At 43.6% G+C, this 115,343-nt stretch carries 94 protein-coding genes and 1 tRNA gene (2 of these 95 running past the window's edge); 41 read left to right on the top strand and 54 right to left on the bottom strand.

What is annotated here, in order from left to right; genetic code table 11:
* From CLV59_RS16440 to CLV59_RS16430, 3 genes are all read right to left on the bottom strand, one after another.
* Nucleotides 1–86: the 5' portion of a universal stress protein gene (locus tag CLV59_RS16440; protein ID WP_111593148.1), read on the bottom strand. 724 nt of this gene lie to the left of the window's left edge; only the first 86 of its 810 coding nucleotides appear in the window; its start codon is at nucleotides 84–86; its stop codon lies off the left edge, out of view.
* 84 nt (nucleotides 87–170) lie between these two features.
* A complete protein-coding gene (locus tag CLV59_RS16435) occupies nucleotides 171–1,244 on the bottom strand; it encodes an AOC03_06830 family ribosome hibernation factor (RefSeq protein ID WP_111593147.1) in 1,074 nt (357 codons plus the stop codon).
* 91 nt (nucleotides 1,245–1,335) lie between these two features.
* Nucleotides 1,336–1,962 (bottom strand): TetR/AcrR family transcriptional regulator, encoded by a 627-nt coding sequence (locus CLV59_RS16430; RefSeq protein ID WP_111593146.1) that lies wholly within the window; start codon nucleotides 1,960–1,962, stop codon nucleotides 1,336–1,338.
* Between the two features lie 178 nt (nucleotides 1,963–2,140).
* On the opposite strand from CLV59_RS16430, the gene CLV59_RS16425 reads away from it, so the two are divergent.
* From CLV59_RS16425 to CLV59_RS16410, 4 genes are all read left to right on the top strand, one after another.
* Nucleotides 2,141–2,545, top strand: coding sequence for a carbohydrate-binding protein (locus tag CLV59_RS16425; protein ID WP_111593145.1), 405 nt, complete (start codon nucleotides 2,141–2,143; stop codon nucleotides 2,543–2,545).
* Nucleotides 2,546–2,664: 119 nt separating this feature from the next.
* Nucleotides 2,665–3,159 carry a DinB family protein gene (locus tag CLV59_RS16420; protein WP_111593144.1) on the top strand — a complete coding sequence of 165 codons (495 nt, stop codon included), beginning with the start codon at nucleotides 2,665–2,667 and terminating at the stop codon, nucleotides 3,157–3,159.
* 117 nt (nucleotides 3,160–3,276) lie between these two features.
* Nucleotides 3,277–3,360: transfer RNA gene (locus CLV59_RS16415), tRNA-Leu, on the top strand.
* A 378-nt stretch (nucleotides 3,361–3,738) separates the two neighbouring features.
* Nucleotides 3,739–4,842, top strand: coding sequence for a site-specific integrase (locus CLV59_RS16410; RefSeq protein ID WP_111593143.1), 1,104 nt, complete (start codon nucleotides 3,739–3,741; stop codon nucleotides 4,840–4,842).
* Nucleotides 4,843–5,211: 369 nt separating this feature from the next.
* Here CLV59_RS16410 and CLV59_RS16400 read toward each other — a convergent pair whose 3' ends face one another.
* The 14 genes from CLV59_RS16400 to CLV59_RS16335 form a co-directional block, all read right to left on the bottom strand.
* Nucleotides 5,212–5,532 carry a hypothetical protein gene (locus CLV59_RS16400; RefSeq protein WP_111593141.1) on the bottom strand — a complete coding sequence of 107 codons (321 nt, stop codon included), beginning with the start codon at nucleotides 5,530–5,532 and terminating at the stop codon, nucleotides 5,212–5,214.
* Between the two features lie 39 nt (nucleotides 5,533–5,571).
* Nucleotides 5,572–6,780, bottom strand: a complete 1,209-nt coding sequence (locus CLV59_RS16395; protein ID WP_111593140.1) for a hypothetical protein — start codon at nucleotides 6,778–6,780, stop codon at nucleotides 5,572–5,574.
* Between the two features lie 20 nt (nucleotides 6,781–6,800).
* Entirely contained in the window at nucleotides 6,801–7,637 is an 837-nt protein-coding gene (gene traN / locus CLV59_RS16390) for a conjugative transposon protein TraN (protein WP_111593139.1), read from the bottom strand.
* 33 nt (nucleotides 7,638–7,670) lie between these two features.
* Nucleotides 7,671–9,011 carry a conjugative transposon protein TraM gene (traM, locus tag CLV59_RS16385; protein WP_170137780.1) on the bottom strand — a complete coding sequence of 447 codons (1,341 nt, stop codon included), beginning with the start codon at nucleotides 9,009–9,011 and terminating at the stop codon, nucleotides 7,671–7,673.
* A 32-nt stretch (nucleotides 9,012–9,043) separates the two neighbouring features.
* Entirely contained in the window at nucleotides 9,044–9,529 is a 486-nt protein-coding gene (locus tag CLV59_RS16380; RefSeq protein ID WP_111593137.1) for a hypothetical protein, read from the bottom strand.
* A 3-nt stretch (nucleotides 9,530–9,532) separates the two neighbouring features.
* On the bottom strand, nucleotides 9,533–10,150 hold the full coding sequence (gene traK, locus CLV59_RS16375) for a conjugative transposon protein TraK (RefSeq protein WP_111593136.1): 618 nt from the start codon (nucleotides 10,148–10,150) through the stop codon (nucleotides 9,533–9,535).
* 61 nt (nucleotides 10,151–10,211) lie between these two features.
* Nucleotides 10,212–11,429 carry a conjugative transposon protein TraJ gene (gene traJ / locus CLV59_RS16370; RefSeq protein WP_111593410.1) on the bottom strand — a complete coding sequence of 406 codons (1,218 nt, stop codon included), beginning with the start codon at nucleotides 11,427–11,429 and terminating at the stop codon, nucleotides 10,212–10,214.
* A gap of 5 nt (nucleotides 11,430–11,434) precedes the next feature.
* Nucleotides 11,435–12,082, bottom strand: coding sequence for a TerB family tellurite resistance protein (locus tag CLV59_RS16365; RefSeq protein WP_111593135.1), 648 nt, complete (start codon nucleotides 12,080–12,082; stop codon nucleotides 11,435–11,437).
* Between the two features lie 6 nt (nucleotides 12,083–12,088).
* Nucleotides 12,089–12,730 carry a hypothetical protein gene (locus CLV59_RS16360; RefSeq protein ID WP_111593134.1) on the bottom strand — a complete coding sequence of 214 codons (642 nt, stop codon included), beginning with the start codon at nucleotides 12,728–12,730 and terminating at the stop codon, nucleotides 12,089–12,091.
* 22 nt (nucleotides 12,731–12,752) lie between these two features.
* Nucleotides 12,753–13,439 carry a conjugal transfer protein TraI gene (locus tag CLV59_RS16355; protein WP_111593133.1) on the bottom strand — a complete coding sequence of 229 codons (687 nt, stop codon included), beginning with the start codon at nucleotides 13,437–13,439 and terminating at the stop codon, nucleotides 12,753–12,755.
* 5 nt (nucleotides 13,440–13,444) lie between these two features.
* The gene (locus CLV59_RS16350) at nucleotides 13,445–15,916 is read right to left on the bottom strand and encodes a TraG family conjugative transposon ATPase (RefSeq protein WP_111593132.1); all 2,472 of its coding nucleotides are present in this window, start codon (nucleotides 15,914–15,916) and stop codon (nucleotides 13,445–13,447) included.
* Complete coding sequence (locus CLV59_RS16345; protein WP_111593409.1) at nucleotides 15,867–16,244, bottom strand: DUF4133 domain-containing protein; 378 nt, start codon at nucleotides 16,242–16,244, stop codon at nucleotides 15,867–15,869. The genes CLV59_RS16350 and CLV59_RS16345 overlap by 50 nt, the downstream gene beginning before the upstream one ends.
* Nucleotides 16,245–16,277: 33 nt before the next feature.
* A complete protein-coding gene (locus tag CLV59_RS16340) occupies nucleotides 16,278–16,625 on the bottom strand; it encodes a DUF4134 domain-containing protein (RefSeq protein WP_317048648.1) in 348 nt (115 codons plus the stop codon).
* Nucleotides 16,626–16,679: 54 nt separating this feature from the next.
* Nucleotides 16,680–17,129 carry a hypothetical protein gene (locus CLV59_RS16335; RefSeq protein ID WP_111593131.1) on the bottom strand — a complete coding sequence of 150 codons (450 nt, stop codon included), beginning with the start codon at nucleotides 17,127–17,129 and terminating at the stop codon, nucleotides 16,680–16,682.
* A 469-nt stretch (nucleotides 17,130–17,598) separates the two neighbouring features.
* Between CLV59_RS16335 and CLV59_RS16330 the strand changes: the two genes are divergently transcribed.
* The 5 genes from CLV59_RS16330 (at nucleotide 17,599) to CLV59_RS16310 (ending at nucleotide 20,275) form a co-directional block, all read left to right on the top strand.
* Nucleotides 17,599–17,913, top strand: coding sequence for a hypothetical protein (locus CLV59_RS16330; RefSeq protein WP_111593130.1), 315 nt, complete (start codon nucleotides 17,599–17,601; stop codon nucleotides 17,911–17,913).
* Between the two features lie 99 nt (nucleotides 17,914–18,012).
* Nucleotides 18,013–19,188 carry a HEPN domain-containing protein gene (locus tag CLV59_RS16325; protein WP_111593129.1) on the top strand — a complete coding sequence of 392 codons (1,176 nt, stop codon included), beginning with the start codon at nucleotides 18,013–18,015 and terminating at the stop codon, nucleotides 19,186–19,188.
* Between the two features lie 5 nt (nucleotides 19,189–19,193).
* Nucleotides 19,194–19,442 carry a SymE family type I addiction module toxin gene (locus CLV59_RS29465; RefSeq protein WP_111593128.1) on the top strand — a complete coding sequence of 83 codons (249 nt, stop codon included), beginning with the start codon at nucleotides 19,194–19,196 and terminating at the stop codon, nucleotides 19,440–19,442.
* 31 nt (nucleotides 19,443–19,473) lie between these two features.
* Nucleotides 19,474–19,842 carry a hypothetical protein gene (locus CLV59_RS16315; RefSeq protein WP_111593127.1) on the top strand — a complete coding sequence of 123 codons (369 nt, stop codon included), beginning with the start codon at nucleotides 19,474–19,476 and terminating at the stop codon, nucleotides 19,840–19,842.
* Between the two features lie 166 nt (nucleotides 19,843–20,008).
* A complete protein-coding gene (locus CLV59_RS16310; protein WP_111593126.1) occupies nucleotides 20,009–20,275 on the top strand; it encodes a hypothetical protein in 267 nt (88 codons plus the stop codon).
* Nucleotides 20,276–20,308: 33 nt separating this feature from the next.
* Here the strand turns inward: CLV59_RS16310 and CLV59_RS16305 are convergent, their stop codons facing one another.
* Together CLV59_RS16305 and CLV59_RS16300 are read right to left on the bottom strand one after the other, a co-directional pair.
* On the bottom strand, nucleotides 20,309–20,848 hold the full coding sequence (locus tag CLV59_RS16305) for a hypothetical protein (RefSeq protein ID WP_111593125.1): 540 nt from the start codon (nucleotides 20,846–20,848) through the stop codon (nucleotides 20,309–20,311).
* A gap of 89 nt (nucleotides 20,849–20,937) precedes the next feature.
* Entirely contained in the window at nucleotides 20,938–21,177 is a 240-nt protein-coding gene (locus CLV59_RS16300; protein ID WP_111593124.1) for a helix-turn-helix transcriptional regulator, read from the bottom strand.
* A gap of 676 nt (nucleotides 21,178–21,853) precedes the next feature.
* On the opposite strand from CLV59_RS16300, the gene CLV59_RS16295 reads away from it, so the two are divergent.
* The 3 genes from CLV59_RS16295 to CLV59_RS16285 are packed head-to-tail and all read left to right on the top strand — an operon-like array spanning nucleotide 21,854 to nucleotide 27,805.
* Nucleotides 21,854–23,140 (top strand): TlpA family protein disulfide reductase, encoded by a 1,287-nt coding sequence (locus CLV59_RS16295; protein ID WP_111593123.1) that lies wholly within the window; start codon nucleotides 21,854–21,856, stop codon nucleotides 23,138–23,140.
* A gap of 49 nt (nucleotides 23,141–23,189) precedes the next feature.
* Nucleotides 23,190–26,417 (top strand): SusC/RagA family TonB-linked outer membrane protein, encoded by a 3,228-nt coding sequence (locus CLV59_RS16290; protein ID WP_111593122.1) that lies wholly within the window; start codon nucleotides 23,190–23,192, stop codon nucleotides 26,415–26,417.
* A 20-nt stretch (nucleotides 26,418–26,437) separates the two neighbouring features.
* Nucleotides 26,438–27,805 (top strand): RagB/SusD family nutrient uptake outer membrane protein, encoded by a 1,368-nt coding sequence (locus CLV59_RS16285; protein WP_111593121.1) that lies wholly within the window; start codon nucleotides 26,438–26,440, stop codon nucleotides 27,803–27,805.
* Between the two features lie 37 nt (nucleotides 27,806–27,842).
* Here CLV59_RS16285 and CLV59_RS16280 read toward each other — a convergent pair whose 3' ends face one another.
* The 6 genes from CLV59_RS16280 to CLV59_RS29460 form a co-directional block, all read right to left on the bottom strand.
* Complete coding sequence (locus CLV59_RS16280) at nucleotides 27,843–28,169, bottom strand: DUF6520 family protein (protein ID WP_111593120.1); 327 nt, start codon at nucleotides 28,167–28,169, stop codon at nucleotides 27,843–27,845.
* Between the two features lie 316 nt (nucleotides 28,170–28,485).
* Nucleotides 28,486–29,652 (bottom strand): hypothetical protein, encoded by a 1,167-nt coding sequence (locus CLV59_RS16275; protein WP_111593119.1) that lies wholly within the window; start codon nucleotides 29,650–29,652, stop codon nucleotides 28,486–28,488.
* Between the two features lie 106 nt (nucleotides 29,653–29,758).
* Nucleotides 29,759–30,748: a helix-turn-helix domain-containing protein gene (locus tag CLV59_RS16270; protein ID WP_111593118.1), complete on the bottom strand. Its 990-nt coding sequence runs from the start codon at nucleotides 30,746–30,748 to the stop codon at nucleotides 29,759–29,761.
* 455 nt (nucleotides 30,749–31,203) lie between these two features.
* Complete coding sequence (locus tag CLV59_RS16265; protein WP_111593117.1) at nucleotides 31,204–31,998, bottom strand: cation transporter; 795 nt, start codon at nucleotides 31,996–31,998, stop codon at nucleotides 31,204–31,206.
* A gap of 3 nt (nucleotides 31,999–32,001) precedes the next feature.
* Nucleotides 32,002–34,209 (bottom strand): TonB-dependent receptor, encoded by a 2,208-nt coding sequence (locus CLV59_RS16260; protein ID WP_245950883.1) that lies wholly within the window; start codon nucleotides 34,207–34,209, stop codon nucleotides 32,002–32,004.
* Nucleotides 34,210–34,253: 44 nt separating this feature from the next.
* On the bottom strand, nucleotides 34,254–34,565 hold the full coding sequence (locus CLV59_RS29460) for a DUF6660 family protein (RefSeq protein ID WP_394336933.1): 312 nt from the start codon (nucleotides 34,563–34,565) through the stop codon (nucleotides 34,254–34,256).
* Between the two features lie 760 nt (nucleotides 34,566–35,325).
* Here CLV59_RS29460 and CLV59_RS16250 point away from each other — a divergent pair.
* Nucleotides 35,326–36,405, top strand: a complete 1,080-nt coding sequence (locus CLV59_RS16250) for a DUF932 domain-containing protein (RefSeq protein WP_111593115.1) — start codon at nucleotides 35,326–35,328, stop codon at nucleotides 36,403–36,405.
* 265 nt (nucleotides 36,406–36,670) lie between these two features.
* Here the strand turns inward: CLV59_RS16250 and CLV59_RS16245 are convergent, their stop codons facing one another.
* A complete protein-coding gene (locus CLV59_RS16245) occupies nucleotides 36,671–37,024 on the bottom strand; it encodes a hypothetical protein (protein ID WP_111593114.1) in 354 nt (117 codons plus the stop codon).
* Between the two features lie 342 nt (nucleotides 37,025–37,366).
* A complete protein-coding gene (locus CLV59_RS29315) occupies nucleotides 37,367–37,495 on the bottom strand; it encodes a hypothetical protein (RefSeq protein ID WP_262511901.1) in 129 nt (42 codons plus the stop codon).
* 93 nt (nucleotides 37,496–37,588) lie between these two features.
* Here CLV59_RS29315 and CLV59_RS16240 point away from each other — a divergent pair, with 93 nt between their 5' ends.
* From CLV59_RS16240 to mobC, 3 genes are read left to right on the top strand one after another with little or no spacing between them, the layout of a single operon-like run.
* On the top strand, nucleotides 37,589–37,972 hold the full coding sequence (locus CLV59_RS16240; RefSeq protein ID WP_111593113.1) for a plasmid mobilization protein: 384 nt from the start codon (nucleotides 37,589–37,591) through the stop codon (nucleotides 37,970–37,972).
* Nucleotides 37,957–39,270: a relaxase/mobilization nuclease domain-containing protein gene (locus CLV59_RS16235; protein ID WP_111593112.1), complete on the top strand. Its 1,314-nt coding sequence runs from the start codon at nucleotides 37,957–37,959 to the stop codon at nucleotides 39,268–39,270. The genes CLV59_RS16240 and CLV59_RS16235 overlap by 16 nt, the downstream gene beginning before the upstream one ends.
* A gap of 42 nt (nucleotides 39,271–39,312) precedes the next feature.
* Nucleotides 39,313–41,301, top strand: coding sequence for a conjugal transfer protein MobC (gene mobC, locus CLV59_RS16230; protein WP_111593111.1), 1,989 nt, complete (start codon nucleotides 39,313–39,315; stop codon nucleotides 41,299–41,301).
* 177 nt (nucleotides 41,302–41,478) lie between these two features.
* On the opposite strand, the gene CLV59_RS16225 is transcribed toward mobC, so the two are convergent.
* From CLV59_RS16225 to CLV59_RS16200, 6 genes are all read right to left on the bottom strand, one after another.
* Nucleotides 41,479–42,549, bottom strand: coding sequence for an AlbA family DNA-binding domain-containing protein (locus tag CLV59_RS16225; RefSeq protein ID WP_111593110.1), 1,071 nt, complete (start codon nucleotides 42,547–42,549; stop codon nucleotides 41,479–41,481).
* Nucleotide 42,550: 1 nt separating this feature from the next.
* A complete protein-coding gene (locus tag CLV59_RS16220) occupies nucleotides 42,551–45,115 on the bottom strand; it encodes a sacsin N-terminal ATP-binding-like domain-containing protein (protein WP_111593109.1) in 2,565 nt (854 codons plus the stop codon).
* A 238-nt stretch (nucleotides 45,116–45,353) separates the two neighbouring features.
* Nucleotides 45,354–45,983 (bottom strand): hypothetical protein, encoded by a 630-nt coding sequence (locus CLV59_RS16215; protein ID WP_111593108.1) that lies wholly within the window; start codon nucleotides 45,981–45,983, stop codon nucleotides 45,354–45,356.
* Nucleotides 45,984–46,263: 280 nt separating this feature from the next.
* Nucleotides 46,264–47,394, bottom strand: coding sequence for a hypothetical protein (locus CLV59_RS16210; protein WP_111593107.1), 1,131 nt, complete (start codon nucleotides 47,392–47,394; stop codon nucleotides 46,264–46,266).
* Nucleotides 47,395–48,066: 672 nt separating this feature from the next.
* Nucleotides 48,067–52,026 carry a hypothetical protein gene (locus tag CLV59_RS16205; RefSeq protein ID WP_111593106.1) on the bottom strand — a complete coding sequence of 1,320 codons (3,960 nt, stop codon included), beginning with the start codon at nucleotides 52,024–52,026 and terminating at the stop codon, nucleotides 48,067–48,069.
* A 179-nt stretch (nucleotides 52,027–52,205) separates the two neighbouring features.
* Nucleotides 52,206–53,036 (bottom strand): helix-turn-helix domain-containing protein, encoded by an 831-nt coding sequence (locus tag CLV59_RS16200; protein WP_111593105.1) that lies wholly within the window; start codon nucleotides 53,034–53,036, stop codon nucleotides 52,206–52,208.
* Nucleotides 53,037–54,285: 1,249 nt separating this feature from the next.
* Between CLV59_RS16200 and CLV59_RS16195 the strand changes: the two genes are divergently transcribed.
* Nucleotides 54,286–55,377 (top strand): serine hydrolase domain-containing protein, encoded by a 1,092-nt coding sequence (locus CLV59_RS16195; RefSeq protein ID WP_111593104.1) that lies wholly within the window; start codon nucleotides 54,286–54,288, stop codon nucleotides 55,375–55,377.
* Nucleotides 55,378–55,496: 119 nt separating this feature from the next.
* Here the strand turns inward: CLV59_RS16195 and CLV59_RS16190 are convergent, their stop codons facing one another.
* The 3 genes from CLV59_RS16190 to CLV59_RS16180 all read right to left on the bottom strand — a co-directional run bounded on the left by CLV59_RS16190 (nucleotide 55,497) and on the right by CLV59_RS16180 (nucleotide 57,542).
* Nucleotides 55,497–55,952, bottom strand: coding sequence for a BrxA/BrxB family bacilliredoxin (locus tag CLV59_RS16190; protein WP_111593103.1), 456 nt, complete (start codon nucleotides 55,950–55,952; stop codon nucleotides 55,497–55,499).
* A 169-nt stretch (nucleotides 55,953–56,121) separates the two neighbouring features.
* Nucleotides 56,122–56,361: a BrxA/BrxB family bacilliredoxin gene (locus CLV59_RS29455; protein ID WP_111593102.1), complete on the bottom strand. Its 240-nt coding sequence runs from the start codon at nucleotides 56,359–56,361 to the stop codon at nucleotides 56,122–56,124.
* 305 nt (nucleotides 56,362–56,666) lie between these two features.
* Nucleotides 56,667–57,542: a hypothetical protein gene (locus CLV59_RS16180; protein ID WP_146616215.1), complete on the bottom strand. Its 876-nt coding sequence runs from the start codon at nucleotides 57,540–57,542 to the stop codon at nucleotides 56,667–56,669.
* Nucleotides 57,543–57,950: 408 nt separating this feature from the next.
* Here CLV59_RS16180 and CLV59_RS16175 point away from each other — a divergent pair, with 408 nt between their 5' ends.
* The 3 genes from CLV59_RS16175 to CLV59_RS16165 all read left to right on the top strand — a co-directional run bounded on the left by CLV59_RS16175 (nucleotide 57,951) and on the right by CLV59_RS16165 (nucleotide 61,340).
* Nucleotides 57,951–58,352 carry a nuclease A inhibitor family protein gene (locus tag CLV59_RS16175; protein WP_111593100.1) on the top strand — a complete coding sequence of 134 codons (402 nt, stop codon included), beginning with the start codon at nucleotides 57,951–57,953 and terminating at the stop codon, nucleotides 58,350–58,352.
* 39 nt (nucleotides 58,353–58,391) lie between these two features.
* Entirely contained in the window at nucleotides 58,392–59,741 is a 1,350-nt protein-coding gene (locus CLV59_RS16170) for a DNA/RNA non-specific endonuclease (protein ID WP_111593099.1), read from the top strand.
* Between the two features lie 162 nt (nucleotides 59,742–59,903).
* Complete coding sequence (locus CLV59_RS16165) at nucleotides 59,904–61,340, top strand: TlpA family protein disulfide reductase (protein ID WP_111593098.1); 1,437 nt, start codon at nucleotides 59,904–59,906, stop codon at nucleotides 61,338–61,340.
* A gap of 218 nt (nucleotides 61,341–61,558) precedes the next feature.
* Here the strand turns inward: CLV59_RS16165 and CLV59_RS16160 are convergent, their stop codons facing one another.
* From CLV59_RS16160 to CLV59_RS16135, 6 genes are all read right to left on the bottom strand, one after another.
* Complete coding sequence (locus CLV59_RS16160) at nucleotides 61,559–62,920, bottom strand: RagB/SusD family nutrient uptake outer membrane protein (protein WP_111593097.1); 1,362 nt, start codon at nucleotides 62,918–62,920, stop codon at nucleotides 61,559–61,561.
* A 10-nt stretch (nucleotides 62,921–62,930) separates the two neighbouring features.
* Nucleotides 62,931–66,413: a SusC/RagA family TonB-linked outer membrane protein gene (locus CLV59_RS16155; protein WP_211323912.1), complete on the bottom strand. Its 3,483-nt coding sequence runs from the start codon at nucleotides 66,411–66,413 to the stop codon at nucleotides 62,931–62,933.
* 156 nt (nucleotides 66,414–66,569) lie between these two features.
* Nucleotides 66,570–67,691: a FecR family protein gene (locus CLV59_RS16150; protein WP_111593095.1), complete on the bottom strand. Its 1,122-nt coding sequence runs from the start codon at nucleotides 67,689–67,691 to the stop codon at nucleotides 66,570–66,572.
* A 78-nt stretch (nucleotides 67,692–67,769) separates the two neighbouring features.
* On the bottom strand, nucleotides 67,770–68,360 hold the full coding sequence (locus tag CLV59_RS16145; protein ID WP_170137778.1) for an RNA polymerase sigma factor: 591 nt from the start codon (nucleotides 68,358–68,360) through the stop codon (nucleotides 67,770–67,772).
* A gap of 190 nt (nucleotides 68,361–68,550) precedes the next feature.
* Entirely contained in the window at nucleotides 68,551–69,417 is an 867-nt protein-coding gene (locus CLV59_RS16140) for an NmrA/HSCARG family protein (protein WP_111593093.1), read from the bottom strand.
* A gap of 55 nt (nucleotides 69,418–69,472) precedes the next feature.
* Nucleotides 69,473–70,264 (bottom strand): AraC family transcriptional regulator, encoded by a 792-nt coding sequence (locus CLV59_RS16135; protein WP_111593092.1) that lies wholly within the window; start codon nucleotides 70,262–70,264, stop codon nucleotides 69,473–69,475.
* Nucleotides 70,265–70,681: 417 nt separating this feature from the next.
* Here CLV59_RS16135 and CLV59_RS16130 point away from each other — a divergent pair, with 417 nt between their 5' ends.
* Nucleotides 70,682–70,999: a hypothetical protein gene (locus CLV59_RS16130; protein WP_111593091.1), complete on the top strand. Its 318-nt coding sequence runs from the start codon at nucleotides 70,682–70,684 to the stop codon at nucleotides 70,997–70,999.
* A gap of 127 nt (nucleotides 71,000–71,126) precedes the next feature.
* On the opposite strand, the gene CLV59_RS16125 is transcribed toward CLV59_RS16130, so the two are convergent.
* Nucleotides 71,127–78,833, bottom strand: coding sequence for an amino acid adenylation domain-containing protein (locus tag CLV59_RS16125; protein ID WP_111593090.1), 7,707 nt, complete (start codon nucleotides 78,831–78,833; stop codon nucleotides 71,127–71,129).
* 465 nt (nucleotides 78,834–79,298) lie between these two features.
* Here CLV59_RS16125 and CLV59_RS16120 point away from each other — a divergent pair, with 465 nt between their 5' ends.
* Nucleotides 79,299–80,132: a helix-turn-helix domain-containing protein gene (locus tag CLV59_RS16120; RefSeq protein ID WP_111593089.1), complete on the top strand. Its 834-nt coding sequence runs from the start codon at nucleotides 79,299–79,301 to the stop codon at nucleotides 80,130–80,132.
* Between the two features lie 66 nt (nucleotides 80,133–80,198).
* On the top strand, nucleotides 80,199–80,750 hold the full coding sequence (locus CLV59_RS16115; protein WP_111593088.1) for a cupin domain-containing protein: 552 nt from the start codon (nucleotides 80,199–80,201) through the stop codon (nucleotides 80,748–80,750).
* Nucleotides 80,751–80,818: 68 nt separating this feature from the next.
* On the opposite strand, the gene CLV59_RS16110 is transcribed toward CLV59_RS16115, so the two are convergent.
* Complete coding sequence (locus CLV59_RS16110) at nucleotides 80,819–82,642, bottom strand: hypothetical protein (RefSeq protein WP_111593087.1); 1,824 nt, start codon at nucleotides 82,640–82,642, stop codon at nucleotides 80,819–80,821.
* Nucleotides 82,643–82,775: 133 nt separating this feature from the next.
* Here CLV59_RS16110 and CLV59_RS16105 point away from each other — a divergent pair, with 133 nt between their 5' ends.
* Nucleotides 82,776–83,453 (top strand): TIGR02117 family protein, encoded by a 678-nt coding sequence (locus tag CLV59_RS16105; protein ID WP_111593086.1) that lies wholly within the window; start codon nucleotides 82,776–82,778, stop codon nucleotides 83,451–83,453.
* 104 nt (nucleotides 83,454–83,557) lie between these two features.
* Here the strand turns inward: CLV59_RS16105 and CLV59_RS16100 are convergent, their stop codons facing one another.
* Nucleotides 83,558–84,193 (bottom strand): hypothetical protein, encoded by a 636-nt coding sequence (locus CLV59_RS16100; RefSeq protein WP_111593085.1) that lies wholly within the window; start codon nucleotides 84,191–84,193, stop codon nucleotides 83,558–83,560.
* A gap of 262 nt (nucleotides 84,194–84,455) precedes the next feature.
* On the opposite strand from CLV59_RS16100, the gene CLV59_RS16095 reads away from it, so the two are divergent.
* The 5 genes from CLV59_RS16095 (at nucleotide 84,456) to CLV59_RS16075 (ending at nucleotide 91,889) form a co-directional block, all read left to right on the top strand.
* Nucleotides 84,456–87,629: a SusC/RagA family TonB-linked outer membrane protein gene (locus CLV59_RS16095; protein WP_111593084.1), complete on the top strand. Its 3,174-nt coding sequence runs from the start codon at nucleotides 84,456–84,458 to the stop codon at nucleotides 87,627–87,629.
* 11 nt (nucleotides 87,630–87,640) lie between these two features.
* Nucleotides 87,641–89,074 carry a SusD/RagB family nutrient-binding outer membrane lipoprotein gene (locus tag CLV59_RS16090; protein ID WP_111593083.1) on the top strand — a complete coding sequence of 478 codons (1,434 nt, stop codon included), beginning with the start codon at nucleotides 87,641–87,643 and terminating at the stop codon, nucleotides 89,072–89,074.
* A gap of 216 nt (nucleotides 89,075–89,290) precedes the next feature.
* Nucleotides 89,291–90,004 (top strand): alpha/beta hydrolase, encoded by a 714-nt coding sequence (locus CLV59_RS16085; RefSeq protein ID WP_111593082.1) that lies wholly within the window; start codon nucleotides 89,291–89,293, stop codon nucleotides 90,002–90,004.
* 149 nt (nucleotides 90,005–90,153) lie between these two features.
* Nucleotides 90,154–91,014 (top strand): helix-turn-helix domain-containing protein, encoded by an 861-nt coding sequence (locus CLV59_RS16080; RefSeq protein ID WP_111593406.1) that lies wholly within the window; start codon nucleotides 90,154–90,156, stop codon nucleotides 91,012–91,014.
* 95 nt (nucleotides 91,015–91,109) lie between these two features.
* Nucleotides 91,110–91,889: an alpha/beta hydrolase gene (locus CLV59_RS16075; RefSeq protein ID WP_111593081.1), complete on the top strand. Its 780-nt coding sequence runs from the start codon at nucleotides 91,110–91,112 to the stop codon at nucleotides 91,887–91,889.
* A gap of 67 nt (nucleotides 91,890–91,956) precedes the next feature.
* Here the strand turns inward: CLV59_RS16075 and CLV59_RS16070 are convergent, their stop codons facing one another.
* Complete coding sequence (locus CLV59_RS16070) at nucleotides 91,957–92,790, bottom strand: YXWGXW repeat-containing protein (protein ID WP_111593080.1); 834 nt, start codon at nucleotides 92,788–92,790, stop codon at nucleotides 91,957–91,959.
* A gap of 266 nt (nucleotides 92,791–93,056) precedes the next feature.
* On the opposite strand from CLV59_RS16070, the gene CLV59_RS16065 reads away from it, so the two are divergent.
* Nucleotides 93,057–94,979 (top strand): hypothetical protein, encoded by a 1,923-nt coding sequence (locus tag CLV59_RS16065; protein ID WP_111593079.1) that lies wholly within the window; start codon nucleotides 93,057–93,059, stop codon nucleotides 94,977–94,979.
* Between the two features lie 93 nt (nucleotides 94,980–95,072).
* Here CLV59_RS16065 and CLV59_RS16060 read toward each other — a convergent pair whose 3' ends face one another.
* The gene (locus CLV59_RS16060; protein ID WP_211323910.1) at nucleotides 95,073–95,498 is read right to left on the bottom strand and encodes a GNAT family N-acetyltransferase; all 426 of its coding nucleotides are present in this window, start codon (nucleotides 95,496–95,498) and stop codon (nucleotides 95,073–95,075) included.
* Nucleotides 95,499–95,593: 95 nt separating this feature from the next.
* On the opposite strand from CLV59_RS16060, the gene CLV59_RS16055 reads away from it, so the two are divergent.
* The 5 genes from CLV59_RS16055 to CLV59_RS16035 all read left to right on the top strand — a co-directional run bounded on the left by CLV59_RS16055 (nucleotide 95,594) and on the right by CLV59_RS16035 (nucleotide 103,931).
* Nucleotides 95,594–97,009: an aminotransferase-like domain-containing protein gene (locus CLV59_RS16055; protein ID WP_111593405.1), complete on the top strand. Its 1,416-nt coding sequence runs from the start codon at nucleotides 95,594–95,596 to the stop codon at nucleotides 97,007–97,009.
* A 139-nt stretch (nucleotides 97,010–97,148) separates the two neighbouring features.
* Entirely contained in the window at nucleotides 97,149–98,396 is a 1,248-nt protein-coding gene (locus CLV59_RS16050; RefSeq protein ID WP_111593077.1) for an exonuclease SbcCD subunit D, read from the top strand.
* A 1-nt stretch (nucleotide 98,397) separates the two neighbouring features.
* Nucleotides 98,398–102,129 (top strand): AAA family ATPase, encoded by a 3,732-nt coding sequence (locus CLV59_RS16045; protein ID WP_111593076.1) that lies wholly within the window; start codon nucleotides 98,398–98,400, stop codon nucleotides 102,127–102,129.
* A gap of 185 nt (nucleotides 102,130–102,314) precedes the next feature.
* Entirely contained in the window at nucleotides 102,315–103,283 is a 969-nt protein-coding gene (locus CLV59_RS16040; RefSeq protein WP_111593404.1) for a M43 family zinc metalloprotease, read from the top strand.
* A gap of 126 nt (nucleotides 103,284–103,409) precedes the next feature.
* Nucleotides 103,410–103,931 (top strand): methylated-DNA--[protein]-cysteine S-methyltransferase, encoded by a 522-nt coding sequence (locus CLV59_RS16035; RefSeq protein WP_111593403.1) that lies wholly within the window; start codon nucleotides 103,410–103,412, stop codon nucleotides 103,929–103,931.
* Nucleotides 103,932–103,933: 2 nt separating this feature from the next.
* Here CLV59_RS16035 and CLV59_RS16030 read toward each other — a convergent pair whose 3' ends face one another.
* Complete coding sequence (locus CLV59_RS16030; RefSeq protein WP_111593075.1) at nucleotides 103,934–104,512, bottom strand: DUF3885 domain-containing protein; 579 nt, start codon at nucleotides 104,510–104,512, stop codon at nucleotides 103,934–103,936.
* A gap of 100 nt (nucleotides 104,513–104,612) precedes the next feature.
* Between CLV59_RS16030 and CLV59_RS16025 the strand changes: the two genes are divergently transcribed.
* Together CLV59_RS16025 and CLV59_RS16020 are read left to right on the top strand one after the other, a co-directional pair.
* Nucleotides 104,613–105,104 carry a hypothetical protein gene (locus CLV59_RS16025; protein ID WP_146616214.1) on the top strand — a complete coding sequence of 164 codons (492 nt, stop codon included), beginning with the start codon at nucleotides 104,613–104,615 and terminating at the stop codon, nucleotides 105,102–105,104.
* Nucleotides 105,105–105,206: 102 nt separating this feature from the next.
* Nucleotides 105,207–105,794, top strand: a complete 588-nt coding sequence (locus tag CLV59_RS16020; RefSeq protein ID WP_111593073.1) for a hypothetical protein — start codon at nucleotides 105,207–105,209, stop codon at nucleotides 105,792–105,794.
* Here CLV59_RS16020 and CLV59_RS16015 read toward each other — a convergent pair whose 3' ends face one another.
* Entirely contained in the window at nucleotides 105,795–108,212 is a 2,418-nt protein-coding gene (locus CLV59_RS16015; protein WP_111593072.1) for an outer membrane beta-barrel protein, read from the bottom strand.
* Nucleotides 108,213–108,341: 129 nt separating this feature from the next.
* Between CLV59_RS16015 and CLV59_RS16010 the strand changes: the two genes are divergently transcribed.
* On the top strand, nucleotides 108,342–108,848 hold the full coding sequence (locus CLV59_RS16010; protein ID WP_111593071.1) for a YdeI/OmpD-associated family protein: 507 nt from the start codon (nucleotides 108,342–108,344) through the stop codon (nucleotides 108,846–108,848).
* 13 nt (nucleotides 108,849–108,861) lie between these two features.
* Nucleotides 108,862–109,482, top strand: a complete 621-nt coding sequence (locus CLV59_RS16005; RefSeq protein WP_111593070.1) for a hypothetical protein — start codon at nucleotides 108,862–108,864, stop codon at nucleotides 109,480–109,482.
* Here CLV59_RS16005 and CLV59_RS16000 read toward each other — a convergent pair.
* A complete protein-coding gene (locus CLV59_RS16000; protein WP_111593069.1) occupies nucleotides 109,477–110,322 on the bottom strand; it encodes an AraC family transcriptional regulator in 846 nt (281 codons plus the stop codon). The genes CLV59_RS16005 and CLV59_RS16000 overlap by 6 nt on opposite strands.
* Nucleotides 110,323–110,403: 81 nt before the next feature.
* Between CLV59_RS16000 and CLV59_RS15995 the strand changes: the two genes are divergently transcribed.
* Nucleotides 110,404–111,600 carry an MFS transporter gene (locus tag CLV59_RS15995; RefSeq protein ID WP_111593068.1) on the top strand — a complete coding sequence of 399 codons (1,197 nt, stop codon included), beginning with the start codon at nucleotides 110,404–110,406 and terminating at the stop codon, nucleotides 111,598–111,600.
* Between the two features lie 25 nt (nucleotides 111,601–111,625).
* On the opposite strand, the gene CLV59_RS15990 is transcribed toward CLV59_RS15995, so the two are convergent.
* The 4 genes from CLV59_RS15990 to CLV59_RS15975 form a co-directional block, all read right to left on the bottom strand.
* On the bottom strand, nucleotides 111,626–111,982 hold the full coding sequence (locus CLV59_RS15990) for a cupin domain-containing protein (RefSeq protein ID WP_111593067.1): 357 nt from the start codon (nucleotides 111,980–111,982) through the stop codon (nucleotides 111,626–111,628).
* An 11-nt stretch (nucleotides 111,983–111,993) separates the two neighbouring features.
* Nucleotides 111,994–112,413, bottom strand: a complete 420-nt coding sequence (locus CLV59_RS15985) for a DoxX protein (RefSeq protein ID WP_111593066.1) — start codon at nucleotides 112,411–112,413, stop codon at nucleotides 111,994–111,996.
* A gap of 85 nt (nucleotides 112,414–112,498) precedes the next feature.
* Nucleotides 112,499–113,290: a helix-turn-helix domain-containing protein gene (locus tag CLV59_RS15980; protein WP_111593065.1), complete on the bottom strand. Its 792-nt coding sequence runs from the start codon at nucleotides 113,288–113,290 to the stop codon at nucleotides 112,499–112,501.
* 14 nt (nucleotides 113,291–113,304) lie between these two features.
* Nucleotides 113,305–114,327 (bottom strand): metallophosphoesterase family protein, encoded by a 1,023-nt coding sequence (locus CLV59_RS15975; RefSeq protein ID WP_111593064.1) that lies wholly within the window; start codon nucleotides 114,325–114,327, stop codon nucleotides 113,305–113,307.
* A 252-nt stretch (nucleotides 114,328–114,579) separates the two neighbouring features.
* Here CLV59_RS15975 and CLV59_RS15970 point away from each other — a divergent pair, with 252 nt between their 5' ends.
* Nucleotides 114,580–115,343 carry the start of a M60 family metallopeptidase gene (locus CLV59_RS15970; RefSeq protein ID WP_111593063.1) on the top strand. The gene runs 2,599 nt beyond the window's last position, so only the first 764 of its 3,363 coding nucleotides appear in the window; the start codon lies at nucleotides 114,580–114,582; its stop codon lies off the right edge, out of view.

The following is a 115,343-nucleotide window of genomic DNA, read 5'->3' as shown; positions in this document are numbered from 1 at the left end:
TTTTGAAAACGGGAAGACATAGTAACCGCATATTTCGCTGCATTAAAGGCTGCTTCGGAAAAATCGGTAGGGACGAGTACTTTCATTATTGATAAAGTTGGTTGTCAGAAAATACGGCGCCTGCGGTTTAGAGCGCAGGCGCCGGAGGTTACAACAGATGTGCTGCAGTTCTAAAATCTTGTAGAAAGTGCGATGCCTTGGAATTCGTTCAGCGCACCTTCATCTACGAAAACCACTTTTCCGCTTTTAGAGAGGATGGTTTCAATGATGGGAAGAAGCACATCGTAGGAGAGGTCTTTACTGCCATCTTCATCCGGATGTAGGGAGACGGCGCCATCATGAATTGTTCCTGGCTGGAAATAGGTGTTTTCTACATATAATGTATCGGCACTACCGTCGACGGCTGCACGATAAATATCACTGAGGTCTACCAGTAAGCGCTGTTGAGATTGGGCAGTAGCTATTGCCTGCTGGATTTCTTCCTGTTTTTTCTCTTTCATTTGTTTCAGAACAGGACCTACTTGTCTGGGTATATCATGATCCTGCGTATCGTCGAAGCTACCATTTACGGTACCGATGACGATTCCTTTGATATCCATTTGTTCCTGGTAGTATGCCAGCATTTTGGTATCGCCCATTAATACTACAGGTAACGGATTTTCGTGGTAATATTTCTTAAATCGTTTGTCGGCCACATTGAAGTATTCTTTGATGAGGTCATCTATTACCGCATCATTTTTTAATTTCATTGGGTCGGTGGTGTAGTAGTTTGTATTTTCAAAAGGAAAATCCTCGTTATGAATTTCCCGGATGAGCGTTTCGTTGTCGGCTTCCAGCAGACGGATTTTCTGTCGGCTCACAGAGATGGCGTAATAGTGGGTTACGTCTTGCAGCGCTTTTAGCAGCGGTCTGATTTCAAAGCGTTTGCCGATGATGATACGATCTGTTGTATCGACGGGAAGGTTGTAGACTTTACTGAAGTTTTCGGAAGCGTAAAGAACGAGGCTATCCAGATTATACCGGTGATCGATCCCTGTTTCCATTTCTTTTATTTTCTCCAGTATGGGCCATACAGCGCGTTTGTCATATAGCTCGTACAACTGTTTCTCCGCGGCAGTTACCAGGTTTTTGAGGTTGATACTGTCTCGTTTATTGTCCGGGAAAGTCCGGTGAGTAGAGATGAGAACAGTAACAGCTGGTTCCCCGCGAAGCTGACTCAATTGAATAACATCTTGTTCTTGCATAGCTATTCGCTTTTGGTGGTTTAACAAAGCTATTTGCTTTAAAGTTCACCAAAAATGAGTAACGTCAGGGATGGAGCTGACAAATATCATGTCAGGATGTCTGTACGGTGGCGATGCCTTTGGGAGTGAGGTAAGGGTAGAACATATTGCCTACAAGATGGACATAATGTCTGACTGCTTTTTGTCCTTTCAGTTGTAATTGTATTTCGTTGTGGGGCATCCAGAAGTTACCTACAATAAAGATTTGAGTAACGAGGTCTATCCAGACTTCTTCTGGGATATCTGTGCGGAAGATGCCTGTTTCCTGGTAGTTATGGAAGAGGCGGATAAACTGGTGTTCCCGGTTGCTTTCAATAGCGTTGTAGCGTTTTTTAATTTCCGGAACGCGTTGGGTGATGGCAACAAAGTGCAGGAATATAAAGCGGTATTGGTAGAGTATGGAGAACATATGCTCCGTGTCGGCCAGGAATTGGGCGAAGGTAGGGATGGCGGGGTTTTCCGCTTGTGCCATGCCTTTGTCCATGGCCTCGGCAAGTTGATTGAACAGGGCGAGGATGATTTCTTCCGTGTTTTTATAATGATATTGGAGGTTGCCGTGGCTGATATTTATTTCTTTCGCGATATGGCGGATGGTGACTATGTCGGCGCCTTGTTCATTGTATAAATGCAGTGCGGTGGTCAGAATTCTCTCTTTGGTAGTCAATTTCTCCGTTGTCATTATGTTTATTTAAGAATTAGGGCAAATGTACTATTTTTTAATAAGATTGTTTGTATGGTATTAATTTGATATATTTACTCATAATTCATTAATTTTATGTCGATTATTTATTATTTCCACTTGTAACAGGTGCTACTGTTATGAATGGAATGGTAGAATTTTGAATATCCATATCCCTATGAGGTGTATCCTGTTTCTGATTTTTGCTTTGCAGGCGTTGACTGTTTGTGGCCAGGTGGTCCCGACGACTGCACCCGCGAAGAAGCCGGAAAAGGAGTTTCAGATGAAGGAGGGGAGTTATCTGGGTTTTGCGCAGGTGAACCTGAGTTTGGGGGAGATTGGTTTCAGGGTGGAGGTTAGTAAGACTACGAAGGAAAAGGGTTCGCGGTTAGAGTTTAGGATAGACGAGCCTAAGGGAAAAATCATTGGTACATTAGATATACCATATACAGGGGATACCACTTATGCGTTGAAGCTGGTGGGGAATCTGCGGCATGCTCAGGGCGTGCATGATTTATTTTTGGTAGCCCGGGGGGCATCTTCATTTAGTATTTCTTCTTTCTCATTTATCTGGAATTATTGATCTGTTGGCTTCCGTCAGAAATTATTTTGCGATTATTTTTTACTACTGACATACTGTTGTCACATCGCCTCCTGAATTTTGTATTGTAATCAATAATCACTAGCAAAAACCTTATTATTATGTCTACAGCAACATTGAACGCACCTGCAATTCTCTCTCCGGAAGAAATTTTAAAGCATTGGCAAGGTCATCGTGGATTAACTCGTCGTGTCATTGAAGCGTTCCCTGAAAAAGAATTATTTGAATTTTCCATTGGCGGAATGCGTCCATTTTCGCAGTTGGCGCTGGAAGCGGTGGGTATTGCTACTGGCATCGATGGGATGGCTTATGGCAACTGGACGCCATTTGAAGAGTTGGAAGCGAAGGGTAATGCTATCAAAACAAAAGAGGAGTTGCTGGCATACTGGGATGAAGTAACAGAAAAGATCAATGCAGAATGGTCAGCGATGACACCTGAGCGTTTCCGTGCCAGGGAGAACTCCTGGGGTTTCTTTGAGGGGCCAGTGATTGATATTCTGCTTTATTTCATCGATAATGAAGTGCATCATCGCGGACAGGGTTACGTATACCTGAGAGCGTTAGGGATCGAGCCTCCTAAGTTCTACGAGCGTTAATCATTACACCTTCATTTTCAGCCACTCGCAACCGGGTGGCTGAAATTTTATTTTAAAAAAGATTTGGTAGAATAGAATCTATTCCTATCTTTGCCGTCCTGAAACACAAAATCAGTTGCCCAGATGGCGAAATTGGTAGACGCACTGTGTTCAGGTCGCAGCGCTCGCAAGGGTGTGCTGGTTCGAATCCAGTTCTGGGCACACAAGAGGCTTGTAAGTAATTGACTTACAAGCCTTTTTTCATTTAGTCAAGTGTCGTTTTTAACGGTTTTTACCGCTTTCTCCCACTATTCGCGACACATATTTGACACACCAAATGACACACCAAATTCTTGTGCCAGTACCAGCACACTACCAGCACACCCCACCCATTCCAACAAATGAAAAGTGTCAGTTTTTCCTGCTTTACAACATAGCTGACGACACACGGCAAAATGGCACTATTCAAAATTGTCAGTTTGAAAAAAGATTTACTCGCTTTTCGCCGCTTTCTCTCGCATGTGTAAATGCGATACATGCCACATATGGCACGGCATACAGATTGATCGCTGTTTGTTTCACTCGTAAAAACGGTGCTGTATGAATATATTGGAGAGATTGAGTAAGAACGGTGATAAGATTACCTTCTACTATGACTACGGGCGAAAAAAAGGACAGAGACCATCAACTGGCATCTTTATTTACACACACCCTAAAAGCCGGGAAGAAAAAATCCATAACAAGCAGGCCCGCGCCTTGATAGATGTAAAGAAGAGCCAAAAGACAATTGAACAACAGGCTATCGGATCAGCCTATATCCCGCCCCATAAATTCAAAGCTAACTTTTTAGATTACTATGATGAATATGTAGAGAAAAACAAACGGGATGGAAACCGGCATCTATCCAACAGCTTTACGCAGTTTAAGGAATTTCTGAAAAAGGATTTTATTTCTCCTATTGAGGTTACAGAAAACTTATGCAAAGAATTTCGGCGGTATTTGTTAGATAAATACACCGGTGAAACACCTAGCGATTACTTTACCCGCTTCAAATGGGTACTTGATGCTGCTACCAGCGATGGATATTATATCAAAAGCCCATCAGAAGAAGTAGCTGCAAAATCTAATCCAAGTACCATGTTGAAGGATCTCCTGGAGGTAGAGGAATATTTGCAGCTTCTTGTAACCCCCTGCCTTAATCAGGAAGTACAGGAAGCGTTTATTCTTTGCTGTTATACAGGGCTCCGTTGGTGTGATGTGAAAACACTTTCTTGGGATCAAATAAAAGGACCAACACTAGTCACCAGAATAATTCAGGCGAAAACAGGACAGCCTGTAACCCTAACGCTTCATCCTATCGCCCGTGCGATTCTGGGAAAAAGAAAAGCGCGACTTGATTCATTACCTAACGAAAACACTCTGGTATTTAGGCTGCCGAGTGCAGATGGGGCAAATAAGATGCTACTGCAATGGGTCAAAGCGGCGGGGATTGACAAACATATCACCTGGTCCTGTGCAAGGTTGAGTTTTTCCATTCTGCTACAGGATAAACTTGTGGATGATGCTACAGTGGCATGTCTTCTAGGTCATACAACAACGGACCAGGTAAAAAAGATTTACAAACGTCACCGACCGAAAGACGAGTCAGCAACCATCAGTAATTTACCCAGCCCGGAGCTGTTACCGTATTTTCTTCAGCTTTAGTCCATGAACAGCGGCTATGTAAGGAGATGGCTCACCGGACATCATTTTGTTCAATTGCTCTCGACTGAAATAGCCGCTTTCATTTTTATATACACCAAATTCCTCGCACCGTTTTGTGAATTGGGTACGACCGAGATCACAATAAATAAGGGCCTCTTCTACCTTCAAAAATGGCTTAAAACACAGCGCTATAGCCCTCATTACTACACTTTCATCATGCTTAATCATAGCGTTACATTTATATTAATAAGATAAAGCCCGACAAGCGGGCCTTATCTTTCATGGAATTATCCCCATCTGCAAACCCTATCGCTGACAGCGGTACTCCTACCAGCCTGTTTCCTTTTCAGGTTTGCAATACCATAAATCCTACAGGTAATTAAAGCTCTTTCCAGGAGACGCTTCAAAGTCCACCATATACACGATGCTACCCAATATAGGGTGATAGGAAGCGATGTACTTCACATATCCATGATCATTCAAATCACGCATACACCGGTGGTAGGTGGACCGGCTTATTTTTGCCAGTTCCAACACCTCCGGGCGATGAATGGATACAGGGTCTTCAAAGTCATTTTGATTCCACAGCTGAAATAAAGCCAGGTACAAACTAAGATGTGTAGACCCAATCCGGTTGTCATTTTTTACCGCTTCAAAGAAAGCGGTAAGCCTCTCTCTTGCTTTATCCATAAGTCACAGATTCAATTTCACAAAACATTTTTTTGAAAATCAGGAAATGGACTGCCCTTTATTGTTTTTATGGGTATTGCTTTCCTTTGCTACACTCTGGTCCAGTGCCTGATTGTCCTTTTGTTTCTGCTGCGTGGCTTCCTTTAAAGCCTCTACTGTCGTCTGTTGCAGGTTATCTTTATACACCCGTATGGTATCATGTAGTGGCAGCGCTTCAATAAAAAAACGTTTTTCATTTACACTAACCATCTGGCGATTCCCTCTCTCCAATGAACCATAGAGCATCTGTGCTTCCTCCGGATTAATAAGTTGATCCAACTGATATCTGCCAACGACTTTCTGCACATCATATCCTGCAACCTTCACCAGTGGGTGATTCCCTTGTTTGTCCGTTTGCTTAAAATCGAGGTAGGCCCATTCATTTTTATCTTCATTGACAAGAAATGAACGCCCCTGCATTACGTTGTAAGCATTCTTTAATGTTAGCTTGTCTGAATCTCTGGTGATGTCGAAAGCCTGTCTTTGAATTTCTCCTACTTTTGGTTTTACCAGCAACTCAATTTTGTTCAGAAAAACAAGGTCACTGCCTTCACGCTGTGACTTGTTGTATTGAAATGTGGCTACAGCCAGGTCTTCCCCATATTTTGTGGTATGATACAGGCTGGACTGCTTTTCTCCCTTTTGTAACATCATTTTGAGAGCATCATCGAGAGCATCCCCAACACCCCGGCTCTTTAAATCGTTTTTATGATATTCATACACCTTTTCATTCATGATACTTTCATTTTCACGGTGTAAATAAATAGTATTAATGTTCTGAAATTTGTCATCAGCTCCGTTGCGAACTGCTATTGGAATACAAGGGTTATTAAACTCAGTGATCTCCCAACTTCTGGTTTGATCTGATGAATTGTATTGCCGGTACGCACCAGCAATAAATAACCCTGTTCCATTCTCCGGACACCCTTCCACGTCTAAAGCCAGTTTTTGATCTATAAAGCTGGCTACCAGCGAGAAGTCAACATATTGCTTAGATAAAACCGATTCATTCATTGTTGATTTCATCAAACAGCTGTATGCTTCCATAAAATCCGTAGTACTGCCTACAGCGGTCAGTTCATGACCGATTTCGTAAACCTGGTGCCCTGGGTGGGTATGGCGAATCACCAAGTACTGATCAATGGCATCAATGGGGTGAAACCTTAATGATTCAGGCTTATCATCAGATTTTATATTGATATCGCTCATAAATCAAATTTTATAGGTAATCAAATCGGCTGTGCCTTTATTAGCTGACGATTCTTGATCCTGATCTTCAGATGCCGACCACCATCTTTCTCCGTCACGTACAAATACAGATGTTTCTTATCAGGAATGGTAAATTTTGGCAGAGCAAAAACTATTGCGGTCTCACTATTGGCGGTGATCACAGCATTAGGCCCCAAAATCAATTTAGGCTGGATGATCTTCTCCTGGTGGGCAGTTCGCCGGGCAACCTTCTTATCCCGGATAAAAAACTTTATCTGATCAGGATAATAGTTAATAGTAGAACTGTTTTTTAAACTGACTTGGAAATAAAAGAGGTCATTCCGGATATAGATTGCATTGAGACGGAGGCGCATACTGTACTTTTCATCGGTAGTCCTCCACTGATGGCGGTTACTGATACGCACAAGTTCGGCGGTCCGGTGTAGTTCCGCAGCATTCAGGGAATCATTGGAAAGATGAATAGGACCACCGTATATATCAGTATCCAGCTTCTTGCCAAATTGTAAGTTTAATACAGCAGGAAAACTATCATATTGCACTACAAAAGAATAAAACCTGCCGTCCTCTGTCACTACACTGAGGTTTGTTTCAGAGAAATACTCCTTACCGGCTTTTACCTGCAAGATATTACGAACACCCTTTGCCTTTTGAACCAAAATGTCCCGGCTTCCCCGATCCACGCTGGTAACAGCATACGGAAATATGAGGTTCGTTGTTTTCTGGTAGGAAACCCGTAAATTCAATGGAGACAACTCATCGTACGCCTGCGCCCTGGCAGTCATGTTCCCTAATAGGCAGGCAATACCTGCCATCCACACAGCACATTTCAACATCATCACTTAGGATTTTAAACATGAGAGAATAATCTGTCAGCTCTGTCGGTTTTTGAGCAGAACCTGGTACCCAGCTTTTACTGTCACCTTAATAAGTTTAACTTTCCGGCTAAGTAGGGTTTTGGCGGTTTCTATACCGGCGCTCGCGGCCTGCGCCCCTATTGATGGGTCCAAAGATGTTAACCCCACACTCTGTATAGCCTGGTCGGCAGAATTTTTTGAAACGTCCCTGGCAATCGCTCCGGGAACGTAGATGCCAGCCATACCGTCCATATCATAAGCAGAAATCGCAACTGGCAGAATGGAGTTGGATATCCGGATCGAATTTATTTCCACTTGAAGGCGTTCGCCACTGATGGACACCGCACCATGAACATAGGTATCCTTTGGCACCAGTCGCCCGGCAATGTATACGTCCCTCACCAGCCGGAGTTTCAATACAGCTCCTGTAACAAGTGTTTGTGTCTCCACAACTTCAGCCTCCACAGCATTTTCTTCGTCCGCCTCCGGAAGACCGTCATCCAGGGAATAAAAGCCATTGGAAACCTGGCGTAGGGATAAAACAGTGTCGATATGTAAAGAAGTCCCTGACGGTATAGGTTGTAAGCTGGATACCGGAACATTATCGCGGTTGATAGAAGATACCGGATATACCTGTTGCTTATGGTCTGCTGATCTTCTTTTAATCCTATCCTGCATCCGCGATGGATACTGAATATCAAGTATTTTATCTAGCATTCCATCAATTTTTGTCATCTCCGGATCTTCAGGGGTGCCACTCTGCATGGTCTGCATTATCTTTTCCAGTTGAGCGACTTCCGGGCTGATACCAGTAGTATCAGGAAAAGAGCTACCGGTAACTGCGTGATCGGTTTTCCCTGGGACAGGCATTGGCGGCTTGTTCAGCTCTCTGTCCAATTCAGCCAGCTTCCGGTTTACCCGTCGTACATTATCATCTGCTTCACTGGAAGAATAAGGCGACTCAACAACTCCGGATTTCGCGGATGCCCTGCTTTTCTCTGCTTCTGTAACGGTGTGGAAGTCCATCACCTCACTTTCGTTCTTTTCCGTGTCTTTTCCAGATGTTGAATTATAATAAGGATCGCGGCGGGCAATATCTCTCCATTTTGCAGAATCCCTGGCGGCTTTTTCATAATAATCCAGTTTCGACATTTTCGAATCATCCGGCAATACAGGAGCCGGAAGAGAGTAATTGAATGCGTCCTTTGTATATACTGCCGGAGCGGCAGTACCTTTCCCTCCGCCGAGAGCCCAAAATATCAATGTTGCGAAAGGGAAAACTATAATAGGTAACACTAAAGCAAACTTCCGCTTCTTTAGCGTTTTTTCTGATAACGATTGCTGCTGATTATCCATACCACACATATTTTAAAAGTTCAACATCACAATTAGTGCAATTCCATTATTCGATTTATGAGGGCCAAACTATCCAATAACCCTGGCCTGGAGGAACGTAAACTATCCAGCACCTGTTTACCTTTGACTGTAGCAGAAAGACTATCCAAAAGGATTTTATACTGATGGATATTTTGAAAGCTACCTTCCTTCTTTCTGATCAGTAATGATTCCGTTGTGTCATAATACGGCAAAGTATGAGCAGGCCGGGTTATCGGAGTTACCTTCTGTAACGAAATATTCTTTACGCCACCACCAACAGCGAAGAAGACACACAGCGTAGTGCCGGAAAGAAAGAAAACAATCAGGATTACCTTCTGAAATACACGATCGATCTTGTTGAATCGCTTTTCCATCTTATTACAGAAGCCCCTCACGAATACCTTCAACGCTTCTGTAAGCCTGTCCAACCACTCATAGGATACTCCCTGATGGTCCTGGATAACATTTCTTTGTTTATTCTTGCCACTCCAAAACATACATCAACGGTTTACGACATTTAAATCTTCATTCCTAATGATGGTCCAGTTCAGGATAAGGAAACCATGAGAGTTATTATCTGATGCTTTCGCATCCTGCAAATACCCTTCTGTGATAAGGCTCCTGGTAGTAATACTGGTGGGACGGCGTATTTGAAGCGTTGCATAGCAACGAAACGGATAAGGCTTTCTATCAAAACTGACGTTAACACTGTCTACTTCTATCCGCTGGCTCACATTTCCGGATATCACGCTCGTATAAAAGCCACTTTCTTTAAGGCTCTGGTACTTCCCGCGTGCAGAAGCATCAGCCAGGTACATGGCTTTTGTGATATTGGACTGTATAAGCCTTTCATCCGGGTCGAGCGTGAAAAACAACCGGTGGAAATCTCTTACATGCGCCCTCGCCTCTACAGGGAGATAGTTTTTCCGATCATCAGCAAACGCCTCAATTACCTTATCATTTGCCAGTACATAAATCTTTCCCTGTACCTTACCTGCAAGCTGATAGCTCTGGTAGTAGCAAAAACCTGCCACCAACGTATTTCCAACTATAACAGCGATGGAAAAAGATCGGATGTACCTGAAAGCCGTATCTATATTCTTTAACTGACGAAACATATCTACACATTTTCAACTTCCACAACTCAAATATGCTCCGGTATTTACCGGTCAGTGATATCTACAGATTCTTCAACTGATCATACATATAGGCTCCTGAATTTCCGGCAGCTCGACCTACATCGGCCATCATTCCAGATCCAGTATTTTGACCAGTATATCCTTCCTTGAAATTCTTTGGCGCATTGGCGGCATTTGAAATTCCCTGCCCAAGCCGGGAGGCTGCCATGCCGGCGCCACCAGTGGCAGCAGCCATAGATATACCTGTAATTTTCTGTAACAGCGGATTACTCCCAGCAACGTGTACAACGTATCCAGCAATACTCGGAACGGTAAAGTATCCTACTATGCCCATGATCAGGAAGATCAAATAAGCGGTATCGTTCGCACCAAAAGAGGTGTCACCATATTTTGTTATCTGATCAATATCTATCTGCAACATATTAATCTGAATCTTATTGATGATAGCACCAAAAATGTTAGCAATAGGCAACCATAAAAAATAATTGATGTAACGTCCCAACCAACTAATAAGCGACTGTTGAAATCCATCGAATATGGACATTCCGAAAACAAGCGGGCCCAGTATCGCCAATACAATAAGATAAAAAGTACGAACAGTATTGATGCACAACGATGCGGCCTGAAAGAGAACCTGGAGTACCTCAGACAGAAATTGCTTAACGGAGTTCCGGATTGAATATGCCGCCTGCTCCAGGCCGAATTTTATATCATTTCCCATTCTATCAAAAACACCCTCATTCTGTCTTTCCGGATCATTTGGATGATAGTATTTATACCACCGATCATAATCACCGCGTCCATCTACACCAACGTACATCTTATAAAGATCGGTAGTCTTAATTGCGTCCTGCTTCCGTTGTAGTAAAACAGCAATGGCACTATCACTATTTTTTACAATACCTGATGTTGCAGTTACTGTTGGCTTCATCACGCCGTTAATGACATCCAATACCTGTGGAAACATTCCTATAGCCACAGCAATAACAAAAGGTCGCAGTAATGGATACAGGTCGATGCTTTCCGCGTTGGCTATATGTTTCCATACGCGGGCAGATATATACCAAATTGCAGCAAAGCAGGCAACGGCCCTTCCGATATCTATCATGTCACCGCACAATGGAATCATGTCGTCATATAATTTATCCAGCACACCATGTAATCCACCGATATTGTCGGCAACACTTTGAGCATTACAGATACCAGGTAATAGAATCCCCACAACCGCGTACACCAGCGGCTTACCACACCATCTCATAATCATTAATTTAAATTACCGATACCATAGAGAACCTTTACCATCTCTACATCATTGCTTGCTTTTGCTCGCTGCAAGCCCAGCATTTTGGCCTGATTGTTAAAGTTGCATAGAAATAACCAGGCATCCTCCATCTCTATATATATCCGGTCGATTCCTTTCAAACGTTCATCGTCGCTCATTCTTAGCTTACTTGCTGTTATTATCAACGTTAACTCTTCAATATTTTTCAAACTTTCTTTTGTAAGACGCCCGTATACGGCAGCCATATATTCTACCTCATCGATGCTGAAGACATTAGATGACCTGAAAGCATTGAAGGCAGTCTTGTACTCCTTCACTATCCGGGCCTGATAGTTGATTATGTCAGGAATGCGTTTGTAATTTTTTATTGCAGGATTGATAGAATATAGCCCATTCAAGAAAACCTCATGTAAATTGAAATTCCCCTGGGAAAGGTCTTTAACAGTATTGTATCCCTTACTGATGATCTGATACCCGTTATACATATTTTGCAGGATCTTTTTCAGCTGGCTCAGTTTCTGGATATTCAAAGCCAGTTGGGCCAGCTCGTCAGCCTGCGCCCTGGCAGGGATACAAAACAGCAAGTGAGAAGATATCAACAGCATCATCACAAAAATCACCCTCTTCATAAAACTTCATTTTAATCCGTACATAATCCGCGACATCTCCACGTCCGCCATCTCCGTATGGCGCTGTTTTATTAACATGGATAACTGACTAATGAATGCAGACAAAAATGCCTCTCTGTCCTTCACAGCAGCATACAGTTGGTCTATCCGGGAAAGGCGCTGGTCATCCGAAAGTTGTAGAATACCATTTGAGAACATCTGTAGTAAATCATCCGCAGCTTTTTCATTCTCCATTCTGATATTGTTCAATACCTGTCGCGTGTAATCGCGGTTGCCGGCATCCATGAAATTATTGCTATTAACCTCTCGGATAGTTTTACTGGATACAGCATTCATAGACACAATAGAAGAAATTACATCAACAGCTTTGGGGTATCTTGCTAATGAAGGATTTACTTCCTTCAGAGCGTTAAGAAAAACACGATGAATATTCAGGTCGCCGTTTTTAATCTGCGATATGGTGCCAAGTCCCTTCTGAGCAATATCGTAACCCTTCTTTGCATAGCCGATGTATTGCTGCAATAGTGCAATCTGTTTTATGAGATACTCCCGCTGTGTTTTCTTCTGGCGAAACCATTCATTAAAGGTCTGGGCTTTCATGTGAAAAGAAGAAAGCAGTATAATACTGATCAACAACATCACTTTCATACAACACGGTATTTATAGATTATCACTTAGCCTGTAAACCATACATGCGCCTTACCATTTCTATTTCACTGATACCTTTCGCCCGCTGCATACTGATGCCAATGTTATGGTTAGTGAACTGCCGTAGCGCAGTCATGTTTTCTTCAATTCCAGCTGCGGCATCAGAGATAATCTCCAGTCTCTTTCCATCAGACATCTGAGTAGCGAATGAATTAATTACCAAAAGAAGTTGATCGACATTTTTCAAGCTCTCCGTAAGGATACCGGAATACACTTTATACATATAGTCGATTTCATCCGGAGTGAAATGGGTATCTTTCCGGAGCACTTCATATGCCTTCTTGTATTCATCAACTAAGGCGACCTGCTGTTGAATAACCTCCTTTATTTTTTTATAGGTGGAGATCGCGTTTTTTACTTTCCACAACTCATCAAAGTATGTAGCATACAATTGACGCTGTTTTTCAGTCCAGTTGGCTATTTCCTGTAATTTCAATTTCGACAACGCATTCTCCAGCGTTTTCTGCGCGTTTTGCAGAACGATAGTGTTATTCTGAAGGCGTTGAATCTGGAGATCCAGCGCTTTGATTACCTTTTTTGCAGCAGCCTTAACCACTACCCAAATGATCGCGTGGCTTTTCTTTGTCGGCAGCATAACAAGACCACAACACAGCACGGCGCACAGCATTGCCTTATACACACCTTTCATACAACTCAATTTTGCTGATCACGTAATTCCTGTACCAACGCCGTAATACCTCTACGTATGTCACCACCGTATTTTTCGACGTAGGCCATCACTTTTACTTTTTCAGATTCCTCGGTAGAATAAGCGTAGTATTCTTCTGGAGAAGGTTCATACCTGTAAACTTTCATAACCTGTCCTCCGAGATCAATGAAGACCTCACGGTATCTGCGCCCTGGTTCATTGGCCCGATTAACGGACAATACCATCTCTTTCCCTTTGTCACTCATACCCAGGAGTGCCTGGATATCATCAAACTTGTTGGAGAATTTGCGCATATCCAGCAAGATTTTGCAGTCTGCATTGCTTATGATGGCCTCTTTGACGATGGGAGAACTGATAAGATCATTCAGTTCCTGCGTCACGGTATAGGCTTCTCCGAAGAACTTTCTAACGGTTTTATACAAATACTTCATGAACTCCGCCATGCCATTGCGCATGATCGCTTTCCATGCTTCCTCAATGACGATGAGCTTCCTCGCACCTTTCAGTTTCCGCATTTTGGAGATAAACATCTCCATAACCAGCAAAGTGACAACAGGAAAGAGGATGGGGTGATCCTTGATATTGTCCAATTCGACAATAACAAATCTTTCTTCCAGGAGATTTAAATTTTCTTTGGCGTTCAGGAGATATGAAAACTCACCACCGCGGTAGTACGGCTTTAAAACATACAGCAGGTTGTTGATATCAAAATCCTTTGGCTGTACACGCTCTTTCTCCAGGACACCAACATATTCACCTTGTAAAAAATCGTAGAAACTATCGAAACATGGGAAAATACTCTTATCACGTTCCAGTTTCTCATAGTAGAGAGCCAGTGCATTTGATATTGCCACATATTCAGAGCGGTTGAAAGTTTCACTTTCCCGCTTCCATAGCGCTAGTATCAGTGTTTTTATGCTCTCCCTCTTTTCGATATCCAGCGTATCATTCTCTGAGATGAAGAAAGGATTAAACCTGATTGGGTCTTGTTCTGTATAACTGAAATAATACCCGTTTAACAACTTACACAAACCGGCATAGCTACCACCAACGTCCAGGACAACACAGTGCGCACCTTGCTCATAATAGCTGCGCAGGAGAGAACACATGAACATACTCTTTCCACTACCACTGCCACCAATCACGATCTTATTCCTGTTGGTAATGATACCCTGTTTCATGGGCTCATCAGAAATATCAACGTTTAAAGGGCGTCCCGTCTGTCGGTCTCCCAGGCGGATACCAAAGGAACTGATACTGCTACGGTAGCTTGTTTCAAGGGTTAAAAAGCAACATGCCTGCTCACAGAAAGTATCAAATACCTCATTCATCGGGAAATCTCCTTCATTACCAGGAATGGCTGCCCAGTATATCTGTGGAGCACCTACCGTTTCCTGTTTGGTGGAAGCATCCATTTGCGCCAAAGCCGTTGCTACCTGGTTTTTCAGTTCCTTCAGTGCGTCTCTATCATTGGACCACATGCAAATATTATAATGTGCCCGCACCGGTAAACGCTGCTGCCCAACTGCCTCCTGGAGGAAGTCGTTAATGGCATCTCTCGCCATCGCGTTTTTCCTGCTATAAGCGGATAGGGATTGAAGACGCAGGCGTTTCTTCTCCAGTTGCTGGATTTTCGCAGAAGCATCACCTATAAAAATGAACTGATTGTATATGTGGTCAGAGGTTAGCAATTGTCCTAACGCAGCAGCAAATCCAACACTGTATTTACTTTTATCACTGCTATACTTGTCGAAAGTTATCCGGCTTCCGCATAATCCGGGAAGATTCTCAACATCAGCCAACGTATATACCTGTAAGTAGTCATCTCCGATCCTGATATCATCTCCAAAGGAAATATCTTTACTGATTGGCTTCTCTGCATCCGGAAGGAGACAACAGTATTTTTCAATCAGGCCGGCTTTCTGTCGGTTGCTGACTAATCCAGCATCACTGATCCGCTCCAGCTTGACGTACCCGGTTCCTTCCAATATGCTTTTGAACTGCCCAACTGCATCCAGGAAATCCCGGAGGGTATTGGGGTGCATCAATTCGCCTGGAATAATAGACTTCCTGCATAGAGATGAAAAAAGTGAGCTGGAAGGCTTCCTGGTATCCAGTCTTCGCGTCACCATGATGTAGCACGTGTGATCCAGGAATGGCCGTTCATTAAAAAAGCGGGTACTACTCCGGGATAAAAAGGAATCCCCATCTTTTTCAAAATCACCCTGATACCGGCGATTAATAAACCAGTCCTGCTTGTGGAATACAGAATTTTTCGGCAGCACTTTAATTGCCTTTATGAAAGTCTGATGAAGAGCTTCATAATCGTTCGCAGATAACGTGAATATCTCCGGGAGCTGCACTTGAAAAGCGACAGTAACGTCGCCAGCTTTTGAAAGTATGCAATCATGTTCCACTGCCATGACGGGCAACATTTCCTCTAACACTTTTACCATAACCACCACTTATATTGCCAATGAATACATCTCGGCCTTTTCCTGCCCTGATGCAGGAGGGAATATGCCGCCGTGCCCATTTCTTACTCAGACCATGTTCTCCATAGGTGTTACTTAACCGGTATACCCAGGAGATAAGGCCAGCACCCGTTCCCAGGGCAATGACCACACATACATATGGATTCACACCTGCGATATACAGGATGGCAAACAGGATCATTATACCCAGTAGTCCTCCAGCCAAATACCATATATATTGTGCCTTTAAGCCTTTAAACTCAATACTGATATTAATTCCCTTATTGACGGTATAGACACTGTTTGCCATATGCTGTACTTTTGAACTGATAGAAGCCAGGTATCAGGTGATACCGAAGAAACTCTTCAAAACGGTGGCGACAACCACCAAAAACACGCAGCTACCGAACCAGGCTGCCGCAACACGCGACGTATCAGGATCGCCACTCGACCACTTCTGATAAACCTTTACTGCACCGATTAACCCAACGACCGCACCAACAGCATACATCAAGTCGGTCCCGGTATCAAAATAAGAGCGAACTTTATCGCTGGCCTCTTTTATACCGGCTTTTCCATCAGCAGTTCCCTGAGCCATAACCGCCGTATCTACCAGGGTCAGTAACACTGTCGCCCCTACGAAAAAACACGCATCCATCTGATGCTTTAAATTCAACCACCACACTTTCATACTTCACATTTTAAATCCACACAAATGCACTATAGGTGAGCCACCGTCCTATATCTACCACAAAAGATCAACATCGCCTTCATCCAGGCCAGCGGCGCCCATAGCTTTACTTTCTGTTAAAATCACATTGTTGATGGCAACCTGAAATGGTGTGCCTTTCAGTACGGGGTATTCAGCAATAAGTTTGCGAAGGATCAGGATCAGACCTGCCTTACTATACTGTTCAGTCGCAGCTTTGTTTAATGTTTCTCTGATCCTCGCAGCTAAACCCAGTGCCGGCGTGAAGAGGTCCGCAGGATTAACCTGGCACAGGTCTTCCGGCGTATCATCAAACAATGATAGCTGGGGGTTGATAGGCTCATCGTCATTATCATCTCTTTTCCGGCTGGAAGATAATTTTCCAATATCACGCCGGTAATGCCGGACGATAACAATGCAGTAATAGATACCGATTAAAAGGGCGGCTACCATCAGGTAGCTCGCCCATGAAAATGAACTTAACATAGGCTGAATTTTTCAAACCACACATCATCACCATCACACAGCCTATGTTTGTTAGTACACGCACTCACCACATATCTGTCTCTCTGGTACTATGAACTGTTCGGATACAAATATGCGCCTGAATAAACCCGAAAAAGCCTTACACACCTAGTAGTAGGGCAGGTAACATGCTGTTGGTCAGCTTATATAATTTCAGAAGTAATTTGTTTGAAAAGAAATTTGAAAAAAAATTAGTGAGCATGGACGGGCAACCTGACAAATTCTGATTTACCTCGTTTGGAGAAATACAGGATAGGAATTTGGATTGTATTGTTCATTTTGGTAATTTTAAAATCACAGCATTACTGCAATGGTTTTGCACTCAGTCCTCCTGATATTCTTTCTCCCTTCGCTTTACCATCTTGGATTTGCCACAGAACCATTTAGGTTTCGTGTAGTACCATATTGTCTATAACCAAAAACCGTTGATATGAATCAGCATGAACAACTAGTTGTTCTCCTGGAAGCGTTTAAAAGAAAGCCGATAGAAGAGCAACACAGACTTGCATGGAATATGTTCTTTTCTTTTTTTAAGATATTTCCATTAGAAACTACCCAAAAGATGATCAATGATCTTTGTGCGGTATCACAATCAGAAGCAATATTTTGTTTTACAGAATCGAGCAAGATTAAATTGCTTACATTCTGTGGATATTTGAATAAATCACTTGAACTGCTGGATTATGAAGTAAAAAAATGGGAAAAGGATAAGGATCTACCCCAATTTGAAGATGAAGAAGAATAATTTTACTTTCTAATACCTACACTTTATACTCTGCATTACCCCTCCTTATATGTTCATCCCTGCAACCCAAATTATCCTATCAAATCTAAACCTCGTTTTATGTTAAACAAACACGACCTTCAACCGGCATGGATGAACCGGACATTTACACTTTCTCTCCCTGAAGTTCAGAATCCATTTGAGGTATTACAGAATTTTTTCCTGCTTGATGATTTATATGGTCTACGTGAGAGCTTGTGGGAAATAATCAAATCAACAGTCACGGGCAGTTTTAATAAGGAGTTAGACCGCAACACAAGGGGAGATATGGTTTTCTTCTATGAAAACCTGGAGAGGCTCATTGAAGCAAGTTATCTTTTGCATAAACTATGGAAAGATAAAAAGCTGCAATGGCCAATAATGAAAGAAAAGGAAGAAGAAGCGGAAATTGTATGTGAGGAAGAATCCGATAGATTAGATGACAACCCTATTATTTATGGGGTTATAGATTCCGGCAGCAGCATTCCGGCGATTGATAAAGTGTTTTTGGTAAAATATCATAGCAGAACAGACTATGCTGCCAGCCTTCTATATCTTACCCATAACAACGAAATGTCCCATGTGGATTTGGAGAAAGAAATTCAGAAGCACTTCAGCGATGATCTACCCGTAAATATTTCTATCCGGCCTGCTACAGAAGTGTACAATGCCTTGAGAGAAGGCCATCTGTTTTATGAAAGGGTGTGCAGGCAGGAGCGAATAAAGTATAATGCTCACAATACCGTTCTTCCGAAAAAGCACTACATACCAGCCGAAATTGTGCAGCAAAAAGCCCAGGATAATTTTGGGAAGATTTTCACCCTTGTATCCAATTTCAGAGAAGGCGCCACGTACTATCGTCGAAGCAACAATGCAGCCCTGGCTGCATTCTCTCTCCACCAGGCAGCAGAGCATTCACTTAGGGCTTTGCTGATTTCCGTGATGGGCACCGCTCCGCATACGCACAATCTAAATAAGCTCATAAAGACATCATTATTTCTTACTGAAGATATCGGAAAGGTATTTAACGAAAGTGATACAAGAGATAATTTGCTCCTACTGTTACTCAATCAGGCATACAAAAAATCCAGGTATAACTTTCCTGATGAATATAGTATTTCTGATACCGATCTGAATACATTGTTTGACAAAATATCCACTTTGGAAAATGTGGTCAAGGGATCGTTCGCGGAGATTGTTAGCCAGTTCGGACAGCTCCCATATTGCGCATATCGTACCATTTCAACCATAAACTAACCCTTATGCCTATCAAAACAAACCGAAACGTATTGATTCACTACAAATCAGTACCAAGAACTGGCGACCATATTCGTGTTCCGTGGGTAAATTTATCCGGGCACTGGCTTTCACAGGCTGGATTCAAAATTGGTGATCGTATATCTGTCACCGTTGGGAAGGATTCATTGAGAATTAAGAAAATTAAATCCGATCCCATTTCTAATCAAAGAGAACATCTCTGCATTTTTAAATACCCGAAACTAAAAAAATAACCCTGATTGTTTACCGCTTAAAAGAATCGCTATGACTACACCCAAACAAGAAAAACTGGTTGCACAGTCTACACATTACATGCACATTAAAACAGATAGAGTTCCACCATTCATTGTGGCTGGTAGCTATGTATTCCTTGAAGAAATCAAGACAAAAGACTTTAACCTGGTAGGGAGTGACATTTTCGTACTAGCCCATGAGAACGGAGCAAAACAATTCCTGGCGGGCCGGAGAGAGAATCATATGCTCTGGTTTGTAGATATTAGAACAGGATCTGCAATTAAAATAAGTGGCGATGGTGCCATGACTTTATATAAGGTGAAGCTGGTGAAATCGGGCGATGTAGAAGTTCCGGAAAGCCTCACTCTGTTACACGATCAAATAGTTTTAAACAAATGATAAACCAGGAATAGCAGGCGGCAGGTTTTACTCTTATCATTTGCCCTCATATCATTCATCCATTATTTGTTGCTCCATTTATTGTGATTGTTACAATAGACAGGCTGTGTCTACAGCTTGTCTTTTATTAACCATATAAAACACTCAATTTAAAATTACTCATATCATGAAAAAAGAAAAAGATAAACCGAATACCCTTTTCAATCTTCACGAAGTGTATTCCAAAATGGCTTCAATATTTAGAGAAAAGGTATGTGAAGACTGTAACTGGAGCCAGCCTACATTCTATCGAAAGATGCGTACCAAAGTTCCAATTAATCGAAGGGAAAAGGGCCGTGATTACCTTAGTCTTGCTGAAGAGCGAAGAATCATTGAAATCAAAGATGAAATGAATGATACGTTTGTTAAAACGCTGGATAGGTGTTGCCGGTAAATTGTTGCGTGGCATGGTGGCTTATCCAGACTGTTACTGGACAAGGAAATCCATATCCGGTTTTTCTACGATACGCCAACCATCATCGTACAATGCAAAGTATGCTTTCCGCTTCAACTCAGGCTCAATCTTCAATGTTGAAATGGGCACGAACGGGGTTACATTTTTATAAACTACTGTATATTCTACGATTGCTTTTTTATCATTGCTCAACAACTGCATACCGGTTATTGAATTAAAATGCTGTTCGGCCAGTTTGACTTTCTGTATTTTATAAGCCTTATCTTTCTCTGGCGTTGCCAAAAGATAGGGCTTTGATTTTTCAGTGAACGAAATAAACGGGTTGCCCATCTCAGACAAGGTTTGCTTCCGCTGGATTGTAATATAGCCGTCCTGTTCCAGTTGAGTAGAAAGCGCCTTTGCTGCCACCTGGGGATCAGCGGTAAACACATCCCAATCAATGGTACGTGGATAGGCTTTCTTGATTATTTCTGAGGCTTGCTCCCGGCTAAGTTTTTTTGAACTACAGGCAGTCAGAGAGGCAATTGCGAGGATGAACAAAAGAGTTCTCATAATAATGGAATTTATTAGGTGAACACCCGGAGGGAAAAATGGCTAACAATACAATTTACGATATCCCTATAAAATACTTGATTTAAAATTTACTTGATAAATTGTGGAGTGGGTACAAACAGGTCTCTGATATCACACTGTAAATACTTGGCTATCTCCCAAAAATGATATACTGATGGCTGGGACTTATTAGTTACCCAGTTGGATACGGTACTTTGAGCCGCCCCAAAATGCGTCTCCAAATCTTTGTTGGTCTTACCTTTATCTGCTAAAACAGCCCCAATTCTATTGATACGGATGCTGCTTGATGGCTTCTTTACTTTTGCCATGCTTATTATATTGGTTTTGGACAAATATAAGATAAGGCAACGCATTGATTTCTAATAAAATACAAATCAAAATGATATATTAATATCGAATTACATCATAAATATTTTGTAAAACGATATAAAAATAGTATTTTGCAAAAAATATTTTTCAGAATATAGAACACGGATTTCTTTCTTTTCTCCTAAATCATTAATAATACATGAACTCAACATAGTTTTTTTTTATAATTTTACGGCTTGTACATATAAAGATATTAAGCGCGTTTACTTTGATTCTTGTCTCCTAACTGCGACCTTGGAACGACAACGAGAAATAAGGTAAATCGCCTACGCTATGGCGTGGGCGTTCTTATTCGTTGTCGGGTGTCGCAGCCCAGGAGACGGTAGGGACTACCCCACGTCATTTTTTATGCCCCTACTGGTCTTCACCTCTTTATCGCTTTTATAAGCTATATCTGGAAGTCTTACCGAGAACCACCGTAACTATTTTACTATAACGCTATAGGGATTAACGAATATAAGGACGGCCTGCGGATGTCTATCCGCTGGGGCTAATCTATTCTTTTTACTCTAAACCTGCTATCATGATATATCCAACAGTTTACAATCTGCATATTCGGGCACCCGACAGATCCACGAAATAGGTAAGAACAATTCTTCATCAAATTCCACTATCATGAAAAGATTAATTTTTCTGACGGGAATGCTATGCCCATTCCTGGCCCTGTTCGGGCAAACAATATTACCTGGGCCGTTGCCCATCGGAGAAATGGTTCCATCAGTAGTACTGAAGCCCATCATCAATTTTTCCGCGAAGAAGGGAAACCTTGCCGGTTTCAAAGGGAAGCTCCTAATCCTGGACTTCTGGACAACCGGCTGTGGTGCTTGTGTGGCGGGCCTTTCCAAACTTGACAGCCTGCAACGCGAGTTCAAAGAAGATGTGCAGATCATTACAGTATCCTCCCAAAATGAGGAAGCAGTAAGGAAGTTTTTCAGTACCCATGCCAGCAACCGCCCACCAGTACCCACTTTAACAGGGGATACCATTTTGCGGAAACTGTTCCCATATGCCGCTATACCTCATATCGTTTGGATATCGGCATCCGGTAGGGTATCTGCTTTCACCTATGCAGAATATCTGAATGAGGATAACATACGATCCGCACTACGGGGCGACTTCCGGCAGCTACCAACCAAGAATGACAATGTTCAATATAATTATCATTCAGCGTTATTGAAACCCGTGGTCAGGATAAAAAACGATATACCTCCGTTTTATAGCACACTCACAAGGTTTGTTCCGGGTTTGAGCATGTTGGCAGGCATCAATAGTGACAGTACTACGGGGATCATCCGGCGCTATGCTACTAACTGGTCAGCTGTGGATTTGTACCTGATGGCATTGGGTAAGCTGGTGAATTTTCCGCGTAACAGGGTAATCCTGGAGGTGAGCAACCCAGTTGCTTATCGCTATACACCTATAGACGGTTATTTCTTTGACTGGCAACAGCAAAACGGCTTTTGTTATGAGCTGCGATGCCCACTTTCTACAAACAGACAGCAGCTACAAACATACATGGTGCAAGACCTTAATAGGTTTTTGGGGACTAATGGACGGATAGAAAAACGCCTGATCAAATGTTACCTCCTGAAAAAGGGCACGACAGGAACAGGTTTGTCGTCAACTGGTGGCACGCCAGAAATAAAGACCAGTCATGATGGCACCCTGCTTTTTCTCCGGAATACCACGCTAACGGCCCTGATATATAAATTAAACGAGATGTACGGCCTACCGCCAATCATAGATCACACAGGCATTACAGCCAATATCGACCTGACTTTGAATATGCCTTATGCAGATATTTCCACGCTAAAGAAGGCGCTAAGGCAATATGGACTTGAATTGGAAGAGAGTGAGCAGGAGTTAGAAATGTTCATCCTTACCGAAAAAACCGGTTCGTAAAAATCACCAACCATTGGGCCTGTGCTGCCCTCCACCAAAATTCAGTTTTATGCAAGAAAAGCGAAATCTAAACCTCAGCCTATACCGCTGTATCATTTTAATCTTCTGTATCTGTATTTCAGGCTTACCAATTGCTGCACAGCAGGCAAATCTGATTAAGGGGTATGTAATGGAAGCTGGCACACGTAAGCCGCTTTCAGGGGCAACTGTGAGATATAAAAAAGACCAGCAGATCACACATACCACTGCCAGCGGCCAGTTCCTCATTGGTCGGGTAATAGATGATAGCCTGTATGTTTCATTTGTCGGCTATACTCCCGCGATCATTTCCGGTGACGAAATCGCCAGCAAGACACCCAACCTGGTTATCTATCTCACTCCAGTACAAACAGGATTGCAAGAAGTAGTAGTTTCCACCGGATACCAGTCTTTGCCCAAAGAACGAGCTACCGGCTCCTTTGAAAAAGTAGATCAAACTACTTTATCCCGGAGACCGGGAAAAGACCTGCTTTCCCACTTGGAAGGCACTAGTTCCATACTCTTTGATAAACGCAACAAGGATCAACAGTTGCTTGTACGGGGCCGTAGTACCCTGTTTGCCAATAATGCCCCGCTGCTGGTAGTAGATAATTTTCCGTTTGATGGCTCTATAGAGCAGATCAACCCGAATGATGTGGAAAGTGTGACCTTGCTCAAAGATGCGGCTGCCGCTTCAATTTGGGGAGCGCAGGCAGCCAATGGGGTACTGGTGATCACCACTCGAAAAGGTAGGTACAACCAACCGCTGAAAGTGGAAGCTGCGACCAATATAACGGTAATGGATAAACCTGACCTTTTTAAGGACAATGCCACGTCTTCCGGAGATTTTATTGATGTAGAAGAAAAACTGTTTAAAGAAGGATTCTATAATAATGATATCAGCAATACCTACAACCGACCACCGTTATCGCCGGTTGTAGAAATACTTCAAAAAGAAAAAGCCGGACTAATCGGGCATGAGCAAGCAGTCGATCAAATAGCAGCCCTCCGGCAGCACGATGTACGGGATGATTACAGGAAATACCTTTATCGGACAGCTATCAGCCAGCAACATTCCGTTAACCTTAGTGGTGGCGCACCCGGGATACACTACTTTTTCAGTGCAGGCTACGATGATCAGCAGAATAGTCTTGTCCGTAACGGTTCTCAAAGAATTACACTCCGTTCGGAAAACTCCCTGCGACTGACAAAACAACTGGAACTTCAGTTGGGCCTGCTTTATGCCTATAGTAAGACCACCAATAACAACCCAGGGCCTGACATGCTTTCTCCTGGTGGTGGGAAATTCCGTTATTATCCCTACGCGATGCTTGCGGATCATAACGGTGCTCCATTACCGCTGGTAAAGGACTATAGAGCAGCATTTACTGATACAGCTGGTGCGGGCATGTTGCAGGACTGGAAGTATTATCCGCTTCGGGAAGTGGGGCTGGCCGACAATCGAACTACTATGCAAAACTATCGGCTTAACCTGGGAGCCAGGTATTCCATTACTCCCGCATTGAGTGCGGAGCTACGTTATCAATACGAACGCCAGGCAGGTGGCACGTGGAACTTGTACAACGGTGAGACTTATTACGCCCGTAATCTTATAAATCTCTATTCACAGATAGCGGGCAGCGGGCAGGTGTTATATGGAATACCCCGTGGTGGTATTCTGGATGAAGGAGCTAGTGATCTGACCTCTCATTCCGGAAGGGCCCAGCTAAATTATAACCAGCATTGGAAAGAACGGCACCAGTTGGCGGCGCTTGCGGGGCTGGAGATGAAGGAGGTCCGAACCCGCAACAATATACATCGTACCTATGGCTACGATCCTGATCTGCTTACATTCAGTAATGTGAACTATGTAGATTATCTCCCTACATACCTCAACCTGAATGGGAGCCAGCGCATTCCCGATCCACTGGCCTTTGGTGACATACAGCTTCGGTATGTATCCTACTATGCAAACGCCTCTTATACGTTTGACAATAGGTATGTACTGTCTGCCAGTGCCAGGAAGGACGCCAGCAACCTTTTTGGAGTGAAAACGAACCAAAAAGGAGTACCGCTATGGTCAGCCGGCCTACGTTGGAACATTTCACAGGAAAAATTCTTTAACTTATCATGGCTATCCATGCTTGCTGCCCGCATCACCTATGGTTATAATGGCAATACAAGTAACCGGCTGTCCGCCCTTACTATTATAAACTACGGTGCCGCAGGTAGTAATTTCTACATTAACCAACCATTCGCCACAATAGTCACACCACCTAATCCAAGCCTACGGTGGGAAAAGACAGGTACATTGAATATAGGACTGGATTTTCGGTTACGGGGCAATGCTCTCTCCGGGAGCATTGATTACTACACAAAGAAAAGTACCGACCTGATAGGCATTACACCACTTGATCCCACCACTGGAGTGGTCAATATGTCCAAGAACTCTGCCATCATTCAGGGTCGGGGTATAGACATCTCTCTACAAAGCCGGATAATAGACAGGAAAGTAAAACTGGAAGCTGCTTTGCTGTTCAGCTACAACACCAACAAAATCACTCGGTATCTGTACAAGTACACCAGGGCAAGCAGTTATATCGGCAGTGGAATCAATCCGCTGGAGGGGAGACCTACAGACGCTATCCTAAGTTATCGCTGGGAGGGGCTTGATGCCAACGGAAACCCGCAAGGGTGGCTGAACGGAAGTGTGAGCAAAGATTATTATGCTATCACCAATAAATCGCTTTTGAGTGATCTTGTTTACTCCGGGAGAGCGCTTCCTCCTTTCTATGGAGCTTTTCGACCCAGCGTTTCCTATTCCAGGTGGACACTCAGCGCCAACTTCCTTTTTAAGCTGGGGCATTACTTTCTTAGAAATTCCATCAATTATTCCGCGTTGTATCAAAACTGGACCGGGCATAGTGATTTCGCGCTGCGCTGGCAACAACCAGGTGACGAAAAAACAACGAATGTACCGGCGATGATATATCCAGCAGACCCGTACCGCGATGGCTTTTATCTACAGTCTTCTGCATTGGTTGAAAAAGCCGGTATGATCAGGTGGAAAGATCTAAACCTTCAATACACGATTACACCCCAGGGAAAGCATAGCCCCTTGTTTAGCCAGCTTCTGTGTTATCTGTACCTGGAGAATATCGCAACAATATATAGAGCGAATAAATACGGCCTTGACCCCGAATATGGTGCTTCGGTTCCTCCGCGTAGTATTTCCTTCGGAATAAAGGCCACTTTCTAAACCCGCATAAATAATATGATATGAAATATTATAAACTTATCGTAGCAGTATGCCTTCCATTAACAGTAATGCTGCTACTGAACGCCTGCCGGAAATTTCTTGATGCTAAACCGGATAAAAAAATGGTGATCCCGGCCACGCTGCATGACCTTCAGGCAATGTTGGACGACGTAGGAGCCATGAATTTAAGCTGTCCCATTGCCGGGGAAGTAGCAGCTGACAACTATTATCTTACTTATGATGCCTGGGCCAATCTCTCTGTGGTAACGGATAAAGAAAACTACGTGTGGGCATCGGACGTGAGTAATGATAAGGACTGGAGTACTGCGTTCAAAGTAGTATTTAAGGCTAATGTTGTGCTGGAAACGCTGCGTGACATAGATCCTGATCCCGGTCAAATTGCCGTCTGGAAACGGATCAAGGGTAGTGCGCTTTTCTATCGTGCTTTTGCATTCTTTATGATAGCACAGGAATTTGCTCCGGCGTATGATCCAGCCACTGCTTCTACAGATGCAGGAATCCCGCTCCGTCTGACAGCTGATATCAATGAAATCTCTGTCAGGTCGAGCGTTGAACAGACATACAGTACCATCATTAAAGACCTGGAAACAGCAAGCCAGCTGCTACCTTTACAGGTAGAGTATAAAACCCGGCCCAGCCGGGTAGCTACGTTTGCACTGCTTTCCCGTATCCACTTGAGCATGAGCGACTATATAAAGGCTGCGAACTATGCCGATTCCTGCATCGGAGACGGTGCCCAGCTACTAGATTATAACAGGCTATCATCTACAGCAGCAGAACCATTTGTACGATTTAATCCAGAGGTTATTTTTCACGTATCAGCGAACTACTCTTACTGTCTTGATCCTGCGAGGGGTAATATTGACAGCATCCTTGTGCAGTCATACGCAGCCGGAGACCTCCGCAGTCAATTATTTTTTCGCAAAAATCCAAATGGGGCCAGCAGTTTTCGAGGAAACTATAACGGCAGCAGCTCTTCCCAGCTATTCGCCGGTCTTGCCGCCGATGAAGTATATCTGAATCTGGCGGAAAGCCGCGCCCGACAGGGAAATATTACCGCTGCTCTCCAAACGCTAAATGCTTTCCGGCAAAAGAGATATACGCCTGAATCCTTTTTCCCAGTATCGACTACAAGTGCCAGTGAGGCACTGGCTAAGGTGCTGGAAGAACGGAGAAAGCAACTGGTCTTCCGGGCAATTCGCTGGACAGACCTACGAAGGCTCAACAAGACCCCCGGTACCGCCATCACCATTAAACGGAGATTGAATGATCAAACATACATACTACCTCCCAATGATCTCCGGTACGTTCTTCAGATACCGAACAGCGTAACGTCCCTGATTGACATACCGAAAAACCCAAGATAAAAGAAAGGGGCCCGCGCTGGGGCCCCTTCTTTCAAAATCAAGGCATAAATACTACTCTTTCGGCAATCGGACTATGAGCATCAATATCAGCCTGCAAAGCATTCAGCGCTGTTTGATCAGGTAGGCCGGTGCTAGGGTTCTTGTCAACTTTGATCCGGCATAATTGATTCCCTTCCCAACAGCCGCCATTGTCCGTCACTTCAACATAGTTGCCGGGGGTAGATGTACCACCTGGAAGCGTTGGCTGATATTTAAACCAGGATTGTGCTCTTACCACGTTGGCACTGGTGGACCTGGTTGCATAAGCTCCGCCTACTGCGGCAACAACGGCCAGGGCTACAAGCCCTAATCTTACATTTTTCATAATTGTGGTTTTAAATGGTGAGTGAAATACTTAATACCTGTATTTCTGTACAGCAGGCCACAGGCTATACCTGCATTACACGCGTAATATGCTGGAGTTCTGCGGCTACCATCTGGCGGGCGACAGAACAGAATATATCGAGCGAACGAAGAAAACATATCTTGCCGGTAAAAAGGGCTACCACACCTAGTAGTAGCCCTTTTAACTATAAGGGCATCAATTCATATTAATTCAGAAAACATATAAGCCCAGGAAACGGCACCGGCCAGTCAGGATCAATGATGATCCTGACTGGCCGGCAAATTGAATGGGGGGCTTATAACTTCCGACACTCTTTGGCAAGCTGCATCAGCATGTCATACAAACGGTCTTTGTTTCGCTGGTCAATTTCATAGTAAGAACTATGGAGATGCGTATAAGATATATTCTCCTGTTTCATGCTACTGTAGTTTGCTGAAATAAATTCCAGCAGTTTCTTTATGTTGGTGTTAAGGATTACACCACTATCCTTAAATACCCTGATAGTAGCAGCCAATAGGGGTACTGGCAGTGTAGTCTGTACTTTATAGTCACTAGGTGCCGTTTCAGCACCAACAGGATTACTTCCTGTTGACTGTAAAAATGATAGCTCTTCCTGGAGCATCTCCGCGATCTGATCTTCTATATCCGGATATCCAGGTAACATGCGAAGATTGGGCAACCTGTTTACCTCCTTTACTCTGCTTTTCAGCCGGTGAATGATTCCCATCTTTTCATCAACAGTTCCTGCTTTACTCAATAGGGCACCCATATAATCCTGGATAAAATAATTGGCGAACATGGGCGAATTGTAATTAATGCGGATCAGTAGTTCCACCAGTAGGGGGAAACTTCTGCCTTGTTTACCATATATCCTGGAATGAAGTAGCTCCCCCCAGGAATCCTTCAGGTACATAAAATCACGGTAAGTAAGCTGCACGCGGGAATTGGCAATAAATGCCCGGATATGATTAATAAGTATCTGTACCAGCTTTGCGTCCTGCTTATGGCTGTAAAATCGGTTCTCCAGTTCATCGATCTCCTGGCTGATCTCTTTCCTGCATATACTAAGATAGCTTTCCGGGACTTTCTGCTCCAGGTCAAAATAACGGGTAAAATGATTCTCTATTAAGGCCAGCAGCTCTTTTAGACATTCCCGCAGGTAATAGCACAGTTTCCGGAATAGCTGGTTACCGGTATCCTTTATCTCTTGGTTATGTAGTTCGTCAAGCAGGTGAATCAATAGCAGCTGGTATCGTTGTACGGAAACGCGCATACCCTCTTCATTAGAGGCAGTGAACATCTCCTGCAATAATTCCAACCGAATGCGGTCTTTTTCCTCGGCAGCCTTCTGGATTGAATCACGTACAAAGTTGGCGGTAATGACGGCATGGTTTAAGTTGGCAGATAGCAAGGTTTTGGAAATAAACAACTCAAACCACTCCAGTGAAAATCTTCTCTGCATAGTCGTGTCTGGTTTTCTGGAATATCACTGTTACTAAATTACAGTTTAAAGCCCGCGCCTGCTATAAGCAAATGGGAGCAAAAGTTTTGCAATCGGGAGTGCTGCACTATCTGCGTCCCTGTTTCCGGAATACCGATGGCGTTACCCCAAAATGTTGCCGGAATGCACTGATAAAACTGGAAAGATATTGATAGCCGGTTGCTTCCGCGATTTCTTCCAGCGACATTTCCGAATTGGAGAGGTGGGTCAGCGCTTCCTGCATCCTGCGATTAAGCTGATAGTCGAAAATACTGGCTCCCACAACCTGCTGAAAACCTCGTTTTAACTTATATTCATTGATAAACACCATTCGGGATAGATCCTTTATCCGGTAATGTTTATGCAAGTTCTCACCCAACAGTTTACGTATTTCGAGTATCCTGCCGGTCTCCTCATCCGTCAAAGGAACCTCGCGCTTGCTGCTGCCTTCAGCAATGGAAAGCACCTCGGTCATAATATCCATCATCCGGGCATCTATATACATACTACGCAAGCTCCCCGTGTAGGCACAGTTTAACAACCGATCAATGCAATGCAGACCTGTAGCAGATAACCGGATCGGGAAGGGTGTGAGACTGGCAGCCGTCCTGTCGGTTATGTTCCTGGCAAATTCACGCAGGACGCTGTAATAAGGTGAAAAATGCTGTATGTATTTCTCCGGCAATAAAATATCAAAGAAAGTATACTCTTTCCCTGCACTCAGGAACAACTCGCTGCTGGGCCTGGGCAAATAGAATAAAAGTGCTTGTCTGGGCGCTAACTCAAATTCTCCCAGTTCTCCGGCTTTGAAACGCAACAATCCGTTTAAAGATATACGCAGCGCCACCAGAGGGCAGGGACAGGAAGTCTTTAATGTATCTGCATCGTATAAGCGGAAGACGTTATGCCACAGTGAACAATCGCTGTCTTCTTCCACGCACTGAAAAAGCATGATCCCTTTCTTATACCGCGCCGCATATCGTTTGACCGCCGATACCTGGTCCGGCGTTAAAGCCGAAGGAATCTCCTTTAAGAATCTGATTGGATAGCTGTCAGCAGAGGTTAAATTACAACGCATCACATTGTTTTTATTAGTGGTTACTCATTCATAAGCGTAACAACGCAAGATATATTCAGATACATCCAGACAAATAGAAGTGTGGCAGTGGGAGAAACAGAAATAATTATTTACTTATAGTCAGCATTCAAAAAATAGGTTAACTTTTCTTGTATGTATCTCAGTATATACCATACGAATATAACAAAATATTGTATCCATAACGTAGTACAGAAGCGACATCTCGACAATTAAATCGAAATTTTATTGTCGTTTTTCAAACTGTCTTTAATCTCTCTGTGGGAAAGGGTTATATGGGACTACGATAGGGGATCGATCTATGATACTTCAAATCTCTGATGTTGACCTGAAACGAGAATAACTGGCCATCTTATCAGGTTGAGTTAATGAGATAGGTGAAGGGCTCGAAAAAAAGAAGTCGTCTCACAAGTACCTTTGAGACGACTTCTTTTTTATTATTTGGAAAGTTTCAGAATCCTGAACGCTCCCTGCATTACAATGGCAAATACAAGAGTTCCTATTATTAGGTCAGGTATCCGGGAAGAGGTAATGTATACCAGTACACCAGCCAGAATTACTCCGATATTTATGATTACATCATTAGAAGTAAATATCCAGCTGGCCTTTATATGTGCTTCTTCGCTCTTGCTTTTCCGTAATATAACCAGCGAAAAGGCATTCCCTATAAGTGCAAAGAAAGATATGTAGATCATTGTGCTGAATACAGGCGTTTCCCCGAAACCCATAAACCGGCGGATTACTTCTGTAAATCCCAGTATTGCCAGGGCCAACTGAAAGTAACCACTGACCTTTGCAATCCGCTTTTTCCGCAATATAGTTCCACCTACCGCAAACAGGCTGAGGCCATATACCAGCGAATCTGCCAGCATATCCAGACTATCTGCAACTAAACCCATAGAATGGGAAATGAAGCCGGTGACCATTTCAAGAACAAAAAAGAAGGCATTTATCAGTAATACATAGATTAATAACTTTCTTTCATGGTTTTCTGAGGCAAGATGCAGTTCTGCATCTACCGGCTCAGATCCAATGTAGCTATCATCAAATTTGAGATCATGTATAGCATCTGCGATAGGCTCCACATCTCCGATATGGATCACTTCCAGCTTTCTTTCTCCCAGGTCAAAGATCAGTTGTTTGATGCTTTGCATTCCCTCCAGCTTCATACGCACAAGCTGCTCTTCCGCAGCACAGTCCATCTTTTTAATCCGAAATGTTGATTTCTGCATTACTTACAATTTTAATTTCAGCCCACCGTTTACCACGAAGCCATCCAGCGGCGCGTAAATGTCCCGGAAAACCGGATGTGTTACTGTACCGGTGTAGATACTGTCGAAACGGGTCTGCCGGGTGTCCAGGTAGTTTTCAAAGTTCACGAACAGGGAGAATTTCTCCCATAATTTTTCTGCCATAAATCCGCATATCCAATATGGCTTACCAGTACTGCCATCGGTGAGAGTTTGTTTGCTGTAGTAATAGGCTTCCAACCCTACTTTCCACTTTTCTTCTTTTTCATACATCAACACGTTATTTAGCCGGTGGCGGGCGGTAAGCGGATTTTCCCGGATGATGCCATTGTCGTTCAGACGGGCATCGGTAAAGGTATAGCCGATGAATAATTTAAAATCGCCATAGCCGAATTTGACATTTGTTTCCCAGCCTTTGGTATCAATAAAGCCATCAACATTTTCCAACTGGTATAGATTGCCGGGAGCATTTTTAAGTAATAATGGGTGATTGATACGGGTATAAAAGAAAAGCTGGTTGATGCTGAAACTTACCTTGTCGTTAAACAGGGAAGTTTTGTAGTTCAGATCAAAGTTAGCACCATAGGACCGTTCCAGCTTATTTATATCGGAACTAATGGGCAGCACAGATTTGTATTGTATCCGTTCTGTTTCTTCGGTGAATATGGTAGGCGTTTTATACCCCAATCCACCGCCAACACGAGATGATAATTTTGGCGAGATTTTAAACAGAGCGGAAATACGGGGAAGCAGCACCAGGCCGTAGTCAATTACATAGTCGCCCCGCAAGCCGGTTTCCAGTTGCAGCCAGTTGTTAGCCTTCCAGGTATTTTGCACAAAGGCGCCCAGTGTGTTTTGATCATAGTTGCGTTTGGGTAGGGTGTCTGTTTGCTGCTCTTTGAAATTATCAGTATAAACGTTAATACCGGCTATCCAGTCCATGTTTTCCCGTTGCCGGCTGTAGGTCGCTTCTGTATAGGAGGACCATTGCTGCCCGTCAAATACATAACCTGGAATAGATATGGTCCGTTTAAAACTGTTGACAGAATTTTTAACCGTCAGGCTGTTACCTTCACTGAACTCATGATCGAATGAAAACTGTGTGGAAAAACGGTTGCTTTTATTTTTCTCATAGTAACTGTGGGTACTGTCGCCTCTGCCTTTGATATATAGCAGGTCGCCGCCGGTTCTGTCTTCAGTGGTGAAGTTAACGCCCAGGTTCATCCGGGTTTTCGGGCTGAAATAGACAAACAGCTTTGGGTTGAATACATACCGTTCAAATTTCGGTATGGCGGTAAAGCCGGTACTGGAAGGGTCATATGGTTTGTTGCTGCTCCTTGAAGCAAAGACGGTCAGGCCGACTTTGTTGAACCGCTGTCCATAAAACCCGTTGAGGTCCAACCCTCCCGCAGAAGTACCGTTGATCAGAAAGCGAAGTTCCCGTTCTGTTGTTGGAACCTTTGAAATCAGGTTGACAAGACCCGCAATAGCACCACCGCCATATAACGTGGAGGCAGAGCCTTTAATAACCTCCACCTGTTTCAGGTCCAGTGGCGGAGTTTGTAGCAGTCCTAAGCCACCGGAAAAACCGGCATAGAGAGGAAACCCGTCTTTGAGTATCTGTGTATAGCGACCATCAAGGCCCTGTATACGGATACTGGAATTGGCAGAGGTGGCTGAAATCTGCTGCGTTTGGATACCGGTGCTTTCGTTGAGCATCATACGTATATCTCCCGGTTTCATGTTGCCTTTTTCTTCCAGTTCCTCTCCGGCAATAAATTCAACACGGGTAGGGATATCCCGGATACTACGGTTGCTACGGGTGGAGGATATTACGACTTCCTCTATCTTTTCTCCGGCATGTTCCAGGTAAATAGTGATGGTATCTCTGGTCAATGGGAAGGAGAAAGTATCCACCTTCTCCTGGTATCCCAAAAAGGTGCAGGTAATGACATGCCTGCCGTTGGGAATACCGCTAATACTTACCATACCCTTGTTATCAGCCGTGGCACCTTTGCTGGTACCGGTAAGTACTGCTGTTGCCCCGATCAGGGGTTCTTTGCTGTCTGCGTCTTTTATAAATGCTGTGAACGTGTTCTGCGCCAGGCATACCTGGGCCAGGCACAGCAATAATATACTGCTAAGTGTCTTAAACATTTTACTGTTGATGTAAACCAAAAATAATAGAAGCATGTCCCGTGTTTTCCAACGGGCATATCGGTTGTGTAGAGAGACTATTAGGATAGCTGGGGTGGTTGCCAGATAAAAGCAGGAAATTCAGGTAGGGATTGATCTGCGTAGTCGTAATAAATATTCCTTGGCAAGGGCATTGTTTCCGGTTCTGACTTTGCAATTTCCGGAATTATAACCCCATGACAGGTAGTGCAAGAGAAAAAGGGGCTACAAGGTAACTCTGGTTTTTTATGCTTATCATGATCGTTATGCTGCTGGCTGCTTCTAGTTAGGATGGCCTGCTCATCGCAACAGTAATCATCTCCACAGCATGGAATGGCTGAAAGTGTCAGCACATACAAGGAGAATATGATCATAAGCCATTTCATGGAGGCAAATATAGTGATGATCCATTTTATATCCAATCACATTGTTGTTTTTTAAAATATAATTAAGCCAGCGTTCTTTCACTTTTCACCACTCGTTGCGACGCTCCGTTCCTCCTCATGAAGACTATTGCTCTCTCCGGAAATGTTTCATTCTCTTTTGAAGATTCCGGATACTTACTCATTCTCCCCTCCGAAAAATATTGCACCGTTCAGCTCCTACGAAAGTCTGCGCCTCCGCTGCGCTACGGCTGGCCTGCGGTTGAGCAAAAAAAATCTCCACCACGTTCATGATGATTTTTCTAGTTGACCGCGGTCGTATTTTTTTTCCTCAAACTTTCTCCGTCCTTCCCGGTGCAATGGCTGGTCGCTACGGGTGTATGGCAGGCGGGATGCCGAGCCTTACAGATTATTCACCTTAAAAGTAGCGATCATGAAACAAAAAAATCTCTCCCGGCTAATGCGGCTATCATGGCACATTCAGCGCCGAAACCATGTAACAAGGTCCAAAGCCCTTTTGTCTGCATGGGTTATAGTAATGAATGAAGATATAATGGTATGGTTCCTTGTGAAAAAACACAGTCATACCAATTATGCGAACCGCGTAAACCCTGAACAGCTCACACTTTTGGGCGATTGATCCGGTATCCGTTCGTGATGCCGGACGGATACCTCTTTGCTTAAAAAATTTTCAATCACATTTTACCGCAGCTTCCCATCTGCGGCCTATAAATCAAAAGCGGGTTATCTTATGGCACATAATATCTTTTTCAACGAACAAACAGGTAAACATAGTTTCTTTTCTGTACAGGAAAAAGCGTGGCATGGTTTGGGTCAGATTGTAGAAAACTACCCTACCAGCGAAGAAGCTATAAAATTTGCAGGGCTGGACTATACAGTAGAAAAACGTCCACTGTTTACATATGATAACGAAAATTTCGCCAACAGTCAAAAGGAAGACGCCCACGAAGGAAATATCATCATCCCGGAAATAGATGTTCCGAACTACTACGCCACCGTGCGCACAGATAACGAAACCGTATTAGGTGTTGTAGGTCGGGAGTATGAAGTCGTACAAAACGTTGATGCTTTTACTTTTTTTGATTCTATTGTAGATGGTGACGGTATCTTTTATGAAACTGCCGGGGCGTTGGGGCAGGGAGAACGTATATTTATCACCGCTAAACTCCCTTCTTATATCCGGGTGGGTAATGATGATCTGATAGAACAATATCTTTTCCTGACCACCAGCCATAACGGTATGGGCAGTATTACCGCCGCCTTTACACCGATCCGGATTGTTTGTAACAACACTCTTAATGCCGCCATGCGCAACCATTCCAATAGTGTGAAAATTCGCCACACGACCAACGCAAAGGACCGGCTGACGCAGGCCCACAAAGTAATGGGCCTTGCTAATAAATTATCTGTACAGATGGAGGATATTTTCAACCAATGGGCAAAGGTGAGGATCACGGACCCGGAAGTTAAAAAATTGATCCAGCTGGCGATGGTGCCCAATAAAGAGGTTTTGCAGAATATCACCACCGGTAAAGTAGACGAACTTTCCACCGCTTTTACAAATATCGTGGAAAAGGTGTACGAATATGCAATGAGTGATAGCACCCAGCAAACAGACACTACACGTGGCACTCTCTTTGGTGCTTACAATGCCGTTAGCGGCTATTTTCAGAACGTACGTACTTTTAAAACACAGGAGTTAAAACTAAATTCCATCATGAACGGTACAGCACAGCTGCGCACACAATCCGCTTTTAATCTCTGTCAGTCCTTTGCTGGCAAAGGCGCGGAAGGATTAATTCTAAACTGATCATCACAGCGGGGAGCATACCTCCCCGCTGTTCCTTTTCTATACTGATTCCTATAAGATAGGATGGCTCATTTTTGCTCAAAAAAACGGCCTGCCCTCCGGGACAGGCCGTTGTAGATATTTTGAAAGGTGTATATCCAGGAAGACTGGGGTCTGTTGGAATAAGGATAAATCCGGGCAGGAATACCCGGATACTTCACAACTATAACTGAAACTACGAAAACCAATTATTCCCGGAAGCCAATGGCTCCAGACTTATACGTTATTACCGTGCAGTATTTATTATATCTGCTTGCCTCAGCACTATGTTGCCATTACTGTTCTTATCTGATATAAGTTGGTATAGAACATTCAGCGGGGAGATTCTGAAATCGATTCCGTTATCATCCAGCGTATAGGAATCTTTGTCCTTCCTGCGAAAAACCGTTAGCCTGAATCTTCTATCTGTTTTTCCTTCCCGGAAAAAACAGGTGATACCGGTACCGCTTTTTGTCCAGATTTTGAAGTCCAGGAACGCGTGAACAGTTCCGACAGGCAGATGCGCTGTATCAAACAGATAATCCCGTGGCTCGCATCCGGCAGCTATAGCTTCATTGAAGGTATACACATTTCCATCCATCACATTTCATTTAAGGTGAGTAACTATGATGTAAAACTAACTCAAATGAACATACGTATCCTGTATTAAATTGACACAGGTAATCGCTGTAACATTGTGCTACATTAGTTTTGCAAGAAAAGAACCTGATTGGTGAATTTTGAAAATAGTGTTGTATGATGATCAGTAAAAAGCTATCTGTTCCCCGCATAGCCCGGCATGGTGGAAGTTCGGCTGTCAATTTTTCAGCCTTGCAATACCAGGGGAGGCTGCACCTAAATTTCGTAATCTATATTTTCTGCCGTAGGCATTTACGCTCTTCCTGGCTGTCCGCCCTTGATGACGGCATAGCCATCGGATACCTTACTTCAGACAGGATATTTCCATATCTCCATCGGACAGCGGATACTCCGACCAGAAGGCTTCTAATACTTCCGGAAGGCGGATCAGTGTACCATTGATGGTACCCGGCGAGATGTACCGTTGTTGCACAACGGATCTCGCCGCTCGCCTCCGAAGTCGGCAGCGGTATATCTCAAATTCCTCGGAACTCGGAATTTTTTGAAGACAAGAAAAGGGATACTTATGGATACGAAGGAAAGAAAATGGATCAGCATACGGGTGAAGCCGGAAGAGTATAAGCAGATTTTCCAGCTATATAAGACCACCACATGCCGCAAGTTAAGCCAGTACGTCCGGGCTGTTTTACTTCAAAAGCCGGTTACTGTAAAGCTCCGCAACAGCTCCGTGGATGACCTTTTGGCAGAACTAATCACATTGAAAAATGAATTGAGCGCCATCGGTAATAATTATAACCAGGCTGTTAAAAAGCTGCATACTCTGCGGGAACAACCGGAATATCTTGCCTGGATTATCTCTAACGAGAGGCAGCAACAAGAGCTACTACAAAAGGTAGCAGAGATCAATCAGCGAATGAACCAAATCTATCAGCAATGGTCGCAAAAATAAAATTCCCTGATAGTATCTACCGTGTGCTCAACTACAATGAAAACAAGGTCAAAGAAGGTTGTGCTACACTAATACATGTCAGCAACTTTCTCCAGGATAAGGAGGACATGAATTTTTATGACAAGCTGGAACGGTTTCAGCACCTGCATGCCCTCAATGAGACGGTAAAAACTAAGAATCTGCATATTTCCTTGAACTTTCATCCTACGGAGAAATTCTCACCGGAAAAGCTGGTCACTATCGCAGAAGACTATATGAAACGTATTGGTTTTTCCGAGCAGCCTTTCCTGATATATGAGCATTTTGACGCCGGGCACCCGCATATTCATATTGTTACTACTTCTATCAAGGCTGATGGTACGCCAATCCGGCTGCATAATATTGGCAAGTACAAATCAGAACCAGCACGGAAGGCCATCCAGGAACAGTACGGGCTTGTGCGCGCGGAAGACCAGAAAGAACTATTAAAAGATGTTCATTCCGTAAACGCACAAAAGGTTATCTATGGTAAAGGTGAGACTAAACGGAGCATCATCAATGTACTGGATGCAGTCCTCAAATCTTATAAATATAGCTCCCTACCGGAACTGAATGCTATCCTCCGGCTCTATAATGTTGCTGCCGACAGAGGTAAAGAGGATTCCCGAATTTATCAGAAGGGTGGGCTGGTATATCGCATTCTTGATGAAAGAGGCAATAAAGTAGGCGTTCCCGTTAAAGCCAGCTCCATTTATAGTAAACCCACACTGGCTTATCTGGAAGGGCGATTCCATGAAAACCAGGCCTTGAAGGCGCCTCATGCCCAAAGGATAAAAACTACAATAGATTGGATACTTGCTGGGCAACGCCAGCTGTCTGTATCCCAACTGATTGTATCCCTTGAAAAAGACGGTATTTCTACTGTCAGGAGGCAGAATGCTACCGGCCAACTATACAGCGTCACCTTCATAGACCATAAAACAAAATGTGTATTCAATGGCAGTACCCTGGGTAAGCAGTACAGTGCCTCTGCGCTACAGCAACGCTGTACTATCAGCATACAAGCACCTGCCGGTCAGACACCGGTGTTAAAACCTTATATACTTACTACCGGCAATCACGTGAAATCAGATGATACTGCATTGACAGTCTCATTGCAGCAAAACCAGCTATCCACACCACCAACCGCTGTAACAGGAGGTTTAGCACCCACGGCCTCCGGAATTATTGAACATCTAGTCCAACCTGAATACAGTTTTCAGACACCGGAGCAACGACGAAAGAGAAAAAGGCGGAAACGCCCATCAGACAACGATTAGACGCTCACGCGCAAGTGTAGCGAGAAATGGAGGGAGTGAAAAATGCGCACAGGAGAAAACGACCAGGGATTACGGAAAATCCTGGACATGACCCGATTGATCAGTATATCCGTACTGATAATTCACTTTTACTACTACTGCTATGCAGGGTTCCATGCCTGGCAGCTTACAGCAGATATTACGGATCGGCTACTGGAGAATATTGCCAAATCCGGGCTCTTTTCTTATTTCCATAAATCCAAACTAATTGCGTTGGGATTCCTCGGTATTACATTGCTGGGAGCCCAGGGGAGGAAGGATGAGAAAATACAGTATAGAACTGCACTGACCTATATAGTTTCAGGTTTGGTGTTCTATTTCGCCAGCTATTATTGTCTTTTGATTCCGGGTGATGGTGAGCAGCGCACTATTATATACATAGCAGCAACCGGAACTGGCTATATCCTGGTACTTACCGGTGGCACCTTACTATCCCGTGTTCTGAAACTAAAGATTAACCGCAGGGATATTTTCAATCAGGAAGGCCAAACCTTTCCCCAGGAAGAGCGCCTGCTCACAAATGAGTTTTCTGTAAATCTACCTGCTACATATAGACTAAAAAAGCAAACCCGGAGGTGTTATATAAATCTGGTTAACCCAGCCAGGGGGCTATTTCTGGCCGGCCAGCCGGGGAGCGGAAAAACTTGGTACATTCTGGAGAATATCATTAAACAACAGATAGAGAAGGGCTATTGCATGTTTTTACATGATTGGAAGTACCCGGACCTGGCGCTTATTGCCTATAACCATTTTCTAAAATACAAGCACAGATATAAGCTAGTTCCCCAATTCAATGCGATTCTTTTTGAAGACCTGACCCGCTCTGGTAGATGTAATCCTTTGGAACCCGGAGGAATGACAGACATCACAGATGCCGGCGAAAGTGCGAGGACAATTCTTTTGGGATTGAACCGCAGCTGGATTCAGCGCGGTGGCGACTTTTTCGTGGAATCTCCAATCATTTTTCTGACGGCCATTATCTGGTATCTTAGAAAATACCAGCAGGGCAAATACTGTACATTGCCCCATGTCGTGGAACTCATTCAAGTTGAATACTCTAAACTCTTTACTATACTACGCTGCGCGAACGAAAGTGAAATCCAGCCTTTGATAAGTCCGTTCATAACGGCATTTGAAAATGATGTTATGGAGCAGTTGGAGGGGCAGATCGCCAGTGCGAAAATTGCGTTGGCCCGGCTGTCATCCCCTGAATTGTACTTTGTGCTTTCAGGCAATGACTTCAATCTGGATATCAATAACCCGCTCGCCCCACAGATTCTTTGCATGGGGAACAATCCACAGAAGCAAGCAGTCTACGGTGCAGTGCTGTCTTTGTATATCAACAGGCTGATAAAACAGATCAACAAAAAAGGAAAACTGAAATGTGCTGTGAACTTCGAGGAATTTCCCACCCTGACAGTTAACGGCATTGATGCCCTGGTGGGTACTGGCAGATCCAATCTTATAGCAACTACAATCGTAGTCCAGAACCTAGATCAGGTACGAAAAGATTATTCCCGTGAGATGGCCGATGTATTGATGAATTTATGTGGGAACATCATCTGTGGGCAAGTTAGCGGGGATACCGCTAAACAGATGAGCGAAAGGATAGGAAAGATAATGCAGGATCGTAATAGTGTTTCTGTCAACAGCTCTGATACTTCGGTTAGCCACTCCCAGCAACTGGACTTTGCGGTACCCGCATCAACTATCTCCGGGCTGTCAGCCGGTGAGTTCGTTGGCCTGGTAGCGGATACTCCAGATCAGGTAATTCCGCAGAAAGTATTTCACTGCAAGGTATTGAACGACCCTGTTGCCCTGAAAAAGGAGCAGGAGAGGTATAAAGACCTTCCGGTGGTGCGCAGTCTGGAAAACAATATTGTCCAGCATAATTTTCTTCAGATTAAACAAGATATTCAGGATATTGTATCATCTGAACTGGACAAGATAATGAATGACCCTGTTTTATCCGAACTTATTATAAAAAAATGACTGTATGGCAATCGGGCATCTGGTATTGGTGCAACAACAGCATTCACAGTTGTACCTGTTTCTAAGAAAATCAAGCTGGTTCCCTTACAAGAATCCCACTGACATATACTCGATTGACATTATTATCAAAATGCATTTTTCAGAGAACAATAAAAAATTGGATCTGAGGTCCAATCTTTAGTTACTAATGGCTAAACGATATTTTTTTATAGACGCTGAATCGAGCTTGTTAATAATTTCAATTAAGTATTCCATTCTATTGCATATTTCCTCCATTGCCATTGTATGTACTTGATTTAATTGAAACTGACCTCCAACATACCGGATAAATTTTTCGTCCACCACGCCATTTCTGTGGGCATAAAGGTGTCTAATCTGTAACGTATCCTCCATTTCCTTAATCTCTTTTTTTTCAATTACCTTCAAGCTCCTGATTTGATCGGTGTCCTCGATGAAACCTTTAACGCTGCCTCGCTGAAGCTTTGCGAGTTTCTCCTTTGCCCAATACCTGATAAATTCTTGCATATCCGAGCAATTCAATACCTCTTCAATAGTAACAGTTTGCTGAGATTTTAGTGACGCCGGTATTGCTAGGAATATTTCATACAATAAATCAGAAAGGTATGTTTCAAAATTATCTACATAGGAAGAATATAAAATTCTTGTAAGAATCTGTCCTTCGGCATTGTTAGTCGTTATGTTCGGACCTTGTGGATATAATATTCCTCCCAGATCATCAAAAATTTTCAATACGCTTTGATAGTGTTCGATCACCTTGACCTTGGCGTTTGTTGCGTTTTTCTTAAAACCCTCCAAGCTTATGTTCAATATAGCTAACCGCTTGTAACCATTACTTCGGAACGAGGTTATAGGTGGATTCTCCAAGAAAGTTCGTGGACCGTCGCGCTTAAATATCTTTCCTTCCAAGTATACGACCTCGGAAGACTTATTCACTCTAATAGCATATAATCTTACACCTGCCGAATGAACAAACTGATATATTACATTGGGCTGGGGAGACAACAACTCTAATGCCTTATGCGTAATTGAATTTGCTGGCTGATCAGGTGTCAATCCGACCAGCTCACCTTTATCCGAAATTCCTAGAATAATAAATCCTCCCTCACTATTTGCTAGGGCAGCTATTTCTATAGCTATATTTTTCGATGGTGGCAAAACAGCTTTGTATTCTAAATGACTACTTTCGGGCAATCCTATTTGTTGATCTACTTCTTTAATAAAATCCATATCATACAGGTATTTTTCTGATTCCAGTTGTTTTTAAAATTTTCCCTAATGTCAAGTGTCGAGGCACATCAAAACCATTATCAATCCATAACTCCGCATTTTCGAAATCTAGATAGTTCTTCTCTGAAGCATAATAAACAATAACCTGCCCATAATCCGACGGCCTGATTACAATTGAAATTTCCACACCATTTTTCTTAATACCACCAAAGGCGGTGTTAGCCAACTTCTGACGACCTGAAACATCATACTCCTCAAGCGTCTCTAAATGGCTGATCACATTATTGATTGCTCTACCAATCAATTTTTCGACAAATAGAAACGTTTCAACATTTGACCAAGAAGTATGGTTGAACATTGCTGCTAAGTCCTTGTCCTCTAGTGCCCGCTCCAATTCTTCCATTGAGGAAACGCCCAATCCTACCAGTATTTCCTGCGTAAGTTCAATTTTATTTTGGACATTTAGTCCCTTCGCCAACAGCAAGACTTCTTTGAGCTCTTCTACACTATCAGTTTTAAACTGTCTCATCAACTTCGATATCTCTTTTAACTGGCTCCAGTTTTGGAGTAGTTCTGGTTCTTCATCAAACGTAGTGGCAACTTCAGATAACTGAGCTAGACTTGTGCGACTTCTCATAATTCTATATAAGCTGTCTTTATCTTCTACTACGTTCATGAATGTCTCTGCCCTACGTTTATAAAGATCCGCAAATAAATCCATCCCCTGTTTTGGGTTCTCCTCAAACCACTCACTTAACAGGGTTATAGCACTTCTGGTTTCATTTGTGTGAGTAAAGGGAGGCTTCAATTTAAGAGAGATAGCAGTGGCAATGTCTTGTGCAAATTTTTCATGATAGTTTCCAAATGTAATATACTTGTTAAGCAGAATAATTTTCCAATCTATGCCTAGTAATTGTAATATTTTTACCAATTGATAATCTTCAATCCGATCAATAAAAAGATCCTTCCGTAATTTAAAGTCGCCATATTGATTTGGAATAAATGAATATTTTTCATACAGAGCGGCGTTTGATTCATCCTTGAAAACGATTGTGCACACTTGATTCAGCCATTTAATAGCTTCCTGCTCAGTCTTACTCAATAATCCGGACAAATCCTTTATCGACTTTCGCTCGGCTATGGTCGCAATTATTGTCGCATAATTCAGGTTTTTCCATTCTGGCCAACCGTATGGCAACCACTTTTCCGAATGCTCCTTTTTGCAAACTGTTACTGGAAACATATCGTATAGAAATTGCCATAAGTTATCTTGGACTTCCTTCGAATAGCTTTTAAGCGGAAAATATAGTTTAGATAGTTCTCTTTTTGACGTATTCAGCCCCTCCATCTCAACCAGCTTAGCATTAAATATGATTTCTCTCAGCGGTTTTTGTATCTTATCCGCATACCATGTGGCATCAAAAAACTTGTCTGGTATATTTGGGGTATGTGTATTTACAATATTGAACAAGTTAGTATAATTACCCGCTTCCAGCTTTTTAATAACATTTCTGTACAATTCCACCGCTTGCTTCACCAAATCCTGATTGAGGAGGACCTCTTTGTCTGTTCCTTCTTTGTTATTCTTCAACCAGATTCCATCTCTTTCGGTTAACGGACTGAAGTGAAAACTATTAATCATCATCGGAAAGTAGAATGTCTCAGAACCAATGAGCGGAAATTCGCAGAATAACCTAGGTAGGCCTTCAATAGGTTTGACGTCGTAGCCAGATTCGGTTTTCTCTACCTCACCCGCTATAGCAACATGTTCATTACTTTCATAAATAATCCAAGTTGTACTTCCTTTACCATTAATATTACATGTAATCGGTATCAGAAGATTATCATGAATTTCTTCAGAATTTTTATATACTAATATATCACCAGTAATATTATTTTTGATCTCGACTTGTTCAATTTCAGAAATAAAGGCCAGCACAAAAGGAATGAGCATCGAAAATTCATCAAGTCCCTTCTTAGCAATATTTTTTTGTTTTTCTGTTTGAAGCCGATAACTGAAACAAGTATTATATGAAGAGGCGTTGTAGGCTTTGTCTATCAATTCTACAGAAGTATGGAACTGTGACCATGCGTTTTCTATTTTTGGCACCAATTGTTGAGTTATCGAACCATCCCTGTCTAATGGGAAAGCAAAATGATAGAATTCGTTATCAACTGTTTCTACCACGCCTTTGATGTCAATTACCTTCGATAACAGATGAGTGGTAAGGAAGCCGGTCCCGAAACGACCTACTTTTTTTGTGGGTTTATCCTCTTCAATCTCTTTGGAGGATATTTGATTAATAAGCCCTCGTACATCTTGTTCGGTAAAGTGGAGTCCATTATGGCGAAATTCTACCCTGTCATCCCATAGTTCGAGTTGTACTGATACCTTCCTATTATCATAGTCTGCTATACTATCTTTCGCATTCTGCAAAAGTTCCCATGCCCAACGCCCTTTATTGTTTTCAATAGTCTTTTCCAGGTCGTGTAAACGCTTAATAATTTTATCAGCAATGGATCTATTACCGTCTTCTTTGCGGCCGGCTTCAATGGATTTAATCATTGGGTATTTTTAATAAAGTAATTATAAATATAGGTATTGCAATATATGTAATCTTGATTGGATTAAATTAGTTTTTATGCCTGTTTTGAATTTGCAAAATAAAAGTTCCATTAATTGGACATCCTGGGAGACAGGAAAAAATACAAGCATTTGATTTTCAATCATTTTGCTTTTAAGGGACAATTTTGCTCCAGTACATGCCTTTCATCTACAGACCGGCAAAGTTGCATCAGGGAATTCAATCTGATGAAGAATTATGCTCTCTATTTAATCTATTTATAAGATCATTGAGATTTCTTTCTTCATTAAACAATGCCTTAGCGATTTTTCTATATCTTAAGCCATCGTAAGTATTCAAAATCCCGACCATCAAATCAGGCTCGGAACTAAAAGGAACTTCCTTAGATCTCCTCCTCTTATATCTAGTGTATTTTGAAAAACGCTCATCCAATTCAGCGTAGTCTGAGTGTAAATTCGCTAAAACATCGTAAAGCTCTGTATTGGAATTGTTAGGATTTATTAATGACCTATATGCTCTATCCCTTAATGATAAATATTTTGATGCTCCTTCAAAAGATTTAGAAATATTTTCTTCATCAAAATAAATCGCTAAAGTTAGAGATAAGGTTCCAGATAGTGCTGCCGTTAATGCCGCAATTATTTGTAATATTTCATCTCCTAGGTATTTAATGATCACAGACGTAATCGTTCCTGCTGAAAACAAGGCTAAAATTCCAGACAAAATGGATAAAGTCTTTCTTATTCTTGCTTTCTGTAAAGCATTATAAAGTAGTAATGTTCGCTTATCCGTACAGTTTAATACGATCCTTCGTAATTCCGAAAGAATATCGCTATTTATATTACTCATTTTGCAAGTGGTGATTGCTCATTAAATGTGATGTGGAATAATAATACAATTTACAAAATTGTGTTTAAATGTGGTTTTAAGAGAAGACTTTTAGGTAATCCTTTTGATTAATATATTTAAATTATAAAAAATATTAATTTATATAATTCTTATGTCCATCTATATCGGTAGGCGACAGCTGGGTGACCAGTTCATTTTTTCATGTACAATCATAAATTTAATATAGCCTAATTTCAGAATAATTATAGCTATAAAAATTAACTCAACTAATACCTATGAACTATTCTCTAATTTCCTCCAGCGCGGTGGTTGCCTCATTTTTAATCGTATCAGCTAAATCCTTCCGCATACTTATAACTAAATCGGCTCCTTCATTAAACTCTACTTTAATACCCCCACCTTCTGTATAAGCGCTAGGAAGAAAAATGGAATTATCCTGCGAGGTTATACTATAGCACCAAGCTATTTTGTCTGTGGTAAATGATTTATTGTCTAACTCAATTTTATCATTAGGATGAAAATCAAGTGGTAAAACGTGGTAAAGGGTATAGGAAAAGTTTTGTTGTATGGATGTGTATAAAATTTCGTTTACATTTTCTGTCATAGTATAGCCGCCAATTTTAATGCTGCTATAATACAGAATGTCATTGTGGTAGTGATAGTGTAGTACCAATGCAGGTTTTATTCTTTTAATATCTTTATCATAAAATGCTGTGAAAATTACATAAGCAAGGTTCTCAAACTTATTAAAGCCTTTGCCATCAAAATATATCATTTCAAATCCAGCTCCCCAAAAGTTACGGATCGTTTGTAGAGTTGACATTTCTGCGGCTAATAATCTAGCGAGAAATGTAATATTGGCTGTGATTGCACTTAGAGGGCTATCAGGGTACATGGTTGTAAAATTAGCTTTCACAGCCGCTTGATTACAAAATTCTATTGCGCCACTGCCGCATGAGATAATCGTTTTAAATAAATTTGATGTCCGTTGAATACAACGGTCGTTGTTCGGATATGGTAATAACATCACCCTGTTACCATGTTTGTTCTTCTCAATGTAACAGGCAATTAAAGTTGATTCTGCAAAAAGAGTATCGTCGTAATCATTTAGTATTCTTTCTACATCTTCAAGTGTTAAGTCATCATAATAATTACACTTTAAACGAAGCTCCTTCAAAAGATTCGACATTTCTATAGCCAGTCCAGACATTCCTATTGCAAGATTTGGTTTTATTATGTAGACTTTTTGCCAATAACCAGCTGGTTTAAATTTTAGCTCCTTTATAATCGGTTGAATATCCCCCAATGCTGTAGGAAGCGATAGGTACGCATTGCCGTTCTCTGAAGTAAATAGAATATCTCCAATAAGGAAAGGATAATTATTATGACGTGTGCTTGCAATAAGTGTCATGAGGTAAAAACGATTTGTCTATGATAATTTAAATAAAAATGTCTGTACTTAAAAATGTACAATATTTTAAAACCACTACCAACAAATACTTTTTATTCTTGTACACGTGCTACATGAAAAAATTACATAGTATACTGGATGAGCTATAAACTTAAGTCTTTTTTATAAAATGTCCACTTGCGATCTTAGAGCTAATTTTATATATTTTGATAATGAACTGGATTTCTGTTAATTTTGAACCGATAGGGAGAAAGAGCGCAGAATCGGATAAAATTAGAGTTCGTTCATATCACGACACAATTTTGACGCACTTTACTTGTAAGATATTGAAAACCAGACTGTAAAGAATCCAGTTCTGGGCACACGATAAAAGGTTGTAAATCAATGATTTACAACCTTTTTTATTTTTCGCGAGTGTCAGAAATCTGCACTTTTTAACTTACCATTATTTGCGACACTTTAAAAAATTCAAAATAACATTTCCCGATACTCACTTTTATTGTTTTTCCTGATATGTTATTATTTGAATTAATGAGGAAAATAGGCGTTATTGAATTTAAAATTACCTCTACAATCAAAATTGCAAAACGAAAGCAGCTATTAACCGATTTAACAAATTGATCATTAAATAATCTATTTGCGGAATGGTGAGTTAGCATCATAAAGAAAAACTTACACGACCAATACTCCACCAACTGTCGTAGTTAAAAGTTGGGTTGCAATCCACGCCAGTATTGCTGCCAGGGAGATCTTACCCAACAAGATCGCTAAGTTACCTTGTAAGCAAATGGTGTAAGTAATAATGCCCGGTACATAACGTTGCACGTTTAAAGTGACGGAAATAGGCTCACCCAAAAGATTGCCTGCCAGAATTGGAATCTCCTTTGACGGTGTATATGCTTCGCCCGCGACATAAGGAAGGCTGAATTGGGACATAAATTTTTTGATGAATGCAAGTTTGGCTACACCTGCTGCAGCACCTGCTACAGACATTGGCTTGATCTCGTAAAAGTCTTTCCGTGTGCCATCATCGCATAGGATATCTGGGCGCTTGATTCCGTCGGCTACAGCCTTCGGCAGACTTGGAGCATCCGGATTAGTACCAAGTGTAGGATTATGTGATTTCAAAAAATCGATGTATTCAGTCGGGTTGTTTTTGTCGATATAGGTCGAAGCAGCACTGCAGCTCATAGTTTCACAATAATCTGCTTCAATCATACGTTCAGCTATGGTACCAAAACCTGAGGCGAATTGGACATCTTGAAACATACTAACAGGGAAGCATAAATGTTGTCCGCCGGTAAAGGGTATTATACTGGTCGGGGTAAGGGATCCTGTGAGTTGCGTTGGATCGGTTATCAATTGTGAGGTGCCATTTCCATTACTTCCAGTTTGGTCTACTGCCTTTTTATAGAGTTGTTCGATAATAGGGGTGGCCTTCCCGGGAGACAGTTGCTCGCGGATGCCGGTGGCAAGAGAGTTAACATCCTCCACATTTTGGAATAAGTTGGAATATTTAGGCTGTTGGGTACCGCGATTTACTGTATTTCCTCCTGGTTGGTTTTTTGTACCTGTACCATCAAGGTTAGTACCATATTTTGACTGGATCTCACGAGCTTTGTTGGCTACATCTGCAATTGAGATGGAACCATCCACAACTTTCTTTAAAAGATCTGCTACTTCCTGTCTACCAGACATATCCCGGAATAGATTTGCAGAACCTAATAGATTTAGTGCTGCACTCAGGCCTGTAGGATCTGGCGTAGCTGAAGGATTAACAATGTTCACCAGAGATTGTGGGAAAGCAGTGGGTGTTGCAGAAATTTGTTGAGGTTGAGGTGTTATTGGAGTAGCTGGATTGATGTCTGGCGCTACGATAGGTATTGGGTGTTTTTCCCATTTCCAGAATCGAGTGTTATCGATCTCTTCGGAAATTTGGCAATGGCCCAATTTGCCCTCTGCAAATACACCGCGGGTCGGCAAAGTGATAAGGCGTTCCGATCTTGATGATATAATCGACTGTATATTTTCAAATTCTTGTCGCTGAACAGGTGTCATCTGTGCCAATTTATCTATTGCCCATTGCCTGCGGGACAAGTCCGTGCTGTTCAGGGCAGTTGCCACTTCAACTGCAAGTACGTCCTGGATACTATCAGTATTAGTCGAAAGCGGGTAAGCTATATAGTTACCAAATGTTTCTAGCGGAGTTGGATCTACGTTATCTGCTAATGTTTGTCCTGCACTCCATGGCAATGCATCTAAATCATTAATAATCTTGTCTGTATCTGTAGACAATAATATTACACGATTATAGTATTCTTTATGCTGCTCAACATGTTTCAGGAGTTTTTTAATTTGAAAATTATCTTCCTGGTTCATGCTTTGTTCCGGTGATAATATTGTTGACTGTACCGGAGGATAGGGTGGTCGGTCTATCCAGGTAAATGATTGTCCATTGGGTTCACGATTGAACCATCTAAGGTTTAATTTTCTTCCATCTGGAGAGGTTATTGCATATCGGTTACCGTCATTGTCGAAGGCATCAATCTTGATCCAGTCTATTGCCCATTCTGCATTATCACCCCATTTCTCTATCTCGAAGCCAATTAAATCTTTCCATTTAATACTTTTAAATGCAGGATTAGTCGGAATATTATCAAAGGGTCTGACAAGAGTCCATACAGCAGAACCTTCATCCATACGCTGACCAGCATTAATATCATATGGGTCGCCATAATTGTCTGCATAGTACATACGATGCAATTCATGTCGTTTTTCTCGTAAACTCTGGTCACGGCTAATGGCATATATCACCACTTTATCCATTGATTTATTTAGGGAGTGTATGCCCACTTCAAATAGATTGAATTCAACTTCTCCTTGCCAAAAAGGGATGGGTAATGGGCCGGGTACAATATTTTGAGATACTTGATACGAACGAATGGATTCCATTTTTTCAATCGCATCAAATCCGGCCTTGAGGCCAGGATCAAGGAGAACAGGTTCCAGTATTGATCGATTGTTAAGTAGGGTTTGTGAATCGAAATTGCTAATCCTTCTCGGTACTTGTGCCAGAATGGCTGGTCGTCGCCGAACCCACTCTACGCTTACCTTAAAATGCCGTAATACTTCGTAATAAAGTACTGTAAGCGTATGGCTATGATTATAATTGCTAAAGGTTCTTGTTTGTATCTTCTCTTGTTGTTCTTCATGTGTTTGGATAACAACAGTTGAATTTATTTCACGCTGTGCTGAACTGGCTTGCGCAAAACTGTCATTTATCCGCTGAACATTTTCTGCTGCCAAATCACGGCTACCGCTACTACTTGCAGTAGACCCTCCTAAACTAAAAACGTTACCTATTGCCGCAGTGACTGGGCCGAAGACTCCAGTTGCACCAATAGAATTTCCAACACCGCCAATGAATGAGGAGCCATGCTGAAATTCTTTTACCCCTGCTTTCACGGTTTCGGTAATTGTACGATCGCGATGCGTTTGATGTAAAATTTCTTCAGTGAGTTTGGTGGTTTCGTCGCGATGAACAAGGCTGTCCCAAGACCAGTCTATTACCGAGAGTTTTACTGTTTCTCCCGGAGCAAGTGGAAGGCTATAAAGTATCTCACCTAATGAATGACCCAGGGAATACCATGAAACTTTATATTCATCAACATATGCAGCTTTGTAACCTGCTGGCAGGTTAAATCCATCAGGTACTGTGGCTAATCTTACTACCTGGCGTAACAGAAATTCCTGTAGGGCCAGGTTTGCTGGCATCAGTTGTTCACAACTATCTGAACCTAGCAGTGTACTAGGGTTTGCAGCGAAGGATGCGGGTGAAAGACGCCAATCTGTAAGACCAGGATTCTGAAGCGCTCTTCCTCCGAAGTTCGGAAGTGCAGGTAGAAAGGTAGTTGATGGATCCACTTGTAACAGTGCGACTATCGCATCTTCGGTAAAACGACCCTGTTGGAGTGCATTAAATTTTCCGCCAGTACCATACGGATAAATCCAGATAGCTAGGGTCGGATTAGCATCTTGGTCATTTTGCCGTGAGGTGATGGCGTCTATTAGCATTTTCTGCACCTGTGGGTTTAATTGCCTCAAGTCAAATGAAAGATAGCCTACATGGTCTGTTACTAATACACCCAATGATTCTGCCCAAATTGTACCAGTATCGGATAATTTAGGGCTCAAACTAAAATTCATATCAGTACCAACACGTCGCATTGCCGATTCCAAATATTGAGCAAGTTCGGTAGGTGGAATGTTTATCAAACTTTGCTGCCTCGACTCTTCCAAAGCAACTTTAAAGGTAGTATAGAAAAATTCCTTAATTCTATCAAACCTCAATTCTGTCACTAATTGATTACTAAAGACATTGTCAATTGTTACTGCATAAATTTCGCTTGCCAGCTTTGCAACGGTTTGTCGCTGTTCTCCACTCAAAGAATTATTGAGTTGGATAAGTGCCGCCAAAATAGATTCGCGAAGCCGACTATCAAGCGGTGGGGCCGTCTTAATTTTGGGTAACGCGATCTCAGCATACACGGGTAACTGTGCAACGGGTTGTCCTGTTTCCAAATAGGTGACAAATACACACAAATGTGTAGGCAAAGTGAGTTGAGTAGCCATTCTATTAAATTATAAGTTGAATTATTATATAGGCGTATACGGGTAATCGGTTCTGATAACATATCGGATTGATTGGGTCTAACCTTATAAATAATATCGCAGAAAGGGGCAGGTGGTAAGTCTTCCGATTGTTTATATAAATTTCAAAAATTAGATCAACTTATAATTGTAAATATTCGTCATTCTTTGATGGAGTGCTCCATAAAAAAACTCAACATTTCCTGTAGTCCGGGATAGTATTGCCGTGGCGATTTTCCGGTAAAAGCCTTGAAATCCTTTATTAAATGTGATTGGTCAGTGTAACCGCAGACTTCCAGGATTTCAAATGTTCCTTTCTTCATTTGAAGCATTTTCATTGCATTAGAAAAGCGAATGATCCGCGTGAAGACTTTAGGAGGTAGGCCAATTTTCTCACTAAAGTGCCTTTCGAATGTTTTGAGGCTCATATTAGACTCGTGGGCTAACCAATCTATATTTATGTTTCCTTTGCTAGCATTGATACAATCAACAATCTTATCCATTTTTCGTAGTTCAAAGTCGTTTTTTTCCAGATTGGAAAGCAGAAAATTTTCCAGTATCCGGATCGACTGTTCAGACGATAATGTTTCAAACATCTGTTCCCAGCAAGATTTTAATCCGGCCGCATTTAATATATCCAAAGCATTACAAACAGTATTCGACATATGGCTCATTTGTATACCCCATATTTTAAATAGCCCGAAAGACGAAAAAATTGCTGTAATAATATTTCCTTGTAGTAAAAATTTATTAAGGCGTTTTGTTGTCAATTGCCCAATCATCGATATAAGTGGGGCTGGATCAAATTCTTTTTCACTGTGATTGAAATGAACAATACCTGGAATATTCATGAAATGAATGCCGGATAATGCCATCGGTAGAATTTCCTGCACAGCTAATTCATTTTTAAGTTCAGAGATAGTAGTTACAACATAATATTGCACATACTTTTGTAAGAGGGCTGACGGATAATATAGCTTAAATTCAAACATTTGAAATGCATTATTGATACAACATTTAAATAGAGAAATTTTATGGACTAAGGTGCGAGAGAACGTAAAAAAATATATTTCAGCTCTTTGGGGAACAACTCATCTATTATCATTAATCAGCCAGAACAACAATATCCTGATGGTAAAGTTGGACATCTCCTGCTACAACGTCTATAAATATACGAAATTGATAAGCCCCTTTAAAAGTATTTTTATCAAGCTTAATCCGGATTAGCTCACATTTTTTGTTAACTCTACATTCACTGGCCCAACTATGGAGCGGCTGTATTTTTGTTTTTTATCTAGTAGCAATGGGAAAGAAAAGCTCCGCTGTGATATTATCAGTACTCGCGTCATCATCGTCGCTTAAGATTCTGATGACCAGATAATAAACACTACCAGGAATTTCTTATTTTTGTTCGATGTCTATTTGGTTTCCAAAGGGAGCAACAATCATGTAAAATATCGTCAGATCTCAAAAAATATTGGCTCACAGGCGGCTCGTAACCGCAGAAAGGAACTGAAAACCAATAAGATATGGTTCCAGTTCTGGGCACGTCAATAGGTTGTAAGTCTCTGATTTACGACCTATTTTTTTTCTATTGGTGTCAAGTTTTCCCGCTTCTTCCCATTATTTACGACACTTTAATGATACCCTAAATGACACTCCATTTTGGATGTATTTTTCAGTTTCTCCTCGCCTTCTGGAGCGAAAGTTATTATCAATGGATACATCAATATATTCTTGTCAGTCCAAAATCAATGAAGGTTTTCTGGCAGCTACCGTACCCTCGAGATGTCACAATCCCAAAAATCAGGAGCAACGAAACTTTAACAGGAAGGCACTGAGAATCCTCGAAACGAAGAAAGCACAAAAAACTTATCGAGTAATAATCCATCGGCACACCTATTATACACTCGCATTAGTTTAAAGGCAATTTCCTGAGAGTTTTGGGCTATATTCGGATTTATAGAAACTTATATACCTTCAGAGACTAACAACGATTAATCAGGAAGCTAACATTTATCAAGATTAAACAAATGCGTTGAATTTTCTTTCTAATAACACTTTATGAGTTTTATGCATGACCTAATTAACCCAAGTAGCGAGTTATTAAGTAAAAAAAGAAAGCATGATATAATAATTGGGGATTACCACCTCTAAAACTCATCATCCATGCTTTCAGCACATAAAATTATAGCTCTTTATTGTATTTCATTGAAGGAGGATTATAAACCCTGAATAATTATGAAAACTTTTTTTCTAACTCTTTTTGTGCTGGTGATTCTGGTAGGGGTAAATGCGCAATCCCAAAACTCGGATACACAAAAAAGCGCAGCAGTTGACCGCTTATTTGCGAATTTTGATACAGCCCGTTTTTCAGGAATCAGTATATTGGTTATCAATAACGGCCGGAAAGTTTACAATAAATCTTTCGGCTATGCTGATAGGGAGAACAAGGTGATCGCTACTTCCCAAACTAATTACAGAATTGCTTCGATAACAAAACAGTTTACTGCGATGGCAATTATGATGCTTAAAGATGAAGGGCTACTGTCCCTTAATGATCGATTGCCCAAATTTTTCCCGAGTCTTTCCAGTTTGGCAAAAGATATCACGATCCGTCATTTATTAACCCATACAGCAGGACTTCCCGATTATGGAGATCTGGTTCCGTCTGGGACTACAACACCCTTGAAATCTACAGATGTATTACATTTAATTGAATCAGCCGATAGTCTTCGTTTTCAGCCAGGAACAAGGTTTTCTTATAGCAATACGGGTTATGTTTTTCTTGAACTAGTCATAGAAAAAGTTTCGGGTATGTCGTTTAGTGATTTTGTTAAAAGCCACCTGTTTGCAAAAGTAGATATGTTGAATAGCACATTAAACAGCACAACTGGCACCATTGTTAACAGAGCCTATGGTTATAATTTCAAAGAGGGTAAACTTGTGAAGGAGGATCAAAGCATTTACAGTTACTTATTAGGGGATGGAGGGATTTATACATCTTTAGATGATTTTTACAAATGGGACCAGGCATTTTATGGCGAAAAACTGGTGAAAGCCGACATACTAAAAGAAATTTTTACAAAAAGAGCCTGGGAAACGCCTTCGATTGCCTATGGGTACGGATGGTACATTGATGAGAAATATGGAAAACTAAGACTATCGCATAGTGGGGGCACAAAAGGCTTTTCTACAAATTATGTCAGGTTTCCAAATGAAAAAATTTCGATTGTGGTATTTGCCAACCAGGATGAAGGAGTCGTTCTCGATCCTATAATAAATGCTATTGAACGAATATATGTATTTGACAATATCATTACAACCAATTAAAGTCCCTTACTGGGAATCGCTGCATTTTAGGAAGCACTAAGGCGCTATCTCATAAACTGTGTAAACCAACAGTCCAGGAATAATGAAGAGCAGATTTCCTGCTCTTCATTATTATATATTTATTTTTTTTCCGGTGGGTACAGCATGTCTAATATGTTATTTGCAATATCGGCGGCAACTCCATAAGGCTTTTGTTCTTCAATCATAGGCTGGATCAAATAATATGAAAGTTTTCCATCCTTAAAAAATGCCACACTAGGGGAAGTATGAGGAAGACCTGGTTGCTGATCGTCAATATGTTGTCTTAATCTATTAGTACTCTCTCTATCTAAACCAGCAAATACTGAATACATTCTATCGGGTTTTTGGTCTGCAAATTCTTGATCAGTCATGTATATTTTGAATGCTGGTAACAAAATAGTATCTGTGCTTTCACAAACACTATTAACTATAAAAAATGAAGTGCCAGGTTCTTTCAATGCCTGATCAACTTCGTCTGCTGTTTCTAATATTTTTACGCCATACTTGGTAAGTTCTGTAATACGATAATTAGGCTTTGATTGATTTGAACTCATAATTATACTGATTTAAAGGTGAAGAAAACAAATTAGAAATCATAGATAAATTATGGGAACAGAGAAAGACAATGCGTAAAAGCCAGGGAATAAGGTTAATTGCACCGGCTTTTCTGATATTAAATAATGCAATACTTGGGGAAGAAGACAGCATATCCGCCAATTAATTTCATAATCGTGTTGTTGCATCTAAGTCTTGTCCCACAAACACAGTAACAACGCTGCCTGGTTTTTTAATAGATTCGTCTGCCATTATTCTTCTGATTGCCGGACGTACCATTCCCTCGGCACAGCCGCAAACGCTGTTAATCACTACAAGTGTTATTCCTGAATGCGCCATCACTTTATCTTCTGGGGTTAATAATTCTTTTGCGCCTACGTCAGAAAGATCATCATTAAGGGGTTTAATTACCTAAGGAGAGTAAGGCATGAAAATTATTTTTTTGGGGTGAATAAATATCCAGTTGTGAATGGGTTAACAAGATAAGAGAACAAAAAGTTCATTCACCTGCTGAGATATCATGTTGTAATTAGATACAGCGGAATAGTACCCGTAGAAATGTTTTTGTCTGCTTACTTTTCTAGATAATATAGCGCCAAAAATTTTCAACCTAACACAACTAATACAAAAATCCCGGTTACCAATGGCAACCGGGATTCTCTTTTTCGGTTGGCCAGATTTCTTGTAGATTCCAGGCCATTTATTCTAACAGCTTAGTTCTTTTTTATGTATTTAAACTGAAAGCTCCAGGTAGCATTTTCAGAACCAGTCTGGACAAATTTCTGGTAAATTACCAGTCCGGTAACGGGATCATAAGTATTTTGAACAGTAGCCTTCTGGTTTTCTGATTCGGCAGCAAGCAAACGCTCAATTTTAATGTCGAAACCAGTTATATTGTTTTTTCCTGCAGAGAAATACGGATAGTCATCTTCCCAGTTCATGTAAATAAACATATACGGATTTTTCGCAAAAAACAACTGGAGACCATTTTGTTGATTGTCGTAGGTATAGGTGTGGGACCTTGTGCCTTTATATGTATCGGATCCATTCAGGGCAGAATTAAAAAAGGAGTAGTAATACTTGCTGAGATTTCCGTTAACATTGGTGAACTCTTCAAATGTGACATACTTCCTGTCTGAAGTTTTCACTGTGTCTTTTGAGCCAACTAATCCAAGGTTATTGTTAGCATCGTAGGAAAACACAGTTGTATCTCTATGACCTTCATTATTACTGGTGATCATATTAATCTTGTTACCTACATAAATCAATGAATCAACTTCGTCGGGTACTCCCGCATGTAGATCTCCATTCCAGAATTTCTTCACACGTATACATTGTTTGTTGGAGTTATAGTCGAATGAATAAAAGCGAGGCCCATCGTTCAGGATCAATTTTGAAACAGTGTTGTCTGCATTATAGACAAAGCTATCGGCTGGCTGATTATTATAATAGATAACACTTGGCAGATAAGCAGGCATTCCCTGAGTTGGATCTGTTACATCGTTATTTTTTTTACAGGAGGCAGCTGCAATAAGTACAAATAAAGCGCCAGCAGCGATTTTGGCAAGGGACATTTTTCTTGATTTCATGATATTCTTTAGTATAATTCACAGGGATTCTTAGATATACTTAGCGTATACCTTAAATGGTTAATGGAAGTAAATCCTTATCGATTAAATTATCCGGATGGATGCGACAGTTTATCCAGATCCGACAACGGGAATTACATTTTTTGGTGGCGTTCTCGTTTTGAAGTTCGACAGTTTTTTCTTTTTGCATGGCAAAGATAGATTAAATAGTAATTAAATCCTATACGTATAAATACGTGAAATATATAAAGATAAATGCCTATTGTTCTTTCTCTGTTCCTCAATAACTGGAGTGTGTAATAAGATCATTCTGCCGGCGCCATTCAATTAATTCCCATGGTATATTATAGTTTTGTTACCAGTCTACACTTGATAAGATTTAATGAGGGAAAGCGTTAATTTCATACTATGCAACCGAATTCTTTATTAGAAAACCTGATGAGTAAAGTAACGGGGATTTTGTATTACAGCGAATCTGAGTACCCATTTACGATCGAGCAATGGGAGCCGCTTACGGAAGAAGAAGTCGCCGCAACGCTAGCAACCCGCCATCAGGTAGATTCCAACATAGTAAAATCTGTAAATCCTACAGTTTTTTTCAACGAAGTAGAGCACGCACCAGATCCCAATGACGAACCAATAGTAGAAAACGCACAAAAATTTGAAACCCTACATCAATTTCTTAATGAGCACTTTAGTAACATCCAGGTTTTCCGCGTGGAAAATAGCGCCAGTATTCCAATCTATATCGTTTGCCATCAACCGGATGGAACCTGTGTAGCTTTGATCACCACAGCGATAGAATCGTAAGCAAATCGTCATATTACAGCTACCTATAAAAACTACATCATGAACAAATTTATCTGGCATTGCACTATCATTTGCCTGGCAGGCTTGCTATTTTCTTCCTGTAGAAAGGAATCAAATATCCAGCCCCAGGATGTCTCCCAGTCACGTAACGTAACTACAGAATCTACGGTCCTTCTGAATGAAGATTTCGAATCCGGTAGTAAAACAGCCTATACTGTTGGTAGTATATCGCTGAACAGCGGGTCCTGGACATTGGACGACGCCTTAATTGGCAACCTGGCCGCCGACCTGAAAAATGGGTCTAAGTCTGTCCGCATTCGGAATACAGGCACCCTATCCTCTGATTTCAGTATTTCAGGCGCCACCGGTGCCATCACCATCACTATTAAACATGGTACTTATGGTACTGATGGAAATAGTACCTGGCAACTCTGGACTTCCGCAAACAATGGTCAAAGTTGGACGCAACAAGGCGGTACAATCACCACTACTACCAGTCTGCAAACAGCGACCTTCAATCTTACTGGAACAGGTAGTCTGCGCATCTCCATCCGTAAAGTCTCCGGAGGAACCAACAGGATCAATATCGATGACGTCAATGTCACGCTGGGAAGTGGCGGCTCCGGCGGAAGCAATCCAACTGATGACAGTAACCTGCTGTTAGGTAATCCCAGCAACGCCATCACAAATATTACCTCAGAGAACAATTACCTGATGGAGAAAGCCTATTACGCTTTGTCGTATAGTCGTGGCCGTGGTACGCCTAACTGGGTCAGCTGGCATATCCAGGCATCCGACCTGGGCTCCGCATCCCGCAGTAATGACTTCCGCGCCGACAGTACCCTACCTGCTTCCTGGTATCAGGTGCAGAACAGCAGCTATACTGGCTCTGGATTTGATCGTGGGCATAATTGTCCTTCTGCCGACAGAACAGCTACTACCGCCGCTAATTCGGCTACTTTCCTTATGACGAACATGATGCCACAAGCGCCTAATAATAATCAACAAACCTGGGCAAACCTGGAAAACTATACCCGCAGCCTTGTCAACGCTGGCAACGAAGTATACATCGTTTGCGGCTCATATGGACAGGGAGGTACAGGTTCGCTGGGTGGTGTCACCAACACGATCGACAATGGCCGGGTGACAGTTCCTTCCAATATCTGGAAAGTTGTGGTAGTTATTCCCAATGGCAGTAACGACATCAACAGGATCAATGGCAGTACCAGGGTTATTGCAGTGAATACGCCAAACCGTAACGATATCAGCACAGACTGGACCCAATATAAAACGACAGTTCGCGCTATCGAAAATGCGACAGGATATAATATTATGTCGAATCTGCGTCCTTCCTTACAGGATAGCCTGGAAACAAGGATCGATCCTTGAGAAAAATAATAGCGATAATAAAAAGATCGGCCGCACTTTTGGGTGCGGCCGATCTTTTTATTATCGCTATTGGCATTATTGCTAGGGACCCCGTCACTTATTACGATCTTAACTTGTTTAGAGATTCTCGTAGAGAATAATTACTTTTTGTCTAAAAATTAAATGAATAGAACCCGTTCTGCCAGCTATAGATTAATCCTGTTTTTGTTACTAGCCATACCCTCCCTGGCGAATGCGATTGCACTAAAGCCTATAATAGTCATTGTTCATAACCAGTCAGAAAAGAAGATAAGTGGATTACCTAGTATACGCGGTGAGAATGGTGAGCCATTTAATTTTTTCTATCAGGTCGGAGGGAAAATTGAATATTTGCTTATTCCTAAAGGAGATAAGCCAGTTCAAATTGATATTCACCCCGATCATCCAATGATAGAACTGGTCTATCTCTACAAGCAACTTGATAAGATCAGTTATTTCCTTTCCTCGGGAGATACATTATATATTGATATTGTCGATGGGAAACCGAATGCCTATCATTCAAATGCTATCACCACTCATGAAAATGCTAACCTGGAAATACTGTGGAGAGAGAGAATAGCTCCCGGCGATTATCTGTCAGTTATAAAATTAAAAGAATCACTTCTTCGAAAAAAAGACCCCCTGTCAACTCCTGAATTGGAGCACAAGGCGAACAATGAAATAAATGCCATCTATCCTATAATCGACTCCCTGGTACGGAATAAAAGCATGTTGCCTGGTATTGCTGCCCTATACAGAATAAAATATGATTTTATTAAGCGTGCTATAGGGGATGATTTAGACAAGATGAACGACGAACAGCTAAAGGCATTGATGGTCGATTCTCTTCTAAGATATGACTTCTATAGAAGGTTTATTTTTCGATCCGCTAATGGCAGGTATGGGAAATTAAATAAAGTATCTATGGGTAACACTGGAACCGTGGGAGATTTCAGACCTGGCTATGATGCGGTAGCAACATCCACAATTTACGAAGGAAGCGCCAGAGAATTATTGCTTAAGGCCAGCATGACAAATATTGTCAAATATGCTACTGTTGATCAAATTGATGAATACCTGAAAAAGTTTGAGCGTGATCTGCAAGATAAGCAGATCTACACTGATTTCGTAGAAAAGTATGAATTGAAATCCAAAGTCTCCAATGATATCATGCTGGAAGCAGTCGATGGCTCCGGCATTAGTTTAATGAAACTGCTGGAGAGATACAACGGAACCCCTGTCTATATAGATTGGTGGGCATCCTGGTGCGTCCCATGTATAGCTGCAATGCCAGCATCCAAAAACCTGGTGCAGCAATATCAGGGAAAGGCAATTGTATTTCTTTATCTGTCCTTTGATGACAACATAGAAAAATGGAAGGAGAAAATTAAAGCATTGAATATTCCTAATGCAGTCCATTATCGTGTAGCAAATGTCAAAAGGTCCAGAATGTTGGATAAGCTGAAAATTCCTCCTATTCCAAGATATATGCTTTATGATAAAAATTCCAGACTTGTTCATGAAAATGCCCCTTCGCCAGAAAGTACAGAAGTTTTGACATTATTAAACGGAATTATCTGATAAGTTATTTATCTGCCCAGCTGGAGGGCAATTGCCGTATCTACGCTCATGCTCCGGCCTTACTGGGTACCGTCCGGCATTATGATAGCAAAAAGATCTCCAGCGAGTCCGAAGTGGAACAGTAGTCTACCTACAGATTTCTATTTATTATTCATATACAAAACAGGCCCTCGCTTTCAAAGCGAGGGCCTGTTTACTAAAGAATTTAACCTACTAGTCTATTCCCATCCATTCTGCTCCATATCCACATTAAACAACATCACTGCGGAAGGTATCTGCAAAGTATACTTTGCATCATTCGGTTTTAAAGTAGCTATTACAGCGGATTTACTATCCAATCGTTGTATTAACGGCATCTTGCCGGCTGTACTCAGCTTCCTCATATCCAACCAGCGAATGCCTTTAAAGGCAAGCTCTATCCGGCGTTCCCGCATTACCTGACTCATTACGGTAGCCTGGTCCGTTACAGTAATAGGCTTGTAGACGGCGGCAGGATAGCGTTTAACCCGGATGTCGTTCAGTTGTGTAACGGCGGTGCTCAGGTCGTTATTGAGTGCCGCTATTTCTGCTACGATCAGTTTCATTTCCGGTACAGAGGTGCCAAAGTTCTCGGATGTTTGTCCATTACCATACGCTGTTACGCCCCGCTTGGTGTAAGGCATGGCCGCCCTGTTGCGATAGAAGTATTTCATCCGCAGATCGGTACTGTCGTATAAATTGAGTAGTTCCAGAGAGGCCATCACCGCGGTACCCGGACTAGATCCATAACGAGCATAGATTTCCTGTGGACATACTACCATAGCTGGAATCTTGTTGCCAGCAGTGACCGTGTTATAATCAAATACGCTATTGTTATTTTGCAGGACCATTCTCGCATACTTGTCGGCGTTTACATTATCGCCTCCATAATAGTATACACGTGCGAGTACGCTGTACGCCGCGGTTTTACTTCCCCTGAATTTATTAGCGTCATTATTATCTGGTAACCCGGGAATGGCAGTGGTCAGGTCGCTGATTACCTGATCGTAAATGGCTTTCAATGTACCTCTCGGCGGCGTTTTCTCGGCAATTTCATTCGTGGTGACGAAAGGTATGCCAGGGGTAGATGCCGCTTTGCTGGCCTGATAAGGCTGACAATAGAGATTCATGAGGTAGAAATACTCGAATGCTCTGCCCAACAACGCTTCAGAGGTTAAGCGACTTTTATCCTGTGGAGTTCCATCTGTCAGGGTATTCATGCCATTCAATACAGCATTAAAACGGTAAATATTGCTGTAATGCCTTCCCCAGAAAAGGGGAGAGGTATTAGGATCTGGCGTGTATTGCGCCCGCCACAAATACACCAGGTCGGAGGAGTTGACACTTTGCGGATTGATCGTCATGATATCTCCTTCATCAGAAAGTAGATTCATGTTCTGATCAGCGGAAGTGGTCAGGTTCCTGCTGTTTAACCACAGGTCATAATCGTTGACGGTTTTTAGTAGCACCTTGCCTTTTGGCTCCACATCCAGGTATTTATTGCAGGAGGTGGTCAGTGCAGTGAAGGCCGTAATGGCGTATAGCAGATATCTTTTCTTCATGAGTCACAGTTTAGAAATTAGCAAACAAGCCGATGGTGTAAGTAGGTACCAGCCTGGTTCGTACGAAGCTGCCCAGGGCGAGACTATAGTTATAATCGTTGAAACCTTTGGTAAACAGGTTGGTCCCTTGCAGTTTGATTTCCAGGGAAGACAATTTAAGCTGCTTAAGCGTTTCAGCTGGCAGACTATAAGATACGGTCAGGTCGCGGAGTAGCATGTAAGCGCCGTTTACTGCATATTTGTCGGAGTTGCTGTATACCTGGAAATCATGGTAACTGTCGAGTTTTGTATAGTCATAGAAGCCCATTACATCGGTATGCAGCTGATCGCCGGCATTACGGAAGTAATTTTCTGCTCCCGCCAGTGGCCTGGCATTACCCATAGTTGGACGTGGTATCCTGGTCCTGAAACCGCCATAAAAATCTACCATACAGTACACGTAAAAACGGCCGATGTCCACCCTGTTGCTGAAACCTGCATTCATCACAGGAATAGAGTTCCCAGAGTAAGTAAGGTCATTCAGCCCTTCATCATTGCTGGCATATGCATATTTTTTAACAATGCCTTTGCTGTCATAAACAGTTGGTAAACCGGCATCATTCAGGCCAGCGAAACGGTAGCTGAACATGGCGCCTACAGGATATCCCTTGATATAGTTATTGGCTTTGTCGCCATTAAAATAAGTATAAGCATACCTGCCAGGGTTGGTGTACACGGAAATAACCTTGCTGGTATTATGTGCCAGCACGAAACCAGTGTTCCAGTTGAGCTTCTTTTTATGCACCCAGTCGGCATTAATATTTACTTCCCAGCCCCTGTTATCAATAGACGCAGCATTAATAGTAGCAGAAGATGCGCCACGGGTAGGATCTATGGCCGATGCGGCTAAGATATCCCTGCTTTTTTTCGTATAGTAGTCGAAGTTAAAACGGATACGGTTAAACGCAGAGAAATCAATTCCCAGATTCCCGTTATCTGTCTGCTCCCAGCGAAGGGCACTGTTTTGCAGGTTCAGCAGATCAAGGGAAGAGGAGATAGGTTGCGTTCTGTTGTTGGTGGTTGCACTGGCGATGATAACAGGCAAACTGTTTTTAGACACGTTACCATTAAACCCTTTGGATACCCTGAGCTTCAGCAAGTCGATCCAATCAGTTTTAGGAAAGAAAGATTCATTCGAAATGTTCCAGGCCGCGCCTACAGACCAGAGCGGTTTGTAACGGTATTTAGGATCTGTTCCGAAAAGATTGGACTGGTCAATCCTGATACTTCCTGATAAGGAATAGCGCGACTTATAACTATACACTCCATTGAAATAACCGGACAGAAAGCGGTCGTCTGAGTAAGATTGATTAAAATAATTACTATAAGATCCGGGAGAGTAGCCATAGGTAAATGGAGAATACTGAATCTGATTGAACAGCAGATTGAAGTCTACCGGCATTTGAACCAGTGTCTGCGCATTATAACCAAAGGCGGATGTAGTAGTACCAGATACTTCTACATTACGGCCTTCTGCTCCAAGGATAAAGTTAAGGGAGTGGTCATCGTGAATAACCGTGTTATAGTCGAACTGCCCACGCAACGTATAGGCCATCTGGCTATTGAATTGCTGCGTTTGATAGCCACCTTTGGGCATATTGAATACAAACTTGGATGTAGTAGGGTCCTGGGTTACAAAATAATTGATCATCTGGCGCGAAGCCGCGGATTTATCATCTGCAAAATAGGTTTGTCTGGTATTGGACTTTTCGTATATCCCTCCCAGTTTGAATGACAGCCCTTTAATAATCATGTATTTGAACTCTGCCCTGATCTTGTTGCCAGTAGACGTTGTTTTATTACTGACATGGTTGATCTCGTTGAGTGGATAATAGAGATTATCATTGAAACCGTTGGCCAATAAAAATTCTTTATTATACACTGGATTGATATTGGAACGGGTGAAGATGGATAAAGGATTCCCGTTATTGTCCTGGAACCTTTCCCACGGATAGATCTCATTGATATCGGGTACAGGAACGGCTGAATTATTTAGCTGGAAATAATCATTACTCATGTCAAGAGAAAGCCTTTCGCTGAATTTGTAGGTACCACGAGCGGAAAGCAGAAAACGCTGGTTGCGCTGTTTGATGTCAGGTCCGCTGTTGTTGGTAAAATTGGAGGAGACGTAGTAAAGTCCATTTTTAGTGCCACCAGAAAATACGAGATCGTATTGATTATTGATAGTAGCGCGTTTGAAGAGGCGACTATAATCGCTGGTATTGTCATAGGCCGTCAGGTCTGTGATACGTTTATCTATCTGGTCTTTTTGAATGATGCCGGAAGCCAGGTCAATGAATATTTCCGATCCTGGTTGATAAGGATAAGGACTTGCTTTAATGTCGTTCCAGGTTTGAGCCGGGTAATCCGAATACGTATCTTTCATATATCTCAACTGCGATACCGGCGGTGCATAGCGATACGTAGTATAGTTTTCTTTCGGTGTAACGCTGGTGGTAGTACGAAAATTAAATGCGGTTTTACCTTCTTTTGCTTTTTTACGCTCCACAATAATTACCCCGTTAGAAGCACGTACCCCGTAGATAGCTGCTGCTGCCGCATCTTTCAGGATGGTGACAGACTGGATCTCATTAGGGTCTATTGCATCCAAGGTAAGTTCAGTAGGAAAGCCATCCAGTACAATCAAAGGTTGTTTGTTACCAGAAATGGTAGAAATACCCCTGATCTGAAACAGGGGATTTCCTTCAAACTGCATACTGGGATTGATCATCAGACCCGGGAGTTTGTTTTGCAATCCATCGAGTATGCTGCCGCTGGTGATCCTGCTTTCAAATTCTTTGGAGGAGATGCGGCTTACTGAACCTGTCAACTGTTCCGCTTTGATTTGCTGATAACCGGTATTATAAACGGTTACTTCTTTCAGCCCTTTTACATCTTCTTCCAGCACTATTTTTAAGGCGACATCTTTGCCCAGTGTTTTAACAATACGTTTGTATCCCATCAGGTAAAACATAACGCTTTGGCCGGAGGTAGCAGCGATATGGAAAGTACCGCTGCTGTTAGTCATAGTTTGATGGCCTCCTTTCACCGCTACCAGAACGCCTTCCAACGGCATACCCTTGATATTGGTGAGCTGCCCGGAATAATTGGTGCTCACTGTACCACAGGTATCACAGTCAGGAGTACTGATTTTGTTTTCCTTTTCCCTGGTGATAACGATGCTGTTGTTTTTGATAACTGCAGTGAGACCTTGTGGTTTCAGGCAGCGCTCCACCACGGTGTTTAGGGGCTCGTTACGCACTTGTATGGTGACAGGTTTGGTGCGTTGTATGGCCGCTTCATGATAGATAATAGAATAGCCGGTCTGTTTCCTGATGTCTTCCAGTACTTGCTCCAGTGGGAGATTATTGCACTGCAGCGTTACCTGTTGTGCCCGGACAGCTACCTGCACACATAGGAGGCCAAGTAGCAGAGAAAGGACTTTCCACTTCATACGCATAAGAGAATAGATTGGTTGGTTTTTGATGACTGAATGCAATCGCATACAAATCCTGATTAAACTTATTGGTTGAGAATAGCAATACCCTGCCGCGATGAATGTGGCCACCATTCATCCGGGATATACTGTTTCTGAAAAAATTAAAGGTTGTTAGTGTTTCGCTGGCATGACAGTGATTTTTCTCCCCGATATCATAAACTTCACATCACCTGTTGCTTCCAATGTTTCTAATAGTTGATCGATATGCTGCTGTTGTTGTACATCTCCTGACAATCCTTCTACTTCAATACTATCGCTATAGCTAATGTCTACGTTATACCATCGCGCTACCTGGCGCATAATTTTTCTGATATCTGCATTCTTAAATTTAAACCTGCCTTCTTTCCAGGCCAGTACCTCGCTGGTATCTACGCGACTTACCTGGGTGTGGTTACCAACGCTGGCTTGTTCGCCGGGTTTGAGTACTACCTCATTTACTTTTACAGCGCCATTGATTAAGGTCGTATTCACGGTGGTCTCATCATCATAGGCCATCAGGTTGAATGCGGTTCCCAGTACGGTGACGGTGCTGTTCCTTGTTTTTACAAGGAATGCTTGGGACGCTTTGGGCGCCACATCGAAATACGCTTCACCGGAAAGTTCCACCACCCGTTGATTGCCTGTAAAGGCAGTAGGGTACCTCAATGAAGAGGCGGCATTCAGCCATACATGGCTGCCGTCAGGCAATATCACCTGGTATTGCATGCCCCGGGGAGTCGACAGCGTATTGTATTCAACTGTTTCCGTTCCTGGCTGATAAGTAATTTTTCCACTATCAACTGCAGTACCTTGTTGCATAGATAATGCCCCTTTTTGAGTGTTGTCCAGTACTACCTGTTGTCCATTACCCAAAGTAAGTACCGCCTGGTTGCCCGTAGGTTTGATTACCTGATTCACCGCCAACGGCGCACGTTCCGCAGATCGCATAAAATACCATGCTCCGGTAGCCAGCATCCCTGCTATTACAGCAGCTGCAGCTGTTGCCCGCCATGGAAGGCGAATGATCTTGGCACCAGGTGTCTCCCTTTGATCAATTTTGGCCATTAACCGTTGCAGCGATTGTTCATCCGCTGCAGTAGTAATGGTTTGTGCATCTACTGCCTGTATATAGCCATCTATCGCCTGTTCCAGCACATTGCCCTCCAGGGAATGCATATGCTGGTTAAACGCGGCTATTTCTGCCTCAGTGGCTTGGCCGGAAGCTATTTTATTATACAGGTCCTGGTGGTTCATGGTGTTGATTATATATAAGACGATGCCCGAAAGATGGTTTGGATAGAAAATCGAAACTTTTTTTAAAAAAATATCAGATCAGCTGCCTGGTGGGGCGCCGGCATGCTGTAAAATGCGGCTGCGAACGGCTTTTCGGGCCAGGTAGAGTTGCTTGTCCACCACCGAAAGGGAGATCCCTAATAAGGCGGCTACTTCTTCGCGACTCATCTCCCGGAGTATACTCAACGTAAATATTTCCTGTTGTTTTTGGGGCAGTTCCGCTATTGCCTGAATAGCATATTCATGAAGCTCTTTATAAATCAGTGTTTCCTCTATATGTGTAGATTGCTGGGATTGAATAGTGGCATAACCTGTTTCATGCCGCAACAGGACTTCCCGGGATTTTTTAATATCCAGGATACGATTTTTGGCCATCCGGTACAGGTATCCTTTGAAAGACTGCAAACCAGCCACGATTTCCTTTTTGGCCCATAGTTTATAAAAGATATCCTGTATTACTTCCGCCGGATCTTCTATATCTCTGAAAGGTTGCAATATCTGCATCAATACCGGTTGATAAGACCGATATAGCGTTGCAAATGCCTCCTTGTCGCCTTCCGAGAATTGTAGCAGTAACTTCGCTTCATGTTCCGGAACAAGCGCGCGATTATGATGATTATTGGTTGCCAAATTGAAATAAAGATTCCCTCTACGGTTGACATTATAGAAGGGCAGTAATTAAAGTAATGACAATGTGAGACTTAAAGGTATTATGTTTTTCTGAGAAAAATAAGTCTGGAGAATGGAGAGGCATCTTACAAATAATATGAAAAAGGTTGTAAGTACAATGCTTACAACCTTTTTATTTTCCCAAAGATGGTTAAAGACGTTGGATACTTTTCGCTCCTGTCTTCTCCAACCATTTTTCAAATGTCAGTAGACCAGGATGAATTTTTCGAAGATGCTCCTCATCCGCCTGAGTGGCTTTTCCGGAATTGAGGAAGGCATAACCTTTGGCAAATTGCGGATTCATTTGTCGCAAGGTTTCCATTGGGAGCTGTACATATTCTATGTTTATACCAGTGGTTTTACTCATGGCAGCGGCCATTTGCACAGGCGTTAAAGTATCGCCCGATAGTTCAATGATGCTGTGATGAAAGGTTAAGGGGGCTTGAAAGGCCATTGCTGCCAGTTTGCCGATATCCTCCAGGGCAATGAGCTGCATTTTGGTGGTGGGGTAGGCGGCTGTTGTAAACGAAGTGCCTTTGAGTCCGAACTTTGGGTTCAGGAAATTTTCCATGAAAGAAGAAGGACGTAAGATCGTGTAGGAAATGCCGAGCGACTGAATATACTTTTCAACGGCTGCTTTCTCCGTCTGCATCCCGGTTTGATCCGCCTGATCTACGCCAATGGCGGAACTATATACCAGGTGGGCAAGCTGATGTGCCTTTGCAGCATCGGCTATATTTTTTCCGGCCTGCACTTCATCCTGGTCTCTGGATAATGGGCCCGGATGGACATGAAATACGCCATATACACCCTGCATGGCATGATCAATAGTTACTCGGTTCGTAAGATCGCCTTTCACCATTTCTACGCCCATGGCCTTTAATTCCTGTGCCGCTGAACTGTTTACATCACGTGTAAATCCGCGCACAAGGTATCCTTCCGCCAATAATGCGCGTGCCACGGCGCCGCCCTGCTGGCCAGTAGCGCCAACTACTAATATGCGATTCCTGTTTTGCATAAATCAAATAGCGTTTATTTACAAAACTATCGCCATTGGCAGATCTGAAATTGTATCAGACCGACATCATTCGCGGCGCAGGGGAACATATCCGGAAGCGTTTAGGACTAACGCCTGTTAGTCGCTTAAAATCGGAAATAAAATGTGCCTGATCAAAATAACCTGCCAGGTGTGCGATATCTGTTAATCGCCTGCCAGTTTGAGCCGCAAGCAACTGCTGGGCCTTTTCAAAGCGGGACACCCGGAGAAAACGGCCCACACTCATTCCAATATATCGTTTGAAATTCCGCTCCAGCTGACGTTCACTTAATGGCAAGTTTTTTAATTGAAGAAATGGGTTTTTGCTGGCATCATTTTTTATATCATCTGCCAGATTGAAAATAAGTTGATGGCTGGTATGTGGCGCTGTAAACCTTTGCAATAAGAACCTTTCGAATTGTGAAACCCTTGCTGCGAAAGGTAATGGTTGTAATTGTTCATACAATTGCTGGAAGCTGTTTCCAAAAATTGCTGTTCCTTCAATAACGCCATTACTGAGTTCCTGCATTGGTACTTTAGTGAATACGCTTAAGCCATACGCCGTAAACATGACAACGAATTTATCTATAAGAACAGGATGTTGGCTAATAGAACTGAAATGGATAGTCTTCTCTGTAACGCCCAGTAGCCTTGTTTTCATTGGTTGCCCGTCATAGAAAGTACCTTGGTCAAAGTCCAGGAGCATGGATGTACTCATGCGCGAGTACATCGATTTGTTGAATGTACCACTGCCATCCAGTTGAACGAACTGCTCAACATACGGTAGGAGTAGCGGATGGTGCGGTTTTGCAAACTGATAATTAATCATAGGAACCGTTTTAAAGGAACCATTTACTTGTTATAAAGGTAACGAAAAGGGCAGCGGTAAATGGGAGGTGCAATAAAGTATCATATATTAATATTATAATTTATTGATTGACTGATATATATGTTTTTAAATGAATGATATCTATTGAAATTGCCGTAACCCTTGCTGAGTATTGAAATCCAGAGAAATGAACTAGTTCGGGAGACACGTGTCTCCCGAAAATAAATATCTAATTATGACAAAAATATGTGGAAGAGCACTATAAAATATTGATAATCATTTGGCCATTAACTGATTTGATCCTAACTTTGCGCCCTCATTACCAACTTTAGTACAGAAATGTGGGATAGATTTTATTTTAGAGTCATCGGCCTTTTCGTTTTATTAAATGGGGCATTATTTTTATTAAAAGAGTGGATGTTAGATAATGGAGTGCATCACAACGTACTTCTCTTCGGAAACCTGGCATTAGCCTTACTTTCAGCGTTTACTTACAACATGAGCCGCAAAGGCGTACAAGCAGAAAGCAACAGTATTTTCATGCTGCGTGTTTATGGTGCAATGATCACCAGAATGATGCTTTGCCTGGCAGGTATTACTATTTATGCGGTTGTCAACAGATCGAATACCAGCAGATACACCATCTTCATGCTGATGTTCTTCTATGCAGTGTATTCTATTTGCGAGAATGTGAGCCTGCAAAAGTTCACCAGACAACATAAATCGCAGCAATAATTTTTTAGCATTAAGGAATTATTCTGGTAAGCATGTAGCTGTAGATACAGCTACTGATAGGTAATTCCATTCAAAGATATACAGTTAGGTAGTCTTCATATTTGAAGACTACCTAACTGTCGTTTAATTAATATTGTCGAACTACATTCCTCTCTTCTGCAAGTACCAATTCCTGCATTTTCTCTTCCGGGGATACTACAATCTGTTGCAACAACACTAAATACGCCCTGAATAATTTTTCAATTGTTTCCTGCTTAAAAACAGCGGTGTTGAATTCCACGGAAAACAATAACCCATCTGCTTTTTCCCGCACGGATACATTTAATTCATACTGACTGGTTTCATGTATCTTCTTTACTTCTTTTAGTGTCAGATTATTCAACCGTAATGGCGGTAATTCCGGCGTATTTTGTAAAATGAAAATGGCTTGATAAAGATATTTATCCTGTACACCCGATGATGCTGCCAGGGCTTCCATTATTTTCTCCAACGGAACCTCCTGCACTTCATAAGCCTCTATGGCCGTTTGTTTGACCTGCTGCAATAATTCCGCAAACGACGGATTGCCACTAAGGTTACTGCGTAGGGGCAATAAATTATTAGAGAAAAATCCTACTAAGCCTTCCATTTCCTGCCTGGTACGGCCAGCAACGGCAGTAGCTACGCAGATATCTTCCTGACCGCTGAACTGGTACAACATCATCTTAAAAGCAGTGAGTAAGGTCATAAACATTGTACTCTCCCCGCGTTGCGAAAGGGAACGCAAATCTTCTGCCAGCTGGCGATCGGCATGGAAGTAGAGCATACTTCCTGCATTACTGTTATACAATTGCCGCTCATAGTCTGAAGGCAATAGCCAGGGCACGTATCCTTCCAGCTTTCGGGTCCAGTAGTGCAGCTTTGTATCCAGAATGCCAGCAGCTACCTGCCTGCGCTGCCACGAGGCATAATCGGCAAACTGGTAAGGGAGAGCCGTCAAAATGCATGTTTCTCCTTTGCAGCAGGCATTATACAGCTGCGTGATTTCCCGCATCAGGATTGCCAGCGACCAGCCATCCGCTGCTATATGATGGAGTTGCATGACCAGATAATGCTCATCTCTGTTGAGCATTACCAAATGCGCTTTCAGCATATAGTCGGCCGATAAATCAAAAGGTAAACCCAGCAAGGATTGCAGGTAAGATGGAATATCGGCAGCTATTTCTTCCTCAGAATAATCAATAAATTGTAACTGCCAGTTGTCGCTCGATAGAAAGTACTGATACGCTCGATCATCATCAGGGTGCCAGCGTATAATCGTGCGTAACGCTTCATGCCGCTCCACTATTTTTCTGAAAGTGCTTGCCAGGGCAGCTTTATCAACTTCTCCCTGAAGATGGAAAATAAACGGCATATGGTAAGCCATGGTTCCCATCTCTCTGTCCATCATCCAGAGTTCCTCCTGGCCGTAAGACAACGGTACATGTACCACCTCTTGCCGGTTAAAGGGTATGATGGCTTCCTCATCGGCGCTATGTTGGTATGCATCAATGTAAGCAGCCAGTTTCGCCACTGTTCTGTATTGGAATAGTGCGCCAACCGGAATATGGATATTGGTGGCCATTTTAATATAGGCCCTTACTCTTATTACTAAGAGCGAATGCCCTCCCAGCTGAAAGAAATCATCATACTTACCAACTGTATTTACTTCCAGCAACTGTTGCCAGATGCTTGCAATGGCTTTCTCAGTGGCCGTTTCAGGCGCTATAAACTCAGCAGTTGATATCGTCGCCGTATCCGGCGCTGGTAAAGCCTGCTTATCAACTTTGCCATTTGGCGTAAGCGGCAAGGCCTGCATAGGATGTATGATGGCCGGTATCATGTAATCGGGCAGATTTACTGTCAAGTAGTATTGCAACGCCTTCAGATCAAAAATACCGATAGGCACCACATAGGCCACCAGTTGTTTGTTGCCGCCCGTATCCTGTTTAACAACAATCACCGCTCTTTCGATTAATCCGCTTTTCAGGATCATACTCTCTATTTCTCCGGGCTCAATGCGGTAGCCCCGTACTTTTACCTGATCATCCACTCTTCCACAGAATTCTACCAGTCTGTGTTCATTGAACCGGGCCAGATCCCCCGTTCTGTATAACCTTTCGCCGGGAACAAAGGGATGGGCGATAAAGCGTTCAGCCGTCAACGTTGGGTTATTGTAATATCCCCGCGCAAGGCCCGCACCACCAACGTAGAGTTCTCCAGTTACGCCAACTGGCAATAGTTGTTGTTGCATATCCAGGACGTAGGCAGTACGATGTTTCATAGGTAAGCCAATAGGGATATCCGCTGTAACCGTTTGTCCGATACGGTAATTCAGCGATCCCGTGGTATTCTCCGTAGGGCCGTAACCGTTAATAATTTCAAGATCCGGATAGGTGGCACGTAATTTTCCTATATGCGTTGCCGATAGTTTTTCCCCACCGGTAATGACTGTACGTAGTTGCCGGAATGCCGCAATATCCGTATCTACCAGTTGATTCAGCCATCCGGAAGTAAACCAAATCTTCGTTACCTGATGCTGCGCTATCTCTTTTTTGAGTATTTCATTATCCAGCAACTGCTCATCGCTGCAAAGTAGCAGCTGTCCGCCGTTGAGAAGCATTCCCCAGAAATCTAAGGTGGTACCGTCGAAGGAAAGAGAACTGGTCGTTAACAGTACATCATTAGCGGTAAGTGAAACGAAATCACATTCCAGGGTAAGACTCACCACGTTGCTATGAGTGACCATGACGCCCTTCGGACGTCCGGTAGAGCCAGAGGTAAACATCACATAGGCCAGATCCTCCGGATGAATGGTATGTGGCAGATTATCGGAAGGTAGCGCTGATAGCTGATCACAGAGGGAATCCAGACATACCACTTTCGCTGTCGTTTCGAATAGTCCTGCATATGGACTCATGGTAATGGCGATATGATAGTGGAGATCTTCCAGCATATTGGCAATGCGTTCTTTCGGATAGGCAGGGTCTAGCGGCACATAAGCCCCACCAGCCTTCAGAATGGCTAGTATGGCCACAAAGAGGGCAGGAGATCGGTCTATACAAACCGCCACTGGTGCATCTTTCTGCACGCCTAACTGCTGCAGGTAATGCGCCAGTTGATTGGCCTGTGCATTCAATGCGGCATATGTCAAGGTACTGCTACCAATAAGCGCTATGGCATTGGGGCGCAGACTCACCTGTTTTTCGAAGGCAGCTGGAATACTACAAAAAGCTGGCTGGTCAACCGTAACGCGGTTCATCGGTGTGAAACAGGTGTCCAGTTCCTGGTGGGAGAGTATAGCCGTTCGGGTTATAGGGTCCTCATAATGATGTAGCATCTGATGCAGTATGTGCTCTAGGTACATCAGGAAGTCTTCCAGCGTTTTGCCCGATTTCAACTTGTAAGACTGGCAAAGCAGAATGGTTAAAACATCACCGGTAGTGCTGACGGTGCAATCTAAGAAAGTATTGGCTACGGCAAAACTACCAAAGGTCATAGTGGCGGGATCATTGACGCTGCCCTGAAGCAGACGGTCGTTTAGCTGATCGTACACATGGAAGTTGATGAAATTAAAAAGCACATCAAAGAAAGGGTTGCCATCAACATTGTGGTTCCGTTGTAATTTGGCGATATCCGCCAGTGGCAGACGGTCATGTGCTTTTAAGGAGAGCTGTTTTTGTTCCAGGCCATCCATCAGATGACGCCAGGTGGCTTTGTCGGGTGTCTTACATCTTAAAGGAAGGGTATTGAGGAAACAGCCCAGCATCTGGTCCCCATCTTCAATAAGCGGGCGGTTATTGGTAACCAGCCCCAGTGTTAACTCATCTTCATGCGTCAGCATACTGAGGGCGTAGTAAAATGCCCCCAGGAAAAAAGTACTGACGGCAACGCCCTCTTTTTTAGCCTTTTGCTTGATCGTTTCCAGCAATCCTGGCTCAAATTTTTTGAAGAGTCGCCGTTGTTCTTTTTCGGTCGTGAAAATATCCAAACGCTTGTAGCCATTCATTTCCTGCAGCCAGAAAGCTTTTGACGCCTCCTCGTTTTTATCGATCAAACTTTCAATAACAAAATCTTTATAGGTGGCTTTCAGCGGAGGAAATAAGTCTGAAGAAGAAGATGTATAGCGGTTATTAATTTCTGTATTGAGACTCGCCACACTCCATCCGTCAAGGATCGCATGATGCATCTGTAGAATCAGCACACAGTGGGTTTTCAGTTTTATCACCGCTGCCCGCCAAAGCGGGGCCTGCGTGTAATCAAAAGGAATACTGCGTTCTGTGTGCAGATAATGATCGATCGCCGCTTGTCCATTCTCTGATGTACGCATATCCAGGACAGTTAAGGGCACTGGAACCGATTTATTAACAACCTGCATATTCGCTGCGTCGCCTTCGAGCAGGAAGGCTGTCCGGAGTATACCGTGTCTGCCGCTAATCTGCGACAATACTTGTCTTAATCTGTCGATATCCGTGTCCAGCGGCATAATGCTGGAAAACTGATCATGGTAGATGGCATCTTCAGGATGGCGAAGAGAAGCATAGATCATGCCTGACTGAATATCGCTCATCGGGAAGATATCTTCCATCGCATCCGCATTGGGCAATGTGGCTAACAATGCATTTCTTTGCTGCGTAATGGCTGCAGCAATCTCTTTTCTGAGAGGATCGTTGATACCTGCTTCAAGACCTCCAATTAGTTGTGATAAGTCCGCAATAGTAGCGGATCTATAGACATCGGCGGCTTGCAGTTCCTTTCCGAATAGCTTTCGGATGCTGCTCACCACCTTGATCAACCGGATGGAGTCGCCTCCCAGTTCAAAGAAGTTATCATTTCTGCTGATATTGCTGATACCAAGCACCTCTTCCCAAATACTGACGAGTTGTTGCTCCTGCACATTTTGAGGCGCTTCTTTTACTATGTTCTGTTGAAGTGTTGCATGTATCCCTGATAATGCTGCTTTATCGATTTTCCCATTTTTAGTTAACGGCATTGCTGCAACAGGCGTGAGCAACAAGGGAATCATATAATCAGGCAGCCATTCCTGCATATGAAGTATAATTGCTTCTCTGTTAAATTCGCCATTGGGTACAATGTAAGCGGCCAGTTGTTTCTCCTCTGATGTGCTGATATGGTCAGCCTTCACAATAACAACAGCTTGATGGATATGTATGCAGTGATGCAGTACGTTTTCTATCTCCCCCAACTCAATACGGAAGCCACGGATTTTTACCTGGTTATCTATACGTCCCAGGTATTCCATGGTCCCATCAGGAAGCCAGCGGGCAAGGTCGCCGGTTTTGTATAAACGGGAACCAGCTTGCAATGGGAAAGGATTGGCAATAAATCTTTCTTTCGTCAACTCATCCCGATGCAGGTACCCTCTTGCAAGACCGGCTCCTGCAATATATAATTCGCCAGGTATACCAATAGGTTGCAACTGTTGATGAGCATCCAATATATATGCGCCCAGCGAGGAAATGGGGCGTCCAATGATGCTACCGGAGCTTTCAATATGTTGGGCTGTTATCTCCTGATAAGTCACATGGACGGTCGTTTCGGTAATGCCATACATGTTGATCAGCCGACAATCCGGAAATGTCGATTTCCATGATTTTAATTTGACGGGGTTCAATGCTTCTCCTCCAAAAGTGACGTAACGTACCGCTAAATCGTGGTAGCTTTCATGGTTGGTTACAACTTCCTGCAATACATAGAAAGCGGCAGGGGTTTGATTTAGCACGGTTACCTTTTCTTTTTTTAACAGGGCGGCAAAGGCGGCAGTATCTCTCGCCAGTTGCTTAGGAACAATGACGAGTCGCCCGCCATAAAACAAAGCGCCATACATTTCCCATACGGAGAAGTCAAAGCAATAGGAGTGGAACATGGTCCACACATCATTTTCGTGGAAGTCGTACTGCCCAACTACAGCATCAAACAGGCTTACCACATTCCGATGTTCTATTATCACTCCTTTGGGTTTTCCGGTGGAGCCGGAGGTATAAATGACATAAGCCGCATCTGTAGGCTGTGCTGGCTCAGGTGCCGTTGTTGCTACCGCAGACACGAAGTCCGCTTGCTCGCTGAGTATAATTGTTTCATGGGAATATATCGTTGTTAGTACTGCCTGGCATGCCGGAGAGGTTACTACAATTTTGGCAGCCGTATCTTCCAACATGAATCGTATTCTTTCTTCCGGATATTCGGGATCAATAGGCACATATGCGCCCCCTGCGCGCAGGACGCCTAGTAGCGCCACTATCATCTCCGGGGAACGTTCTATGCATACGGGCACCAAGGTATCTTTACCTACTCCTTTACTGCTCAGGTAACGCCCTAATTCCTCTGCGCGGGCGTACAGCGTTGCATAGGTGAGTGCTTGGTCGTTACAGGTGATAGCTATATTGTTAGGTGTGCGTGCCGCCTGTTGCGCAAAGAGAGAATAGATAGTGTCCGAACGTTCATAATCGGCTGTGGGATGGGCTGATTCCAGTAGTATTGCTTTTTCATCTGCTGGTATAATAGCAATTTCACTAACCGGCTGATGTAGCTTATTTGTAAACTGGGATAATATATGCAGGATGCGTTTAGATAAAAGTGCGGCTTCTTCTTTTTTAATATACGCTAACTGGTGAATGATATTCAGTTGTAACGGCTGATGTTTACCATAGTCCTGCCAGTAAATACGCAGTGGTCTCTTTTCAAATTCTGTCCAGGTCTGATGAAAAGAACTGACAATTTGAGGATCAAAATCCAGCTGAAGGTCCAGGAGTACATAGTTAACCAGCACTTCGAAGAGGGAGCTGTCGGAGTGCTTATCCTTCAGTATCCTACTCAATTCATTTAATGATGCTTGCTGATGCCGATTATCTTCCTTTTGGGCAATATCTATGTTTCGTAGCAGATCAATAAGTGACTCTTCCGGTTTATATTCCCCAATAAAAGGGACGATACCGGAGTATACGCCTAAGGTGCTGCGTTGCAGTGGCGTCATCCGTCTGTGGCGTACAACGCCCAGTAATAGCGACGTATTACCGGATATATGTGCAAAGTAAATGATGGCGGCTGCTATGGTGAGTTTCTGCAAGCTGTATCCGCAGTCGTATGCCGTTTGTTCCAGCTGCGCTCTCTCTGTAGCTGAAAGCTGTAAGGTAAAGATGGCGCTGGTTTTACCTTGCGGGTCGTTATGCGGATACTTGTGCTGAAAGATCTTGCCTGGTTTGCTGACAAGTTTTTCCTGCCAGTAATCGAGTTGCTGCTGATAGGCGGTACTCTGATAAAAAGGAGAGTAGTCTGCTGTTTCTTGTATATAAGAGGGATAGACGCCCGCTGGTTGTTGCCTGTATTCTTTTGCTATAGCATGCAGGAAAAGCTGATATCCGGAGCCATCTATGATGAGATGATGGCATCTGAGCAGGTACCAGTGTTCGGTATCTGAAATTTTAAGGAGATAATGTTCAAATGGAGGAATGCCTTTTTGCAAGTGGAAAGGGGTGTTGCATTGCTCCTGAATCCATTGCAGCGTATATGCTATCGGGTTATCCTGATCGCTGTAATCCAATTCCAGCAGCGGTATTGGAGGAGTAGTGTCGCTTAAGTATCCAACTGGTTGAGGACTCTCCAGATCAAAACTCATGCGGAAAATATCATTTCCAGTGATCACGGCATTGACAGCTCTTGCAAATTGCGCCTTGTTTAACGGGCCTTTTAATTTAAGATATCCTGTAAGTGTGTAGTGAGGACTTTCAGGATTCATTAATTGGTCTACATACATATCCTTCTGGGTAGGATGTAGTGGGAAAACATTTGTTAACATACCTTCGGGTTATAATAAAGCAAAAATCACGGGAGATTAGACAGATTTGACTGGGTTAATCACCGGATTATTTTAAGGGAATGCAATAAAAAATCAATGGCACTATTGGCCGGGTTATTTTGTTGTAACAAGTAATACAAACGAAGTAAATGATTTTCAGGTGGTTGAAAATAACACCTTAGTAGTATTTCCTGCCGCTGCTTTCACATTAATGGAAATGTAGATTTTTTTGCGCCTACGTGAACGCATAAACGGATTAATTTATTATTAATGTTAACTGCTAATAGGTATCCGGTGCTTGCTTCCTGATTTGCAGAATAGTAAGAGTCGGATATACCCTTTTGTGATATCAACCACTAATCGTAACTTTAAGTGGAAATAATATGGCTGATAGCAAATTCTTCCGCTATACTACGGCATAAATACGAATAACAGCAGCATTCTTTACACCCCAAAGCCTGTATAATGGTACTGTTTGAATTTCCTCCAAGTCGGCAGTTAGCAGACTATGTGCGGACTTACAGAATTGTACATTTTCAATTTGATCATTCTCAACCGTCATTCTGTAAGCCTTACCCTCCCAAGCCGGAGCAATGCCTGACCTTTTATCCAAGGGATTGTGAAAGAGTGGAATACATGGGCAGTAATAAACAAGCAGGAAACCTTCGGGCTGTCTTGTTCGGACAGCAGACAGAGGTCACCAACCGTTACGTGGGAAAAGACTTCCTGCTTTTTCAGATTGTATTTAATCCTGGCGCTGTATATCGCATTACAGGAGTACCTTCCCATGAAATAACGAATGCCTACCTGGATGCCGAGACGTTTTTTAACAGAGATATCAAAGCCGTGAATAATCGTTTGAATGATTGTAACAATTACAGAGACATGATTCCTGTTATAGAATCCTTTTTGTTACAGCAGATCAGACTTAAATCTTATGATGCCCACAGAGTGGATATAATAGGAGATATGATGATTAAAGATTCAGAGAACCGGACGGTAGACTGGCTGGCCAGGACGGCCTGTTTGTCTGCGCGACAATTAGAAAGAGTATTCAGTGAGAGGATGGGTGTCTCTCCAAAATACTTTACCAAAGTAGCCAGATTTGAAAATGCCTTTAGGATGAAAAATAAGTATCCCAACATGGACTGGCTTACAATCGCCTTGCATTGCGGATATTATGATTATCAGCATTTAGTGAAAGATTACAAAAGCCTTACGCTGAAAACGCCTACAGCATTTCATCTGCTAGATCTTTCCGCTCCGGAAAGGTTTTTCGGAGAAGCAGATACCTATTGATATTGTCGTTTTTTTACCACCAGATGATAAGCATTTCGTCTCAACTTGCAAGTAAAACAAATGCACATGCAAAGGCGAAAATTTTTGCAAATTACTACTGCTGCAACCCCTGCCATCCTTGTCGGAAATAATATCCCAGACCCCGGGGAAAGGACTGCTAAAGGCTTCGTCATCAAAGCCAATGAAAGCCGTTTTGATGAAAAAACCATGTTAGGAGGTAAGAGCCCGAATAATATTAAAGTTTCAGCTAAGGATACAGGGAGTGCCCTTACCATATTTGAATACATCGGCCATGAGAAGGGTGGGCCGCCATTACATTTGCATCACAAGCAAGATGAAATATTTTTTATCGTGGAAGGTGAATATTTGTTTAAAGTAGGGGAGGATACCTATACGTTAAAATCGGGTGATACTATTTTCCTCCCAAGAAAAGTACCGCATGCATTTGCCCAGCTAACGGACCATGGGAAAATGTTCTTTATGTTTCAACCATCCGGAAAGATGGAAGACTTTTTCCGAAAAGTAGGCGCTGCAATGGCGCCGCCCACACCAGCAGAAGGCGCAAAATTATTTGCAGCGCATGAGATGCTGGTGGTAGGGCCACCACTGCAGTTTTAATTCCAGTGATATTTAAAAGGCCCGCTTGTAAAAGAATTTACAAGCGGGCCTTTTTCTATACGAGATATTTACTTCCAGGTCTTCGGCATCGTTCCCAGCAGTACAGGATTGCTTTTTACATCATCCAGCAGACCACGATAATAGAAATTCGTGAGTGCTCCCTCATAAGAAGATTGTATACCTGCATTGTCCTTTTCTACGGCCAGATATGCTTTATAGAACGCTACAGATTTTGAAATCTGATCGGTCATTAAAGCAGATTGTGCCGCGTTGATGAGGCATAGCGCTCTCATATTAGGCGTAAGATCACCGCGCAAACGTTGCTCGTAATCCTCGATAATTCCTTTGAGATCGGCAATGCTGGCGGCAGTTTTATCCTTGCTGCCAATATTGGAAATGGCTTCCTTCGTTTTCTCTACCAATGTAACCAGGTCTGCATATTCCGGCTGCGGGTCCTTGATACCATAAATCGGATACATAGCATTGGTCACTTTCTCACTTCCATAGGCTGCAGTCAGCGCTTTGGAGAGGAGTGGGGTTTCCGCCCAGCTATTCACCTGCAATCTTCTGAGTATCATATCTCTTTGGAAAGAAATACTCTTCGCTGCTGAATCGGCATAATAAAATGGATTGATCGTAGTAACAGAAGAACGCTCCTCTGCTTTCGGCGCACGGAGGTAATCAGCATGATAGGTAGTGGTTAGTTCTTCCCGTTCATCAATGAGGATAAGGGTTTTCTCTAATTGCCCCTCTTTATTGCGGACCTCCACTTTTACAGGATAATGATAGCGTATATTGGCTACATATCCACGCACGGTCACTTCCGGACTAAACATCACATTGGCTTTTACCCGACCACTTAAAAAGACCGGCGCGTCAATGATTACATCCCGAACGCCCGGTGCAATAACAGTAAAGGTATAATCGGCTATATCTTTTTTCTTGGCTTCTTTGGCATCTGTATTAAAGAAGAGCCCCTGGCGTCCTTCGAAAGATTGTCCTTCAGCTGGCAGTTGCAGGGCATACTTCTCCGTTTCCTGTAGCGGTTTGATTTTTCCTGTCAGATACACTTTAGTAGTTGGATACAGCATTTTCAGATGGATTTCCTTTTTAAGGAATTCTTCTCTGGCGGCTTTATTCGCCTCTTTGGCGGCCACCTTGCCGGATGGCGTTAGCTTAAGAATGCCGTTGCCATATAAGGCCAGTGTCCGTTGCGGAATGCCATTTGATTTATTCTTAAAGGCGAGTATCAACTGCTCAATATCCGTATTCAGCGGCAAGGGATTTCTTGCACGGCCAGCCTGAAAATATTTATCGAGTAAGGCATTACCCTGTTCCAATTGCTTGCTGGCAGCGGCAGTGCAGCTGGATGAATTATTCGTTTGTAAGGTGACATCTGCTGCAACAGTCAATTGAGACAGCGTTAATACGAGGTCCAGATTATCGATGTTCTCCAGGTTGTCTATCAGCAGATTCCTGCTAATCCGGTGGATGGCGTCGGAAAGTCGTTTGGCTGCCTCATCATCTTCTACGGATTTGCTTAATCTGTAATCTGGCTTTTTGAGCGTATTGAATACATCCGCTGCAAACAGTTCTTCGTAGGCCTTTTGCAGGTTGCTCAGCCTGGTTTGCTGACCAGGCTTGAACAATGCCAGATTAGGTTCCAATAGCTTTTTAAAGGAGGAGAATTCGGCTTTTGCCTGGTTGGCAAAATACATGCGGCAGGCGCTGTCTTTGTTGGCAGGTACCAATGCAAAGCGATAATCGAGATCCATCATCTGGTACATGATTTCCGCCTTGGTTTTCTCTGCATCCTGGGCTACAGCCTTGTTGGCAAGGGCTAAAGACAAACATACAGTCAGCCCTATTCCAGCTGATCTTATCATTTTCATAGGAAAGGATTTATGAAATATAAAATTAAGATTTTCCCTGATGGAATGAAGCCGTTTAACTAATCATGCGGATCGTTTTTTCCGACTACATCAATTATTTTCCTAATTTGGCAATCTTATTAAACCATTTCCATTGAAGCGATTCCTGAAGATAGTGGGCTATTCACTATTGACCTTTTGCCTGTTAATAGGCCTTTACCTCCTGGCTGCGTTTATCCTTTCCCGTATGAGCACCCCAAAGGAACAAGTAGCAGATGCGGATATTCCCATCTATATACTCACTAATGGCGTACATACAGATCTGGTGGTACCGGTGCGTACGGAGCAGATCGACTGGAGTACCCGTATTCCTTTTAGTAATACCATTGCCAATGATACCAGCGCGCAGCTCCTGGCTTTTGGCTGGGGAGATAAAGGTTTTTACCTGGAAACGCCCACCTGGGCGGATCTGAAGGCCAGTACGGCCTTTAAGGCGGCATTTAGTTTAAGTACTGCGGCCATTCATGCTACCTATTACCGACAGTTACAGGAAAATGAAAGTTGTCGCCGTATCATGATAAGTAAATCACAATACGCACGATTGGTAAAATACATCAATGACAGCTTCAAAACCGGCGCTGATGGTATGCCTGTTAAAATCAATACGAATGCTAATTACGACAGAAATGATGCGTTCTATGAAGCGAAAGGAAGCTATAACATCTTCCATACCTGCAATACCTGGGCTAATAACGGGCTGAAAAGCTGTGGCCAGAAGGCCTGCCGCTGGACCATATTTGATACCGGTATATTTTATCAATATAGGAAGTAGGGAGACGACAGCCATACTGTAAGGCTATATACCTCAAGCAATAAAAAAAAACTGGTTGCCGGATTTACCCTGCAACCAGTTTTTTTATGCTAAACTTTTCCAGTTCAATTATACATCGCGTCTACACGGTTCAAATGGTTACCCATTTCATCGGTAGGATGAATCATATAATCAAACAGAGATAATGCATAGAGTAACGGAATTTTCTCTTTAGGAATGCTTTGTTCTGCAATGTCTTCCCGCCAATTGGAACCGAACTTTTCCTTATAAGTATAACCAGCATCCTTTGCCAGCTCATATAGCTTATCTTCGTATATCCATTGTGGTAAGATGTACATGCCAATCGCTTTCCCCAGCTTACTGCGCTCGGTTATTTCTTCCGGAGTGACCTTTCCAAAGTAAACACGGAAGTAATAATACAATGCCCCAAGCGCAAAGGCTACTGATAACCAGATAATTCCCTCTCTTGGATAAATGGGGTCCACCTGATTTTTACCATAAAAAAAACATACGATGGCCGCTATAAAAAGAGTAATCCGCGCATAACCGGCAAATACGCTTTTCTTGTTGATAGGTAAATTAAAATGATCCTTTTCGCCTTTGGCAGTTGGCATTACCAGTACAGAAGAGGACGGGACTATAATGAATCCCAATACCAGTATAAATTCTGTTTGTATCCATTGTTTTTCCAGGTGGCCGATCTTTCCGGCAAAGAAGGGAATGGCATACTTAGTGCGCATATCTTTTCATAGTTATAGGTTCCATACAAATATAGTATATAATTTGTATGTATTAAGACGACGCTCCCCCGTTGCTTTATTAAATATTTATTTATCTATATAGTCTATAAAACTTGTAGATTAAATAAATCCATATTACATTTGTCCTCGATATTGAAAAACAATTGTAGCTATAATTCATTACCAAAATCAACAGGGAACGAATCTGAGAAGCCATGATACTCAGCCAACGATGATTTAGGCCCACATTAAAACACTTAGCATGAAATACCTTCAAAGGCTGCTATGCCTACTGCCAGGGCTACTCTGGTTGCAGCAAAGTATTGCCCAGGAAATCCGGGTAAGCGGGGTAGTCACCTCCCGCACAGATGCACAGCGTATACCCGGCGCCGTTATTCGCGTGAAAGGATCATCTTCCGGCGCACAAACAGACGCTGATGGCCGATTCGCCATCAATGCGCACGAGAAAGATACCCTCCAGGTGTTCTACCTGGGATTTGAACCAGCCTTTGTGGTGGTAGGCAGCAATCATGTGATCAATATTTCCCTGGAAAGTACTAACCGAAAACTGGATGAGGTAGTGGTTACCGCACTGGGTATCTCCAGAGAGAAGAAATCGCTCGGTTACGCCGTACAGGAACTCAAATCCAAAGATATCTCCGAAGCGAAAGAAACCAATCTGGTCAATGCCCTCTCCGGCAAAATCGCCGGCGTACAGGTCACCAACAGCCAGGGGAATATGGGTTCTTCCAGAATCGTGATCCGCGGAGAAACTTCTATCGCCGGAAATAACCAGCCACTCTTCGTACTCGACGGCGTACCTGTAGATAACAGTCAGCTAGGCGTAGGCACCGGCCGCGATTTTGCCAATGCAATCTCCGATATCAACCCAGACGATATCGCTGCCATCAGCGTACTGAAAGGCCCCAACGCGGCTGCATTATATGGCTCCCGCGCCTCCGGTGGCGTGATCGTCATCAAAACAAAAACAGGTAAAGATACCAAAGGCGGTTTAGGCGTTACCGTTAATTCCGGCGCTACCTTTGAAAAAGTATTGATACTGCCCGACTTTCAAAACTCCTATGGCCAAGGTACCGGCGGCCAGTTCTCCTATAAAGACGGTAAAGGCGGCGGCCTGAACGACGGCGTGGATGAAAGCTGGGGCCCTAAAATGGATGGACGCCTCATTCCCCAGTTTTTCTCTAACGGAGAAGCCGTTCCATTCGTCGCTCATCCCAATAATGTGAAAGACTTCTACGTGACCGGCTATACGTTAAATAACGGCTTGTCAGTAGGAGGTAGCTCCGAAAAAATCGATTATCGCTTTTCCTATAATAATACCAAACAGGTGGGAATTCTCCCCAATACAGGGATTTCCAGGAATACTTTCGTGGCCAGCAATACATTCCGACTCACCCCCAAACTGACCCTCAGCACCTACGCAAACTATATTCGCAGCGCTGCTGATAATCTTCCCGGAGTAGACGGTAAGCGCGGCAACAGCGTAACATTGCAGTTCATCTGGTTTGGCCGACAAGTAGACATCGAGAAACTGAAGAACTATAAAAACCCAGATGGCACCGACTATAACTGGAACCATAGCTACTACAGCAATCCCTACTGGATTCAGAACGAGAATACCGTGGGCATGCTGAGAAACAGATTCCTCGGTAATGCCCGGCTATCCTACGAAATACAACCCTGGCTGACAGCGGCCTTCCGCATTGGTACAGATTATTACCAGGATCGACGGAAATATAGAGTAGCCTATTATACCAATGGTACGCCATTCGGATCTTATACAGAAGATGCTTATGCAGTAAACGAAACCAACGGAGAATTTACACTGAACGCGAAAAAGAAACTCGGTAGTAATTTCGATATCGATGTACTGGCCGGTGGTAACCTCCGTACCAATCAATACGAACAAAACTATCAGCAGGCGCCCAGGCTCGCGATAAAAGGCGTATATACGCTGAACAACTCCCGGGACCCGCTGGTATCTACCAGTTACCTGAGCAGACAGAAAGTATACAGCGCTTTTGCATCCGCGCAAGTAGGCTATCATAACTATGCATTCGTGAACCTCACGGCAAGAAATGATTGGTCTTCCACCTTACCGGTATCCTATTTCTATCCTTCTGTAAACGCCAGCCTGGTGCTGTCGGAAGCCTTCCATTTACAGAGTAATGTATTATCGCTGCTGAAAGTACGCGGCGGCTGGGCACAGGTAGGTAAAGATACAGATCCATATCTGCAGGTGAATACGTATCCCTTCAATACGCCGTTTGGATCTCAGCCACTGCTAACGGTTTCCGACAAATACCTGAGTAAGAATATCAAACCGGAAATCACTACCTCCACTGAACTCGGCGTGGAAGCAGGCTTCTTCAAAAACAGGGCTAAAATAGATGTGACCTACTATAATACTACCAGTCGCAACCAGATTTTGCTGGCAGACGTGAGCGGCTCCACCGGCTACCTGAAAAAATTACTGAATAGTGGTGAACTGAAAAATCATGGGGTAGAAGTGCAGTTGGGCCTTACGCCAATCATTACCCGTTCAGGTTTTCGTTGGGACGTAAACGTTAACTATGCACGTAATGTCAGCGAAGTGGTTTCTCTGGACAACGACGGATTCCTGAATAGCTATGTACTGGGTAGTTCCGGCAACATCCAGGTTATCGCAACGAAAGGCCAGCGCTACGGAGCGCTCTTTGGCTCTGCATTTGCACGCGATGCCCAGGGCCGTGTACTGGTGAATGCCGATGGTCGTCCGCAAACAGACCCTACTCAAAGAGTGCTGGGATACTTCACTCCAAAATGGACAGGTAGTATTAACAATGCATTTTCCTTCAAAGGATTCAATCTCAGTTTCCTCATAGATACGAAACAAGGCGGCTCCATCTGGTCTGGTACCAACAGCACTGGTATGCGCACTGGCGTGTTGGCTGCTACCATGCCTGGCAGAGATCAGGAACATGGCGGTCTTCCTTACTACAACGACGGTACGAAAAACGTGCAGTTACCCAGTCATGATGCCACTGCCCCCAACGGTGCAGTCGTAAAACACGATGGTATCATCTTCGATGGCTATACGGCAGATGGTAAAAAGAATACCGCTGTGCTTCCGGCTATGGATTACTACAAGGCGGTATACAGCAGCAGTCTGAGTGAAACCTCTATTTATGATGCCTCTTTCATCAAGCTCAGAGAGGTGAGGCTTGGTTATACGTTGCCGCAAACCATCGTCAACAAATGGGGCTTGCAGTCGGTCAACATCGCGCTGGTAGCCAGAAACCTGGGCTACCTCAGCAAACATGCACCGAATATTGATCCGGAAACGGCCTTCAATACCGGAAACGGACAAGGGTTGGAAACACTGCAAATCCCTACCACGCGTAGCTTTGGCTTTAATCTGAATGTTTCATTCTAATTCTCTATCAAATGAAAAAGTGGCTGATACCCATCTATATATTAGCGGCTGCCCTGATTTTCAGCGGTTGCCGGAAAGAACTGGATCGCATCAATATTAACCCGAACGAGCCTACGATTCCAGACCCGGAATACCTGTTCGCCAACGGTATCAAATCCAATGTAGACACCTACTGGGGTACCGATGCGACCATGGAAACAACACTGCTGTATGTGCAGTACTGGTCGAAAATCCAGTATCCTGATCCGGATAGATATATCCCTGCCAGTACCAGCATCCAGTCGGTATGGAATAATTTCTATGCACAGGGAATCACAGATTTTACGACCCTCATTCAGTTGGGAGATAGTCTGAAACTCCCTGGATATAAGGCTTCCAGTATTATTATGCGGTCCTGGATTTTCCAGGTACTGACAGATTTATACGGAGATGTGCCGTATTCACAGGCAGGCCAGATTGAGAAATATCTCACCCCGAAATATGATCGCCAGCAAGATATCTACAATGGGCTGCTGACGGAATTAAAACAGGCGGTTACCATCATTGACGCTAATCCAGGCGCACCATTGGCGGGGGACTCCTTATTGCTGGGGAAGTTACAGAACTGGAAAAAATTTGCGAATGGTTTACGCTCCCGTATCGCACTGCGTATAGCAGACCGCGATCCGGAAGGCGCCCGCAAAGTATTTGCAGACCTCGCAGCAGAAGGAAATGTCTTCTTCGCGGATGGCGACAGAGAAGCGAAACTGAATTACCTGGCATCGCCTAGTCAGAATCCGGTGGGAAGAAACCGGGAAACCCGCAATGATTACCGTATCAGTAAAACGGTGATCGACCAGTTACAGGCCTTAAATGATCCGCGGTTAACAGTATATGCCGCCAAACCCGCTGATGGCGGACCTTACCTGGGTGTAACAAATGGCCTGCCGGCAGATTCGGCTTCGCGACTCGGATTTTCCAAAACATCGGACGTAGGCTCCGCTTTCACCGCTTCGCAAGCGCCCGCCTTCCTTTTCACCTATGCGGAACAATTGTTTATTTTAGCAGAAGCGGCGCAGAGAGGCTTCTATAACGGTAATGCATCAGATCTTTATCAACAGGCAGTCAGAGCTTCTTTTAAGCAATACGGTATTACCGGCGCAACAGTAGATGCATACCTGGCCCAACCTGCAGTACAATATAATGTAGCGAATTATAAAAAATCGATCGGCGATCAGAAATGGCTCGCACTTTTCAGTGAAAGTCTGGAAGCCTTCGCCGAATGGAGAAGACTGGATTACCCGCAATTGAAACCCGCATATACCGGCGTTCTCCTGGGTAAAATGCCGGTGCGTTTTACTTACCCTTCCAGTGAACAGGCATTGAACGGGATCAACTATAAAGCCGCAGTAGCGCGACAAGGTACGGACCTGCTGACTACAAAAGTCTGGTTTGATATGTATTAAAACAACATTGGTATAGGGAGACACGTGTCTCCCTACTGCCTATATATCACTTAAAGGAAGCCTCGTAAATCAATTACGAGGCTTCCTCGTTTATGATAGTTTTGGAAGGAAGGGAAATATTTACAACTATTCGGGTAAAACGTACATTAGCCACTGCTGGTTTTCATCTCATCTTTGTATCGTTAATACAAACCCAAACATCAAAAAAATAGAAAAATGAAAAATCAAACAAATTCCCCAGCAGTAAAAAACATCGTTTTAGTTCATGGCGCATTCGCTGATGGTTCTGGATATAAAGGCGTATACGAAGCATTAACCCGCCAGGGATATAATGTTTCTGTAGTGCAGAACCCACTGACCTCTCTGAAAGATGATGTGGCGGCAACCCACCTGGTACTGGATGCGCAGGATGGTCCTGCTATCCTCGCCGGTCACTCCTGGGGCGGCGCTGTAATTACAGAAGCAGGCAATCACCCCAATGTTGCAGGATTGGTATACATTGCAGCTTTCCAACCCGATAACAATGAAACAGCATTACAATGGTTCCTGACCGCTCCTCCTGCCGCTGAAAATGGCGTACTGCCTGCCGATGAGAAAGGAATCGTTTACTATGATAAAGATAAATACCATGCAGGTTTCTGCGGAGACCTCAGCCAGGATGAAGCTTCCTTTATGTACGCCTCTCAGGGCGCTTTCTTCGGAGAATGCTTTGTAACGCCTATCACCGCTGCCGCCTGGAGAAACAAACCAACTTACGGCATCGTAGCCACTGAAGATAAAAGTATCAACCCCGATATTCAACGTAATATGTACCAACGCTCTGATACTAAAGTAACTGAAATTAAAGGTAGTCATGCTGTCTACATTTCTCAACCTGAAAAAGTAGCTGCCGTAATTGCCAATGCAGCCAGCGAAATCGCTGCCATGTAAGCCAAACGCTCCCGCCTCCGAACAGTCCCTGTTTGCAATTGCTGCAAACAGGGACTGTGGCGTCTGAGACATTCAGTTGCACAGGGATATAAATTTTGGCCATCCATTGAACTTTCGTATTTTAAATGACTGAATATGCTTTGCCACTCATGAAGCTCAAACTAACAGCAGAAAATACCGGAGGAGAATTACTGCTTTTCAAAGAAGAAGCAGGCTTCGACCGACAATTCTATTCCAAAGACCGGTTCAATAAGTACTTTACGATTGCCTGGAATCCTGGTGAAAGTCAGACCGTTACCATCGATGGCACGGAACATACTTTTCCTGGCAACTCCTTACTTACATTATTATTCAACCAGTCCTTCAGCTTTGAAGAGGCAGAAAGTATCATTGCCTGGCAGTTCAACCGGGAATTCTATTGCATCATCGATCATGATAGTGAAGTCAGCTGCGTAGGTTTCCTCTTCAGCAGTACAGATCATATGTTCGTGGAGCTGGACGAAACGGCACAGGAGAAGTTATTATTGTTAACCTCCGTATTTACAGAAGAATTCAGAACATCAGATCGTATCCAGCATGAGATGCTGCTGGTATTACTCAAACGGCTGATCATTTATGTTACCAGTCTTGCTAAATTAGGATATGTACCTGCTAAGAAGCTCCAGGATGAAAGGTTTCATATCATCCGTAAATTCAATCTCCTCGTAGAAGCGAATTTTAAAACGGCGCATGCTGTTAGTTTCTATGCGGAGTTACTGCATAAATCTCCTAAAACATTATCTAATCTTTTTGCAATTTACAATCAGAAAAGTCCTTCTCAGATAATACAGGAGCGTATAACGGTAGAGGCTAAACGATTTTTACTATATACGGAAAAATCCGTTAAGCAAATTACATATGAATTAGGTTTTGAAGATGTTGCTTACTTTTCCAATTTCTTCAAGAAGAATACAGGTGTTGCTCCCTCAGATTTCAGAACGGTAGGGGCGGGTGTACAGGAAGGGAAATAATTACAAGCTTCCGGGTAAAAAGATCATCGTTCACGTTTTCAATTTATCGCACCTTTGTATTGTTGATGCAAACAAAACCTTCAACAACCCTAAAGATGAAAACGAATAATATAGTTAACTCCCTTAAAGTGGCTATCCTGGCCTTATTTGTGGCGCTGTTCAGTTTGGCAACAGCGAGTGCACAACAAATAAAAAATATAGTATTGGTACATGGCGCTTTCGCAGATGGGTCCGGTTATAAAGGACTGTATGAAATCCTCACTAAGCAAGGATACCATGTTACCGTTGTTCAAAATCCCCTGACTTCCCTGGAAGATGATGTGACTGCTACCAAACTCGCCTTAGATGCGCAGGATGGCCCTGCCATTCTCGTTGGTCACTCCTGGGGTGGCGCTGTGATTACACAGGCCGGCAACCATCCTAAAGTAGCCGGATTGGTATACATTGCAGCCTTCCAGCCAGATAACGGCGAAACCGCCCTACAATGGTTCCAGACTGCCCCTCCAGCACCTGAAAATGGCGTACTGCCTCCAGACAGCAAAGGAATCGTTTACTATGATAAAGATAAATATCATGCAGGCTTCTGTGCTGACCTGAGTAAAGCCGAATCAGATTTTATGTACGCTTCACAAGGCGCATTCTATGGTAAATGCTTTGTAACTCCTATTACAGACGCTGCATGGAGAGTGAAACCTACCTATGGTATCGTTGCAACTGAAGATAAAAGTATTAATCCGACCATTGAACGCAATATGTACAAACGCTCCAATACTAAAGTGACAGAAATAAAAGGTAGTCACGCAGTGTACATTTCCCAACCTCAGCAAGTGGCCGCTGTGATAATGAAAGCAGCAAAAGAAGTAGCCATGAAATAATCCAAAGCCATCCATAAGCATAAAAAAAATCGGGATGTATGATCCCGATTTTTTTTATGCTTCTATTTTAACCTCTTCTACCGCGTCCACCGCCGCCACCGCCACCGTGGCCGCCCATGCCCATAGAACGACCTCTCTGGTCAAAACGTTCTCCGCCTGGCATGCTCATACTATGTACGGCAGGCGCCTGGTTAGGCGCATGAAACTGACCTCTTTCATTCATCATATTCTGCTCATGCTGCACCTGCAACTGATGGGCCGGCGTACGATTTTGCTGCATCGCCCCACGTTCTCCTTCCGTAGGACGATAGTTCACGCCGCCACGGCCATTAAAACTAACATGGTTGTTGTTGGTAATATTCACCCGGTTGACATACGTATTATGAATACCTCTGCCTACACGCCATACGGCGGTGTTATACATGAAGTGACCACCTTCCCATCTACCACCGTAGAAGCCTGTACCAAAGTAGCCGAAACCATAGTTAATACCGCCATAATAGCCTACGGTTGCGCCCCAGTAACCAGGGTGCCAGCCATAGAAACCGCCATAGAAAGCCCAGTATCCAGGGGTCCATAACAGTCCCGCTGATGGTGGTAATACCCATACGCCAGGTACCCAGTAATAACCGCCGGATCCCCAGGCCCAGTAGCCAGGTACCCAATAGTAACCGTCACCCGGACAAGCAGGCTGCACGTAGTCTGGAATAGGCGGAGGCGCCGTCTGCGCCTGTACCGTTACACTGGCTTGGTCATCCGTGTAATAATCCTGTGCCCGACTCGTAGTTACCGACAGGGCAAATAAGGAAAAGAGTATCAGTATTGCTTTTCCGGGAAATCGCTTGAAGAATGCCGGTTTGCTGGCTTTCGTCTTCCCAAAAAGAACGGATTGTTTACTCATCTGGATTAAGTTTTATGGTTGAACGATTTTTATTTCAAAACAGCGGTAGATACTTGATTAACATCTATCAGCTATCCTCCAAACAAATAAGGTGTGTAAAGGGTTTGCTAACTTTATAAAAAATGTCTGAGGCCGTTTGGGAAAAGAATGTTTTTGTCGGAATGCAGGAAATGGAGTAATTTAAATCCTCCGTCCATTTTAAGTTAGGATTGCAGATAATAATATCCGAATAACCATTTATTTTATTTACCTCAAAAACATTACACATGAAAACCGAGTCAGCCACCCTTGAGGCGGTAGAAGTGGTAACACTTCATTCTATCCGTGCATTACACAATCTGCCCGTATCCCACAAAAACAAAATTGTAAACCCCCATCATTTGTTATGGACCAGTAGGAGACATGCGCATGCCAAGGGTACTCCCGTTGTTTTTGATATCAACAGGAAAGAGGAGAATGCCCTGGAAGTGAAAATCTCTTCCAGTAAACCATTATCAGGCAACCATACTTTGGAGGCACTGTCGGACAATGGCGAAGTTTTATTTGCCGGTAAGGTAAACGGCGATACTGTGATTGCTAAAGCTACTCAAACGCCGGATGAATTTGCGGCCTTGCGTAATCATACCCTGCATTGGCAACTGACAGAAGGCAAGAAAGACATCATTCCCTTGGGGACTACCTGGATTCCTATTTATTGGACCAACACCAAAGAAATGCCGGCAGCCCTTTATCGTAAAGGAATAAACCTGGAAGCACTGGAAGCCATTGCTACTGCCACCAAAGCAATTCACGCATACCCTTATGATGAAAATGCTTCGCTGATCAGAGCAAACGCACAACCAGTTTCTTACTATGTGGACTCCGTGTACAACTATATCCCGCCAAGATATGATGTTTGGAATGGAGCTACGTTCTTCACCAGTCTGCGTACTGACGGTAATAAAAACAATATTACCCTGTACTACAATTCTTACATCTATGCTCATAACAATCAGCCGAATTCCATCCTGAATTGCTATGATACCGCTTCCGTTCTGCAGTATCTGCTGATGAGCGCAGGATATGGCACGCAATGGTTGTTCATGCAGCCTTTTGGTTATCTCAAACAAACGCCATTGATTGGCCGTGGATGGTGTAATAATCCATTCTATGCCTCTGCCGGCAATCAGCCTGTGGTAAATGTATTTGACCCCACCCGTACCGCTTTCGGTAACCATGCATTCGTAAACGTAACGAATTATGCTTTAGTGGCAGATGCATGCGCCGGTCCGCATAGAGGTGGTGAAACGCTGGCCCAGTATGTTGCAGCAGCGGTAGACACACAGTATCCTAATCCGCCACGCGTTCCGCAAGGCACCGTGAATAATGTTACGGCCTGGTTGGGCGTAAGATATGTGAACACCGTTAATGCGGTGAAGGAAACAGGAAGCATTGCACACGTGGCCGCTATTAAAAAACTACTGAAGTATAAAGAAGTGAAAACGCTGAAAGAAGATAAAAGCGGCATTGCAGCAAAATGGCCTGATCCAGCCGATTGCCCAGCATTACATGGCAAATGGAAAACAGGCTATGAAGAAGTAGTGCCAGGTGCGGAAGAAGTGGTGAAAATATTCATGCTTAACCATGGGGAACAAAGTATGAATATCAAATTGCACGTCATTTCCGGATCTAAAGAACTGGCACATAACCGGTTTTTTGCTGTAACCGGATTTACTGAAGGTGCAAACCCTAGCTACGAAGCAGGTCCGGAAGATCTGGGACAATATTCCGCCGTAAGCGTGAATAAACAATATCCTATTGTAGTCTTCCTGCAAGACAATGTGGTGATGCAAATATCTTGCAGCGATCCTGCTACAGATATTATGGGACTCGCAAAATGGTTCCTGCAAACAGCCCGGAAGCATGAAGTGAAGGATATTACCACCCATCTTCCAGCCGCTCAGGTACATTATTCCACCCTGCAACCTAAACTGGGCGATCGCTTCTACCTGTCCCTTTCTTCAGGTGAAAACGCCATCCTGGAATTCGAGCAGGAAGAAGAAAACGGCCTCCAGCTGATATCTGAAGAACACAGCGTACTAGTATTCGATACCAATAAAGCCGGTAAACAACCGCTGAAAGTATTGGTAGTAGATAAAGAAACGCTGCTGGTCAATACCCAGACCATCCAACTGGATATCCAGAAATAATTCGGTTTTGATGATGAAGTGTTACTCCTGCAGACAGTGCGTTCTGCAGGAGTTTTTATTTATTTTTTTGGGAGACGCGCGTCTGCCAGCTACCTATTTCACATACATCCCAGGTCGGAATATCTCCATCAGATTCCCTGGCTTTGCTGGTTCCGTAAACTGGAACTGACGATACAACTCATGCGCATCGCTGGTATTCAACATTTTTCTTCTCAATCCCCTGGACCAGGACAGTTCCAGTATATGTGTGAGCATTTTTTTTGCAATACCGCGGCCCTGGAATGCCGGCAGCACCAGGAAATCTGCAAACCATGCAAAGGTACTGTAGTCCGTAATCACGCGTCCAAATCCTACCTGCCGGCCATCCAGAAAAGCGCCCACGCAATAAGAGTGCGTCAGTGAATTTTCTACCAACTCATATGATATCCCCTGCGCCCAATAAGACTCCTCGCTCAAATAATGATGGATCATGGCAATGTCCATATTTTCCTTACCCGTTTTAATAATTACTTCCAACATGGTGCGAATAATTTATGCTACAAAAGTACCTTTGTACCTAAAATGGACACAGTATCAGTTTTTTGTATTTTTATGGACACAGTTATTTTGATACCATGAAACGGGATTTTCTCTACCTCGATATATCCGGTAAAATAGCGGGCCTTATCAGAAAAGGTACCCTACAGCCTGGCGATAAGCTACCCTCCGTGAGAATGCTTTGCCAGGAGTACGGCATTGGAATGAATACGGCTAAAAGGGTTTTCCTGGAATTGGAAGCACAATCGCTCATCGTTTCAAAACCCCAATCGGGTTACTTTGTGAATCAGTTGCCTTATCAGCGACTACAACTCCCTGAAGTGAGTAAGCCTTCCGCCGGCACGCATAACAAAGAACCAGAAGGCCTCATTCAGAAAGTCTTTAGCACCATGGGCCGCAACGATCTCACTTTGCTCTCCATGGGCGTACCTTCCAGTGAATTACTGCCACTGGCAAGATTAAACAAAGAAATCGTTCAGGCTACGAGGAACCTGCGCTCGGCAGGAACTGCCTATGAGCCCTTCCAGGGCAATGAAAACCTACGTCGCATGATCGCTGCGCGCTCCCATCACTGGGGCGGACAACTCACCGCCGATGACCTGGTGACCACGGCCGGCGGCATGAATGCCTTATCCTTCTGTATGATGGCCCTCAGCCAACCAGGCGATACTATTGCGATGGAAAGTCCTTGTTACCCGGGAAGCCTGCAACTGGCGAGGAGTCTGGGTTTAAAAGTCTTGGAACTGCCAACGCACCCAGTAACCGGCGTTGAAATAGAAGCGTTGAAAAAAGTGATTCATAAAATAGATCTCTGCCTGCTCGTACCCAATTTTAATACGCCTTTAGGTAGCTGTATGCCAACAGAAAACAAGAAAGCAATTGTAAAACTGCTGGCAAAACATAATATCCCACTCATTGAAGACGACATCTACGGCGATCTGTATTTCGAAGGACAAAGACCGCCCTGTTGCAAAACCTTTGATACCACAGGCAATGTACTGTGGTGCAGCGCGGTGTCTAAAACACTGGCCCCTGGCTATAGAGTAGGATGGGTGGCTCCGGGAAAATACAAGGAAGAAATTATGAAACTAAAGCTGGTACACGCTATTTCATCTACGACGATCACCCAGGAGGCTGTCGCCAATTTCCTGAGAAGCGGCAAGTATGAAAGTCATCTCCGTAAACTACGCAGCAATTTGCAATCTAACTGTGATCACTATACGTCGGCTATAGCGGACTACTTCCCGGAAGATACGAGGGTCAGCAGGCCACAAGGTGGACTGGCGCTTTGGGTTCAGTTCAATAAAGCAGTGAATACCACCGAACTCTTTGATATCGCGATGAAGCATAAAATCAGTATTGCGCCCGGAAGAATGTTTACGCTGCAACATCAGTTTGAGCATTGTATGCGCATATCCATCGGATTGTATTGGTCGGACGAGGTGCAGCAGCAACTGAAACGACTAGGGCGATTAGTGCATATGTTATCATAGCTGAAGGTAGAAATTATGTGTCGGAAGACGCGTGTCTCCCGATATCTGATATGTTACGCTTTTTCTTCATCCACGCCTCAGATCCGGCTGTTTCTACCGTCCCAAAAAATTAACGTACTTTCGACCAAATGTTTGGGTAATGAAAGTGCTGCATACTGCCGACTGGCATATCGGTCAGTTATTCCACGAATACGATCGTTCTTATGAGCATCAGCAGTTCCTTAACTGGCTGTTGCAAACACTTATAGATGAAAAAATTGATGTATTGCTGATTAGCGGCGATGTATTCGATGTGTCGAATCCTGCTGCCAATGCAATCAGAATGCTATATACTTTCCTGGCAACCGCCATCAGGAATAATCCGGACTTACAGATCATCATGACGGCAGGTAATCACGATTCTGCTGCGCGACTGGAATCTCCCAAACCGCTGTTGGAATCATCCAATATCCATATCGTCGGGGTGGTGGAAAGAGATGCAGAAGGCCAGATCGATTATGATAAACTGATTATTCCGATCAAGCATGCATCCGGAAACACGGTTGCCTGGTGTCTGGCACTGCCTTTTTTACGGATGGGCGATTACCCGGAAACAGCAGGCGCTGAAAATCCTTATGCTGCGGGCATTGCAGCCATGTACGAACAGGTATACCAACATGCCCTGCAATACAAGCAGCCAGGCCAGGCCATTATTGCCATGGGCCATATGCATACGCAACAGGCAGAGATTACAGAACTGGATAAAACAGAAAGGCTCATTATGGGTGGAGTGGAATGCGTCTCCACAGATGCTTTTCATGCAGACATCAAATATGTTGCCCTTGGCCATATTCATAAATCCCAGCGTATCGGAGGTAAAGAACATATCCGGTATAGCGGAAGTCCGCTACCTATGTCGTTTTCTGAATTTAATTACCGACATCAGGTGGTAGTGTTTAACCTGGAAGGAGAACAGATCTCCTTGCCAGCTACTTTGGAAGTGCCCGTATCAGTGGGATTACAGCGTATACCAAGTGTGCACAGTGAGTTGTCGGAAGTACTGACGGCATTGGAAAGTTTGCCGGAGAAAACGGAGGAGACTACCGTTCCTGCGCCTTATCTGGAAGTAAGAGTATTACTGGATGGCCCAGAACCTTCCCTGAGACACAGAGTTGAAACCACCTTGCAAAATAAATACGTGCGCTTAGCAAAGATTGATGTAAAATATAGTAAGGGAGACGTGTCGGTGGATACGCCGGAAACTATAGCTGGTAGCAACTTACAGGAGTTGCAGCCGGCAGATATTTTTGCAAAAGCCTATCAGGTAAAATACAATAACCCCGTTCCTGCGGAATTACTACAGCTGTTCCAGGAAGTAGCGCAGGAAGTTAACCATTCGGAGAATTAGCATGAAGATACGTGCCATACGCATAAAAAACCTGGCATCGCTGGAAGGTACTGTGGAAATAGATTTCACCCAGGCCCCTTTACAGCAAGCCGGTATTTTCGCTATCACAGGGCCTACCGGCGCAGGTAAATCTACTATTCTGGATGCCCTATGCCTGGCCTTATATGCCAAAACGCCCCGCTACAAGCAAGCGGAGAGTGGGGTAGAAGTGCAGGATGTACAAGGCGCTACCATCAATCAAAGCGATATACGCGGCATTCTCCGCGATGGTACCGCGGATGGCTATGCAGAAGTAGATTTCGTGGGAGTGGATGGTCAGCCCTATCGCGCCACATGGAGCGTGAGAAGAGCGCGTAATAAGGCCGATGGCGCATTACAGGCTTATGAAATTGCACTTAAAAATATCCATACCAATGCAGCCGTACCTGGTAAAAAAGGGGAACTGCAAGAGGAGATAGCACGATTGGTAGGACTGAACTTTGAACAGTTTACCCGCTCTGTACTCCTTGCTCAGGGCGACTTCACCGCTTTTCTGAAAGCCGGCAGAGATGAAAAGGCTTCCCTGTTGGAGAAACTGACAGGAACCACCATCTACACGGAAATATCCCAAAGAATATTCCGCCGGTCTGCTGATCAGCAACTGGTGGTAAAAGCGCTGACAGCCAAACAGGAAGGAATTTCCACGCTTACCACCGCTGAACTGGAGGCCCTGCAGCAAGAGAAAGCGTCTCTCCAAACTGCGATCCAGTCAACAGAACAACGGATAGAAACGCTGACCAGAGAAATCGACTGGCACGAACGTCTGGCAACTTTGATGGAAAGCCAGGAAGCTGCCCAACAGGCATATGATACTGCTACTGCTGAAGTGCAACATGCAGCGCCCAGAGAACAGCAACTGGAACAGGTGGCGAAAGTGCAGCCCCTCCGAGCCACAGTAGAAGCATTACAAACCACACAAAAGCAACTAAACGATAAAACCCAGGAAGCCACTTCGCTGATGGGGCAACTGGATAGCCTGTTACAGCAGAAAGTAAGTTTGCAAACCATTTTACTGGAACTACAGCAGCAACTGGATAAAGCCGTACAGGAGCAGGAAAGCGCGCAGCCCAAGCTGATAGAAGCCCGGGCACTGGATGTGCAACTGAAAGAAAAACAGGAGCAAATTCGCCAGGCAACCGCACAGCGAGATGAGGCCCGAAAACGGCTACAGCAGCAAGAAGAAGAATTATCACAAAAAAATACAGCCGCAGAAAACCTGGCGGCGTCCATTACAGCGTTAACGAAATGGAAAACGGATAATGTAAGTCGGCAACCCATTGCCGAACAGCAGGAATTCATCCTTTCTGTATTGCATAATGCCGGCGTTAAAGTGGCCGATCTGGATAGATATGCTGTGGAATTAGCCAGCATAAAGGATTTGATTCAATCGGGCAAAACCAGGTTAGTCGCATTGAAGTCCACACAAGCAGACTTGCAGGCTACTTGTCAACAAGAACAAACGGCCTATCAGCAAGCCTCGTCCCAACTTCAGACAACAGACGTTATACGCCTGGAAGAGGAAAAGAATCAGATTGATCTTGCCGTGGAAGACATATTGCGCGCGGAAGCTCAGTGGAAATTGCTCTATCACTCCAGGCAGGAAACAGACACTTTGCAGCAACAACTACAAGAGCAGCGCGAAGCGTTAACGAAAGTGGAATCGGAGTTGCAGCTGGCTGCAACCGCCATGACATTGGCCAAAGCCCAGAAAGACGTGGCGCTTTCAGCACGGGATAAGGCCAGAGTGGCTGCTGCGGCAGATGTAGAAAAACTGAGAGAACAGCTTACGCCTGAAGAGCCTTGCCCTGTCTGCGGTAGCAAGGAACATCCCTATGCAACCCATGACCCGCGTCTCAGTAATCTCCTCGCTGAACTGGAGTCGGATTACAATGCCGCGGAAAAAGAATATACCAATTGTCTGACTACTCATAGTGGGTTGCAAAAATCCCGGGATCTTATTGTGGTCACTATTGCTACTAAGGATAAGGAAGTACAGGCCAAAGAGGCGGCCATCGCGGCACAACAGCTCAGTTGGACTACCTTTCAGATATATCCCGCATGCATGCAGCAGCCGGAAACAGAGCGAGCGGCATGGCTGCTGGCACGTCTGGAAGCAACGAAGTTGCAGCAAACAACCTTAAAGGAAAAAATTCATTTATATCAAACCAGTAAAGCAAAACTGGATAAAGCTAAAGAGCAGCTAGACAAACAGGAAAAAGAACTATCGGATAAAACCAATGCCATCAAGGATGAAGAACGGGCGCTAACTTCCCAGGAAGAAAAGCTGACGATGTTGAAGGAGAGTATATCCGCAGCAGAAGCAGCCCTGGAACAGGTACAGCAGCAATTGTCGGTCCACTTTGCCTCCCCGCAATGGTTCCAGGGATGGAAGCAAAATCCGGAATCTTTTGTCGCTAAGATACAGGAGTTTGCCGCCGCCTGGAAAAGTCAGATAGCGCAACTGGAGGAAAATACCCGTAAGCAGGCGGTATTAGAGGAATCTATTACAGGCAGTCAAGCGCAGGTGGTATATTATACGGAAGACGCGAGCCAAAAGCAAGAGCAGCTGGTACACCTGGAATTAGCGGCGGCAGCTTTGCAATCAGCGCGTAAAGCGATATTCGATGGAAAGCCTGTAGCTGCTGTAGAAGCGGATCTCAAGGCTGCCGCAGATTATGCCCGTCAAAACCAGGACGGGAAAAAAGCGGAGCTGGATGTGCTGTTAGCAGAGGAAACCCGTGTTGGCGCAAGAAAAGAGCAAGCAGAGAAGGATCAGGAAAGTTTGCAACAACAAACGCTGGAACTGCAACATAAGATCACCCAATGGCTGAATCAGTATAACCAGCAGCAACATACGAACCTCTCTGAGCCAGCGTTACATCAACTGTTATCATTCCCTCCGGAATGGATGGACACAGAACGGGCCGCCCTGCGGAGAATAGCCGATGTACAAACCCAGGCGAAGTCGGTGTTGGAGGAAAGAACAACCGCCTGGAATACGCACCGGCAGCAGCATTTCTCTGAAAATACTCTCGAGAATCTGAAAGAGAGTAAGCTGGTAGAAACAGAGGTGCTCCGCCAAAAGGGCAAAGAATTTAATGGCATCGAGTTCAAACTGAAACAGGATGAAGAGAACAAAGACCGTATTGGTACGCTGCGGGAAGAGATAGCCACGCAAACGCAGATATGGGAGAACTGGCAGAAACTGAATGAAATCATTGGTTCCGCCGATGGCAAGAAGTTCCGGCAGATCGCACAGGAGTATACGCTGGACGCCTTGCTCAGTCACGCAAACGTGCACCTGGAATTTTTGAACCAGCGATATGTATTGGAACGAATTCCAAATTCGCTGGGCTTGCAGGTATTGGATAAAGACATGGGTAACGAAATTCGTACGGTGTACTCCCTTTCCGGAGGAGAATCCTTCCTGGTGTCGTTAGCGCTCGCATTGGGACTGGCCTCTTTATCTTCGAGCAGAATGAAAGTAGAATCCCTGTTCATCGACGAAGGCTTTGGTTCCCTGGACCCTGCTACGCTGAATATCGCCATGGATGCGTTGGAGCGCCTTCATAACCAGGGCCGTAAAGTAGGGGTGATATCTCATGTGCAGGAGATGACGGAACGTATTCCGGTACAGATAAAAGTGAGTAAGATGCAGAGTGGCAAGAGTAAAGTGGCTATTACAGGAATATAAAATGATTGAATTAATAGATAGAGCGTCCTGTACTGCGGTACAGGGCGCTTTTGTTTTTAATAGGCAATGTTATGCGGATCGCAGCCGCTTCTTCTATTTTCAGGATATAAACTGATTTTATTATCCTGCTATTGCTCTCCCCTGAATTTACCATAGGATAATGAACAACCCAAACCCTCATGATCATGAAAAAATCAGCACTAATCCTTTTCCTGGCAGCCCTTATCTTCTCTGGCTGTACGAGGAAAGACAACCAAATTATTGAGCAAAATCCTACTCCTGAAGTAGCTGTAGCCAAAGAGCGCAAATGCGCCGCCTATGAAGTATTGCAGCAGCAATTACTGGCAGATCCAACACTGGCCGTGCGTATGGCTAGAATTGAAAAGCTGACCAACGATGTCAGCAAGAGCCAATCGCTGTATCGACTCTTACCGGATGGCACAGTAGAAATTCCGGTGACAGTAAATGTCCTGTACAAAGGCGCTACCCAAAACATTTCTGATGCACAGATTCAATCACAGATTGCTGCGCTGAATGCAGACTATAATCAACTGTATTCCGTACCGCCGATCTTTGATTCGCTGCGGGCTTCAGTAGGTATTCATTTCGCACTGAAAAGCGTAGTGCGTAAATCCACTACTAAATCTTCCTGGTCTCCAAATGATGCGATGAAGAAAAGCGCTTCCGGAGGCATTGACGCTACTGCTCCGGATTCTGTACTGAATATCTGGGTTGTGGGCGCTATGACTGGCGGTGTAATCGGCTATGCGCAGTTCCCTGGCGGAGCGGCGGCTACTGATGGCGTAGTAATCGCTTACGATTGTTTCGGTACAATTGGTACGGCTACCGCTCCTTTTAACGTGGGCCGTACAGCTACACATGAAATTGGCCACTGGCTTAATTTACGCCACATCTGGGGCGATGCCACCTGTGGGGATGACCTGGTAGCAGATACCCCGTTGCATAATGCGGCCAATTTCGGCTGTCCTGCTTATCCGCACCTCAGTACCTGCACTGGTACGCCAGTGGAAATGACGATGAACTATATGGATTATACCGACGATGCCTGCATGGCGATGTTTACCAAAGGCCAGAAAGCCAGGATGTTGACTACCTTCCTGCCTGGTGGTGGAAGGTATAACTTCGCACATTAAATTTCACCAGGGGAGAGCCCTTTCTGTTTAATCGCAAACCGCCCGTAGTAAAGGGCGGTTTACTCCCAATTGCTTAGTATTTCAGTGAGAAGACATATCTTGTTGCTGATTTTATTCGTCACCGCCATGGCAAAACCTATAAATATCATTGATCTAAAACAGCTGGAAACGCCCATCGGGAGAATGTTTGCCTGTGCTGTCCCGGAAGGTGTATGTCTGCTGGAATTTACGGAACGTAAGATTCTGCAACAACAATATGGATACCTGACCAAAGCATTTCGTGCGGAAATTGTCCCGGGAGAAAACCCACATTTTCCATTATTGGAGGAGCAACTGCAGGAATATTTTGCTGGCAACAGAAAAACGTTTTCGGTTCCCTTGGCGATACCGGGTACCAGTTTCCGAGTGAAAGCCTGGCACGGATTGCAACAAATACCTTATGGTACAACCAGATCCTATAAGGAGCAGGCTTTGGCATTGGGTACGCCGGATGCCATCCGTGCAGTAGCCAGTGCCAACGGAGCGAATCGTGTCTCCATAATTATTCCCTGCCATCGCTTAATTGCTACTGATGGGTCATTAACAGGCTATGGTGGCGGTATCTGGCGAAAGCAATGGCTGCTGGAATTTGAAGAAAAACATGTATAAGACTACAAGCCATCTGCCCTTTCAGATAACCAGGCAGTATATTTCTCTCGCACTACATCCCTGGTAGCGCTGTCTTTCAGGATAATATCAACGCCTCCATCATAAGGCGCCACAATACAGGGATACTCTCTGGAAATAAAAAATGCCCTAAGATTATCATCTGCAATGGCACGCAACAAGACATCATATTTTCCGCTTTGCCAGGTACTTTCATTAAACATCGGATAATACTGGGTGTCTTCTGGGAAATGATTTGTTTCCAGAAGGATGGGGGTTGCAGTAGTAAATGAGATATCAGATAAAAATGGGGAAAGCTCCGTTGGTACAGGCGCAGCGGTATCGGTAAATTCTCCGGTAACCAGCAGTATAGGCGCGTCAGCTCCCATTAAATCGGTGAGCAAAGTATTTTGCCGATGCAGCAGCTCCTGCCAGTCGGCCTCACTGGCTGCATATCGCTGGGCTTCAGGAAGACTATGGATACGGAACCATCTTTCGGGAAAATCCCATTTAAATAAAAAGGAAATAGGGGGAGTGGGGCCGTAACTGGCTGCCCAAAATTGCTCAAATTCCGTTGCAGTCATGGTAAAAAGTCAATTTCATAGATTACAAAGGTATTAAAATTTTCAGGTGCAAGCGAACTGGCATCAATTTGGTTATAAGCTGTTTACAAACCATATTTTTATGAAAAAGCTTGCCATCTTGGCCTGCCTCTTAGCCGGAGGTTTTTTCTGTGCGCCGGCATCTTACGCCCAGGTACGTTTCAATGTAAATGTAAACGTGGGTAATCAGCCCACCTGGGGCCCTGTAGGATATGACTATGCCCAATACTATTATCTCCCGGACATCGGCGCTTACTACTACATTCCGGATCGCCAATTTATTTATTTCGATGAAGATGCGGATGATTGGGTTTTTGCCCGCAGCCTTCCCAGGTATTACCATTATGATTTATACCGTGGCTACAAAGTAGTGATCAATGAGCCCCGACCTTATCTGCGAGATGATTATTATCGCACCCAGTACAGAAGATACAAAGGATGCTATGGCAAACAGGTGATCATCCGGGATTGTAAAGATGACCGCTATCGCCGTCACCATGATGATGACGATGATCAGGGCCATGGACACGGCCGCTGGAAAGAACATAAGCATCATCATCGCGACGACGATTAATCATATACGTTACTTATACCTACAACTGCATACCGCCCGGCGCCGGGCGGTTTTTTATTTTGGATAAGGAATATTTGTAAATTGTGTTGAATTTTCAGCCACATGATTTCCCATCCAGATACCTTACAAATCGTCCGAAAAGCAGAAGGACTCACAGATACCACCTCTTTCATCCGCAGGGATATATCTAAATCAGTGGACATCGTGTCGCCCCAAACCTTTGCCCAGGGCTTTGCGAATATAAAACCTATGCCAGATCCGGTCACCATTGTACTACAGTCATTCCTGATGAGAAATCTTTATTTTTTAATTCCTGTAGTGTTGTTTTGTATTGCATGGGTGAGAATAGTTTTCCTGGTTTTTGCTCATCAGGCGAACCTGGCGAAGGCAATTCCCTTTATCCTTTTTTCAGTGATCATTGCTGGTTACCTGCTGATGCGTTGGAGAGGATGGGCGCCTATGCAAATCCGAATCAGCAGTAAGGAGATTGCTGGTTTCAAATGGACAGAACTGTCAGCAGTTTATATAGTCAAAAGACAAAGTAGACGTAGTTTGAAATGTTTGCTGGCATTTGTGAAAAGAGATGGTACGCTGGAATATATTCCTGTTACGGAATACTATCATAGTGGGCAATTACAGGCGGTTGCTGCTGCGCTCAGGGATTTGTCGCCTATAGAACAGACCATGTAACTACATTCTGTTTTTGACGTCTTTTGCGCCACTGTCCCGCGATTCCGGCGATTTCATATTTTTATTTCCGAACCGGTAGCTGAAGGAGAGACGTAATACCCTGTTTTCCCAATGGCTAATATTACGATACGATAATCCGCCATAGTTACGAGTGGCGTCATAATTCAATCCGTTAAATATATCCGATACCGTTAGTTTGAAGACGCCTGCATCCTGCAAGAGTTTCTTTTGTATTCCGATGTCTAACGCACAATTGGAGGTCACCAGTGCCGGAATATCCAGGAAAGGCGCGTTGTAGAACCCATAGAGTTCTATGCTCCACTTACGGGGAAGACTAAACGAATTATTCAGGTAAGCCGTCCACGTAAATCGATGGATGGCTGAGGTGTTCTTCGCTTGATGGATGTTGGATACCTCCATGTAAAATGCATTCAGTCCGCATGCTGCCTGCCAGAAGGAAGTAATATTTTTGCTGGCATTCAGATCCAATGATACCTGATGCTTGTAAGGTACATTGACGTAAGTATTAAAAGTTCTCCCACCGTAAAGCGTATCTGCATACTCCAATATCATATCATGCGTAGCGCTGTAACTAATAGCCGCGGAATATTTTTCCTGGTAGATCCATATCAGCTTCAAATTATCAGAGAACATAGGCCGCAGGAAAGGATTTCCTGTTTCATAAGATAACTCGTCCATCACAAACAGGAACGGATTCAGCGACAGATAGGTGGGTCTGTCTATCCGCCGGTTATAGGACAACGATACGTTATGCTGTGGATGAAATTTCCAGGTGGTCAGTATATTCGGGAACAAATTGAAAAATGCGGTATCTACCGCTTGTAACTGGTTTCCCTTCAGGCTATACAGTTGGCCATTTCCGGCGGTATGTTCTCCGCGTAGTCCTAGTACGAATGAGAATCGTTTTAACTTAAAGGAATAACTGAAATAACCTGCGGTTATGATCTCTTTATAGAGGAATCGGTTGGTACGACCGGTGTCAGGGAGATGCTGGTCGGCTTGAATGGAGTAGAACCGCATATCATTGTCTGATTGTACATCACTGAACTTGATACCGGTTTCCAGATTGCCAAGCCCCAATTTTTGGCGATAATCAGCCCTGGCAGCCCCGAAGGTATAATTGGCGCGGTGCTGATTAGTAAATGCAGTGCTATAGCCGGGAGTGCCATCCGGATGAAAGTAAGTATTGGGCAGCCATGCATCGGCTGCTTTTTTATTGGCGCCATAACTTGCGGTAATGGCTAATTCTCTTCCTGTCGTATCAAGGTAGGTATAACTGCCGCTTAAGGTGTTGTTGTAGGGCCGGAAATGGGTGACATTCCTGGCGATCAGCGTAGAGTCCGGAAGTTGGGGCGATTGCTGGTAAATGAGCGTCTGAGAAGTAGCATCAAATCCATTGCGGTTAATGTTACCATCCAGGGAAATACCTACTGTACTTTCCGCATTGATGGAATAATCAGTCCCAATTTTATAGTTGTATGAGTTCCTGCGATTACGGTTGTTCCACTGCTGGTCGAAGCTTACCAGTTGCTGGTTGGTTTCCTGTTCCCTGACATTGTGCCTGGAATAACGGTTTAGACTATTGATGTTACTGAAGCTACCGTAGGTATTGAATTTTCCTGTTTTGTAGTTAAAACTGGCGCTGCCGTTGAATTTGGGATAGTAATTACCAATGCCGGCAGTAATAGCCACATTGCCATTGAAGCCAGGCTGTGTGAGCTTTTTGGTCTTAATGAGAATGATACCCGCATTACCGGCGGCATCAAAACGCGCACCGGGAGTAGTGACTATCTGAATTGTAGCTATGTTGTCAGAAGGTATACCTTTTAGATAATCGGCCAGGTCTGCGCCGGAGAGATTGATCTGTACTCCGTCTATATATACCAGAATACCCGATTTTCCGCTGACAGTAATTTTGTCTTCCCCTGAAACCATTACTCCCGGAGCCTTTCGCAGCAGATCTATCAGATTCAGACCAGTGGCATTAATGCTGGAGGCCACATTCATAACAATGCCATCTGGTCGGATATTGACCAATGGCTTCCTGGTATTACCTGTAATCACTACTTCTTTTTCCATTCTTGCTTCCAGGAGAAGCTGTTGCTGTTTGGATATATCCGTTAACGTTATATACCTGGACTCATATCCCATAGCGGTAACCCGCAATAATGCCGGAAGGGCCGGAATATCTCTGATCGTGAAATACCCCTCGTTATCAGCAACCGCCCCTTTTATCCGTGAGGAGTCCACAGCAGATAGTAATACCACACTGGCATAAGGAACGGGAGTCTTTGGCGCCGTTATCACCTGTCCATGATAGTCCCTGCCGGAAGATTGCGCTTTCAGTTGGATATTGGTCAATAACAGACAACAGCACAGCATGGTCAGCAGGCGCATATGCAAGAAAATATTAAATGCTGGATTTAGGTTCAGGTTGCAATTAAAGATATAATTTCGCGACGGGAATAGTACGCATCATGTGCTTTATTTTTTTACTTGAAAATTTTGTAGCATACCGATATCCACATGGCTGAACAAAAGAAAATGCCCCTGATAGATAAAAAAGTACTCCTGGAAAAAATGGAGGTGAAAGGAGGCTGGACATTCATCCGCTTGCCGGAGATTCCTAAAAATACGCAGGCTTATTTTGGAATACGCAAAGTGTATGGTACGATTGATGAACATACCCTGGATACTTTCTCTCTGATGCCTAATAAAGGCGGACTAATGATGATGGCCGTGAACGCTGCTATCAGAAAGGCTATCAAGAAGCAAGCCGGCGATACGGTACACCTGGTATTATTTGATAGCGAACCTGCCGCAGCAGAAGTGATACCGGAAGATTTTATGGAATGTTTGCAGGATGAACCTGCCGCCTGGAAAGCGTTTCAAGCGATGAAAAAAGAAGAACAACAAGAGTGCATCGCCTGGGTGCTGGAAATTACCGTCACAGAGGCGCGCATCCAACGCATGGCAGATACCATCAATCACCTGGCTGCCGGCCGCACTTATCTGGGAACGAAGAAATCTTAGCACATTAGTCAGTATGAACACACACTGGAAGTACATCGCAACAGCAACGGCATTTCAGGAACTATACGGTCATTTCTATGCCAACGAAGCGGAAATGAAAGCCGGATACGCCAAATATGTTCTCCAACGTAACCAGGAAGTACGGATGGCCGAACACTGGCAGATCGCGTCTCCCCAACATCTGCAAAAAACAGGCGTCCGCTTTTATCATAACTATTTTAATATCCGCCCCGAAATCCCCGGACAGATCTACTGGCTCATCCGGCCAGATAAAGATCCCGCCAGTTGGGGTAGTTTAGTGCCTAACGCTAACGGGTATACGCTACAAACAGGATGGTGCAGGTTAATCGATAATAAATTCACAGTATCCCTCCCCAAAACGGCAGGAGATCATTGTTGTCAGGCATTCGCCACTGTGATCAATAATGCCATAGCACCCATACCAGGACCCGCTAAAATGGAAGGTACAAAGTATGACCTCGGCAGTTGCCTGGATGGGGAAATACGTCTGGTAACGAAACGCGCTCCGGAAGCAGATTCCCAGCCGGGAAAAATCGTGCGGATGATCACCTTACTAATGGACTATAGCGCATCCGGTAATAGCGATATATTGCAGACAGTAATCACTTTATAGGGCATTGCTGCTATTGCGGATATCTTTAGGATTCTGACCACCATACTTTTTTACGAATTTATTGAAATGACTTACATCTGTAAACCCAAAGTCATGGCTGATTTCCTTCAGCAGATCGCGACTGTGTTTTAACCTGGCCTGGATCAATTTGAATTTATATTGAGAAATATATTCCTTTAAAGAAATTCCCATCTCGCGCCGGAATAACATCCCTATATAGCTGGCGGATAAATGGAACTTCCCGGAAATAAAAGTACTACTCAGCGCTTCGGGCGACTGTATATATTCATGGATATGGTGCATGATGCCTATTGAAAGATGATCCGCGGTAAGCCCCGTTCCATCGGAATCTCCGAAGATATTCCGCTTAAGGATTACCAGTATTCCCCGTAGTAAATGCACCATTAGTTCATTGGCCTGGTTGTCAGCATCTTCCCATTCCCGGACAATCATGCGGAACAATTGTTCCACCTTTCTCCATTCTTTTTTGATCAGGATGATGGCAGACACTTCTTCATTGTTTACAATCAGTTCATCCATCAGCAAGTTCCAGTCGCGCCGCTCTTTACTTTCCACATCCCCACTCAGATAGATCGGCAGGAATTTTATAACACTAAACTCCGTCTGTTCCTGTACCACAAATTTATGCTGATCCTGTGGCGCCAGCAGGAACAAGGCTTTTCCGCTATAAGGTGTGCGGGCATTATTCAATATATGTATCCCTTTGCCGGAATGTATGAATACCAGCTCATAGTGGTTATGGTTATGCGTAGGAAAGGGCCATTGCCCTGTAGTGAAATGCCGAATGAAAATCGGGTCAAACTGCACAAAACGCTCCATAATCGTTTTTTACAAATTTACAATCAAATATTACAAAATGGCCCCACTCGTAGCAACTAGTTTTGCAAATAAAAAAAGACAATGGAATTAGCGCTTGAACGGAAAGCTGCATGGGGAATACCTGTGATGGCGGCATCGGCGGGAATCATCGTAGCCAACCTCTACTATAATCAACCTATCCTGCATAATATAGCACAATCCATTCATGCTTCGGAAAGCAGTATCGGCAAAATGTCTATGATGGCTCAACTGGGATATGGGCTCGGCATGTTATTCCTGGTACCGCTGGGGGACAAAATGAATAGAAAAAACCTCATCATTAGTACCTGCATACTATTAGCGGTTACATTGCTGCTCACCGCCACCGCACACTCTGCAAACGCCTTGCTGGCCCTGAGTTTCTTCACCGGATTATTTTCTACGCCGGCACAAATAATATTACCCATGGCGGCAGCACTGGGAAAAGAGAACAGGGGAAAAACAGTAGGGAAGGTATATAGCGGCATACTCACCGGCATCCTCGGATCAAGGGTATTGAGTGGGATCATCACGAGCTACTGGGGGTGGCAGTATGTATTTGTCATATCAGCTGTTTTAGTAGTATTTGCAATATTGTTGCTGAGCGTATACCTGCCGGAAGTCCCTCCCAAATTCAAAGGAAACTACTTCAAATTACTTGGCTCCACCCTGGGATTAATAAAGGAATACCGCATACTACGACAGGCAGCCATTCTAGGTGCATTTACCTTTGGCGTTTTCTGCTCTTTCTGGACTACGCTTACTTTCCACTTAAGCACAGCTCCGTTGAATTATAGTACTGCGAGTATCGGTCTGTTTGGATTGGTGGCCATTGGTGGCGCTTTGGTAGCGCCAGTTTTCGGGAAGATAGCCGATAGAGGAAATGTTTTCAGGGGACTGTATCTTTCTGTGGCTATGATGGCAGGAAGTATTCTGTTACTAAAAATGTTTCCTTTCTCCGCAACAGCGCTAATTGCTGGCATCTTCTTCCTGGATATTGGCGTACAGGCTACACAGATCACTAACTTTACCCGCATCTACGCATTGAATGAACATGCCCATAGCAGATTAAATACGGTATATATGACTACGTATTTCATCGGCGCTGCTATTGGTACTGGGTTCGGCCTTATGAGCTGGAAGATGGGTGGCTGGAATATGGCTACCTGGCAAATGCTTATCTGGAGCCTTATCGCGCTGATGATAGTATTCATCTCCCAACGCAACAGCAGGAACAATACTTCCATTATACCGGAATAAAAACCGGCATAATGGAAGATGCCAGTTAAGGCAATATTTCTACTTCCTCTGGTACAACAAACAGTAAAGTGGCGCCATTTGGACTATACACAGCATGTTTGAATCCGGGAGGAGTATACAAATAATCCCCTTCCTGCAAAAGCGCACCTTCCACTATGGCCTCTCCATGCAATACGAAGATTTCTTCTCCAGCCGGATGGTGATGGTAAGGATATTTCGCGCCAGCCTCAAATTTTAAGAGAATCGTCTTAGAACGGCCACTGGCCTCATCATAGCGTAACGACTTTACAAAAATACCTGTATAGTGGATACCTTTTTCTACTAATGGTTCCCAGGCGGTGTGCCGACTTTTAGTAATGTAAGAATGAATATCTGTTTTCATAATCTATATTTTTAATGCTGCAATAAATAATCAAGGCTCCAACGGTAAGTAGGAAGTGAAGACAATAAGAACGCGCCTGCGCTGAAAGCCAGGACGGAGTAATCCAGCACTTCCTTCCATCCGGAAGAATAGGCCATGGCTAATGCGAATAATAGGGTAAGTATACCGGCTACCAGCGCTGTAATATTGGTTTTGTATCCCAGTAGTAACAGGCATCCCAGTAAGGTTTCCAATATTGTTGTGATAATGGCAATGGTGGGAATGGCTGCCATCGGCATAAATGAGTTAACCTGTGCGGTATAATGCAGAAAGGCATGCCATCCGGAAGATTGTTTCCCCCAAAGGCCGGTCCTGCTGGCCACAGCAGAAAGAAAACCTCCGGCTAATGCCAGTCTTAGTAAGAGTGATGTAAATGCAGTATTGGTGATCATATGCTGGTATTATGTTTTACCAGCACAAAGTTGAGACAAACAGGAGGGGGAAAGAATAGAGAATCCTGTAAAACAGATGTAATATTTAGGAAAGGCCATTCACTTCCCGGAAGTGTTTTGGGGATACCTGGGTTTGTTTCTTGAAGAAATTGGAAAAGTAATAGGGATCATTGAATCCCAGTTTATAGGCGACTTCTTTAATCGTCAGGTCGCCATACAGCAACAATCTTTTGGCTTCGGCGGTAACAAGGCCATAGATGACGTTCTGCGCGGTTTTCCCGGCATGAAGGCGGGCTTGTTCATTCAGTTTGGCTTCTGTTGTTTGCAACATGCGGGCAAATTCTGCCACATTGTAATCATGCCCGAAATGATGGCGTACCGCTTCCAGAAAGCGCAGAAAGAGGGCAGAGGGTTTCCAGATTTCATCTCCACGGTCCACCTTTGCGCGGTTGATAGTCACCAGCAGTAATACAATTCTACTGTGGATGCTGGTCAGATATTGATAAGGCTGGGTGGTCAGTTCTGAGCGTATCAGTGCCAGCTGCTCCTGCATTACGGTAGCAGGAACAGCTATCACTTCATTTTGATCAAAATGGCAGAACAAACCATTATGAAAAATCAACTCAATATCCTGGTCATCCTTACAGAAAAAGTCGAGCGTAAATTCCAGCACATATCCCTCCGCGCCAGGTGCGGGTTCCAGGTGATGATACTGCCCTGAGGTAATAGTAATCGCATCCTGTGCCCGTAAGGAATAACTGTTCCCGTCTATATGGGCTACTATCTGTTTGTTGGTGCAATATACCATCACATATCGCATCACCCTGCGTGGGGTAGCGGCTTCCTGTAACTGCCCGAATGTTCGGATATCTATCATACCTTAAAGATAAATTATTCCGGGAAGGTTAAGATATCGGTCTGTAATGCTGCGGCCAGTTTCAGTACTTTCTCCGGTGTTTGGAGGGATTGTTCCAAATCACTCACTTTCAGATTGCTGGCTGCTGCTTTATACAGGAATACTTTGAAAAAATACTGATTCGCTTCTTCCACAAAATTCCTGCTTTCATCCGCCTGCATACTGGCCGCAAATTGTTCGATCGCGTTGGCTAAAGTCTGAAAGGTCTGCGGGAGCGCTTCCATCCATTGCTGTATCTTATCTAGTATCTGTCTCGCTTCTGGCTCTTGCAGATAATCCAGTTTCTTCAGCTGATGACGGATTGCTTTAAACTCCAGCTGCTTCCAGTTTTTGGAGTGTAACACAGGCAGCTGCCATTTTTTTTGTTCGGCCCGCCAATGATCTGCTAATCCTTCCACCTGGTGGATTTTCATACCGGGTAACTCAATGGCTGTAAGTCGCAGACCATGGCAACAGCCAGTATCAATGCCCCAGCAATGGCCTGTGGTCTCTACTTCATCCACTACCCGATGACCAAAAATAACCGGTTTCTCCCCGGTATAATGGTGCATCCACTGCATCGCGTCTCCATATGTCTTTTCCAACTGCTTCTCGCCGGATATAGTGCCGCAAAGCACTTCTTCCCGCTGCTCGCTCAAAGGAATGCCATCTAACAGGGAAGCATGTACGATAATCGCTTCCGCTGTCTCATAATAGTAAGGCAGCCCTTTTAACCATTCCAGGAAATCAGGATAAGCAGCGCCAAACTGCAATTTTACAATCTCCTGCGAATAAGAGAGAATTCCTGTCAAATGTTTTCGCTCATGGTTGCCCATTAAAACCACTGTATTCGGGCGTTCCCGCAGGTATTGGTAAACTTCCGGGGACTTATTGCCTCTGTCAACTATGTCGCCCAGTGCAATCAGCAGGTCTTGGGGTTGCAGGTTAACTTTCTCTAATAATAACATGAGTTCGTCGTAACATCCATGGATGTCTCCAACGATAATCGTTCGATTCATAGGTTTTACATTTTAATTTTAGGAAAATCCGGCCGCTTGATGTTGGTTGTAGTATGGATTAACAAACATGACATTTTGGGTATGCCGGTATTTTCACGGATGCAAATATCTGAATTTTCCTGGAAATTTCACCCCATGAATCAATCTTCCCGTGTCTATGATCAGTTTGACCGGTAACCAAAGCCACGTTGGTGCTTATTTTTAAGATACACAGTGCACATTACTGCCTTAACTCAAAATAGAACCACGAACATGAAAAAATTTACACACTTGCTGGCATTGCTGGCGTTTCTTGCCATTCAACAGCTATCCGCCGCGCCCATTCCGATGATGCGTTATACTACGCCGGTCGACAGCGGGAAGCCTTTTCATATGATTACCAGGAATATCTGGGAACTGACACAGATTCCCAGTACTGCCAAGGAAACAGGGCGACTCAAAACCTCCCTCCAGGTGGCCGATTTTGAACCGGTGGGGCTACGGGCATCTGCCAATGTACCGCTGCTCCTGAACGTGGAACAAATCAGCGGAACAGGCCTCCCCAAATTAATCATGGGTACCTATGACCGTCAAACGGTTACCACTTACAACTTAACCGCTGGCCTGAATACCATTACAAATGCCAACGGAGGAGATCTCTACCTGCAATACTCCTCCAATGATCCCTCTGATAATAACCGCGTAAAGGTCACCTTCCAAAGCGGTTACAATCAGATGCCATTATATATTCTCGGCGCTACCACAAATAGCGACTGGCTGAATATGTTGTCGGCAGATACGATTTCACCAAATGCGACCCTGGTTTCCAATCGTTTATTCGTTGTCGTTAGTAGAACAAAGGCGGCAGAATATCGCAATGAAAACCAGGATACCTTGCTGCGCTTACTGGATCAGGTCATGCAGGCGGAAGGCGATATCAGTGGCCTGGACAACAGTACGCCGGTACATGCTCCCTTCCTGAAAAATAAACTGATGCTGCTGGAGAAAGCCAGTGGCAACCCAGATGCTACCTCGAT

Origin of the sequence: Chitinophaga dinghuensis (assembly GCF_003259435.1) — a bacterium.
Taxonomy (GTDB): domain Bacteria; phylum Bacteroidota; class Bacteroidia; order Chitinophagales; family Chitinophagaceae; genus Chitinophaga; species Chitinophaga dinghuensis.
The sequence above is the reverse complement of the archived record's forward strand: the minus strand, read 5'-3'. Positions and strand labels throughout refer to the sequence as shown.

What these genes read in the sequence shown, in the direction of transcription:
- CLV59_RS16435 (WP_111593147.1), bottom strand. Translation starts at nt 1,244, where the DNA reads ATGCAAGAACAAGATGTTATTCAATTGAGTCAGCTTCGCGGGGAACCA.
- CLV59_RS16430 (WP_111593146.1), bottom strand. Translation starts at nt 1,962, where the DNA reads ATGACAACGGAGAAATTGACTACCAAAGAGAGAATTCTGACCACCGCA.
- CLV59_RS16425 (WP_111593145.1), top strand. Translation starts at nt 2,141, where the DNA reads ATGAGGTGTATCCTGTTTCTGATTTTTGCTTTGCAGGCGTTGACTGTT.
- CLV59_RS16420 (WP_111593144.1), top strand. Translation starts at nt 2,665, where the DNA reads ATGTCTACAGCAACATTGAACGCACCTGCAATTCTCTCTCCGGAAGAA.
- CLV59_RS16410 (WP_111593143.1), top strand. Translation starts at nt 3,739, where the DNA reads ATGAATATATTGGAGAGATTGAGTAAGAACGGTGATAAGATTACCTTC.
- CLV59_RS16400 (WP_111593141.1), bottom strand. Translation starts at nt 5,532, where the DNA reads ATGGATAAAGCAAGAGAGAGGCTTACCGCTTTCTTTGAAGCGGTAAAA.
- CLV59_RS16395 (WP_111593140.1), bottom strand. Translation starts at nt 6,780, where the DNA reads ATGAGCGATATCAATATAAAATCTGATGATAAGCCTGAATCATTAAGG.
- traN (WP_111593139.1), bottom strand. Translation starts at nt 7,637, where the DNA reads ATGATGTTGAAATGTGCTGTGTGGATGGCAGGTATTGCCTGCCTATTA.
- traM (WP_170137780.1), bottom strand. Translation starts at nt 9,011, where the DNA reads ATGGATAATCAGCAGCAATCGTTATCAGAAAAAACGCTAAAGAAGCGG.
- CLV59_RS16380 (WP_111593137.1), bottom strand. Translation starts at nt 9,529, where the DNA reads ATGTTTTGGAGTGGCAAGAATAAACAAAGAAATGTTATCCAGGACCAT.
- traK (WP_111593136.1), bottom strand. Translation starts at nt 10,150, where the DNA reads ATGTTTCGTCAGTTAAAGAATATAGATACGGCTTTCAGGTACATCCGA.
- traJ (WP_111593410.1), bottom strand. Translation starts at nt 11,429, where the DNA reads ATGAGATGGTGTGGTAAGCCGCTGGTGTACGCGGTTGTGGGGATTCTA.
- CLV59_RS16365 (WP_111593135.1), bottom strand. Translation starts at nt 12,082, where the DNA reads ATGAAGAGGGTGATTTTTGTGATGATGCTGTTGATATCTTCTCACTTG.
- CLV59_RS16360 (WP_111593134.1), bottom strand. Translation starts at nt 12,730, where the DNA reads ATGAAAGTGATGTTGTTGATCAGTATTATACTGCTTTCTTCTTTTCAC.
- CLV59_RS16355 (WP_111593133.1), bottom strand. Translation starts at nt 13,439, where the DNA reads ATGAAAGGTGTGTATAAGGCAATGCTGTGCGCCGTGCTGTGTTGTGGT.
- CLV59_RS16350 (WP_111593132.1), bottom strand. Translation starts at nt 15,916, where the DNA reads ATGGTAAAAGTGTTAGAGGAAATGTTGCCCGTCATGGCAGTGGAACAT.
- CLV59_RS16345 (WP_111593409.1), bottom strand. Translation starts at nt 16,244, where the DNA reads ATGGCAAACAGTGTCTATACCGTCAATAAGGGAATTAATATCAGTATT.
- CLV59_RS16340 (WP_317048648.1), bottom strand. Translation starts at nt 16,625, where the DNA reads ATGAAAGTGTGGTGGTTGAATTTAAAGCATCAGATGGATGCGTGTTTT.
- CLV59_RS16335 (WP_111593131.1), bottom strand. Translation starts at nt 17,129, where the DNA reads ATGTTAAGTTCATTTTCATGGGCGAGCTACCTGATGGTAGCCGCCCTT.
- CLV59_RS16330 (WP_111593130.1), top strand. Translation starts at nt 17,599, where the DNA reads ATGAATCAGCATGAACAACTAGTTGTTCTCCTGGAAGCGTTTAAAAGA.
- CLV59_RS16325 (WP_111593129.1), top strand. Translation starts at nt 18,013, where the DNA reads ATGTTAAACAAACACGACCTTCAACCGGCATGGATGAACCGGACATTT.
- CLV59_RS29465 (WP_111593128.1), top strand. Translation starts at nt 19,194, where the DNA reads ATGCCTATCAAAACAAACCGAAACGTATTGATTCACTACAAATCAGTA.
- CLV59_RS16315 (WP_111593127.1), top strand. Translation starts at nt 19,474, where the DNA reads ATGACTACACCCAAACAAGAAAAACTGGTTGCACAGTCTACACATTAC.
- CLV59_RS16310 (WP_111593126.1), top strand. Translation starts at nt 20,009, where the DNA reads ATGAAAAAAGAAAAAGATAAACCGAATACCCTTTTCAATCTTCACGAA.
- CLV59_RS16305 (WP_111593125.1), bottom strand. Translation starts at nt 20,848, where the DNA reads ATGAGAACTCTTTTGTTCATCCTCGCAATTGCCTCTCTGACTGCCTGT.
- CLV59_RS16300 (WP_111593124.1), bottom strand. Translation starts at nt 21,177, where the DNA reads ATGGCAAAAGTAAAGAAGCCATCAAGCAGCATCCGTATCAATAGAATT.
- CLV59_RS16295 (WP_111593123.1), top strand. Translation starts at nt 21,854, where the DNA reads ATGAAAAGATTAATTTTTCTGACGGGAATGCTATGCCCATTCCTGGCC.
- CLV59_RS16290 (WP_111593122.1), top strand. Translation starts at nt 23,190, where the DNA reads ATGCAAGAAAAGCGAAATCTAAACCTCAGCCTATACCGCTGTATCATT.
- CLV59_RS16285 (WP_111593121.1), top strand. Translation starts at nt 26,438, where the DNA reads ATGAAATATTATAAACTTATCGTAGCAGTATGCCTTCCATTAACAGTA.
- CLV59_RS16280 (WP_111593120.1), bottom strand. Translation starts at nt 28,169, where the DNA reads ATGAAAAATGTAAGATTAGGGCTTGTAGCCCTGGCCGTTGTTGCCGCA.
- CLV59_RS16275 (WP_111593119.1), bottom strand. Translation starts at nt 29,652, where the DNA reads ATGCAGAGAAGATTTTCACTGGAGTGGTTTGAGTTGTTTATTTCCAAA.
- CLV59_RS16270 (WP_111593118.1), bottom strand. Translation starts at nt 30,748, where the DNA reads ATGCGTTGTAATTTAACCTCTGCTGACAGCTATCCAATCAGATTCTTA.
- CLV59_RS16265 (WP_111593117.1), bottom strand. Translation starts at nt 31,998, where the DNA reads ATGCAGAAATCAACATTTCGGATTAAAAAGATGGACTGTGCTGCGGAA.
- CLV59_RS16260 (WP_245950883.1), bottom strand. Translation starts at nt 34,209, where the DNA reads ATGCTTCTATTATTTTTGGTTTACATCAACAGTAAAATGTTTAAGACA.
- CLV59_RS29460 (WP_394336933.1), bottom strand. Translation starts at nt 34,565, where the DNA reads ATGATCATATTCTCCTTGTATGTGCTGACACTTTCAGCCATTCCATGC.
- CLV59_RS16250 (WP_111593115.1), top strand. Translation starts at nt 35,326, where the DNA reads ATGGCACATAATATCTTTTTCAACGAACAAACAGGTAAACATAGTTTC.
- CLV59_RS16245 (WP_111593114.1), bottom strand. Translation starts at nt 37,024, where the DNA reads ATGGATGGAAATGTGTATACCTTCAATGAAGCTATAGCTGCCGGATGC.
- CLV59_RS16240 (WP_111593113.1), top strand. Translation starts at nt 37,589, where the DNA reads ATGGATACGAAGGAAAGAAAATGGATCAGCATACGGGTGAAGCCGGAA.
- CLV59_RS16235 (WP_111593112.1), top strand. Translation starts at nt 37,957, where the DNA reads ATGGTCGCAAAAATAAAATTCCCTGATAGTATCTACCGTGTGCTCAAC.
- mobC (WP_111593111.1), top strand. Translation starts at nt 39,313, where the DNA reads ATGCGCACAGGAGAAAACGACCAGGGATTACGGAAAATCCTGGACATG.
- CLV59_RS16225 (WP_111593110.1), bottom strand. Translation starts at nt 42,549, where the DNA reads ATGGATTTTATTAAAGAAGTAGATCAACAAATAGGATTGCCCGAAAGT.
- CLV59_RS16220 (WP_111593109.1), bottom strand. Translation starts at nt 45,115, where the DNA reads ATGATTAAATCCATTGAAGCCGGCCGCAAAGAAGACGGTAATAGATCC.
- CLV59_RS16215 (WP_111593108.1), bottom strand. Translation starts at nt 45,983, where the DNA reads ATGAGTAATATAAATAGCGATATTCTTTCGGAATTACGAAGGATCGTA.
- CLV59_RS16210 (WP_111593107.1), bottom strand. Translation starts at nt 47,394, where the DNA reads ATGACACTTATTGCAAGCACACGTCATAATAATTATCCTTTCCTTATT.
- CLV59_RS16205 (WP_111593106.1), bottom strand. Translation starts at nt 52,026, where the DNA reads ATGGCTACTCAACTCACTTTGCCTACACATTTGTGTGTATTTGTCACC.
- CLV59_RS16200 (WP_111593105.1), bottom strand. Translation starts at nt 53,036, where the DNA reads ATGTTTGAATTTAAGCTATATTATCCGTCAGCCCTCTTACAAAAGTAT.
- CLV59_RS16195 (WP_111593104.1), top strand. Translation starts at nt 54,286, where the DNA reads ATGAAAACTTTTTTTCTAACTCTTTTTGTGCTGGTGATTCTGGTAGGG.
- CLV59_RS16190 (WP_111593103.1), bottom strand. Translation starts at nt 55,952, where the DNA reads ATGAGTTCAAATCAATCAAAGCCTAATTATCGTATTACAGAACTTACC.
- CLV59_RS16180 (WP_146616215.1), bottom strand. Translation starts at nt 57,542, where the DNA reads ATGAAATCAAGAAAAATGTCCCTTGCCAAAATCGCTGCTGGCGCTTTA.
- CLV59_RS16175 (WP_111593100.1), top strand. Translation starts at nt 57,951, where the DNA reads ATGCAACCGAATTCTTTATTAGAAAACCTGATGAGTAAAGTAACGGGG.
- CLV59_RS16170 (WP_111593099.1), top strand. Translation starts at nt 58,392, where the DNA reads ATGAACAAATTTATCTGGCATTGCACTATCATTTGCCTGGCAGGCTTG.
- CLV59_RS16165 (WP_111593098.1), top strand. Translation starts at nt 59,904, where the DNA reads ATGAATAGAACCCGTTCTGCCAGCTATAGATTAATCCTGTTTTTGTTA.
- CLV59_RS16160 (WP_111593097.1), bottom strand. Translation starts at nt 62,920, where the DNA reads ATGAAGAAAAGATATCTGCTATACGCCATTACGGCCTTCACTGCACTG.
- CLV59_RS16155 (WP_211323912.1), bottom strand. Translation starts at nt 66,413, where the DNA reads ATGAAGTGGAAAGTCCTTTCTCTGCTACTTGGCCTCCTATGTGTGCAG.
- CLV59_RS16150 (WP_111593095.1), bottom strand. Translation starts at nt 67,691, where the DNA reads ATGAACCACCAGGACCTGTATAATAAAATAGCTTCCGGCCAAGCCACT.
- CLV59_RS16140 (WP_111593093.1), bottom strand. Translation starts at nt 69,417, where the DNA reads ATGCAAAACAGGAATCGCATATTAGTAGTTGGCGCTACTGGCCAGCAG.
- CLV59_RS16135 (WP_111593092.1), bottom strand. Translation starts at nt 70,264, where the DNA reads ATGATTAATTATCAGTTTGCAAAACCGCACCATCCGCTACTCCTACCG.
- CLV59_RS16130 (WP_111593091.1), top strand. Translation starts at nt 70,682, where the DNA reads ATGTTAGATAATGGAGTGCATCACAACGTACTTCTCTTCGGAAACCTG.
- CLV59_RS16125 (WP_111593090.1), bottom strand. Translation starts at nt 78,833, where the DNA reads ATGTTAACAAATGTTTTCCCACTACATCCTACCCAGAAGGATATGTAT.
- CLV59_RS16120 (WP_111593089.1), top strand. Translation starts at nt 79,299, where the DNA reads ATGGTACTGTTTGAATTTCCTCCAAGTCGGCAGTTAGCAGACTATGTG.
- CLV59_RS16115 (WP_111593088.1), top strand. Translation starts at nt 80,199, where the DNA reads ATGCAAAGGCGAAAATTTTTGCAAATTACTACTGCTGCAACCCCTGCC.
- CLV59_RS16110 (WP_111593087.1), bottom strand. Translation starts at nt 82,642, where the DNA reads ATGAAAATGATAAGATCAGCTGGAATAGGGCTGACTGTATGTTTGTCT.
- CLV59_RS16100 (WP_111593085.1), bottom strand. Translation starts at nt 84,193, where the DNA reads ATGCGCACTAAGTATGCCATTCCCTTCTTTGCCGGAAAGATCGGCCAC.
- CLV59_RS16095 (WP_111593084.1), top strand. Translation starts at nt 84,456, where the DNA reads ATGAAATACCTTCAAAGGCTGCTATGCCTACTGCCAGGGCTACTCTGG.
- CLV59_RS16090 (WP_111593083.1), top strand. Translation starts at nt 87,641, where the DNA reads ATGAAAAAGTGGCTGATACCCATCTATATATTAGCGGCTGCCCTGATT.
- CLV59_RS16085 (WP_111593082.1), top strand. Translation starts at nt 89,291, where the DNA reads ATGAAAAATCAAACAAATTCCCCAGCAGTAAAAAACATCGTTTTAGTT.
- CLV59_RS16080 (WP_111593406.1), top strand. Translation starts at nt 90,154, where the DNA reads ATGAAGCTCAAACTAACAGCAGAAAATACCGGAGGAGAATTACTGCTT.
- CLV59_RS16075 (WP_111593081.1), top strand. Translation starts at nt 91,110, where the DNA reads ATGAAAACGAATAATATAGTTAACTCCCTTAAAGTGGCTATCCTGGCC.
- CLV59_RS16070 (WP_111593080.1), bottom strand. Translation starts at nt 92,790, where the DNA reads ATGAGTAAACAATCCGTTCTTTTTGGGAAGACGAAAGCCAGCAAACCG.
- CLV59_RS16065 (WP_111593079.1), top strand. Translation starts at nt 93,057, where the DNA reads ATGAAAACCGAGTCAGCCACCCTTGAGGCGGTAGAAGTGGTAACACTT.
- CLV59_RS16060 (WP_211323910.1), bottom strand. Translation starts at nt 95,498, where the DNA reads ATGTTGGAAGTAATTATTAAAACGGGTAAGGAAAATATGGACATTGCC.
- CLV59_RS16055 (WP_111593405.1), top strand. Translation starts at nt 95,594, where the DNA reads ATGAAACGGGATTTTCTCTACCTCGATATATCCGGTAAAATAGCGGGC.
- CLV59_RS16050 (WP_111593077.1), top strand. Translation starts at nt 97,149, where the DNA reads ATGAAAGTGCTGCATACTGCCGACTGGCATATCGGTCAGTTATTCCAC.
- CLV59_RS16045 (WP_111593076.1), top strand. Translation starts at nt 98,398, where the DNA reads ATGAAGATACGTGCCATACGCATAAAAAACCTGGCATCGCTGGAAGGT.
- CLV59_RS16040 (WP_111593404.1), top strand. Translation starts at nt 102,315, where the DNA reads ATGAAAAAATCAGCACTAATCCTTTTCCTGGCAGCCCTTATCTTCTCT.
- CLV59_RS16035 (WP_111593403.1), top strand. Translation starts at nt 103,410, where the DNA reads ATGGCAAAACCTATAAATATCATTGATCTAAAACAGCTGGAAACGCCC.
- CLV59_RS16030 (WP_111593075.1), bottom strand. Translation starts at nt 104,512, where the DNA reads ATGACTGCAACGGAATTTGAGCAATTTTGGGCAGCCAGTTACGGCCCC.
- CLV59_RS16025 (WP_146616214.1), top strand. Translation starts at nt 104,613, where the DNA reads ATGAAAAAGCTTGCCATCTTGGCCTGCCTCTTAGCCGGAGGTTTTTTC.
- CLV59_RS16020 (WP_111593073.1), top strand. Translation starts at nt 105,207, where the DNA reads ATGATTTCCCATCCAGATACCTTACAAATCGTCCGAAAAGCAGAAGGA.
- CLV59_RS16015 (WP_111593072.1), bottom strand. Translation starts at nt 108,212, where the DNA reads ATGCGCCTGCTGACCATGCTGTGCTGTTGTCTGTTATTGACCAATATC.
- CLV59_RS16010 (WP_111593071.1), top strand. Translation starts at nt 108,342, where the DNA reads ATGGCTGAACAAAAGAAAATGCCCCTGATAGATAAAAAAGTACTCCTG.
- CLV59_RS16005 (WP_111593070.1), top strand. Translation starts at nt 108,862, where the DNA reads ATGAACACACACTGGAAGTACATCGCAACAGCAACGGCATTTCAGGAA.
- CLV59_RS16000 (WP_111593069.1), bottom strand. Translation starts at nt 110,322, where the DNA reads ATGGAGCGTTTTGTGCAGTTTGACCCGATTTTCATTCGGCATTTCACT.
- CLV59_RS15995 (WP_111593068.1), top strand. Translation starts at nt 110,404, where the DNA reads ATGGAATTAGCGCTTGAACGGAAAGCTGCATGGGGAATACCTGTGATG.
- CLV59_RS15990 (WP_111593067.1), bottom strand. Translation starts at nt 111,982, where the DNA reads ATGAAAACAGATATTCATTCTTACATTACTAAAAGTCGGCACACCGCC.
- CLV59_RS15985 (WP_111593066.1), bottom strand. Translation starts at nt 112,413, where the DNA reads ATGATCACCAATACTGCATTTACATCACTCTTACTAAGACTGGCATTA.
- CLV59_RS15980 (WP_111593065.1), bottom strand. Translation starts at nt 113,290, where the DNA reads ATGATAGATATCCGAACATTCGGGCAGTTACAGGAAGCCGCTACCCCA.
- CLV59_RS15975 (WP_111593064.1), bottom strand. Translation starts at nt 114,327, where the DNA reads ATGAATCGAACGATTATCGTTGGAGACATCCATGGATGTTACGACGAA.